The 94,672-nt window shown below is 48.8% G+C and carries 88 protein-coding genes, 1 pseudogene and 1 riboswitch; of the genes and pseudogenes, 53 read left to right on the top strand and 36 right to left on the bottom strand.

Annotated elements, in window-relative coordinates; all coding sequences use genetic code 11:
• Nucleotides 1-335 precede the first annotated feature (335 nt).
• The 4 genes from HMPREF9069_RS00630 (at nt 336) to HMPREF9069_RS00615 (ending at nt 3,586) form a co-directional block, all read left to right on the top strand.
• Nucleotides 336-956, top strand: a complete 621-nt coding sequence (locus HMPREF9069_RS00630; RefSeq protein WP_035437841.1) for an ABC transporter ATP-binding protein — start codon at nt 336-338, stop codon at nt 954-956.
• Complete coding sequence (locus HMPREF9069_RS00625) at nt 949-2,286, top strand: hypothetical protein (RefSeq protein ID WP_021625142.1); 1,338 nt, start codon at nt 949-951, stop codon at nt 2,284-2,286. Before HMPREF9069_RS00630 ends, HMPREF9069_RS00625 begins: the two co-directional genes overlap by 8 nt.
• Before the next feature lie 264 nt (nt 2,287-2,550).
• Complete coding sequence (locus HMPREF9069_RS00620; protein WP_021625141.1) at nt 2,551-3,183, top strand: hypothetical protein; 633 nt, start codon at nt 2,551-2,553, stop codon at nt 3,181-3,183.
• 100 nt (nt 3,184-3,283) lie between these two features.
• Complete coding sequence (locus tag HMPREF9069_RS00615; protein ID WP_156894123.1) at nt 3,284-3,586, top strand: aminotransferase class I/II-fold pyridoxal phosphate-dependent enzyme; 303 nt, start codon at nt 3,284-3,286, stop codon at nt 3,584-3,586.
• Nucleotides 3,587-3,652: 66 nt separating this feature from the next.
• Here the strand turns inward: HMPREF9069_RS00615 and HMPREF9069_RS00610 are convergent, their stop codons facing one another.
• The gene (locus HMPREF9069_RS00610) at nt 3,653-4,117 is read right to left on the bottom strand and encodes a hypothetical protein (protein ID WP_035437839.1); all 465 of its coding nucleotides are present in this window, start codon (nt 4,115-4,117) and stop codon (nt 3,653-3,655) included.
• A gap of 147 nt (nt 4,118-4,264) precedes the next feature.
• Between HMPREF9069_RS00610 and HMPREF9069_RS00605 the strand changes: the two genes are divergently transcribed.
• The 7 genes from HMPREF9069_RS00605 to HMPREF9069_RS00575 all read left to right on the top strand — a co-directional run bounded on the left by HMPREF9069_RS00605 (nt 4,265) and on the right by HMPREF9069_RS00575 (nt 9,580).
• Nucleotides 4,265-4,792 (top strand): GntR family transcriptional regulator, encoded by a 528-nt coding sequence (locus tag HMPREF9069_RS00605; RefSeq protein ID WP_021625137.1) that lies wholly within the window; start codon nt 4,265-4,267, stop codon nt 4,790-4,792.
• Nucleotides 4,785-5,519, top strand: coding sequence for a GntR family transcriptional regulator (locus HMPREF9069_RS00600; RefSeq protein ID WP_021625136.1), 735 nt, complete (start codon nt 4,785-4,787; stop codon nt 5,517-5,519). Before HMPREF9069_RS00605 ends, HMPREF9069_RS00600 begins: the two co-directional genes overlap by 8 nt.
• Before the next feature lie 240 nt (nt 5,520-5,759).
• The gene (locus tag HMPREF9069_RS00595) at nt 5,760-6,569 is read left to right on the top strand and encodes a PTS mannose/fructose/sorbose/N-acetylgalactosamine transporter subunit IIC (protein WP_021625135.1); all 810 of its coding nucleotides are present in this window, start codon (nt 5,760-5,762) and stop codon (nt 6,567-6,569) included.
• Entirely contained in the window at nt 6,569-7,396 is an 828-nt protein-coding gene (locus HMPREF9069_RS00590) for a PTS system mannose/fructose/sorbose family transporter subunit IID (RefSeq protein WP_021625134.1), read from the top strand. Before HMPREF9069_RS00595 ends, HMPREF9069_RS00590 begins: the two co-directional genes overlap by 1 nt.
• Before the next feature lie 9 nt (nt 7,397-7,405).
• Nucleotides 7,406-7,894 carry a PTS sugar transporter subunit IIB gene (locus HMPREF9069_RS00585; RefSeq protein ID WP_021625133.1) on the top strand — a complete coding sequence of 163 codons (489 nt, stop codon included), beginning with the start codon at nt 7,406-7,408 and terminating at the stop codon, nt 7,892-7,894.
• Nucleotides 7,895-7,914: 20 nt separating this feature from the next.
• Nucleotides 7,915-9,024 (top strand): SIS domain-containing protein, encoded by a 1,110-nt coding sequence (locus tag HMPREF9069_RS00580; protein WP_021625132.1) that lies wholly within the window; start codon nt 7,915-7,917, stop codon nt 9,022-9,024.
• 115 nt (nt 9,025-9,139) lie between these two features.
• The gene (locus HMPREF9069_RS00575) at nt 9,140-9,580 is read left to right on the top strand and encodes a PTS sugar transporter subunit IIA (protein WP_021625131.1); all 441 of its coding nucleotides are present in this window, start codon (nt 9,140-9,142) and stop codon (nt 9,578-9,580) included.
• A 417-nt stretch (nt 9,581-9,997) separates the two neighbouring features.
• Here the strand turns inward: HMPREF9069_RS00575 and HMPREF9069_RS00570 are convergent, their stop codons facing one another.
• Genes HMPREF9069_RS00570 through HMPREF9069_RS00560 form a run of 3 tightly spaced genes read right to left on the bottom strand, consistent with a single transcriptional unit; the run spans nt 9,998 to nt 11,819 of the window.
• Complete coding sequence (locus HMPREF9069_RS00570; protein WP_021625130.1) at nt 9,998-10,765, bottom strand: hypothetical protein; 768 nt, start codon at nt 10,763-10,765, stop codon at nt 9,998-10,000.
• Nucleotides 10,759-11,454, bottom strand: coding sequence for an ABC transporter ATP-binding protein (locus HMPREF9069_RS00565; protein WP_021625129.1), 696 nt, complete (start codon nt 11,452-11,454; stop codon nt 10,759-10,761). Before HMPREF9069_RS00565 ends, HMPREF9069_RS00570 begins: the two co-directional genes overlap by 7 nt.
• Complete coding sequence (locus tag HMPREF9069_RS00560; RefSeq protein ID WP_021625128.1) at nt 11,454-11,819, bottom strand: GntR family transcriptional regulator; 366 nt, start codon at nt 11,817-11,819, stop codon at nt 11,454-11,456. Before HMPREF9069_RS00560 ends, HMPREF9069_RS00565 begins: the two co-directional genes overlap by 1 nt.
• A 352-nt stretch (nt 11,820-12,171) precedes the next feature.
• Between HMPREF9069_RS00560 and HMPREF9069_RS00555 the strand changes: the two genes are divergently transcribed.
• The 5 genes from HMPREF9069_RS00555 (at nt 12,172) to HMPREF9069_RS00535 (ending at nt 16,301) form a co-directional block, all read left to right on the top strand.
• Nucleotides 12,172-13,719, top strand: coding sequence for an ATP-binding cassette domain-containing protein (locus HMPREF9069_RS00555; protein WP_035437835.1), 1,548 nt, complete (start codon nt 12,172-12,174; stop codon nt 13,717-13,719).
• A gap of 49 nt (nt 13,720-13,768) precedes the next feature.
• The gene (locus HMPREF9069_RS00550; RefSeq protein ID WP_035437833.1) at nt 13,769-14,803 is read left to right on the top strand and encodes an ABC-2 transporter permease; all 1,035 of its coding nucleotides are present in this window, start codon (nt 13,769-13,771) and stop codon (nt 14,801-14,803) included.
• 282 nt (nt 14,804-15,085) lie between these two features.
• Complete coding sequence (locus HMPREF9069_RS00545) at nt 15,086-15,556, top strand: hypothetical protein (protein ID WP_035437831.1); 471 nt, start codon at nt 15,086-15,088, stop codon at nt 15,554-15,556.
• A gap of 8 nt (nt 15,557-15,564) precedes the next feature.
• Nucleotides 15,565-15,795: a helix-turn-helix domain-containing protein gene (locus HMPREF9069_RS00540; protein WP_021625124.1), complete on the top strand. Its 231-nt coding sequence runs from the start codon at nt 15,565-15,567 to the stop codon at nt 15,793-15,795.
• The gene (locus HMPREF9069_RS00535; RefSeq protein ID WP_021625123.1) at nt 15,795-16,301 is read left to right on the top strand and encodes a VanZ family protein; all 507 of its coding nucleotides are present in this window, start codon (nt 15,795-15,797) and stop codon (nt 16,299-16,301) included. Before HMPREF9069_RS00540 ends, HMPREF9069_RS00535 begins: the two co-directional genes overlap by 1 nt.
• A 115-nt stretch (nt 16,302-16,416) precedes the next feature.
• On the opposite strand, the gene HMPREF9069_RS00530 is transcribed toward HMPREF9069_RS00535, so the two are convergent.
• On the bottom strand, nt 16,417-17,040 hold the full coding sequence (locus HMPREF9069_RS00530; RefSeq protein WP_035437827.1) for a class I SAM-dependent methyltransferase: 624 nt from the start codon (nt 17,038-17,040) through the stop codon (nt 16,417-16,419).
• Between the two features lie 178 nt (nt 17,041-17,218).
• Nucleotides 17,219-18,013, bottom strand: a complete 795-nt coding sequence (gene ucpA / locus HMPREF9069_RS00525) for an SDR family oxidoreductase UcpA (protein WP_021625121.1) — start codon at nt 18,011-18,013, stop codon at nt 17,219-17,221.
• Between the two features lie 236 nt (nt 18,014-18,249).
• Here ucpA and HMPREF9069_RS00520 point away from each other — a divergent pair, with 236 nt between their 5' ends.
• The 5 genes from HMPREF9069_RS00520 to HMPREF9069_RS00500 all read left to right on the top strand — a co-directional run bounded on the left by HMPREF9069_RS00520 (nt 18,250) and on the right by HMPREF9069_RS00500 (nt 22,986).
• Complete coding sequence (locus HMPREF9069_RS00520; RefSeq protein WP_021625119.1) at nt 18,250-19,302, top strand: helix-turn-helix domain-containing protein; 1,053 nt, start codon at nt 18,250-18,252, stop codon at nt 19,300-19,302.
• Between the two features lie 97 nt (nt 19,303-19,399).
• Nucleotides 19,400-19,720, top strand: a complete 321-nt coding sequence (locus HMPREF9069_RS00515; protein ID WP_021625118.1) for a rhodanese-like domain-containing protein — start codon at nt 19,400-19,402, stop codon at nt 19,718-19,720.
• 2 nt (nt 19,721-19,722) lie between these two features.
• Nucleotides 19,723-21,411: an FAD-dependent oxidoreductase gene (locus HMPREF9069_RS00510; RefSeq protein ID WP_021625117.1), complete on the top strand. Its 1,689-nt coding sequence runs from the start codon at nt 19,723-19,725 to the stop codon at nt 21,409-21,411.
• Between the two features lie 65 nt (nt 21,412-21,476).
• Complete coding sequence (locus tag HMPREF9069_RS00505; RefSeq protein WP_021625116.1) at nt 21,477-22,103, top strand: DNA-3-methyladenine glycosylase I; 627 nt, start codon at nt 21,477-21,479, stop codon at nt 22,101-22,103.
• Between the two features lie 151 nt (nt 22,104-22,254).
• The gene (locus HMPREF9069_RS00500; RefSeq protein WP_021625114.1) at nt 22,255-22,986 is read left to right on the top strand and encodes a MerR family transcriptional regulator; all 732 of its coding nucleotides are present in this window, start codon (nt 22,255-22,257) and stop codon (nt 22,984-22,986) included.
• Nucleotides 22,987-23,036: 50 nt separating this feature from the next.
• On the opposite strand, the gene HMPREF9069_RS00495 is transcribed toward HMPREF9069_RS00500, so the two are convergent.
• Nucleotides 23,037-23,924: an EamA family transporter gene (locus HMPREF9069_RS00495; protein ID WP_021625113.1), complete on the bottom strand. Its 888-nt coding sequence runs from the start codon at nt 23,922-23,924 to the stop codon at nt 23,037-23,039.
• Nucleotides 23,925-24,029: 105 nt separating this feature from the next.
• Between HMPREF9069_RS00495 and HMPREF9069_RS08950 the strand changes: the two genes are divergently transcribed.
• The 3 genes from HMPREF9069_RS08950 to HMPREF9069_RS00485 all read left to right on the top strand — a co-directional run bounded on the left by HMPREF9069_RS08950 (nt 24,030) and on the right by HMPREF9069_RS00485 (nt 26,050).
• The gene (locus HMPREF9069_RS08950; RefSeq protein ID WP_021625112.1) at nt 24,030-24,209 is read left to right on the top strand and encodes a hypothetical protein; all 180 of its coding nucleotides are present in this window, start codon (nt 24,030-24,032) and stop codon (nt 24,207-24,209) included.
• Nucleotides 24,210-24,373: 164 nt separating this feature from the next.
• Nucleotides 24,374-24,799, top strand: coding sequence for a flavodoxin (locus HMPREF9069_RS00490; RefSeq protein WP_021625111.1), 426 nt, complete (start codon nt 24,374-24,376; stop codon nt 24,797-24,799).
• Between the two features lie 45 nt (nt 24,800-24,844).
• Nucleotides 24,845-26,050 (top strand): iron-containing alcohol dehydrogenase, encoded by a 1,206-nt coding sequence (locus tag HMPREF9069_RS00485; RefSeq protein ID WP_035437825.1) that lies wholly within the window; start codon nt 24,845-24,847, stop codon nt 26,048-26,050.
• A 78-nt stretch (nt 26,051-26,128) separates the two neighbouring features.
• Here the strand turns inward: HMPREF9069_RS00485 and HMPREF9069_RS00480 are convergent, their stop codons facing one another.
• Complete coding sequence (locus HMPREF9069_RS00480) at nt 26,129-26,860, bottom strand: DUF4428 domain-containing protein (protein WP_035437823.1); 732 nt, start codon at nt 26,858-26,860, stop codon at nt 26,129-26,131.
• Between the two features lie 136 nt (nt 26,861-26,996).
• On the opposite strand from HMPREF9069_RS00480, the gene HMPREF9069_RS00475 reads away from it, so the two are divergent.
• The 4 genes from HMPREF9069_RS00475 to HMPREF9069_RS00460 all read left to right on the top strand — a co-directional run bounded on the left by HMPREF9069_RS00475 (nt 26,997) and on the right by HMPREF9069_RS00460 (nt 32,188).
• Nucleotides 26,997-28,637, top strand: a complete 1,641-nt coding sequence (locus tag HMPREF9069_RS00475) for a histidine kinase N-terminal 7TM domain-containing protein (protein WP_021625108.1) — start codon at nt 26,997-26,999, stop codon at nt 28,635-28,637.
• The gene (locus HMPREF9069_RS00470) at nt 28,637-29,650 is read left to right on the top strand and encodes a hypothetical protein (protein ID WP_021625107.1); all 1,014 of its coding nucleotides are present in this window, start codon (nt 28,637-28,639) and stop codon (nt 29,648-29,650) included. The genes HMPREF9069_RS00475 and HMPREF9069_RS00470 overlap by 1 nt, the downstream gene beginning before the upstream one ends.
• The gene (locus HMPREF9069_RS00465) at nt 29,643-30,266 is read left to right on the top strand and encodes a response regulator transcription factor (protein WP_021625106.1); all 624 of its coding nucleotides are present in this window, start codon (nt 29,643-29,645) and stop codon (nt 30,264-30,266) included. The genes HMPREF9069_RS00470 and HMPREF9069_RS00465 overlap by 8 nt, the downstream gene beginning before the upstream one ends.
• 161 nt (nt 30,267-30,427) lie before the next feature.
• Nucleotides 30,428-32,188, top strand: a complete 1,761-nt coding sequence (locus tag HMPREF9069_RS00460; protein ID WP_021625105.1) for a vWA domain-containing protein — start codon at nt 30,428-30,430, stop codon at nt 32,186-32,188.
• Between the two features lie 77 nt (nt 32,189-32,265).
• On the opposite strand, the gene HMPREF9069_RS00455 is transcribed toward HMPREF9069_RS00460, so the two are convergent.
• The 8 genes from HMPREF9069_RS00455 to HMPREF9069_RS08725 all read right to left on the bottom strand — a co-directional run bounded on the left by HMPREF9069_RS00455 (nt 32,266) and on the right by HMPREF9069_RS08725 (nt 41,236).
• Nucleotides 32,266-33,192, bottom strand: coding sequence for an ATP-binding cassette domain-containing protein (locus HMPREF9069_RS00455; RefSeq protein WP_198009677.1), 927 nt, complete (start codon nt 33,190-33,192; stop codon nt 32,266-32,268).
• A gap of 500 nt (nt 33,193-33,692) precedes the next feature.
• On the bottom strand, nt 33,693-35,963 hold the full coding sequence (pflB, locus tag HMPREF9069_RS00450; protein ID WP_021625103.1) for a formate C-acetyltransferase: 2,271 nt from the start codon (nt 35,961-35,963) through the stop codon (nt 33,693-33,695).
• 12 nt (nt 35,964-35,975) lie between these two features.
• On the bottom strand, nt 35,976-36,728 hold the full coding sequence (gene pflA / locus HMPREF9069_RS00445) for a pyruvate formate-lyase-activating protein (RefSeq protein ID WP_021625102.1): 753 nt from the start codon (nt 36,726-36,728) through the stop codon (nt 35,976-35,978).
• 272 nt (nt 36,729-37,000) lie between these two features.
• On the bottom strand, nt 37,001-37,654 hold the full coding sequence (locus HMPREF9069_RS00440) for a Crp/Fnr family transcriptional regulator (RefSeq protein ID WP_035437872.1): 654 nt from the start codon (nt 37,652-37,654) through the stop codon (nt 37,001-37,003).
• Between the two features lie 120 nt (nt 37,655-37,774).
• Entirely contained in the window at nt 37,775-38,359 is a 585-nt protein-coding gene (locus tag HMPREF9069_RS00435; RefSeq protein ID WP_021625100.1) for a methylated-DNA--[protein]-cysteine S-methyltransferase, read from the bottom strand.
• Between the two features lie 56 nt (nt 38,360-38,415).
• Nucleotides 38,416-39,492 carry a YdcF family protein gene (locus tag HMPREF9069_RS00430; protein ID WP_021625099.1) on the bottom strand — a complete coding sequence of 359 codons (1,077 nt, stop codon included), beginning with the start codon at nt 39,490-39,492 and terminating at the stop codon, nt 38,416-38,418.
• 764 nt (nt 39,493-40,256) lie between these two features.
• On the bottom strand, nt 40,257-40,748 hold the full coding sequence (locus HMPREF9069_RS09495; protein WP_021625098.1) for a hypothetical protein: 492 nt from the start codon (nt 40,746-40,748) through the stop codon (nt 40,257-40,259).
• Nucleotides 40,749-40,786: 38 nt separating this feature from the next.
• Nucleotides 40,787-41,236, bottom strand: coding sequence for a LytTR family DNA-binding domain-containing protein (locus HMPREF9069_RS08725; protein WP_051317738.1), 450 nt, complete (start codon nt 41,234-41,236; stop codon nt 40,787-40,789).
• Nucleotides 41,237-41,637: 401 nt separating this feature from the next.
• On the opposite strand from HMPREF9069_RS08725, the gene HMPREF9069_RS00415 reads away from it, so the two are divergent.
• The 7 genes from HMPREF9069_RS00415 (at nt 41,638) to yaaA (ending at nt 48,112) form a co-directional block, all read left to right on the top strand.
• Nucleotides 41,638-42,504: a DUF4230 domain-containing protein gene (locus HMPREF9069_RS00415; RefSeq protein ID WP_156894121.1), complete on the top strand. Its 867-nt coding sequence runs from the start codon at nt 41,638-41,640 to the stop codon at nt 42,502-42,504.
• A complete protein-coding gene (locus HMPREF9069_RS00410; RefSeq protein ID WP_035437821.1) occupies nt 42,494-43,081 on the top strand; it encodes a DUF4230 domain-containing protein in 588 nt (195 codons plus the stop codon). The genes HMPREF9069_RS00415 and HMPREF9069_RS00410 overlap by 11 nt, the downstream gene beginning before the upstream one ends.
• 191 nt (nt 43,082-43,272) lie before the next feature.
• Nucleotides 43,273-44,046, top strand: a complete 774-nt coding sequence (locus HMPREF9069_RS00405; RefSeq protein WP_035437820.1) for a hypothetical protein — start codon at nt 43,273-43,275, stop codon at nt 44,044-44,046.
• A 289-nt stretch (nt 44,047-44,335) separates the two neighbouring features.
• Nucleotides 44,336-45,385, top strand: coding sequence for a threonine aldolase family protein (locus HMPREF9069_RS00400; protein WP_021625093.1), 1,050 nt, complete (start codon nt 44,336-44,338; stop codon nt 45,383-45,385).
• Nucleotides 45,386-45,826: 441 nt separating this feature from the next.
• Nucleotides 45,827-46,765 (top strand): 3-hydroxyacyl-CoA dehydrogenase, encoded by a 939-nt coding sequence (locus HMPREF9069_RS00395; protein WP_021625091.1) that lies wholly within the window; start codon nt 45,827-45,829, stop codon nt 46,763-46,765.
• 114 nt (nt 46,766-46,879) lie between these two features.
• Nucleotides 46,880-47,338: a thioredoxin-dependent thiol peroxidase gene (gene bcp / locus HMPREF9069_RS00390; RefSeq protein ID WP_021625090.1), complete on the top strand. Its 459-nt coding sequence runs from the start codon at nt 46,880-46,882 to the stop codon at nt 47,336-47,338.
• A 15-nt stretch (nt 47,339-47,353) separates the two neighbouring features.
• On the top strand, nt 47,354-48,112 hold the full coding sequence (gene yaaA / locus HMPREF9069_RS00385; RefSeq protein ID WP_021625089.1) for a peroxide stress protein YaaA: 759 nt from the start codon (nt 47,354-47,356) through the stop codon (nt 48,110-48,112).
• 198 nt (nt 48,113-48,310) lie between these two features.
• Here yaaA and HMPREF9069_RS00380 read toward each other — a convergent pair whose 3' ends face one another.
• From HMPREF9069_RS00380 to HMPREF9069_RS00335, 10 genes are all read right to left on the bottom strand, one after another.
• Nucleotides 48,311-49,297 (bottom strand): hypothetical protein, encoded by a 987-nt coding sequence (locus tag HMPREF9069_RS00380; RefSeq protein WP_021625088.1) that lies wholly within the window; start codon nt 49,295-49,297, stop codon nt 48,311-48,313.
• Between the two features lie 8 nt (nt 49,298-49,305).
• On the bottom strand, nt 49,306-50,901 hold the full coding sequence (locus HMPREF9069_RS00375) for an MBOAT family O-acyltransferase (protein ID WP_021625087.1): 1,596 nt from the start codon (nt 50,899-50,901) through the stop codon (nt 49,306-49,308).
• Nucleotides 50,902-50,909: 8 nt separating this feature from the next.
• Nucleotides 50,910-51,149, bottom strand: a complete 240-nt coding sequence (locus HMPREF9069_RS00370) for an acyl carrier protein (RefSeq protein WP_051317737.1) — start codon at nt 51,147-51,149, stop codon at nt 50,910-50,912.
• A 66-nt stretch (nt 51,150-51,215) separates the two neighbouring features.
• Nucleotides 51,216-52,727 carry an amino acid adenylation domain-containing protein gene (locus HMPREF9069_RS00365; protein ID WP_021625085.1) on the bottom strand — a complete coding sequence of 504 codons (1,512 nt, stop codon included), beginning with the start codon at nt 52,725-52,727 and terminating at the stop codon, nt 51,216-51,218.
• Nucleotides 52,728-52,772: 45 nt separating this feature from the next.
• Nucleotides 52,773-54,182, bottom strand: a complete 1,410-nt coding sequence (locus HMPREF9069_RS00360) for a HAMP domain-containing sensor histidine kinase (protein ID WP_035437817.1) — start codon at nt 54,180-54,182, stop codon at nt 52,773-52,775.
• Nucleotides 54,175-54,885 (bottom strand): response regulator transcription factor, encoded by a 711-nt coding sequence (locus HMPREF9069_RS00355; protein ID WP_021625083.1) that lies wholly within the window; start codon nt 54,883-54,885, stop codon nt 54,175-54,177. The genes HMPREF9069_RS00360 and HMPREF9069_RS00355 overlap by 8 nt, the downstream gene beginning before the upstream one ends.
• A 331-nt stretch (nt 54,886-55,216) precedes the next feature.
• Complete coding sequence (locus HMPREF9069_RS00350; RefSeq protein WP_021625082.1) at nt 55,217-56,251, bottom strand: sensor histidine kinase; 1,035 nt, start codon at nt 56,249-56,251, stop codon at nt 55,217-55,219.
• A 3-nt stretch (nt 56,252-56,254) separates the two neighbouring features.
• Nucleotides 56,255-57,022, bottom strand: a complete 768-nt coding sequence (locus HMPREF9069_RS00345) for a response regulator transcription factor (protein WP_021625081.1) — start codon at nt 57,020-57,022, stop codon at nt 56,255-56,257.
• Between the two features lie 117 nt (nt 57,023-57,139).
• Nucleotides 57,140-58,378 carry a DUF975 family protein gene (locus HMPREF9069_RS00340; RefSeq protein ID WP_021625080.1) on the bottom strand — a complete coding sequence of 413 codons (1,239 nt, stop codon included), beginning with the start codon at nt 58,376-58,378 and terminating at the stop codon, nt 57,140-57,142.
• Between the two features lie 333 nt (nt 58,379-58,711).
• Complete coding sequence (locus HMPREF9069_RS00335; RefSeq protein WP_232204007.1) at nt 58,712-60,391, bottom strand: OPT/YSL family transporter; 1,680 nt, start codon at nt 60,389-60,391, stop codon at nt 58,712-58,714.
• 347 nt (nt 60,392-60,738) lie between these two features.
• Between HMPREF9069_RS00335 and HMPREF9069_RS00330 the strand changes: the two genes are divergently transcribed.
• Genes HMPREF9069_RS00330 through murB form a run of 5 tightly spaced genes read left to right on the top strand, consistent with a single transcriptional unit; the run spans nt 60,739 to nt 64,354 of the window.
• Nucleotides 60,739-61,620 (top strand): DegV family protein, encoded by an 882-nt coding sequence (locus HMPREF9069_RS00330; protein ID WP_021625078.1) that lies wholly within the window; start codon nt 60,739-60,741, stop codon nt 61,618-61,620.
• 24 nt (nt 61,621-61,644) lie between these two features.
• A complete protein-coding gene (locus tag HMPREF9069_RS00325) occupies nt 61,645-62,337 on the top strand; it encodes a class I SAM-dependent methyltransferase (RefSeq protein WP_021625077.1) in 693 nt (230 codons plus the stop codon).
• A gap of 28 nt (nt 62,338-62,365) precedes the next feature.
• Nucleotides 62,366-63,046, top strand: coding sequence for an AzlC family ABC transporter permease (locus HMPREF9069_RS00320; protein ID WP_021625076.1), 681 nt, complete (start codon nt 62,366-62,368; stop codon nt 63,044-63,046).
• Nucleotides 63,043-63,372 (top strand): AzlD domain-containing protein, encoded by a 330-nt coding sequence (locus HMPREF9069_RS00315; RefSeq protein WP_021625075.1) that lies wholly within the window; start codon nt 63,043-63,045, stop codon nt 63,370-63,372. The genes HMPREF9069_RS00320 and HMPREF9069_RS00315 overlap by 4 nt, the downstream gene beginning before the upstream one ends.
• A gap of 58 nt (nt 63,373-63,430) precedes the next feature.
• Nucleotides 63,431-64,354: a UDP-N-acetylmuramate dehydrogenase gene (gene murB, locus HMPREF9069_RS00310; protein WP_035437815.1), complete on the top strand. Its 924-nt coding sequence runs from the start codon at nt 63,431-63,433 to the stop codon at nt 64,352-64,354.
• 168 nt (nt 64,355-64,522) lie between these two features.
• Here murB and HMPREF9069_RS00305 read toward each other — a convergent pair whose 3' ends face one another.
• From HMPREF9069_RS00305 to HMPREF9069_RS00300, 3 genes and pseudogenes are all read right to left on the bottom strand, one after another.
• Nucleotides 64,523-64,966 (bottom strand): serine hydrolase, encoded by a 444-nt coding sequence (locus HMPREF9069_RS00305; RefSeq protein WP_021625072.1) that lies wholly within the window; start codon nt 64,964-64,966, stop codon nt 64,523-64,525.
• A gap of 21 nt (nt 64,967-64,987) precedes the next feature.
• Nucleotides 64,988-65,125 (bottom strand): annotated as a pseudogene (locus HMPREF9069_RS09850) (serine hydrolase); the annotation flags it as partial.
• A gap of 382 nt (nt 65,126-65,507) precedes the next feature.
• Nucleotides 65,508-66,872, bottom strand: coding sequence for a PFL family protein (locus tag HMPREF9069_RS00300; RefSeq protein WP_035437813.1), 1,365 nt, complete (start codon nt 66,870-66,872; stop codon nt 65,508-65,510).
• Between the two features lie 237 nt (nt 66,873-67,109).
• On the opposite strand from HMPREF9069_RS00300, the gene HMPREF9069_RS00295 reads away from it, so the two are divergent.
• The 3 genes from HMPREF9069_RS00295 to HMPREF9069_RS00285 all read left to right on the top strand — a co-directional run bounded on the left by HMPREF9069_RS00295 (nt 67,110) and on the right by HMPREF9069_RS00285 (nt 74,027).
• On the top strand, nt 67,110-68,372 hold the full coding sequence (locus tag HMPREF9069_RS00295; protein ID WP_021625068.1) for a CapA family protein: 1,263 nt from the start codon (nt 67,110-67,112) through the stop codon (nt 68,370-68,372).
• Between the two features lie 192 nt (nt 68,373-68,564).
• A complete protein-coding gene (locus HMPREF9069_RS00290) occupies nt 68,565-69,287 on the top strand; it encodes a TetR/AcrR family transcriptional regulator (protein ID WP_021625067.1) in 723 nt (240 codons plus the stop codon).
• Nucleotides 69,288-69,296: 9 nt separating this feature from the next.
• Nucleotides 69,297-74,027, top strand: coding sequence for a 2-hydroxyacyl-CoA dehydratase (locus HMPREF9069_RS00285; protein WP_021625066.1), 4,731 nt, complete (start codon nt 69,297-69,299; stop codon nt 74,025-74,027).
• A 303-nt stretch (nt 74,028-74,330) separates the two neighbouring features.
• Here HMPREF9069_RS00285 and HMPREF9069_RS00280 read toward each other — a convergent pair whose 3' ends face one another.
• From HMPREF9069_RS00280 to HMPREF9069_RS00255, 6 genes are all read right to left on the bottom strand, one after another.
• Nucleotides 74,331-75,125, bottom strand: a complete 795-nt coding sequence (locus HMPREF9069_RS00280) for an energy-coupling factor transporter transmembrane component T family protein (protein WP_035437811.1) — start codon at nt 75,123-75,125, stop codon at nt 74,331-74,333.
• Nucleotides 75,109-76,947: an ABC transporter ATP-binding protein gene (locus HMPREF9069_RS00275; RefSeq protein ID WP_021625063.1), complete on the bottom strand. Its 1,839-nt coding sequence runs from the start codon at nt 76,945-76,947 to the stop codon at nt 75,109-75,111. Before HMPREF9069_RS00275 ends, HMPREF9069_RS00280 begins: the two co-directional genes overlap by 17 nt.
• 9 nt (nt 76,948-76,956) lie before the next feature.
• Nucleotides 76,957-77,550 carry an ECF transporter S component gene (locus HMPREF9069_RS00270; protein ID WP_021625062.1) on the bottom strand — a complete coding sequence of 198 codons (594 nt, stop codon included), beginning with the start codon at nt 77,548-77,550 and terminating at the stop codon, nt 76,957-76,959.
• A 4-nt stretch (nt 77,551-77,554) separates the two neighbouring features.
• Nucleotides 77,555-77,688: riboswitch (FMN riboswitch) on the bottom strand.
• Between the two features lie 489 nt (nt 77,689-78,177).
• Nucleotides 78,178-79,455, bottom strand: coding sequence for an SPFH domain-containing protein (locus HMPREF9069_RS00265; protein ID WP_035437809.1), 1,278 nt, complete (start codon nt 79,453-79,455; stop codon nt 78,178-78,180).
• A 157-nt stretch (nt 79,456-79,612) separates the two neighbouring features.
• Nucleotides 79,613-81,049: a TFIIB-type zinc ribbon-containing protein gene (locus HMPREF9069_RS00260; protein WP_035437807.1), complete on the bottom strand. Its 1,437-nt coding sequence runs from the start codon at nt 81,047-81,049 to the stop codon at nt 79,613-79,615.
• A 193-nt stretch (nt 81,050-81,242) separates the two neighbouring features.
• Complete coding sequence (locus HMPREF9069_RS00255) at nt 81,243-82,100, bottom strand: hypothetical protein (protein WP_021625057.1); 858 nt, start codon at nt 82,098-82,100, stop codon at nt 81,243-81,245.
• Nucleotides 82,101-82,254: 154 nt separating this feature from the next.
• Between HMPREF9069_RS00255 and nhaA the strand changes: the two genes are divergently transcribed.
• Nucleotides 82,255-83,670 (top strand): Na+/H+ antiporter NhaA, encoded by a 1,416-nt coding sequence (nhaA, locus tag HMPREF9069_RS00250; protein WP_021625056.1) that lies wholly within the window; start codon nt 82,255-82,257, stop codon nt 83,668-83,670.
• 324 nt (nt 83,671-83,994) lie between these two features.
• On the opposite strand, the gene HMPREF9069_RS00245 is transcribed toward nhaA, so the two are convergent.
• Nucleotides 83,995-84,276, bottom strand: a complete 282-nt coding sequence (locus HMPREF9069_RS00245; RefSeq protein ID WP_021625055.1) for a hypothetical protein — start codon at nt 84,274-84,276, stop codon at nt 83,995-83,997.
• A 138-nt stretch (nt 84,277-84,414) separates the two neighbouring features.
• Here HMPREF9069_RS00245 and HMPREF9069_RS00240 point away from each other — a divergent pair, with 138 nt between their 5' ends.
• The 9 genes from HMPREF9069_RS00240 to HMPREF9069_RS00200 all read left to right on the top strand — a co-directional run bounded on the left by HMPREF9069_RS00240 (nt 84,415) and on the right by HMPREF9069_RS00200 (nt 94,490).
• The gene (locus HMPREF9069_RS00240; RefSeq protein ID WP_035437805.1) at nt 84,415-85,698 is read left to right on the top strand and encodes an aspartate aminotransferase type Ic; all 1,284 of its coding nucleotides are present in this window, start codon (nt 84,415-84,417) and stop codon (nt 85,696-85,698) included.
• A 198-nt stretch (nt 85,699-85,896) separates the two neighbouring features.
• Nucleotides 85,897-86,757: a tetratricopeptide repeat protein gene (locus HMPREF9069_RS00235; RefSeq protein ID WP_021625053.1), complete on the top strand. Its 861-nt coding sequence runs from the start codon at nt 85,897-85,899 to the stop codon at nt 86,755-86,757.
• A 51-nt stretch (nt 86,758-86,808) separates the two neighbouring features.
• Nucleotides 86,809-87,126: an STAS domain-containing protein gene (locus HMPREF9069_RS00230; protein ID WP_021625052.1), complete on the top strand. Its 318-nt coding sequence runs from the start codon at nt 86,809-86,811 to the stop codon at nt 87,124-87,126.
• Between the two features lie 39 nt (nt 87,127-87,165).
• Nucleotides 87,166-87,711 carry a Sec-independent protein translocase subunit TatA/TatB gene (locus HMPREF9069_RS08720; RefSeq protein ID WP_051317736.1) on the top strand — a complete coding sequence of 182 codons (546 nt, stop codon included), beginning with the start codon at nt 87,166-87,168 and terminating at the stop codon, nt 87,709-87,711.
• A gap of 15 nt (nt 87,712-87,726) precedes the next feature.
• Nucleotides 87,727-88,581, top strand: a complete 855-nt coding sequence (gene tatC, locus HMPREF9069_RS00220; RefSeq protein WP_021625050.1) for a twin-arginine translocase subunit TatC — start codon at nt 87,727-87,729, stop codon at nt 88,579-88,581.
• A 42-nt stretch (nt 88,582-88,623) separates the two neighbouring features.
• Nucleotides 88,624-91,182: a DNA topoisomerase I gene (locus tag HMPREF9069_RS00215; RefSeq protein ID WP_021625049.1), complete on the top strand. Its 2,559-nt coding sequence runs from the start codon at nt 88,624-88,626 to the stop codon at nt 91,180-91,182.
• Between the two features lie 11 nt (nt 91,183-91,193).
• A complete protein-coding gene (gene tmk, locus HMPREF9069_RS00210) occupies nt 91,194-91,835 on the top strand; it encodes a dTMP kinase (protein ID WP_021625048.1) in 642 nt (213 codons plus the stop codon).
• Nucleotides 91,828-93,003, top strand: a complete 1,176-nt coding sequence (locus tag HMPREF9069_RS00205; protein ID WP_021625047.1) for a DNA polymerase III subunit — start codon at nt 91,828-91,830, stop codon at nt 93,001-93,003. Before tmk ends, HMPREF9069_RS00205 begins: the two co-directional genes overlap by 8 nt.
• Nucleotides 92,982-94,490: a regulatory iron-sulfur-containing complex subunit RicT gene (locus HMPREF9069_RS00200; RefSeq protein ID WP_021625046.1), complete on the top strand. Its 1,509-nt coding sequence runs from the start codon at nt 92,982-92,984 to the stop codon at nt 94,488-94,490. The genes HMPREF9069_RS00205 and HMPREF9069_RS00200 overlap by 22 nt, the downstream gene beginning before the upstream one ends.
• The last annotated feature ends 182 nt before the right edge of the window (nt 94,491-94,672 follow it).

Below are 94,672 nucleotides of genomic sequence, written 5' to 3'. Positions count from 1 at the left end.
ACAAATTTCAGCAAATGGCACACATCGGCCCTCAGAGCGAATGGGGGTCTGAAAATGCTGCCTTGATGAACGATGAACCTTTCAGGAGGTGAAGATGGTGAAGAAAGAACCTACCTGCACTTTGAAAGGCTTTTATCTGCCATTCATAGGTGGCTTAGAGCCGCATACGTGAGCTCGAGATAGGAGGGTCTTCCTCGGGACAGGGCAGACTGCACAGGTATAATAGAGCGATTCTATCTGCAAGGAAGCAGGGGCCCGTGGGGCCCCGTGGGCGAACGGATGAAGTCTGTCGCATGAGCCTGTTTGCTCTGCCTTGCACAGAGGATGGGGGTCACATGGCCGCAATCTTGAATGTGGATAAGCTTGCCTTCTCCTATGGGAAGACACCTGTATGGGAGGACATCTCGTTTTCGCTGGGGGAGGGCGATATCGCATTCCTCGTGGGGAGGAACGGATCGGGGAAATCCACGCTGCTCAAGTGTCTTGCCGGATGGATTGCCCCAACGGCAGGGAAGATCTGCTTTGCTGGCGAGGGTATCCGCTGCGCCCGCACATTCGTCAGTGACGTACCCTCTTTCTACGATGATCTGACCGCACGTGAACATGTTCAGTTGCTGTTAAGAGCTGGAAAAATGGAAGACCGCCTATCCCGTGCTCAGGATCTCCTTGCTGAGTTTGGCCTCGGGCGCGCTCTAGATCAATATCCCTCATCTTATTCGCGCGGAATGCGGCTCAAGCTTGCACTTTCCCTTGCGTTTGTCATGCGCCCCAAGCTCCTTTTGCTTGACGAGCCGTACGGTCCCCTTGATGCCGAGGCATCCGCTGTACTTGATCGTGAGGTAACGTCCCTCACAGTGAGAGGCTCGTCGGTGCTTGTAAGTTGCCATGCTCATGCGTCCGATCTCGTCCCTAACTTCACTCTCGCCTTGAGAGACGGAGCGCTCTCCTATGCCTGATGTCCTGCATGACATAGCCCTCCTACTCAGATTGCGGTTACGCCATGGACGCACTGAAATCATCCGCTGGCTCCTCGTGACGGGGAGCGATTTCGAGAAGGATGCGAAACTAAGCGATCGAATCTACCAAGTCTATGCTGTCGTCCTCATCTTCGGTGCGTTCGTTCTTATGTGGCTCGCCTTTCTCAACTCCGCAGCGAAGGTGGGAGTGGCACTGGGTGCGACAACCTGCGCCCAGCTTGCGGCTCTGCTTTGGATTATTCCAGTGATGACCTGCGTCGCGTTGTCGGCTCACTGGCTTTTGTCCTGTCCGGTAAAGCTAGCGCATCCAGATATTTTATGGCTCACGAGTGCGCTTTTGCCTTCGGCATGGATAGGGGAAGGACTCATCGTTAACGGGTTTGTTGCGGCAGTCGCGGGAGTACTTTTCGGGTTTGCTGTGGGTACGATGCTCCAGTCTGTCGTCACACCAGCCGCCACAGCCACCTTGCTTGCTGTTTCGCTTCTTGGAGCGGTTGCGCTCGCCTGGATTGTAGGTCTTATGCGCTATCGTGTGGCTGGTAGATTCTTTCGTATAGACATGACCTTGCTCGTGCAGGCCAATGCTCTGTATGCAGAGTTGCAGCCCCTGCGCTCGTGGGCGCTGCAGGCACCAGGCGCCTACGAGAGGCTGCGTCGGCGCAAGCTTATGGCTGTGCGGCGACCCTTCCTTGCTCTTCCCAACCTGAAAGGAAGACGCTTTTTTCTCGCTCGGGCAGCGCTTTCGCATGTGCGGCAACGTGAGGGTATAGCTGATTTGGTCGTATGGGGAGCGAGCATCGTGCCCTTGGGAGCTTTGCTCACAGCCGCCCCTGGGGATATTGGCATTCTACTCATGTGGCTGATGGCGACCGTTTCGCTTATCCCGCGAGCACGAGAGCTCACGCGTGTGTTTGCGGACGATGGGCGTGTGCGGCTAGTGAGCGATGCAATTGCGTGTTCAAGGTTTGAATTATTGCTGCTTGACTCCTTGCCAGCAACTGCCTTTGTGGTGTTGCTTGCTCTTGTTGTGACCGGAGTTCTCGGTTGCGCACATCCCATATCGATACATTGGGGAGTGGCAATTTGTACGATCCTTTCGATGTCCACCACTCTCTTGTTTGCTGGGGGTCTGGACCCGGCGGGGGCAACCTCCGCATGTGGGGGACCGAGGTTCGAACTTGCAGTTGCTGGATACGCTGTTCTCGTGCCAACCCTCGCGCTGGCTTCGTCTGTTTTGTCGGCCATTGTTGGATGTGCTTACGTGCTGACGCTGGGTGTCCGCTGTCGAAAGTGGCTTTCCCGAAGTTAGCAGGGAAAGTGGGCTGCTACATAAAAACTGTCTCACGTGGGGGATATTTAGTATCAGGATCTGGCTGGAGGTCTGAATGCTTGATGTTTGGCACATGTAAGTCGCTATGAGTCTGGGGCACACCCCGATGTGGAGACTCTGCCAATTGCAGATCGCATGCTATATGACGCAATACTTCAGCTGTCCAATTAGATACCCATCTGAAAACCAAAAAGTCTCGTAAAGTTGACACAACCAAGCGAAACTGCGAGATAGGAGACCAATATGCATGAGTTGGATGGTATAAGCGATAATTCAACATCCGACGAAGAAAAGTTTGGTTTACCTCAGCCAAAAAAATACGAAGGTGAGTGCTTCAACGTATTTGATTACTTAAGTTATTCACCCGAAGCTAAGTCGCTTGAAGAAGCAATAGAGATGCGTGGGTATGAGGCTTTCATTGGCAGTGTCGAGCCTGGCGATTTTTCTGCTGGTTTTGATAATAATGCTGAGAAGCTGGGGATAGCGGAGCTCTGGTTTCAGTCCACATGGCATGAAGGTACGTCTCAGAGAGATCTAAGACTTGAGCAGACTGTTGCTTCTATTAAGGAAGGCGACATGCTTGAAATGTGTCCTTGCTCAAAAGAAACTAGCGAATGGGGATATCTCTTCAAGGATTCTTGCGGCAACAATCTTCCATTTCAGCCTTATCATGATTTCGATGACATATTTTTTAGGAAGACAATAGCATCTGTTATTGCGAAAGCTATTGTAGCTGGAAAGCCGGTTGAAAGAATCCGATGTAGAGTGAAGGGTTGCGACTGCTTTGGTGAAGATGGAGGAGTTCCCGTAGATCCAACCTTCAATTGGCGGGTTTACTCCTGCAGAGTCACCGTTTATAAAACCAGCAACGATTAGTGTCTTTGATTTTATGAGCAGAGCTGAGACGTGACAACAAGCGTCATTTCGCGTGTAGCGTTGCGACATTGTAAGAAAAACGTCTGTTGCGAGTGTCTAGCTGCGCAATCTTGCTGGCGCTCATATCGGTTTTGCTGTGGCTCAGGAACCATTGATAAGTGACATGCGCGATGTGAAGTTTGACTTTAATCCATTTAATATCAGTGCTGTAACTGCAGCGATTGGCATCGCTTCACTTGAGGATGAGGATTATTTCCAGGCGCGCATTGCTGAGATTATAGAAACACTTGACCATATAATCGCTGAGCTACGTCATATGGGCTTTGAGGTGGCGGATTCGCATACCATGGTTACAAGTTTGTCTTTGCACTTGTGTATACAATCAAGAAGTCTCGTCAGATGACAAAATCGGAGTACCTTATTTGTCAGCGTACTCAGCATGTTTGAATCAAGTTTCTGAGTTGCGTTATTAGGCTGAGTGCCTAATGCTCTTTTCTACTTCAGCCATGCGTTTCTTAGCTTCCTTCTTGAGTCGTTCCTCGCCGGGTAGGGAGTTGATGACATCAAGCCATACGAGAGCATCTGCTTTACTATCCCTGTTTGTATAGAAGGTAAAGGCAACACTGGCAATCGCCGCTTTTTGTCGATTGTTCAGGCGTAGCTTATCAAAGGTTGCAAGGCGCTGTTTAAAGATGTGGACTTCACCACGCTGGGCGGCTCCTTGGAGCTTCATGAAGGCAAAGTTGAACGGGGGAATGGCTTGCTGACTGGAATCAAGCAGAGCGTCATAACCGTCGTAGTCATGTGCAGCGAGTTTGTTTGTGAGCTTATCAAGTAATACATCGAGCTGCTTCTTTTGTTTCCAGCGAAAAAAACCATCGACGGCAAAGAGTACCACCATGAGTATTAGGGTGATTGTCAACATGACGTTCATGGTGACTCCGATCTTTTTGACAAGTAGCTATATGTTATTCATCTTGAATGTCAAGGGTTTGGAAGGACTTTGGGATAAGAAGTTTAACTGGTATACTATAACGTTGGGAACTATACCAGTAATCCATCAAGCTGTCGAGGAGCTTGTATGAAAGGGACAGAAACCATCTTTGTCACACGTGAGTTAGACAAGATAAAATCGGTCACGGAGGAACTTGAAGAGAAGGGGTATGTCTATCGGTATCGTATACTCACGCATCAAGTGGTAGAGGCAAATAAGTACGTAAGTGAAATGCTCCATATACCCCTTGCATCCAAGGTCTTTGAGTACTGTAAACTTCGCATAGTTGAAGGTCAGCCCTGCGATATAGAACACGAGTACATTCCTTATGATTTGGTAAAGGGCATCGAGAAAGCGGATCTTGAGGATAGATCTCTCTCGGTGTTTCTTTCCGATCGCTATGGCTTGGCTACAGAGAAGAGCGAGGAATCTATCATGATTGTTCGAGCAACCGAGGAGGAGGCAGGTCTTCTTGACCTTCCTGCTAACGCTGAGGTTATGCTCATTTCGGGCACTTGTTATGATTCTGCTCAGGCAGAAAAACCGATGCGTATCTTTCAAATCACCGCTCGCCCAAGTTTCTTTCGCTTTAGGACGGTGAACCGCAATGTCTAAGGTCTCTCAACCTCTCTATCAACAACTTATGACCAGTATCCTTGGCAAGATTGAGAGTGGCGAATACGCTGTAGGTCAAAAAATTGCCTCCGAGCGCGAGATGGCGTCTCGCTACAACCTAAATCGCCTAACGGTACGTCGAGCAATTGGTGAGCTTGTGCGTGAGGGTTATCTTGTGTCAGTACAGGGAAAAGGGACGTTCGTCCGACGGGGTTCTGATGCAAAGAACAAAAAGAGAGTGAGTATGGGCGAGCATGAAGACATCTCTCTCTCGGCGGTTCTTCGCCAGTCAGGTTTCTCGTCTTCTCGTAAAGTACTTTCGTTTAAGCAGGTAGAGGCCCGAGATGATGTTGCTGATCACTTTGGCCAGGGAACTTTCTGTTATGAGCTTATCCGCCTCTCGAGTATCGACGGGGAGCCCTATGCCCTCCAGATCTGTTACTTTCCGCAAGCACTTTTCTCGAATCCCGAGCGCTTTGATTTTGCAGATGGGTCCTTGTACACCTATATGGAGATACAGGGTCATCTGCCAGATCGTATTATCTCGAATATGTGGGCATCCCCCGTTCCCCAGCCCTATCTCGAAGTGCTCAATATAGAACCCGGACGATTGCTCTTTTATTATGAGTATGAGAGTTATGATGCAAGTAATGAACTGGTTGAGTTTACACGTGCCTATTATCGGTCTGAATATACCAGTTTTTCTTTTTCTGCTACTGCTCGATAAGGTGTGATTGAAGCGAATAAAGACTTTCTCGGGTTGAGTGATTCCTTCTATTAATTAGTCTTATATAATCTACCAGCAAAAATATGATCTTTATCCACAAGGTGACTCTTTTTACCTTCTGGCGAATTTATTGCTCATTCTGCTTGTTTCCATCTTTTAAGTGGTGTATACCTTTACAAAAGGTATAGGTGATATACCACTAAATAGGTGGTATGGTGCTTGACCAGAAGGGGGTGCCCCATGACAGCGTTACAGGCATGTCTCGTGGGTATTGTCGCAGCACTTTCATGTGCGACAATCGAAGGCGGATGGTTTGGTGAGTGCAAGATTCGCGAACCAGTCGTGACGGGTTTTCTCGTTGGCTTGATTTTAGGCGACGTCAAGCAGGGCCTGATTATTGGCGGCCAGCTTGAACTCATCTGGATGGGTACTGCATCAATCGGTCCAGTCGCTGGTTTGGCAGTTGGTCCTGGCGGTACTATTGGTACGGCCATTGCTCTTTCCACGGGTGCAGGCGTCGAAGCTGCTATGGCTTTCGGCGTTCCCGTCTCCGTGCTTTTGCAATTCATTCAATCTCTCATTGACACGGGATACTCACTCCCCATGCATACCGTTGATAATCTAATTGATCAAGGTGGTCAAGAGAGGAAGATAGTTTGGATTCACTGGCTATGCGGCATCATCACCTTTGCTTTTTACTGGTTGCTTACTTGGGCTGCGCTCTTCCTAGGTAACGATGCTATCAGTGTCGTTGTCAACAACATCCCTGAGTGGGCATCCAAAGGCCTGTCCGCCGTTGCATTGGTACTCCCCGCAGTTGGCTATGCAATGTTGCTAAACTTGTTACTCGAGAAGAACCTAGTTCCCTACTTCATCATTGGATTTGTTTTAGCGGCTTATTTAGGCGTCTCTATGGTTGGCGTGGCGTTAGTTGCTTTTGCCCTAGCTTTCATCATCTACATTGAGCGCTCGAACAAAACCAGCATCTTGCAACACAAACTGGCTGGTTTCACCTCTACAGACTTTGACGATGAGGAGGATGAGCTGTAATGAGCAATAAAGCAAAACCCGCTCATGAACTCTCAAAAAAAGAGTTCAAAACAATTTTTTGGCGTTCTTTCACACTGCTTGGATCCTTTAATAGTGAGCGTATGGAAGGTCTCGGCTACGAGTATGCTTTGATGCCCTCCCTTAAGAGAATTTGGGGCGATGACGAAGAAGGTTATAAGGAGGCTCTTCATCGTCATATGGCTGCTTTTAACATGACGGTTGCTCCATCGCCCTTCGTTATGGGTATCTCCGTAGCTATGGAGGAGATGGCACATGATGATCCATCCTTTGATAAGGAGTCTATCAATGCCATCAAGGTCTCGCTCATGGGCCCACTCTCTGGTATTGGCGATACTTTCTTCTGGGGCATCTTCAAGGTTGTTGCCTGCTCACTTGGTGCGAGCTTTGCAGCTCAGGGATCTATTCTTGGTCCCATCGTACTTCTGGCTCTCTTTAATATTCCCAACCTACTTACACGATATTACGGCTTGAAGATTGGCTATTCGCAAGGTGCCTCCTGGCTTGCCGACATGGAACAGTCTGGCATGATGAAACTCTTTACCTACTGTGCAGGTATCGTAGGTGTAGCTTCTATTGGTTGCCTTACAGCATCATGGGTCGGTATTACCTCACCACTTTCCTTTGTTATTTCGGGTAGCGAAATCGTGCTGCAGGACTATCTCGATCAGATTTGCCCACAGCTCCTTTCGCTTCTTGCTGTGTTGGGCTTCTATAAGTTTTTGCACTCAAAAGTAAGCGTCATCAAGGTGTTGTGCAGTGGTGTGGTAATCGCCTTTGTGTTAGGTGCGCTGGGCGTAATAGGTTAGGAGGCTACCATGCCAATCGTAGATGTACGACTTGATGATCGCCTCATTCATGGTCAGGTGTGCGGATATTGGATCCCCTTTTACGCACTGAACCAAATCGTGATCGTTGACGATGATATCGTACATGACAGCATGCGTAAGTCAGCCTTGAGATTTGGCTGTCCACAGAAAGTCAAGCTTACTTTCCATAGCGCTAAGAAAACAGCTGAATTACTTTTACGCACTGATGTTGCAGGTAAAAATATCATGCTGTTATGCAATAAACCTAAACCCATCTTAAAGATGGCGGAGTGTGGATATGTGGTCCCTCAGGTGACCATTGGGAACATATCTCCTGTCAAGAATGATCAGGTACATGTGGGTACTGGCACAACTTATATGACACAAGAGATGATTTCAGACTTCAAAAAGTTGATGGAGTTTGGCACCAAAGTTGTCCTGCGTGAAACTCCTACTGACGTTCCACAAGATTTGACTAACTTCTTTGCGATGCACTAGCAATATCAGAAAGGGGATTTATGAGCGACATTGATCAGAAACATCCTTCCGTATTGGGTTACATGCGCGACCAGCCACGTGCTTTGCAGGCAACCTTTGCAAATCGTGCAGTCTTTATGGACCCCTTTGCCAACATTTTTAAGAATTATCCTATCAGGAAGGTTCTCTTCTTCGGATCGGGAACCTCGTATAACGCATCACAGATTGCGGCATACTTGTTCAAGCATCTCGTCGGTATTGACGCAGTTGGCAATTATCCTACTGTCTTTGCCAACTACGAGAAGGCTGACTGGACTGGTAAACTTGCCAAGGATGAGATTCTGTTTGTGGGTATTTCGCAGTCTGGTACTTCCATTTCCACCATTCAAGTAATGGAGTGGGCCAAGAGCCAAGGCTATCATACGGTAGTTCTTACCGAAGATTTGCAAAGTGAGATAACTCATCACGTAGATGAGGTTATTCACCTGCTATGTGGCAAGGAACTTACGCCTCCTGAGACTCGTGGCTATACTGTTACCATGCTTCAAGTCTACCTGTGGGCACTTGCTGCTGGTAAGGTTAGGGGTGCGATTTCGGGTACAGATTTTGATTCCGCAATTGCTGAAGCTGAGGCTTTTGTTAACTCCTTCCAAACTGTAATCCAAGAAAGCGAGGCATGGTTTGATCGCAATGTCGCTACCATTGTCAACAGTGATCGCATATATGTATTAGGGTATGGCATCGATTACGGATCGGCACTTGAGGGCATGCTTAAGGTAGGCGAGATGCTTCGCCTTCCCACCATTGGTTATGAACTGGAGGAATACTCCCATGGCCCTACCATGGCTATTAGTCCACGTCAAACCATCTTTATGATTGGCTCGGACGAAAAAGAGTGGAGTCGCTGTTTGCAATTTCGCGATGCGTTTCGTCAGTACACCCCACGCGTGCATCTTATTACCTGTATGGAATGCGAGCATGATGCGCGCGATATGGTGTTTAGTGTTAAGACAAATAAGTATCTAGCGCCTATTATGTATACTGTTCCCTTCCAGTTTGTTGCTGCTAAAGGTGCTGCTTGCACCAACATCGATACTGGGATAAATCCCTTTAAGATTGAACTTTCTCATATTCCGAAGGAACAAGATTAGCTTAGTGTTGTTACGCAATTGCATGGAGATAGAGCCTGGGCTGCCTGGCCCACAACCAGCAGCTCGGCTCTTTCGTTTCTAAAGGGGTATTCCTACAAGAAGGAAGCAGGTAAAAATGATCGGCATCCTTATTTGCGGACACGGACACTTTGCGACAGGCATTTTGTCTTCTTTGGAGCTCATTATGGGCAAGCAAGAAGATATATGGGCGATCGACTTCCCTTGTCACTCTTCTAAAGCGGAACTCGAGGATACTTACGACTGTGTGTTAGCTTCCATGGCTGATTGCGAACACGTGATTATTTTTACGGATCTCTTTGCTGGCTCGCCCTTTAATGTGGCAATGGAGCATACTCTTGCTGATCCCGAACGTATCAGTCTCTATTTTGGACTCAATTTGGGGATGCTTATCGATACAGTCAACCATCGTATGCTAGGTGAGACTTTTGAGCAGATTGATGGGGTTATCGTTGAGACAGGCAAGCAGCAGGTGGGCAAGTTTCTTCCCGAGCAATTTGACATGGGAGTCGATAAGGATGACGGGGGAGACCTGTAGCCCCTACATCTGCTGCGAGTGAGTTGGGCTTCATTCTCTAAATACAAGTACGCATTTGAAGAAATGGTCTGCTTGGTAGTACTTTTGATACATCAAAAGTACGTTGATTCCATAATACGATTAGTATTTTCTCTTCTAGTGATATGTTGTCTTGTTCGTGCAACGAAAACGAAAAATTGTTGCAGCTAGCTTGCGACGTAAGGTATACCACAATCACGAGGCTTACCAAATAGAATGGTAAGCCTCGTAAAGTCTGCATTTTAGAGTGGAAAGCCGCTTTGCTCTTCCACTCTAAGGGAGAATGCAGAGAGTTGTACAGACCCAAAAGCGAATCGTCTATCGTAACGGTTTCGACATTGCGCCATCGCACAACCTCTTAGGAGACCACGCTGCGGGGACTAGTCTCCTAAAATACGCTTATTCAAGATTGAGGTGGCAACTCAAGATGTACGTTGACGACATGCTGAAGATAATCGTGAGAGCTACCTGCACTAGCAGGAGGCGCGCATAGGTCGTACCCAGGACATTCGACGTGAGCAACCATGCGAGCGCGAGTACGGCGAATGCGATCGCCTTAGCCAGCCCTGGACGCTTCTTTATTATACTGCCGAACGATATGCCCGCGAAGAGCCACGATACCACTAAGGCGGAGAAGGTCAGGAAGGAGACGGTGACCACACCGGCGTTCTTCGCTATATCCGTCATTGCTAACTGGGGAAACGAAACTGATCCGAGTGAAGTCGATCCGAGGGTCTCAAGGAGGGATCCCCGAGCAGCGGGGCTTACGAGGACGATAGCGGCGACGAATAGCGCGACTGCAACAATACTCATAAGGGTAGTGAGCGCTGCCCAAACGATCCCGTTAATGGTTTTGTCTGCTACGTGATCAATGGCGCGTGTTGGCAGGGTGTTGGTAAGGTAACCACGGCTCCCGAAAAGCGTATCTTGAAAGTTGCGTGCTACGAGCATCAGTGTAACAACGCCAGTTGCCACAAACAGAACTAACCAGACAAGCATCATGATTATTATGATGGCGGCGAGTGGGTCGTTTACGGTATTGACTTTGCTTCCCCTTACGGCAAAAAGTATTCCCGTGACAATAGATATCGCAGCAAGTGCGATGTAAAGCGGGCTTATCTTTCTTCCGACTTCTCGAAAGTCGTACTTGAATAATTTACCTAACATGCAAATACCTCCCTAAAGAGACCATCTACGCTCTTGCCTGTGCGTTCGCGTAGGTCATCAGCAGACTCGTGGAGCACCATGTGACCTTGCTTGAGAAAAATGACATCATCGAGCACGCTCTCGATATCAGTAATAAGGTGTGTGGAGATGAGTACGAGTGAGTCTGGCGAGTAGTTGGAGATGATGGCGCGCAAGATGTAGTCACGTGCTGCGGGATCGACACCCGCGATGGGTTCATCAAGCAGATATATATGCGCATTCCGGCTCATCGTGAGAATGAGCTGAACCTTCTCCCGCGTGCCTCTGGACAGCTCTTTTAGGCGCTTCGATACATCAAGGCCTAGGTTTGTGAGCATATCTATAGCTCGCTTACGATCAAAATCTACAAAGAAGTCTTGGTAGTAATCGAGCAGTTGTGCTGTGCTCATGTATTCAGGCAAGAAGTTCCGATCGGGCAAATAGGCCACTTTAGCTTTTGTCTCTACACATGGTGCCATGCCTTCTATGAGAATTTGGCCAGATGTTGGCTTGATAAGACCATTTGCAAGTTTGATTAAAGTCGTTTTACCTGAGCCATTTGGGCCAAGAAGACCAATAATTTGACCGGCTTCGAGCGAGAGGTCAATTGCATCGAGTGCTGCAATTTCCCTGTATTGCTTGCTTAATGCCTTGCACTCTAAAACTGCCATCAGTTCTCATCCTTCCAAGTAGAGACCATTGTCACGATTTGATTGTCATCTATGCCAAGTGCATGCAGCTGATGGTAGAGTTCGGCAATAACCTCAGATGCGAGTTGGCGACGTAGCCCTTCGAGTATCTCGACATTCTCTGTCACATATCTGCCGCTCGTGCGTTCAGTGTGTAGGATGCCTTCCTGTTCGAGCTGTGCAAGTGCGCGTTGCATTGTGTTGGGGTTTACCCCTGCCTCCATCGCGAGGTCACGTACCGAGGCGACCTTTTCCCCTGGAGCGAGCCTACCACCTGCGACAGCAGCTTTGATACGTGCAACAATCTGTCGCCAGATGGGGGATCCCTCTGCAAATTCCCATGGCACGTTTGACCTCCCTTCGTCTGTCTTATTGTATTATATAACTAGTACAGTAAGACATTAATGAAAGACTGTCAATTAAAAAGTTAAGTTGTACAACTGGAACTGGTTGAGCATGCAACTCAGTTTTTTTGCTGTCTCCTAATACAACTTTTGCACGTCGATTAGAACAGCAAATACTTTTGTTGTTTGGTGCTATAGTTGAAATCTATCCACGGTGAGCGCCCAGATGCCAAGCGCGAACCTACTTTAAGGAGAAGGATTAATGAAGCTGTAGTGATGCCTCAAATAGTGCAGGTAGCAAATCTCTTTGCCGCCATGCGCTGCATTGTGAAACATCACGAGAAGGAATAGCTTCATGTCTAGGTTCCTCAACCTTTCGCACATTACATATGCTTATCCAGGCTCTTCGGTAACAATACTCGATGGAGTAAACGCAAGCTTTGCATCTGGTTGGACGGGCATCATCGGACCAAACGGATGCGGGAAAACCACCATCGCACGTATTGCATGTGGGGATATGAGCCCGGATTCTGGAACTGTCTTGCCCAAAATAAGCGGACTATATTGTCCTCAGGATCCTTCATGGGAACCTGCCTCTTTGTACGATTTTGCCTGTGACTATTCACCAGAGGCTCTTTCGATGAGGCATTCGCTTTGTATTGATGACGACATGCTTTGGCGTTATTCCCAATTGAGCTGTGGCGAACAGAAGAAAATTCAGGTTGCAGTAGCGCTTTGGGCACAGCCAGAAATTCTTGTTGTTGATGAACCCACAAATCATGTTGATGCCAACTGTCGCAAAGAGATTTGTCGTGCCATGGCAGCGTATCGTGGAATCGGTATTCTTGTCTCGCATGATCGAGAACTGCTTGATTCCTTGGTGTACCAAGTGCTCGATTTTAGGGATGGGCACGTGGTCATGCGATCAGGTGGATATACGCAAGCGTGCGACCAAATGAAACTGGAACGAGAAGGGTTAATCCATCGTCAGGTAGTCGCAAAAAAGCAGCTCCAAAAATTAGAAAATGAACAACGTCGGCGTAGGGAGCTTGCAGATAAAAGTTCTGGCATGAGAAGTAAGCGCAAACTCGATAAGCATGATAGCGATAGCCGCGACAAAATTGGGCTTGCCATAGTTTCTGGAAAAGATGGCAAGGCAGGTAAGCTTGCAGATCGGATGGACGCACGCGTGGAATCCGCACGGCAGAGTTTGAGCACGATGCGAGTCGCAAAGCGTTATGAAGGTGATGTATGGCTGAATGCTCGTCCAAGCAAAAGACATGTTGTACTGAAGACACGGGAGCAAATTATCCCCTGTGGGCCTGAAGCGGAACTGCTTGTTCCTAAGCTATTTATTGCAAACACAGACCATATTGGTATTTGCGGGTCAAATGGTGTGGGCAAATCTACTTTGATACGTCATATGCTTTCGCAAAGTGAACAGACGGGGAGTTTGTGGTGTGCCGAGGTTGATGGCATTCGTACACTTTATATTGGCCAAGAAATAGGGGCCGATGATGCAAAACGTTTTCTAGAATCAGTGGAAGCGCTGCCAGAACTAGAGAAAGGACTGGTTCTTAAGGGGCTATCACGTCTAGGGTCAGATCCAAAACGCGTTCTTACATTGGCAGCTACCAGTCCAGGTGAGCTTCGTAAGCTTGCTATTGTCCGAGGAATGTTGTTATCGCCGCAGCTTATTGTGCTTGACGAACCTACAAATCACCTGGATATCCAAGCGATTGAAGCGCTTGAGCGCGCGCTATCTTCATTTCCAGCAACATTGATTTTGGTAAGTCACGATGAAAGGTTTCTCGCCAGGTGCGTGAGCAAAAGACTCATCCTTGAGCGGGTGGGCAACAAAATTACAATAAATGAAGCAAGATTTGCTAACAATGATGAGTAATGTCTGGACTTCCGAATTGTCAGAGTGACAGCAAAAAAGAGATATGAGTATGCCGACTGATTCTGAAAAGTTGCGAAAAACAAAGTCCGCCCGCATAAGGCTTGTACTGCTTGTTGCTAGCGGTTGCTGGCTGGCGTTATGCGTCGTGCTGTTGGCGGTCGAGCAGCTTACGGGATTGATATTGCTTATCAAGATTGGCGTATACCTCAGAGAAACTGACCTCTACTTTCTTACGGGATTGATTTGTGCTGCTTGGATAATTTGGGGGCTTATTACCGCTTGGAGACGTGCGATACGCAAATTATCAAAGGTTGCCATTGTGCTTGCGTGGGTCATGGTGATTTTTGGCATCCTCATTGGAACGTTGGCAGAGCTGTTTGTGCGTGGAGGCTTTTCCTATCATGAGTTTTCATCACCTAGTGGTAAACACATCTTGGTCGTAGAGGAATCAACATTTTTACTAAGTGGTTCGATGAATTTTTACAAACGTGAAAATTCACTATTCATTGGGCGTCAGTTCGGGAGTGTTCCCATAAACGACGGTTTCCCTACAGTTTCTAGAGGAAACTATAGTGTGTACTGGCAGAATAACGTGGTGACATTTGTCGCTTTTACCGATGATAATGCTCGTCAGCGTGTGGTAAGCATCGATTTTGATAGTGGCAAACAGCTTGAAAATTATGAGTTTTCATCCGATGGTTCAGGCAATGACATAGAAGGAACAGACGATAATCTGGCGCAGCAGGATAATCAAATTAATAAGGGTTTAGTGGCAATAGCCCATCATTATGGCAATGCCAAAGCAGAAGAAAAAGATATTACTTACTCTGCAAAGGGCGTGCCAAAGCTTGTACTCAATAAGGATGCAAAGCAGATCACCTATGTGCTTTATGATCGTGAATCCAATAATGGTAAATGTGCTCTGTATGTTGTCTATAAAGAAGAACTTGCAGATAGCGATACCGAACCCCAGATTGTCGATATGCTTGCCTATGAATACTCGACCGAAAAAGTAATCAGTTCGGGAAAACATGATTGGGCCGACACGGGCTCTTCTGAATATCGCACAGCAACAGGGGAGTAGTGTTTCTCCAATATTGACTTAGGCATGTAATAAGAGCCAAAAACGCAAGAAAAGCATCGAGACAAATAACATAGATACCTTTTTGCTGACTTTAAGACACGTTCATGCCCTGTCATGTTGACTTGATGGATAAGAAAAAGTTATTGACAAACGATAACTTAGCTCCTAGGATAATTATCGTTAAACATTAACTAATTAGCGTTTAACGTCTAATTTATATCCAAAGAGGATTGAAAGCGAGTCATCATGCAAGAGTCCGAAAACATCTCACAACTCAGGAGGATGTGCAAAGTCCTCGCTACCATTGCAAGAATCCTGCAAATTCTGGCAATCGCTATGCTTGCGCTTTTCTTGCTGGGAATGTTTGCGTATGCAGTACTTCATGCGGAGATTTTTACTGCCCCGTTTTTAGGCAGGATGAAGGTGTTGTGGTTTAGCGTTAAAACACAAGACGTTCTGATGTCTGGTATAGGTATTTTTGTACTCACCATTTTGGGCATGCTGGCGCTAGGCCTAGTTATTGCATTTTTTACCTTGCTTCAGAGTACATTTGCGCAAGTGGCCCAAAGCTATTCGCCATTCACTGAGGAGATTCGCAAAAAACTGCTGGCATTAGCAGTTATTGCAGTAGTACTTGCTTTGTTTGGTGGAAATTTGCTCTCAGCTATTTTCGAGACAATTGCTCTCGTTGCCTTCTTCCTTATGTTCGACTATGCCTGTGAACTCCAGCTTCAGTCGGACGAAACGCTGTAGGGGGGGTAATGATGGGAAAGATTGTGCTTAGGCTTGATCGCGTTATGGCAGATCGAAAGATATCACTTAAAGATTTATCCGAAAGAGTCGGAATTACAAATGTAAACCTATCAAAGTTAAAAAATGGGCATATTAGCGCGGTGCGATTTAGCACCTTGGGTGTGCTATGCGAAGAGCTGCAGTGTCAGCCGGGCGACATATTGGAATATGAGTCTGATGATGAGGAGGGCAAAGCATAATGTCCAATAGTAAGCAGGGTAAAGGGATTATTGCTGTATTCATTTTTTACTTGGTACTACTCGTTTGGGTAGTGTTACTCAAAACTCAGTTCTCGCTTGCAGATCTAAGTACCACTCGTCATATCAATCTGATCCCCTTTTATTATGAGGAGGAAACCTCGGGTCATTTACGTGAGGTTATTGACAATGTTCTGATTTTTATCCCCTTTGGCATATATATGCGCGTAGCATTTCGCCAGCTTCCTATTGGCACAAGCATCTTGATTATTGCTCTCACCAGCTTTGTGTTTGAGACTCTGCAGTTTGTACTGAGTATTGGAGCCTCGGATGTGACAGATATTATTTCTAATACGATGGGTGCTGCGCTTGGAGTTGCGTTGTATACCCTCTTGGCGCGAATAGCAAAGAATAACGCTGTGTTGGATAAGGTAATCGTAGTTGCATCAGCGGTTCTCATGATTTTGGCAGTAGCTGGAGCAGCATTTTTGCTGTACGTAAATCAGTGATATCAGTATCAAAGTAGCTCCTAGAAAGTTTACGCTCATTTGATACTTCTTTCGGATTCAATCCATCGGAACAATCAGCAATGTGTCGAGTGGAGCACTATTAAAGAGCTTGACTTTAGGATATACGCACAGAAGAGCTCGATGAGGTGCATTCGCAATAGAGAAGGGGTATCCGAGCATGCATTACCGTAAACTGCTGTATCTCCCAGCCATTATCTGTAAGAAATGTCATGTAGTCTGCTGCAGTCCACTGCTGCTCAAATGTAATGCCAGCAGTTCTGAGGATACGTGTCCACAGCCTGGCTCCTCGCTTTTCCTCATGTGCAACAAAGTTAGGCGCTACAAGCAAACCGCCATCTTTGAGCACGCGATCTATTTCTGCAAGTACTCTTTCGGGAGCAGGGATTATATGCAACGCATTTGCTATAACAACAACGTCAAACGCATCATCTTCAAATGGTAGATTCATGGCGTTTGCAACCATAAAACTAAGATTTGCCGGTGTCATACCTTTCTGTGCTTCATGAATCATACCTGAAGAATAATCTGTTGCTACAACCTCGTTGGCTGACGGTGCGATGTGCTTTGCGAGCTGTCCTGGACCACAAGCGATTTCTAATACATCTTTGCCTTCGACTACCTGAGCAATTCGCGTATACATGGTCTCGAAAAGATGTTTCTCAGATCTCAATGCCAAATTATAAATCGGTGCAAATCGATCCCAAGTCTTTTGATTCAAATCAGACTCCTTATAGTTAGATAAGACTAACTATAACATGATAATCCATCTATTAATCTGATTTAAGTACTACTTTCCAAACTACTTGACGATGCTGGTTAAAAACCAACATCGTCAACATGGGTATCATATTTAATGACGCAATGAAAACGGCCTATTTTGTTGATGTCTTTCGGGTCTAGACGCCCATGGAGTTGGTCTCGGGAAGGGTAGCACCTCCATCAATGACAATCCTCTCGCCCGTAATGTAACTTGATTCGTCTGAACCTAGAAACGCAAACAGCTCTCCAACCTCTTGAGGCATGGCAAGTCTGCCCAAAGGAACATTTGCCGCAATGGCATCAATGGCCTGCTCGGGATTGTCAGGGTTGGACTCCTTGGCCATTCTTTCAACCATTGGGGTCCTTGCGTAGCCTAGCTGCGAGCAGTTGACACGGATATTTCGGGGGGCATACTCGACAGCAAGGCATCTTGTGAGGCCAACGAGGGCAGCTTTGGTGAGCGCATAGGCTGCTTCACCAGCATCTGCCACAATATCGCCTGTGACCGAGGAGGCTATAACTATGCTACCTTTGCCTTCCTTGAGCATGTAGGGTATGACACTCTGACAGGTGTTCCAGACACCCTTGATGTTGATATTGATGGACGCATCAAGTTCTTCTTCGGGAAAGCTCTCAAATGGAGCAAGACGGCAGATGCCAGCGTTGCAGCAGGCAATATCAAGAGAGCCCAGGCTGTCATATGCCAGCTTTGCAGTTTCCCTTACTCGTTCCTTGTCCGTGACGCTTTCCACCGCTGCGATGGTTTGGGTTCCATAGCGCGTATGAAGATCCTCGGCTACCGTCTCGACAAGGGGATCCGTATCGAGGAGACAGAGCTTTGCGCCGTAACGTGCATATACCTCGGCGATGCCTGCACCTAGGCCCTTTGCAGCTCCAGTGATCAGTGCGACTTTGCCATCTAACTTTGTCATTGTCTTATCGCCCTTCTGCTTGGACGTCCTATGGGGAAAGATATGTCTATGATAGTTGGTGGGCGAAATCTTTTCATCTATGCAAAGAGATGACTCGCTATATTTGCAGGTAAATGACCCATGCAACCAGTGGTTGACAAAGTTCCAACCCAAGTTGGTAGCGGGAGTGAGCTATGTTTCCTAAGCTTTTAACCACGTCGACGAAGAGGAAAATCATTACCTGAAAGGCTTTGATCATGATTCTCGCAGAAAAAATTATGAGTTTACGTAAACGTCTCGGCTGGTCTCAAGAAGAGCTTGCACAGCAATTAGGCGTATCGCGCCAGTCCGTATCAAAGTGGGAAGCTACAAATGCTATGCCTGACATTACCAAGGTTGTGCAGATGAGCGAACTTTTTGGTGTGAACGTTGATTATCTACTCAAGGATAATGCTGATGATGAGCAGAACTTATCTTTTGCCGCGAGCAATCAAGAGAGTATTGAGGCAAATGCAAGCAATTCTAGTTGCGATACCGGCGCTTTAGTGGCATCAGAATCGTCTGCCGTGCGTAAGGTTTCACTCGAAGAAGCGAGCGAATATACCAGCCTTGTAGAACAAAATTCTTCTGCTATAGCCCTTGGAGTTGCCCTGTGCATATGGTCGCCCATTGTTTTGCTTGTGCTGGGAGCGTTTAACGAAAAACATTTTGCGGGCATGAGTGAAGGTATCGCTACAGGAATTGGTATAGCAGTTTTATTGATTGCTGTTGCAGTTGCCATCGCTTTGTTTATTGTCAAGGGTGGTAAGCTAAAGTGCTATGAATACCTAGAGAGCGAGGAGCTTGAGCTGCAGTATGGTGTGGAAGCTGCCATCCTGCGTAAAAATGAGGCGTTTGAAAACTCTTATCACCTTGCGGTTGCATTCAGCATCGTTTTGATTTTTATAGGTGCACTCCCTGTGTTTGTAATAACGTCAATATTTGAAGATGATCTTGTTTCGTATCTCAGCTTTCCTGTGCTTCTTGCCTTTGTAGGAGCGGGAGTATTTTTCCTCGTTAAATTTGGGATGATTCACTCGAGTTATCTCAAACTACTGCAAACGGAAGACTTCACCATAGAAAACAAGCGGATTGGCCGTCGTATTGGCTGGTTCCCTAGAGTGTATTGGTGTCTTGTGACTGCTATCTATCTAGCGTATGCCATAACAACTTGGAATTGGGCTCATTCTTGGGGGATTTGGCCTGTTGCAGCCGTTTTGTTTGCAGCCATATACGTTGCCCTAAGAGCTTGGATCCAGCGTCAGAACTAATACTTATCTTGCCGCTAGCAGAAACCATGATTCAGTTACTGAAAGTCTCCCTACAAATTTGGGAAGATTAGCATAACCTTCAAGAGTAGGAGACAAAATGGGATTATTCGATATATTCCGAGGTGCTGACATCAATGAGGGTGTTGCTCACTTTCAACAAACAACCGGCGCACAACTCATTGATGTGCGCGAACCTAATGAATTTGCAGATGGACACATTCCTCAGAGTAAAAATGTGCCTTTGAGCAAGCTCGCAACTATTGAGGTTGTAGTGCCCGATAAAGCCACACCATTGTTTATCTATTGCGCATCGGGCGCTCGTAGTGGGCGCGCACTTGGAGAACTAAAGCAACTGGGTTATGCAAATGTCACCAATATTGGCGGTATTGCGACATACCGCGGCAAGATTGAGAGGTAGCCATGAAAGTGGTCATTGTGGGTGGTGTAGCTGGCGGAGCGAGCGCGGCAACTCGTATTCGTCGACTTGATGAGCAAGCTCAGATTATTATTTTTGAGCGTTCTGCTTACGTTTCTTATGCAAACTGTGGTCTTCCTTATTACATAGGAGGCGTAATTACAGACAAGAAAGCTCTTGCGGTACAGACTCCTGAAAGTCTCAACAAGCGTTTTCGTTTAGATGTACGTGTGCGCCATGAAGTAGTGCGTATCATTCCTGAACGTAAGATTGTGCTTGTCCGTAATCTTGAGTCGGGTGAGGAGTTTGAGGAAAACTACGACCGTTTGGTGCTCTCACCTGGTGCTCGTCCAACGGTGCCTCCTTTTGTGGGCACTGAGCTTGATGAGGTCTTTACGCTACGTACCGTAGAGGATACCTTCAAAATTAGAGAGTGGGTTATCGAGCATCAGCCCAAGACTGCTGTTATTGCAGGTGGTGGCTTTATCGGTCTCGAGATGGCCGAAAACTTGGTGGAATTGGGTGTGCGGGTCACACTTGTGCAGAACACCCCGCAAGTATTACCTCCTCTCGATGCAGATATGGCAGCTTTTTGCCATGCCGAACTGCGTAAGCATGGTGTTGATTTGCGCCTGAACACCACGGTCGAAGGTTTTGCTCGTGATGCTAAGACGGGTGTATCAACACTGCTTAAGGATGCAGAAGCACTGCATTCAGATATGGTTCTTTTGGCTATTGGTGTAACGCCTGATACGGCATTGGCGCGTGAAGCAGGTTTGGAGCTGGGCATCAAGGGCAGTGTTGTTGTCAATGATCACATGCAGACTTCCATCCCCGATATTTATGCAGTTGGTGATGCAGTGCAGGTTAAGCATTTTGTGACAGGTGCTGATGCCTTGATTTCCCTAGCAGGCCCCGCCAACAAACAAGGCCGTATTGCTGCAAACAATATATGCGGCATCGATTCGCGGTTTACGGGCTCACAGGGTTCATCCATCATCAAGCTTTTTGATCTTACAGTTGCATCTACGGGCATCAACGAAGCCACAGCAAAAAGCGCTGGTCTCAACTACGACAAGGTGGTTCTTAGTCCTGTGTCCCATGCGTCATATTACCCAGGTGCAAGGGCAATGACCCTAAAGCTTATCTACGAAAAAGGCAGTCTGTATATTCTAGGCGCTCAGATTGTGGGCAAGCAGGGCGTTGACAAACGCATCGATGTGTTGGCTACAGCGATTCATGCAGGTATGAAGGCCACCGAATTGGCAGAGCTTGACTTAGCTTATGCGCCACCATATTCTTCGGCAAAAGATCCAGTCAATATGGCTGGCTTTATGATTGAGAATCTTGAGGCTGGATTGGTAAAACAGTGGCATTATGATATGGCTTCCGATTTGCCACACGACGGCAGCGCAACTTTGCTTGATGTACGTACGGCTGCTGAGTATGAACGCGGCCATATTGATGGCTTTGTAAATATCCCGGTGGACGAGCTGCGCGAGCGTATCGGTGAGATTGACACGGATAAGCCTGCGTATCTTATTTGTCAGAGTGGTCTGCGTAGTTACATTGCTACACGCATCTTGAAGCAAAATAGTATTGATTGCTATAACTTCTCGGGAGGCTTTGGTTTTTATCGCACAGTCGTGTTGGACGAGCAAGCATATGCCAGCCGCTATCCCTGCGGTATCTAGACAGTGACAAGATAGCGCGACTATTAGATTAGCTAAGCATTGCTTCCATCAAGGGGGTCTGACTTTTGTCGTATTGTGATTGGGATACCACGAGTGAGGCAAATATTTGCTACCACGATGAAGAGTGGGGTACGCCCGTTCACGATGACCAAAAGCAATTTGAGTTTCTCATGATGGAAGTGATGCAATGCGGACTTTCTTGGGATCTTATGATGCGGAAACGCGAGATTTTCCGCACATGTTTTGATGGCTTCGACTATGAGAAAGTCGCGGCGTATAACGAAGCTGATATCGAGCGAATTATGTCTTATCCAGGCATGATTCGCTCACGTCGCAAAATCGCGGCAGTAATTAGCAATGCGCGTTGCTTTCAAATGTTACGTGCGGAGCAGGGAAGTTTTTCTGAGTGGCTCTGGGCTCATACAGACGGAAAAACCGTGCTTTATAACAAACATGCGCAGGGTTGGGTTCCTGTTAGCAATGGTCTTTCCGCGCATATTTCCAAGGAGCTCAAGGCATACGGTTTCAAATTTTTGGGACCCATCACGGTGTATTCTCATTTACAAGCCTGTGGCATTATCAATGATCATGATGAACATTGCCCTCGCTATGCGGAAATTAATGCCGCAAATCCCATCGTTTACAAGCGCCGATACCTAGAACAATCAATTCACTATTACGCTTCTGATTAGGTGAACCCTTTTAGGAGAAGCTTGAGGAACAAAACGCTAGGTGTAATCCGCTTTGTATTCACGAGGATAGAGCTCGTAGCAAAAAATATTGAAAATATGCTTGACCCTTACGCAGCGTGAGGTTTTATAACTGTTTGCGGAGGAGGGGTATATGTATTTTATTCAAGAGGCAGCTAGGATTTCGGGCATATCCGTTCGTGCGCTACACCACTACGATCAAATCGGTCTGTTGGTGCCAAAGCGAGCAAAAAACGGGTATCGCTATTACAGTGATGAAGACCTTGATACATTGCAGAGTATTCTGTTTTATCGTCAACTTAAATTCTCATTGGAAGAGATTTGCGGATTACTAGAGAGAGCAAAAGAAGATCGCCTAGGGATGCTTGAGAGCCAGCTTTCCCTTCTCCAAAATGAGCAAAACCAACTAAACATGCTTGTCAACACATTGAAGAAGACCATTAGTGCATATAAGGGAGAGACCACTATGTCAGTAGAAGAGAAATTCCAGGGCTTTTCTTGGAAGGATAATGCAACATACGAAAGTGAGGCTCGCAAACTTTACGGTAACGAAGTTATTGATGAGTCACAGCATCGTCAAAAGGGTAAGGAAGAAGAAATCGCCGAGGCATTCAATCAGGTATTTCGTGCTTTTGCGACAAACTTGGCAGCAGGCATTCCTGCTACGGCAAAGGAAAATTTGCAGCTTGCAAATCAGCTTTTTGAGCATATGAACACTTATGTTTTTGACTGCTCACGTGAGGTTTTTGGCTACATTGGAGCTGGTTATTCTGCCAATCCAGAATTTAAGAAGAATATTGATAAATTTGGAGAAGGTACTGCCCAATACGCTAGTGATGCAATTGCTGCGTTTGTAGCCCTGTAGATTACTGTGAGCATGATAAGCCAGATTGTGCAGCTATAGTCGCTCTATGCCTACAACCATATTGCCATTGCAATAGTTGCGGCTGACATGAGGATCAAACCCAAAGCAGCTTTTCGTGACAGCTTTTCATAAAATACAACTCCTGAAAATGCGATAGTCACCAAGATGCTGAGTTTATCTATGGGAACAACGATGCTTACCATGCCATTTTGGATAGCGTAGTAATAGCAAAGCCACGATGCGCCAGTTGCCAATCCAGAGAGGATAATAAAGAGCAATTCTCTGTGATTGAGTGATTTGAGCTGGTTTTGTTTGCCCCGCATAAATACGATGCCCCAAGCCATAACAAGTACCACACAGGTACGAATAGCAGTACCGAGATTTGATTCGATATGTGTAATGCCGACTTTTGCAAGAATTGCTGTTGCAGCAGCAAAGGTGGCAGAGAATAACGCATAGATTATCCAAGAATTACGTGTGGTCGATTGAAGCGAAGTTGGTTGTTGTGCGGATGATTGGTGCTCATCGATCATCAAAAAAATTCCTGCAGCCAAAAGAGCTGTGAGCATAAGTTTTAAGGCAAGATGTGCGTTCTCACCCAAGAAGAACGTAGCGCCAAGTATGGTTAAAACCGTAGAAGACTTGTCGATAGGAGCAACTTTATTCACGTCTCCAAGGGATAGTGCTTTGAAGTAGCAAAGCCATGATGCACCCGTTGCCAGCCCAGATAGCACGAGGAACAGCAGGGATTTTGCATCAATAGTGGTAATGCTTTCTACAGACCCAACGATACCTGCCATCAGCCATGCGAATACTAAAACCACAATCGTTCGTAGTGCGGTCGCAATATCAGAATCTGTATCATTCAGCCCACATTTTGCAAGTATAGAAGTGAGTCCTGCAAAAACTGCCGATCCAATAGCTGCTAGCAACCACATAATGTCACGCTTTCAAATACTGCGAGAAAAAGTGTCTAATGCATTCCTTATTAATTACCTAAATCACTCCTGTATACTACGCTTCAAGTTAGGAGTGGTAGGCCTGTGACAGTTCTCAGAAATAATCGATCTTGGGTAGTTATTCGGTTCGTTTCGACTGAGTCGAACGTACTTGATATTGCTATTGATTTTATGGACGAATACTCTGATGTCTTCGAGGAACTTGCAAAAATGGCCGATGTACCTCGCTCTTTGGTAAAAAATAGCCTGTTGAGGATGCGGTGATAATATGCTGGTGCTATCACCAGTCTGCGGCAATTTCTCCTTTAGTGAACGTTTTTTCTTTGGTGTGGCTTTGTTAACTGCTCGCGGCAATATGGGTGAGTATCTTACTTCGCGTTAAAGTGTAGTTGTGCCTATGCAAGCGCAAGGCGAAATGGGGGCGGAAAATGACTAAGAAACTTGTCGCTTATTTTTCTGCAAGTGGAGTAACAAAGCGAGCTGCCAAAAAGCTAGCGCAACAGGAAGGTGCGAATCTTTTTGAGATTAAGCCGCTGCACCCATATACGGCTGCAGATTTGGACTGGACTAATAAGCGTAGTCGCAGTTCTGTTGAAATGAACGACAAGAGCTCTCGCGTTGAGATTGCAAACAAGGTTGAGAATATCGCTCAGTACGATGAAATCTTCCTTGGCTTTCCTATTTGGTGGGGAGTAGCTCCACATATCATCAATAGTTTTCTTGAACAGTATGATCTGTCTGGTAAAACAATTTCGCCTTTTGCAACATCAGGTGGTAGTGGATATGGTCGCAGCAACCAAGAGCTTCAGCCTTCTGCTCCCAATGCAAAGTTTAATCCCGGCAAGATGATGTAGCAGCATGCTCTGCTCGAGCAACTATTCAATTGAATGCAGGTTTTTATGAATGGCTTGATGCGTAGCAGGCAGTTTCTTTTTAGTGTGGTAATGGGCGCACAGCCAGACAAGCAGAAAAAACTAAGCGGCATGGGTAGTGCGCTTGAGAGCGCGACACTTCTTCGTGATAAGGGTATACGTAGGGTGTTGTTGGTAACAACAGCGGGTACGCTGCGGCGCAATACGCTAGATGATCTGCAGAAGATGCTGGATGAAGCTGGAATCACGCCCGTTGTGTTCTCTGATGTTGCGCCTGACCCTACAACTGTGCATGCGACACATTGTGCACAGACGTATCAAGAAGGTTCCTGTGAAGCCATTCTTGCTATTGGTGGCGGCTCGGTTATTGACTGCGCAAAGATTGCAGGAGCATTGGCGGTTAATCCTGGAAAGACTGTTGCAGATATTTCAGGTACGATGCGCGTTGGGCGGAAGATACCGTATTTTATTGCAGTGCCAACTACCGCGGGCACAGGTTCGGAGGCTACTGCGGGTGCAGTGATTGCTGATATATCAGATGGTATTCATTTCAAGCATCCCATCAACGATTTGCATCTGGTTCCCGATGTGGCGATTCTTGATCCATACCTCTTGCTGACTCTTCCGCCAAAAATTACCGCGCATACAGGTATGGATGCCTTATCACATGCAGTCGAGGCGTATACCAATCGCTTCTGCCAAAAGAAGACCAGCGCTGTTGCAACACGTTCTGTGCAAACAATCTTCCAAAATCTCACACGCTCTTTTGATGATGGACAAAATCTTGAATTGCGACTTGCTCTGCTTGAAGCGTCTTATGATGCGGGTTGGGCCATCAACCGTAATTTCATTGGCTATGTGCATGCAATTTCTCATGCGATAGGTGGACTTTACGGTTTGCCACATGGCTATATAAATGCAGTTATCATGCCATATGTATTTCGCAAGTATGGCAAATCAGCAGAAAAACGCCTTGCTGAACTGGCGTTTTGTGCAAGCGTGGCAAAGCATGGCGCAAGTGATGCTTACAATGCAGACGCTTTTATTGTGGCGATAGAAATGCTAAATGTGCATTTTGGTATTCCCAACAAGCTTGATGCGCTAAGGGAAGAAGATTTTGCCAAAATTGCCAAGCGTGCTGTGAGTGAGGGTAACCCTACATATCCAGTGCCGCAAATTTGGAATGAGCACGACTTTATAGATTTGCTTGGGCATATACGCTGCGGAGCATAGGGTTGTCTCTTACAATCCGTTTTTCGATGAACCTATGCCCCTAATGCGCTTCCATAACTTGTCAGGCTTCAGCCGTAGTTATGCCATCGCGCCGCCGCAGAATTCGCAGCAGCCTGTTGCATCGGGAGTTGTTGTGGCACCACAGTGAGGGCAGGTCATCGCCGTCTTTGGTGCGCGATCTGCTTCGATGGATTCGTGGATACGCTCGCGCTCCGTGGTAAGAGCTTCACAAATTTCCTGCGCTACCATACGTGCCTGCTCGGATTCCAAGGAGTGCGGCATTGAAGTGCTTCCACTAGATACATCAATGGTAAAGCCATCAAACCAAGGATTATTGACGTTTACGACCACCTTTGACGAATATGAATAGGTGTAGCGAGGAGGTACGTACTGTTTGTGGTTACCGTCTTTGTCCGTGTAGGTTTCTTCGTTGCGCTCTTCGTCAAAATCCACCTGTGCACCAGTAACCTGCGCTAAGGGGATAACGTCAGGGTTAGTTTCCTTCCAATTGCGCCCGTTGCGCACTACGACAAAATTACCCTTAACGCTATCAATCATGACCTTTTCATCCAAGCCAAGCGTGCGATTTGCCTGGAATGCTGCAACGTCGGCTTTATTGGCCTCGCGATATTCTAGTTGTGCTTTGATGTCCTCAACAGAAGACCTCTTGCGACCCTGATAGAAGGGAGAGAGCTTATTGGCACAATCCTTGCAGATATAGCCATCATCTATCTTGCGCTTGCCCAAAGCACCAACCTCTTTGCCACAGACTTCACAGTTGCTTTTTTTGAAGCGATCAAACAGTCCCATAGTTGCTCCCTTCATCAACGAGGGTCATTTGTTATCTCTACCGTGCCTGAGCTACCACTTGTTGCATAGAGCAGAATTACTCTTTTTTATCTGCGGTGCTCATTGCACAATAAATGACAAAGACGATGGGAGAGCGATGCAGACGGCGCTGAGAAAATTACGGAGTTATCGTGCAACAGCGTTGCTTTTAGCTGCATTTTTTATCTGGTTTTTACTACGGAAATTTTTGGGCAGTTGGTTAGGACCCTTTGTATCTTCACCAGGACTTGTATATGACATCTATTTGATTTTCGTGCTTTTGGGTTGGAGCTTTTTTCGCGTACGCAATATCGTTCAGCGATGGACACGTTATCTGCTATTAGGCATAGTCGCGCTGATGCTGCTTTGGATGATAATACGCATAATCAAATGGCACTATGTAGAAGACGCTACGCTCGTTCGCTACCTTTGGTATACCTACTATTTGCCTATTTGTTTAATACCAGCTCTCAGCGTGGTTTGTGCCGTCTCCATCAACAAGCCTATGGCTTGGCATCCCACTTGGCAACATGTAGTACTTCTTGTCATTGGAGTACTACTCGCGTTTGGTGTGTTTTCTAATGACGTGCATCAACTGATGTTTTGCTTTTCAGATTCTGCCTTTTGGGATAGATACGGCTATACGTATGGTCCTCTTCGCTATATCGTTATAGCATTTATTATTGCGTGTGCCATTGGAACCATAGTTATCATTATTCGTCGCAGTCATGTTCCCTATAGTCGAAATTGGCTGGTAATGCCACTGATTCCGCTTGTTGTGGGCATTATGTATGGGGTTTTATATCCGCTGCTTGAGCACCCAGATATGACTGGCTTTTATTGTCTGCTTGTGATGTTTGAGTATGAGAGTTTGATGTCAGCGGGGCTTATTCGTACTAACAGCAATTATCAAGAGCTATTTGAAGCATCTTCGCTCCAGGCAGCTTTGCTTGACGAGCAGGGTCAGGTGTTAGTGGCTTCTAAAAATGCGCCCACTCATTGGAAGCAGAGCGCTTCCATCGGCAAATCAGTGCACTGTATCTCCGTGTCAGGAGGCAGTTTTTGTTGGGTTGAAGATAACAGTCTGGAATATCAAGCCCGCCACCAGTTAGAAGAGCAGAGCACAGAGCTAATGGAAAATGCAGAGCTAGCGCAGGCTCGTGTTGATATCAAACGCAGACGAGCAGAGCTTGATGTGCGTGCAAAGCTTTTTAGCCGTATTGAACATGACCTTGCGGATAAATTTGCCCTGATTCACCACTTAGTTGATGAAGGAGAGGCGCTTGTAGACAAGCGTTCCGAACTCCTAGCACAGCTCTGTGTGGTGGGTTGTTACATCAAGCGTCGTTGCAATCTTGTCATCATCGAAAGTCAGCATCCTATGGCAAGTACCAGCGAGCTTTTCTGGTGTCTGCGAGAATCATGCGATCATCTGAGCGAAGCAGGTAGAAGTGCTACGGTGTTGAACTCAGGTGAGGCAGAGGCCTCCTTGCAAAATCTCGAGGTAGCATATGACTTTTTTGAAGAGCTTGTCGAATGGGTCTATCCGACACTCTCAGCTTTGTTGGTAAATCTTTCAGTAGAAGTGGATTATTTGCTGTTAAATCTACAGCTGGAATGTGCCGAGGATGCTTTTGCCGCGGAAGGTATTTTGCGCACACGCAGGCGAGCAGAGCGTCTGGGTGCAAAGGTACAAACCCAACTTGATGGGCACTCTTGGTGCGTTGAGCTTGCAATGCCACTGGGGAGGTGTTCGTAATGTCTATCTTATCCCCACTGACAATTAGGACATCCGCAACTGCGATAAAAGAAGGCATCGATACGATGCCTAGCGGTGTAGTCTTCGCCCAAAATAACGGGTTAATCATCCTTGTTAATGTGTGTATGGATGAGCTTTGCCATGAGTTTTTTGGTGCTCCGCTTGATAACGCAAAGCTTTTTTGGGAGATGTTGCTAGCGGGAGAATTTTCTGGAGATGCCCAGCTGGCGAAACTCTATGCCGAGGATGTTATCGTGGAGTTGCGAGGACAATATTGGCATCTACATCGAGCCCATATTCCCTATCGTGGCGAGGAGGCCATAGAAATTACTGCGTATAAGGTTACCGAACTTATACTGCTCAATCGTGAGCTCGAAAAGAAAAACGTCTTGCTTGCAAAGCGTGGACAGCAGCTCCATGCCTATGCGCAGGATGTTGAATCCTTGATGGTGGAACGCGAGCTCCTTGACCGTAAGGCTGCGGTGCATGATGAGTTGGGGCGGTTGCTGGCAGAGACCCATGCACTACTGCGCAATGAATGCTCCAATGTAGCGGTCGTTGAAGGCATTTGGAATCGCTGGCGGCTTAGTGCGGAGCTTGTTCTGTCTGAAAAGGGAAAAGAAACGCCTGAAGAAACCGACCTTTTGCAGCAGTTACGCGATACCGCTCAATCGGTAGGTATAAAGCTGCAGACATGGGGAGAATTGCCACAGCAAGGTGAAGCGGCAAGTCTACTGTTGGCAGCGGGGGCGGAGGCACTGACGAACCTCATGCGACATGCACATGGTGACGAACTTTTTATTGAGGGAAAACGCCTTACCAGCGGCTGGTCTTGTGAACTTACTAATAATGGTGTGGTGCCAGAGGGGCCTATTGTTGAAGGTGGTGGACTTACGGCGTTGCGCAAAAAAATAGAATCTGCGGGTGGTGCAATGCAGATTGAAGTGTGGCCTCAGTTTAAGTTGCTGGTGTTGTTGCTACAAGGAGACGAAAGCGAGGCGGATAATGCATAAGGTACTGATAGTAGAAGACGACCCCATCGCTGCGCGCCTCTTTGAGCTTATTGTGCAGGAATCGAAGGAGTGCGAGCTTGCAGGAACACTTGCTAGTGCGGCACTTGCTGAGGCGTGGTGTCTAGGGCATTCCGTGGATTTAGTGCTGATGGATGTTGTGACGGCAGGTCGTGCGAGTGGACTCGAGGCAGCATCAAAGCTCAAGAGAAGCATGCCTCAAATAAAGGTTCTGGTGGTAACCTCCCAACCCGAAGTGGATTTTATTGCGCGGGCAAAAAGCGCTGGTGTGGATGGATTTTGGTACAAGACTGCAAGTGATATATCGCTTGTCGAGCTTATACATCGCACAATGTCAGGCGAGCGAGTTTTTCCTACTTCTGCACCTGAGGTGCAGCTGGGTGATGCGTTGGTGAGTGACTTTACGCCGCTGGAAGTTCGTATCCTTCGCGAGCTGACAACAGGCGCAACCAATGCCAAGATTGCATCGCGTCTAGGCTTATCTGACCGCACTGTGGGTAACAACATTCAAAGTATGTTAAGCAAAACAGGTTTTGCTACGCGAACAATGCTGGCTGTTGCTGCAGTTGATTCTGGCGCTGTTATTAGTGGAGTATAAAGTTTAGCGCTGCGTTGCAAATTACCTTTCACAATGCGCTTTTGTGGTTCTATACCGAAAAAAACAATGCGCTTACTGAAGCTTTGGGCTGCAGGTAAAAGAAAAACAAGTATTCTTATAGAAGTCCTAAATCTAGCTTAAATGTAGTAAGGAGGAATCAAATGCACATTCGTAGGAGTGCAAGACATGGCTTTGTAAGCAAAACACTCCGCAATGTCACTGCTGCAGCGTTGACTGTAGCCATGTCGTTGTCGATGTTTGGTATTAAGCCTGTCGTATCGCAAGCGAAAGAATTAGATACTACTTGGAATATTGAGAAGTCCAAGACCGCCAAGTGGCTTGAAGAGGGTAAGACAGCTCAGATTGACCTTCAGGTGCCCAGTTCCGAGGCTCAGCTTTCCTCTGATATCGTATTTGTAGTAGATAACTCTAGCTGCAAAGACGATGCAATTAATGGCGCTCTTGATACCCTCGACAAATTGGTGACTGAGGTCAAGGGTGCTGAGCAGGTTAAGGTTGGTGTTGTTTCATTCAAGGGCGATGGCAAGGTAGAAAAAGATTTATCTGCCCTGAATGCAGGAAGTCTTGATGCTTTTAAGGCTGCTATTCAGAATGGATACACGGGCAGCATCAAGAGCGGTACCAATATGCATGACGGTCTGCTTAAGGCCAAGGATATGCTTGATAGCGATAGCGCAACCCCCGCCAATCGTAAATACATGATTTTGGTAAGTGACGGTTTGACCCGTCTCTTTACTGGCAGTGATGGCAAAGTAAAGGATATTTACTATCAGTACACTTATTCCGATCCGAATTCGAAAAAGCCCGCCAGTGATTGTGATCTGAGAAGTTTTGTCTATTTTGGAATGATTGATGAGTGGAGGCAAACGCGCACTCCTGATAGTTCTGACTACACCATGCCTTTTGGTAGCTGGAATGCCTATTACACTCAACTTCAAGAGTGGGTTGCAGCTGATGGCGATACCTACGCACGAGATTTTGAAAAGTATGGTAATGACGCAACTACTAAAGTAAAAGACCCTGCTACGGGCGCTATTATCGATACTAATTTTGCTTTTATTGAGCATGGATCCCAGGCAAAGCATGCAATGGCTGTTGACCGTGCGGTATATGAAGCCTACAACACATATCAGCAAATGGTTGCGGAAGGTTATCACTGCTTTGCTGTGCGTACGGGCAGTGACTCTGATTTCTCCAAGAAGTTTATGGACGAACTTAACAAGGGCAAGACGGACATAGGCTTCGGTGAGATTGCTAATAATATCTTGTATGCCTGCGGTCCCGAGACCAAGATTACCGACTCGATGGGTAAAGGCGATAACTACAACTTTGACTTCCAGGCTGGTAGTGCTGTTCTGACCGTGGGCGATACTCAGTTGACCGCAAACAAGAAGAGTGAGAATACTTGGGAGTTTGTTGATCCTGATACCACAAAGCTTCGCTACACCCTGACCTATGATGTTGCGTCTGATTCAATCACCCTGACAAGCCATGAGAACATCTCCAACTTTGCGCCAGTGCATCTGACCTACAAGGTTGATTTGAAACAAGCTCCTACTCAGCCAGGCAACTACACTCTGGCTACTAATACGCGTGCGACTTTGGTTCCCACTGATTCTGCTGGTGTTGTTGGTACTGCCGAAGACTTCGAAGTGCCGACGCTGCCTTTTGCGGTTGCAGCTCCTACGCCTGATCCCGAACCCGAGCCCAAACCGCAGCCTAAGCCTACGCCTAAGCCTGCTCCCAAACCTCAGACAAAGACTAAGGTAAAGAAGATCAAGAGGAAGGTGCTGCCTCAGACTGGTGACGATACAAGCATATTGCCTATCGCCAGTTCTATTGCAGGTGTTGCTGTAGTTGCGGTGGCTCTGAGTATGAAGGTCCGCAAGACCGATAACTAATATCTGATATGCAATAAAAAGATTTTCAGATAAAAGAGGTGCTGGCTTTGCAGGCAGCACCTCTTTTATCTCTCGATCTAGTGAGAGGGTTTGCTTGCCAACTCGTAGTTATGAGTGCAGCAGCTGGAAATGAATTCATTGTCGTGGGTGATAACAAGCACTGCTTGTCCTTTGTGGGCAGCGTAGCTAAGAGTTTCAGCAAGGCGTGTCATATTGTAAGAGTCAAGACCGCTCGTAGGCTCGTCGAGCACCAGTACTTGTCTACGTGCAACAAGGCCGCAGGCAATAGATAGTCGTTGCTTTTGTCCGCCCGAAAGTGTTGCGGGGTAGTGGTCCTTTAGCTCCCAAAGTCCAAGTTCATGCAGGACGCGTCGCGCGAACTCCTTGTTTGTCTCATTGGGGGAGACCAACAACATGACTTCCTCTGCAACACTGGTAGTAAAAAATTCTGTCCGTGTATCATTAGGGCTAAACCACACGTTATGCCGTAGTTGTCGGGCTGAAAGTCGCTTGCCATTGATGAGAATTTGCGAGCTTTTTGATTTAAGAAGGCCCGCGATAATGCGTGCGAGAGTAGTCTTGCCAGCTCCATTTATGCCTGTAAGAGCAACAATCTGTCCTTGATCGACAGTAAAAGACACATCTGAAAATATCTGGTGGTGGTCAAATGCCATCATTGCCTGACGCACTTCTAGGGTAGGTGTCGCATGTGTGTTCGTGGGGATGAGCTGAGGCAACGGAAGTTCAGGGCGGACTATTTTTCGCGGTGCTCGCAGACCCATGGCGCGGCGCTCATCGTCGCTCAACATAAGCATTTGCTTGCGTGTAAGTTCTGCTTGGATGCGGCCGTCGCGCACGTAGAAAAAGCGGTCAGCAACATTCATCAAGTAAGCAATACGATGTTCGGCAATAACAAGGGTGTGCCCGCTGGCTTTGAGCTGAGCAAGAGTTTTGCCCAAGGCCCAGCCCGTACTCTCGTCAAGGTTGGAGGAAGGTTCGTCCATTGCGAGCAGTGTGGGGTGGGGAGCCATAACCGAAGCGATAGCAAGCTTTTGTTTTTGTTCCCTTCAATGCGCATTCTGCTACTAGATGTTTATATCAAAAAGTAAGTATAGACTAACTTTATATAAATATTAAAAGACGCTTTCCAGCACATGCAAGTTTCGCTATTTGGAGCACAGATGGGATACAAACCACAGATACAAACCGCAAATGGTTCAAGCTTCGGGGTGAGCAAGCACAAAAGGGCAGGTCACATTTTTCTATAGTCCGAGAAATGAACCATCTTTTCCTACAACTCGAGAAACGAACCATCTATCAAAATACGAGCAGCCATGCATTTGTCCTATGTATCCAAAACAAACCGCCACAGCCTAATTGCTTGTGGCGGTTTGTTAGGTATTCAAGACGAACCCACGGTGGCCAATGGGACAACCTGTTGGCTAGCAAATAGCAACCCGCCCCCCAGCATCTCTAGCTGGAGATTTGCTCCATCAGAGTAGTGCTACATCTGATCGTGGCAGGTACGAGCAATAACATCAAGTTGCTGCTCGCGCGTGAGGTCGATGAATTTCACAGCATAGCCAGAGACGCGAATGGTGAAGTTTGCGTACTCGGGTTTTTCGGGATGTTCCATTGCATCCTTGAGCTTGTCAGTATCAAAAACATTCACATTGAGATGATGTGCGCCTGCAGCAAAGTAACCATCCATCACACTCACCAAGTTTGCCTTACGCTGCTCAGGGTCATTGCCCAGCGCACTTGGGCTGATAGTTTGAGTGTTAGAGATGCCATCAAGTGCGTACTCATAAGGGAGCTTTGCTACGGAATTTAGCGAGGCAAGCAGCCCGTTCTGCTCGGCACCATATGCAGGGTTGGCACCAGGAGCAAATGGCGTGTAGGGCTTGCGACCGTCAGGCATGCCAGCTGTTGCCTTGCCATATACCACGTTAGAGGTAATGGTAAGAATAGAGGTGGTTGGCTCAGAATCACGATAGGTATGATGCTTTTTGATTTTGGTCATGAATGCCTTAAGCAGCCATACAGCGATATCGTCTGCGCGGTCATCGTCGTTGCCGTAACGAGGGAAATCACCTTCGGTCTCAAAGTCGTAGACAATGCCATTTTCATCGCGAAGACACTTGACCTTGGCATATTTGATTGCCGAAATCGAGTCGACAACGTGCGAGAAGCCCGCAATGCCCGTGGCAAACGTACGACGGACGTTGGTATCGATGAGTGCCATCTCGGCGGCCTCGTAATAGTACTTATCGTGCATGTACTGGATGAGGTTTAGAATGTTGACATAGATGTCAGCAAGCCAATCCATCATGAGGTCGAATTTGTGCATGACCTCATCGTAGTCCAAGTATTCAGACGTAATAGGAGCAAACTCAGGACCTACCTGCATATTGCGTCCCTGCTTGTCCTTAAACTTAGCATCAACACCACCGTTAATAGCGTAGAGCAGGCACTTAGCTAGGTTTGCGCGGGCGCCAAAGAACTGCATTTCTTTGCCAGTTTCGGTGGCGGACACGCAGCAGCAGATGCTGTAGTCATCGCCCCAGACAGGACGCATGATGTCATCGTTTTCGTACTGAACCGATGAGGTATTAATAGAAACCTTAGCAGCATAGTTGCGGAAACTCTTGGGAAGATTCTTTGAGTAAAGAACCGTGAGGTTGGGCTCGGGTGCAGGTCCCATATTCTCAAGTGTATGCAGGAAGCGGTAGTCGTTCTTGGTCACCATGTGACGACCATCCATGCCAAGGCCGGCCATTTCAAGCGTTGCCCACACGGGGTCACCCGAGAAGAGCTCGTTGTAAGAGGGAATGCGGGCAAACTTGACCATGCGGAACTTGAGCACCATGTGGTCAACAAGTTCCTGGGCTTCAGATTCACTCAGCGTCCCTGCGGCAAGGTCACGCTCGAGATAGATATCGAGGAAGGTGGAAATACGACCAACAGACATGGCCGCGCCGTTTTGGGTCTTGATAGCAGCAAGGTAGCCAAAGTAAAGCCACTGGAAGGCTTCATGCGCATTGGTAGCAGGAGCAGAGATGTCATAGCCGTAGATCTTGGCCATTTCTTTCATACCCTTAAGGGCACGAATCTGCTCGGCGATTTCCTCGCGCAGGCGGATGACATCGTCAGTCATGGTGCGATCGCCGCAATTAGCGAGGTCTTCCTGCTTTTTGGCGATGAGGAAGTCGACACCATATAGTGCAACACGACGATAGTCGCCAACAATGCGGCCACGACCATAGGTATCTGGCAAGCCGGTTACGATATGAGAGTGACGTGCGGCACGCATCTCGGGGGTATAAGCATCAAAGACGGCTTGGTTGTGAGTCTTGTGGTACTCATTGAAAATCTGATCGTATTTATCGTTTACGTGATAGCCATAGGTCTCGGCTGCCTGCTGGGCCATCTTGATGCCGCCGTAAGGCATAAAAGCGCGCTTGAGAGGCTTGTCAGTCTGAAGGCCGACAATGCGCTCCAAGTCTTTCATATCAGCGTCGATGTAGCCGGGACCATATGCGGTGAGACCAGAGACAATCTCGGTTTCGCAATCAAGCACGCCGCCATTTGCGCGTTCCTGAGCCTGAAACTCTTGTACCTTGCCCCAGAGCTTGTCGGTTGCCTCAGTGGGACCTACGAGAAACGACTCGTCGCCCTCATAAGGGGTGTAGTTTTTCTGGATGAAGTCTCGCACATTGATGTCTTCAGTCCAGTGGCCTCCCGTGAAGCCGCTCCATTCGTCACGAAGTTGCATTTCTATGCCTCCTTAGCATTTATGCTTTGCATCGCATTCATCTGTTCCAAGAAGAATGCGCTCTGCGTTAGCCACACGTTCTGCAGTTGGCGGCTTGGTATCTCCCAAGGTATAGGGGATGCCAAGCTTGTCCCATTTAAAGGCGCCAAGGCTGTGATAAGGCAATACCTCAATACGTTCGACGTTATTTAGTGTTGTGATAAAGGCTCGTGTTTGCTTGAGGTAGTCGTCGTCATCTGTGATGCCGGGAACGAGCACGTGTCGTATCCAGACGGGTTGGTTGATAGAGGAGAGATATCGCAGCGCATCGAGGATGTTTTCGTTGCTCTTTCCCGTAAGGGCTTTGTGCGCAACAGGGTCGATATGCTTGATGTCTGCGAGAACGAGGTCAGTGACCTGCATGAGGTTTCGGAATTTTTCAAAATAAGACTCTTTTCGTGAAAAGGGCGCAAGCGAGGTATCAAGGCAGGTGTTAATGCCACGATTATGTGCTTTGGAAAAGAGTTCAAGCAAAAAATCGATTTGCAGAAGCGCTTCGCCTCCGCTTACCGTGATGCCACCCTCTTCTCCCCAATAGTTACGATAGCGTTCGGCCTGATCTAGCAGTTCATCAGCACCTCTGAGCTCACCTTTGTTGAGTGCCCATGTATCAACATTATGACAGTAGCGACAACGCATCGAGCAGCCTTGGAGAAAAATGAGATAGCGCACCCCAGGGCCGTCGGCCGAACCGAACGACTCTGTCGAGTGAACCCTTCCCAGCATCTGTTACATCTCCCCGCAGCAATTCCTCACGTTGTACAACGCCAATCTAAAGCGGGGGAGAGGCGCGTTCTATGATTAGAATCAAGTTGTGGGAAATCCACGACTCCATCACGGATGTGATTCTTTTCATTCAGCAACCTTTTTGAGTTGCGGGGCGTTGGATTTGAGTTGCATGGTTCAGGTTTGTTGAATCAAAGTTTTTCTGCGCGTATCCATCTGTCTGCAACAGGTATCTTCGTATGCCTGGCGACTCCCCATGCCCAATTGTCTAGTTAGTTGCTTCCAACTGCTACGTCGTGTAAAGCAGAACGATCGAGCAACAAGAGTCTTCCTTGTCCAACTCTACGCAACATACCTTTGCGTTCAAAGGTACTTAGAGTGCGTGAAACCGTCTCGGGTCGTAGTCCAACAGAGCCCGCAATATCTTGTAACTTAAGACGAATTTCAGGGCCGACGCATCGCTCATCTCGATACAGCAGATACTCTGCAAGCCTACGCTGGGGGTCACGTATACCCAGCATCATAATTTTTTCTTCGGCTTCAAAAAGTTCTGCGCCAAGCATATGTACAAGTCCTATGGCTACCCTAGGATTGTTTTTGATGAGCGCCTCAAAATGAGGGCGGCGAATGACATACAGATCAACATCGGTAAGACATCCTACGGAGTAGTGATAGGTCTGCTCTTCCATAAATACGCCATGCCAAATTGCCTGCCCATCATGGAGAACATCCAATACGTATTCCTGGCCATCACTGTCGGTACGAAATGTTTTGATGCGACCCGAGCGAACAATAATAATGGAATTAATGGGATCGCCTTCATGTACCAAGATGGATCCTTTTGGCCGTAATGCATGTATTGCTCCTGAGATAAGATCTTCTTTGGCATCATCAGGCAGTCCAGCAAACAAATGGATAGAACTCATAAAAGTGTGGTTCGCATCCTTTGGGCTGGCATTATTTTCCTTTGGGTTGCTGTGGGTGCTTTCGTGGTAGCTTTCTGCCATGTTATCCCTGCTTTTATTTATATTTTGATGCATACTGCGTCACATTACTCCAATAGTCCTTTGTTCAAAGGCAAGAAGTTTTTGTTTGCGCTGAAGACCGCCCGCATAACCTGTAAGGCTACCATTTGCACCTATAACGCGGTGACACGGAATAATAATTGAAATAGGATTGCGTGCGACTGCCGAGCCAACGGCTCTAGGCGATACGCGTCGCCCGTCATTTCGCTGAGTTTCTATCTGATGTGCAAGTGTGCCGTAAGTAGTATGCATGCCATAAGGAATTTGAGTTAGCTGTGCCCATACTTCCTCCTGAAAAGCTGTCCCATGAAGAGAAAAAGGAGGGAGGGCAGTAGGTATTTCACCTGCAAAGTAAGCGTCAAGCCATTTGCAGGTAAGTAAGATAGACTGCGAACTCTGGAGACTTGCGTTTCTTTTGATGTCGCCGTGGGGCAAATCCACCGTTGAAATGCCTAGACGTATAGCGAGCTTTTCTTCGAAATGCGCTTGGTTTTCAAACCATGCCCCACAAAGTCCTTCTGTGTTGGCAGCAAGGGAAATTTTGCCCAAAGGGGACGAGTAGGTGGCAAAATAGACGGGGAACATCTTTTTCTCCAACTCAATCATCCTTATACCTCCATTTTATGGATGTAACCTCTTGGGAAATAATGCACTGATACACGCTACGAGACCAACTGTATGATAAATACAAAAAGCTCCAGACCTAAAACAATAGCCAGTGGTTTTGCGAGTTGGGCTTTTTGAGATACAAGAAATGCGACAAACTCGCGTACCATTGCATTGATGTAGAAGTACAGGCGTGTGCGTGAACCGCGTCCATCGCACATAAAGCCATTGTTGCGCGCGAGAAGCAGTGCGCGAAATACGTGGTAGTCATCTGACACGATTAACACATGTGGGTTGACGTTGGGGTTGGTGCCGCCTTTAGCGTTGATGATGTCAAAGGAAAACTGAATATTTTGTAGCGTGTTGACCGAGCGGTTTTCTTCAATAAGTGCTGCCTTGGGAATACCCTGTTCAATTGCGTATTCGCTCATCGCCTGCGCCTCGGGGACAAGTTCATCTGCGCCTTGTCCACCTGACATGATAAGTGTGCTATCGGGGTTTTTGTGCCAAGCCTTGATGCCCGTTTCTACGCGCTTGGCAAGCAAAGGAGTCACCTTTCGACCTTCGCTGAGTCCTGCTCCCAATACAACAATGTAGTCGTAGTGTTTGCGACGCAGGGGGATAAGATTGAGCCAGCTTGCTACTACGTAGAGCAAAAAGAGAATGGAAATAAAGGCTACCGCTGTGGAGAACAGTGTGTATGCAATCCCAAAGATGGTGAGAAGGGTACTGTTGCTCGTTTGAGGTTGAAAGAGTTTCCACGCCAGAGGATAAAACAGAGCAAGTAAGCCAGTACTTAGGGAAAGCAAGTTCCTCGGCTTGAGGCCTTCGTGGCGAATAAGAGTTATGCCTGTCACAATGGCAGAAATAATGAGTACAAAAGGGAAACTAATAATAACGAGCGCCATAATGGCAAGTATTACCAATCCGATGCGAACAAAAGGCGACTCAGTCCCCAGCTGTGTACTGATACCGCCAATAAAGAATACCAAGCAAAGAATAACTAACCCTAGTTCTGCGGCCAACCTTAGGACTCTGCGTTCGCGTCGCCATTGTCTGACAAAAAGAAAGACGGAGATTGTCAGTGGGATGGTGGCAATCAGTGAAACGATGAGGTTCCAAGGCAAATTCACAGGGATCCCTTCTTTGTGTCGCGCTTGAAATGCTGGTTGGGATACAGCAAAACTAGGTATTCAAATGACTTTTTTCTAGTATAGAAAACTGACAGAAGAATTATCCTACACAAATGTATACGTATCGCATCAAACTTCATGTGTGCTAGTTAAATTAATGAGCGTTAGCTAAAAAACCGAGTGCAGGTGGGATACAAACCGCAAATGGTTCAAGTTTCGAACACGACACTCACAGATGGTTCAAGTTTCGAGGTAAGCGAGCGTAAAAGCGCAGGTCAGATTTTCCTATAACTCGAAAAATGAACCATCTATCGAAATCTATCTAAATTTTGACTTTTGGCAAGCAGGAATGCGTTGTTCATGCTCCCACTTTAAAAAGGGTTCCTAAAGCATCACCCGCTGTCGAAAAGGGTTCCTAAAGCATCACAGGCGAAAAAATTACCTGCGCATTTGTAGTCCTAAAAGAGAATCAGGAACCCTTTTCGCACGAGATGATGAATTAGGAACCCTTTTGGTCTGGATCCGAGAATTCGTGTGGCCATGCAGGATGAAATGGAACGTGGCTTTTGATAAGCAGAACTGCGCTGCTTGGAAGAGCGTGTGACTTTTGACACGCAGAGCATTACAGAAGTAAGTCGATAGCATGCTACCCATCAGCTCGGCGCACCAAAAAGGGCTGCATTACTTTTGATACAGCCCCTTTGTGGGAACTTTGATTGATGGTTACTGGATTGTTGGTTACCTGTTTTGATTTGGATTGCTGATTACTTGTTTTGTTGTTTGCGGTAGGTAGCGAGGCGTTCGCTGTAGCTGGCGCCTTGACGGCGAAATGCAAGAGTAAAGCCAGCGGTAATGATGGCAAGAATGAGCAGGTAGGAAACTGTAAAACCAATCCATGCATTAGGGTTTTTTGCGGGAAACCACGCGCCTAATGCAGCACAAAATGCAAGAACTACAAAGTAGCTGAGACCAAAACCAGCAATTCTAATGGGGTAGTTTGGCTTGATGAGCAGTGCATAGCTAAACCAAAATTGCTGTAACAATCCCCCCAAAAGGCTCGCTACGATAAAAGAACAGCACATAGCTATCCCCTGATTCCACCTGCCTGTTACTGCGCAAAAAATGCAAGAGAGAAGTAGCAATACAACTGCAAATACGCTGCCGCTGAATATGCCGCGCACAACTACGGTTAATGATTTATGCTCGTATGCTTCGCCAAATATACTGGTAGAAAGCGTGCCATTTTCTGTTTTCATAGCTGTCCTTTCTTAGAATACGGATATATGGTTGGGACCTATAGCATGCTAAGTCGTCGTTTAATTTCGGATACGTAGCTGCGTGTGACGAGTACCTGCGTACCATCTTCTAGCTCAAGCATAAGACGGTGGTTGAATTCAGGTCGGATACGCACGACCTTGTCGAAATTGACAATAACTTGCTTTGATATACGAATGAATTCTGTATGCGCAAGTGACTCCGCTAGTTCGTAAAGGCGCTGAGAACTTTCGAACTCGATGCCATGAGTACAGTGAATCCAGCATTGATGAGCACGGATATCAATGAATAGCACCTCGCTATATGGCAGCATGCGGCGTGTTATAGTGCCAGGTTCATATGCGATGAGCTTCCCATCGAGTGTTTTGAGCTTATCAACAATCCTCGTTGCGCGCGGGTCAGATGGCGCACTGGTTACGACTACCTTGATGTCGCGCTGGCCCTCTTGTTGTATGTGCTGTATAAGCATCTCTTCTCCCATATCTTCGTGTAATGAAAGCATAAGGGAGGAGAGAGAAAATGCGCTTCTGGTTACGTTAACTTGCACAAGTTGAGAGCTGAGTTGCCCGAGTTGCCCACAATAAGAAATACCTGTGCATACAAATGCCACCCACAGAATTATGTTTGTCCTTGTTCAAATTAATCCAGCTCGCGTAATTTGCATTTCATATAATGAAGGCACTGCCCGGGTGAAGTTACTGGAAAAGGTTAGGAGGTCTGGCGTGGATGAAAGGGATCATGACTCCTTGTATGAGAAGCCTCAGGAATCAATGAGTACCAACTCAGAAGTAAATGATAAATTGGAAATTAGTCAGGGGGGGGGTCGACTCTGAAGCATTAGATCCACTTGGCGAAGCCAAGGATGCAGATGTGATTGAGGTCCCAGACATCCACCTTTCTGCTGAGGAGATTGAGCTTGCAAAGGCAAAAGCCGAGGCAGAGCTAGCTATTGCAAAAGCGAAGGCGCAGACAGCCATTACGGAAGCAGAAGCTCAGGCGCGCCTCGCAGAGGTTCAGGCAAAAGCAAAGGAAGCTTCTGTTAAAGCAGAATTAGAACTCAAAACAGCCAGACGCAAAGCTAAGGCTAAAGTTTCCGAAGAAAGATCAAAGCAACGAAAAAAGATAGCTGGGCGTATTTTTCGCTTCCTAGGAGTAAAGGGAGTGCTGATAATTCTTGCGGTTGCGGCCGTTATTTCAATCGGAGGATATGTTGGCTGGTCCTCAACGCGTCCTTCTGAAACTTTAACTTCTGCTCAAATTAGCAAGGTAGTAGCCATCAATGAACTTGCTGTGGTTGATTTTAACTACGAAGGTATTGCCATATACAAGGGTGATGGACATAAAAAAGATCCCTTGCACATTTACTATAAAGCACAGTTCAAGGCTAGTTTTAACCCTGGCGATATCACCTACGCTGTGGACGATAAGGCAAAGGTTGTTATTCCCACTTTGCCCGAGATGACCATATCTGATCCTAATGTGGATGATCGTATTGACTGTCTTGAGCGTGACGCACAAAACATCAACCAGGCATCGGTTCTAACAGCATGCAAAGAGGATGCCATTTCTGAAGTTAAGAAAAAAGCAGATATCAAAAGTCTAGCTACTGGTAATGCGCGCAAAGTTGTGGAAGGGCTTTCAATGAATCTTCTGGAATCCAAGGGCTATAAAATCGTATGGCCAGAAGATAAGCCAGAGAACACTAACGTGAGTGAGGGTGATACAAATGCGGCGTAAAATCATTCCTTTTCTTACGGCGTTGTGTCTCTGTGGTTGCCTTTTTTCTATGTGTGGCTGTAAGCAAAATAAAGGGGCAAAAGAGCCTGACTTCTCCAATGCGCGCGCAGTGGCGGAACTGGCGACATACAAGGTATATACGCACAATGTTGCTCGTCATACCTCAAAAGTTCTTTTCCTCGACCGGAGGTCGTGGTTCGAATATGATGCGATTGTGACTTATGGAATCGACGCAAATAAGCTTGAAATCGGGCATCCGCATAAAGTTGGCACACGTATGGTTGTTACAGTGAAAATGCCGCAACCTCAGGTTTTTGGCCGGCCCGACTTGCAGGAGGAAACCATTCAGCTAGTTGCGGAAAACAAGCCAATAGCTTTCTTGCCAGATCTTTCGATTAGCGAAAAAAATAAAGCAATCAGCAATGCGCAAGATGACCTCGAGAAGGCAGCAAAAGCGGATACAGTCATGCTAAAACAGGCACGGAGTCGCGCAGAAGACCTTATAACTGGCTACGTTCAAAATGTTGGCAAGGCGATTGGTGAGGATTATAAGGTTGAATTTGAGGATGTAGAGTAAAGATAGGTTGTCGCAGCAAAAGGGGTGTGGTCCGTTAAGGGTCGCATCCTTTTTGACCCCTATTCGCTCTGCTGCATGCCCTTCTCTCCAACTGGTAAGAAAAGCACTACAACGTTGTGGCAAATTCTGAGTTATTACAATAGAGAGAAGTAGTAGCTATGCAGATGTCCAGCTGGGCGAGGGATAGCGAAATGAAAAAGTTCAGGCAAATAGGTTTTATGCATCGCACGGGCTATGCTGTGGTGGGTGCGCTGGTATTGATACTTGTGGCGTGGGTTGTAAAAACCAGCTCTACAAAGGATGCAAAACCGAAGGTGGAAAGTGCAAACACCACAACAATCTCATCGCCCGAATCTGGTATGAGTGGCATTAACAATGGTTCAGACGATACGTTTATCAGTGGCTCAAGCAGTGAGTACACCACTGTACCCAAATCGGAATCCGACTCTGACTCTGAACCCACGCTCGATCCCGACAAGGAACTTGCTCCCAGTGGCAAGTCTGTTTCTCAAAGCCTGCCTTTTGTTGGAATGGATGTCAGATTAATCAATAAAACAGGACTGGGCGCATCAAGTTCAGCTGCAAAGAAAATGACTTCAGGTCGCTATCGGGGTGCATATTATTATTACTGGGCGGCAGATTCGGGCGATGTCATCTATGAAGCCTATAGTAAGGATTACAAGATTATCGACGTTGCATATCGCAACAGGGATACTGACTATTGGCGAGATGAAAATGGCGAGCTGCGTTCTTTGCCTGACCGTTCAGGTACTGGTGTAGAGCGAAAGGCAAAGAAGATATACGGAACATCCAAACCAGAGAATAAGCTAATTGAGCTGCTTGATCCTTGGGATTACGATAGCCCCGAGGACTACGCCGATGATGCAGAGGAATACTTCCGTGCACAGGGATCCAAAGATCCCTGGGGCGATGCCTTTGGGTATTGGGAGAACGAGGTTGAATAGAGTTTTCTACACACTGTCTTGTTGCGAGAGTCTTTATTGTTGTGTTGGGTGTGCTCATTCTCTCACTCGAAAGGGTCCCTAATTCATCACCCTTCACGTTTGTGCAGGTAAATTTTTAGGCGTGAAACAAAGCGTGGCTTTTGGCAAAAAAGTGAAGTAGAACGTGACGTTTGGCATTTGGCATGAAATGGAACGTGGCGTTTGGCACTCGGTATGACTCAGAACAAGGGCGTAGAATGAGATGCCGTACCGATGGGTTGGAGTGCAATACTGGTCTTGAGGAGCGAATATGAGCGAGAGACTTCATTTTGCATCTGATTATATGGAGGATGCGCATCCTCGGCTGTTGCAAGCGCTTGTTGATACCAATAGGGAAAGCGTTGGCGGTTACGGGTATGATCCTTTTTGTGATGATGCACGAACGAAAATCCTTGCAGCATGCGGGTGTCCTGAGGGTGAAGTGTATTTTCTTGGTGGCGGCACGCAGACTAATCAGGTGGTAATTGATGCACTGTTGCACCCGTGGCAGGGGGTTATAGCTGCGGATTCTGGCCATGTGAGTGTGCATGAAGCTGGGGCTATTGAATATAGCGGACACAAGGTAATTGCTATTGCTGGTGAGCTAGGCAAGCTTGATGCTGCTCTCGTGCGCGTCTGTCGCGAGACTTGGGAGGACGACGCAAACTGGGAGCATATGGTCGAACCCGGCATGGTATATATCTCTCAGCCAACGGAATATGGCACGCTTTATTCTCTCTCCGAGCTAGAGGAGCTTTCAGCGCTTTGTCATGAAAAGCATATGCCGCTTTTTGTTGATGGAGCGCGTCTAGCCTATGCACTCGCCTGTCCTGTAAATGATGTAAGCCTGTCAGATCTTGCGCGCCTCTGTGATGCGTTTTATATCGGCGGTACCAAGTGTGGTGCTCTTTGTGGTGAAGCGGTCGTATTCCCAAAGGCTGGTATTGTGCCACGTTTCTTTACACAGATGAAGCAGCACGGAGCGCTCTTTGCCAAAGGTCGTCTGTTTGGTGTACAGTTTGGCGCCTTGTTTGAGAATAATTTTTATGCGGAGGTGGGTCGTCCTGCGATTGAGGCGGCTGATAGGATTCGTGCAGCTTTGGCGGAGGAGGGCTTTGAGATGCCCTATCCTGCTCCGACTAACCAAGTCTTTTTCCTTGCAGATGAGACTACAATTGCGCAGCTGAATGAGTCAGTTGAGTATGGTTTTATGGAGATGTGGCCTGATGGTCGTCAACTAGTGAGATTTGCAACGAGTTGGTCAACGACCTCCGAGGCGGCAGATCAGCTCGTTTCTCTTATTCATTCGCTTAAGAAATAAGGGACACGAGTCCTCTGACTCGTATTGCAGACGGCGTGTGTGCTCGCTGTGACAGCATGAGCCGCGGTGACAGCGCAAACGTGCGGGGATAGCGCGAGCTGCGGTGACGGTGCGAGCTGCGGTGACGGTGCGAACGTGTGGAGGCAGCGTGTGCGCGTGGGAATAGAATGAACGCGCGGCAACGCACATAAGTGGGACTCAGGATAGAAGAGAATCCAAATCCTTCGTAGCAATGTTGAGGCCTAAAAAGCTCTTGTCCGTTATTATGCCGCACAGGGAATACGCACCATTTACCAAAGCGATCCCAACAATCACGTTTCTGATGTCTATTTGCATGTGGCGAGGGGTATAACTGGGTACATGACTGACGAAGTATGTGTCTCACAAAATCCTAGAAGTTTGCTTCGTTATAGTTCTGTAGCTCTTTGAAAGGAGTCAATCATGGGTATTAAAAAGGTCACCATTGCTGGTGGCGGTGTCCTAGGCAGCCAGATTGCCTACCAAAGTGCTTTTAGGGGTTTTGACGTTACCATTTGGTTGCGCAGTGAGGCCTCCATTGGTCGTTGCGAGCCCAAGCTTGATCGTCTACAGGGTATTTATGTTGCCAGCCTCGAGGCTGCAAAGACTGACAAGAGCAAATGGGCTCCTGGGTTTGGCAAGCCCGAAGAGGCTACCGATGCGCATATTGACGAGCTTAAGGCTGCTGCTGTGGCTGCCCGCGCCAATCTCACCTTAACCACAGATTGGGACGAGGCTTTTGGCGATGCTGACCTTGTTATCGAGGCTGTCGCTGAAGATCCTCAGCAGAAGGTTGTCTTCTATGAGGAGCTCCAGAAGTACCTTCCCGAGAAGACCATCGTAGTTACTAACTCCTCAACTCTGCTGCCCAGCTCTTTTGCTGAGAAGACGGGACGTCCTGAAAAGTTTTTGGGTTATCACTTTGCCAACAACATCTGGATTGGCAATACTGCTGAGATCATGCCGCACCCTGGCACCAGCGATGATGTCTATCAGCAGCTTGTAAAATACTCCGAAGATATTGCTATGGTCCCCATTCAAATGCACAAAGAACAGCCGGGTTATGTTCTCAACTCCATGCTGGTACCTTTCTTGAGTGCAGCGCAGATGCTCTGGGCAAAGGATGTTGCGAGTCCCCAGGATATTGACCGGGTCTGGGAGATTGCTACAGGTGCCGCTCATGGTCCGTTCCGCATCATTGATATCGTTGGCCTGGCTACGGTGCTTAATATCGCCAAGATGCAGGTCACCACTGATGACCCCAACGATGTTCACAATATCCTTATCAAGAAGATCGAGGCCATGATTGCAGAGGGCAAGACCGGTATCAATGCTGGCGAGGGTTTTTATTCTTATAAGTAGACGTTTCGCAGACGTGTCGTGACACGGCTGTGTCATGATGCAATGAGTAGCGTCAGATAAATCCAAACGGGGCGTGACGCAATAGCGTTGCGTCCCTGCTTTAAAAGGAGGGATATGTTAGAAATTGGAACCATTGCACCAGACTTTGAGCTGCCAGATCAAGATGGTGTGGCTCACAAGCTGAGCGATTATCGTGGTAAAAAAGTCGTTTTGTATTTTTATCCCAAAGACAATACTTCGGGCTGTACCAAGCAGGCCTGTGGCTTTGCCGAGCATTATCCTCAGTTCCTTGAGAAGGGTGCTGTTGTACTAGGAGTTTCCAAAGATTCTGTGGCATCACACAAGAAATTCCAGGAGAAGTTTAATCTGCCCTTTACCTTGCTATCTGACCCCGAACACGAAGTCATTGAGGCTTATGGCGTGTGGCAAGAAAAGAAGAACTATGGCAGAACCTATATGGGTATCGTGCGCAGTACGTACCTCATTGATGAGGAGGGTCGTATTGCGCGCGTACAGACCAAAGTTAAGGCTGCAGAGAACCCCCAGGATACGCTTGAGTTGCTTGACGCATAGGAGATTGTCCCAGCGATGAGGATTATTTTTTCCCCAGCAAAACGTATGCGGAGTGAGGTCGATGATCTTGCTCCGCTTACAAAGCCACTTTTTCTCACACAAGCGCAAACGGTGCTTGAGTGGTTGCAGTCGCTTTCCTATGAGGAAGCAAAACGTCTATGGAAGACGAGTGACTCTATTGCACAGGCAGCTTATGATGCTGTTGCGCATGCAAATCTAGAGCGAGGACTTGTACCTGCGATTTTGTCATATGACGGAATTGCTTTTAACTATCTTGCGGCTGGTGTTTTAGAAGAAGAACAACTGGCCTATCTGCAAGATCATCTGCTTATACTTTCGGGACTTTATGGTGCACTGCAGCCTTTTGATGGAGTAGTGCCATATCGCCTAGAAATGCAAGAAAAGGCACAGGTGGCCGGTACACGCAGCCTTTATGAGTATTGGAGCGACACAGTCTACCAAGAAGTAATGCGTGGCGTCGGTGCTGACCATGTGATTGTTAACCTTGCTTCCAAAGAGTATTCACGTATGGTTGAGCGCTACCTAATACCGCAAGACCGGATGGTTACCTGCAACTTTGTTGTTGAAACTTCGCGTGGTTTGGTGCAAAAAGGTGTCTACTGCAAGATGGCTCGCGGTGAAATGGTGCGTTACGCTGCTGTGCATCAGGTTGAAGCGCCTGAGGAACTCAAGCATTTTGACTCTCCAGATTGGCGCTTCGCTGATGCGCTTTCTACTGATACCGAGTTTTTCTTTATAAGAAAAGCCCGCTAAGCCAGCCTCGTGTGTTGGCAGCACGCAGTCAAACACACCCTCAACCACAGATGGTTCAAACTTCGACTTTTATAAAATCCTGACCTGGTGTTTTTCACGTCTGGAGTCCGAAGTTTGAACCATCTGTTATTTATAACCATCTGCCATGTATTTATGGAAGGGCGCGAAATCTGCTGGTCCTCCGCATGTCTTAGGGTGCTATTTTTCCTTAGTGGGCTGATTGCCAATACCAAAGTCGGCGTAAAGACGATCGGCAAGCCAATTGCTAGCCTTGGTGGCACCCGCAAAATTAAGATGCGTACCACCATCACGCGAATCGACTGACCAGTCGATACCAACCTTAGAGGACGGCATGTTCATGTCGTAGTACTTTACACCGTTCTTTTTTGCCCAACGTGCAAGCTCAACATGCCTCGCAAAACTAAACTCACGAGCGTTTGGGGCGCTGACCAGTACTAATATCGCGCCATGTTCCTCGCAACTTTTCTTTAGGTCGTTGAGGTAGTACTCGGCAATGGGAGTCAAGGAAATCTTGTTGCCTTTGTCCTTCATGTAATCGCCGCCCTTATAAGGGACTACATGATTTTTCTTTTTGTAGCCCATATGCGGCGCAAGACCGATGGGATTGTCGTTCATATGACCGCCCGCAATGAGCTTCCAGTTATTGTGGTAGCGCAGCAGGGGGCAGACCCTGCGGCCAATATCCTGCATCACCATACGAATGCCCGTGCGATGGAAAAAGTTATTGGTTTCGGCAACGACAATCTTGGTGTGGTGATAGTTAAAAGTGTCGTCGGCAATCTCAACCGATTCGGCGAGCTTTTGTAGTGGACGAGCAGAATTGTATGAGTGGACACCTGTTCGTTCTTCAATAATCTCAGGAGCAAAACTGCTCTGTGCACTTGAGTCGCCAACAAAGATAAGATCAAGACTGTTACGGTCCAGCTGTGTGTAATCAAACTGGCTGGGGAAATGTAGACCCAGCGTAACTACAGGGTTGCGCGGTGTCACTACAGCAGAAAGCACCAGCAGAACTGCATAGAGCACAGCCATAAATCCCAACGAGCGCACAATGCCATGCAGGAGAGATGGTGCGTTTGAGTTCCCGCCCTTGGCAGAAGGTTGCTGCCCATCTGCATTTTGCGCATCAGTAGCCATATCGCGGTTCTTCTTTTCTTCAATCATGATTCATCCTAGAAGTTGGCGTAAATCGAGGGAATGGCATCATAGCCAGGCCCATAGGCTCCAAAGGTCAGCATAAAAGCGACCAAGGCGATACCTACTGCCCAACGCAGCGCCGTACCATGTCTGAGTAGCAATGGCCGCAGAGCGATATCAAACTCGTGAGCAATATCGACAGCGAGCATCAGTGCACCGCCAATAAGCGCAATGTTGAGGTCGGCATCAGATACGCGGAAACTGAGCCACAGATTGTTAACGAGGGGTTCGGTACCGGGGCCAGCAAAGATAGACTTAAACATCTGCACAAAGTCAGCGAGTGTATCGGCGCGGAACAACATCATGCCGATGATGACCAAGGCTATGGTGCGTACCATTGCGATGCCACTATTAAGCAGACCATCGCGTTTGATGCCAGTGCGCTCAAAGAAAGCTACAAACAAGGGTTCCAGCAGCATACCTACCATGACTAGTGCAAAGTAGTACAGGCCATAGGCTAGGTATTTCCAGTCGGCACCGTGCCAAATACCTGTGGCAGACCATACGGCAAGCAGAGCCAAAATGGTTGGTACGATGCGAACGGCGTTGCCTTTAAGATGCTTACGCGCCCAAGTGGAAAGCGACCTAGTGGCGCCTGACAGCGATACGGGATAAAAAACGTAGTCGCGCAGCCATCCACCCAGCGTCATGTGCCAACGACGCCAAAATTCATTCACACTTTTTGAGAAGAAAGGTTGACGGAAGTTCTGCGCCAACGTGATGCCGCAGAGTTCGGAGCTGCCACGGGCAATATCCACAACGCCCGAGAAATCAGCGTAGAGCTGCAGAGTATAGAGCGCTGCGGCAATGATTACCATAACGCCCTCGTATTTGGTGTGGTCGGTAAAAATCATGCCTACCAAAGGTGCAATACGATCGGCAATTACAATCTTTTTTATCATGCCCCACACGATGAGCTGCAGACCATAGACCAGACGTTCACCACGAGCAATCTCTCCAGCGCGTAGCTGCGGCGCGAGCTCATCAAAGCGTCCGATGGGACCTTCGGTGAGTGTAGGGAAGAAGGATAAAAATAGGGCAATAGTCCCTAGATTGTGGCAGGCCGCGTATTTACCTCGGTATACGTCGATAACATAACCCACAGCAGACATCGTGTAAAACGAGATGCCCAGTGGTAGCGCAATTTTTGCCAGTGGTAGCTTGGCGTCAGCCTTAAAGAGCTCAATAAAAACCCCCTGTATAAAGCTGCCGTACTTTAACACCACAAGAATACCCAGCAAAATGAGGGTGCCGATTGTACATACCAAGCGCATACGCTTTTGTGTGATAGCGCGGCGTTGTTTGCGTTCGTCGCGGGTCTCTTTACGTCCCTCAGGCTTTTGGATGGAATTTTTTGCCCGCTCAATAAGCAGTCCGCTGCCCCAGGTTACCAAGGTAGCTGCGATTAGATAGACCACCAAGATCTTGCTGGAGTTCCAGAAGAAAGCGTAGCTGGCGCCCAACAGGACTATCCAGCGCCAACGCTTGGGGACAATGAAATAAGCTATGTAGACAAGGGGGAGGAACGCTCCAAGATAGAGCGCCAGACCCTTCCAGGCTGTGAGGGACACGTTAAACTCTATTCGTCGAGCAGGCACTCAATAAGTGCCGCGATGGAATCAACAGAAGCGAAGTTATCGGGTGTCATTTCTAGGGGAGACACGCGAACTTCAAACTCGTCTTCAATAGCGCTAACAAGCATAATAGAGGTCATCGAGTCGATGGCACCCGATCCAACGAGGTCATCGGTGTTGTCGATATCGACATCAGGAAGGATCTCCTGCAGCATATCGTGTACTTGCTCTTTGATTTCGTCCATGACATTCCCCTTTTCTTGAAAAATTACCATTGAACAGTATATAGAAGCGAAAAACTGCAGTTAAAGCTACACATAACAAGCATCAAGCAAAGCATGACGGTCAATTTTGCCATTGGCATTAAGAGGCAGTGTAGGCAGTAACTTGATGTTGTCAGGCATCATGTATGTGGGCAGGCGATGAGTCAGCTGCTTGTGTAGCTCGTCTTTGTTGAGCTTGTTGCCTGAAGCAAAGATAACAATATGACCTTGGGTAGGTTCCCAGATAGCAGCGCAGCTTGCGACACCCTCACATGCAGCTGCGGCAGCCTCAATTTCACCTAGCTCAATGCGGTAGCCGCTGCGTTTAATTTGGAAGTCTCTGCGACTGACATAGCGCAAATCGCCATCACTAGCAGGTCGCACAATGTCGCCAGTACGGTAGTAAAGCTGTGGGTCATTTGCATCTAACGGATTGGTAACAAAGGTTTCGGCGGTTCGTTTGGTGTCACCCAAATATCCCAAGGCAACAAAAGGTCCGCCTACATACAGCTCGCCCTCGTCATCAATGCCGGCTTCTTGGCCGTCCTCGCGCATGACAATAGCTTTCATACCCTCACAGGCACGGCCAATGGGTAGCGATTCCTCGTCAGCCAAACGTCTGTTGACCTTGTAATAGGTACAAATATCGGTAGTTTCGGTGGGACCAAAGAGATTGGCAAACTGTGCCCCGGGTAGCTTATCCATCCAATAATTGAGCGTGGGCGTGGGCATTACCTCACCGGCAAAGAGAACTTTGCGGATATGTTCTAACGGAGCGACTGATAGCACATCCCAACGAGAAAGCATCCCAAGAGCGGTTGGTACCCAATAGATAGTATTGACTTTGCGCTCATTAAGCCAGTTTACTAGGGGTACTGGCCAACTAAAGAGACGCTTGGAGATGATGTACATCGTGGCGCCCTGGCGAATGGTGGCAAACATATCCGAGACAGACATCGAGAAGTACAGCGGTGTCTGGCTACCAAATATGGTTTCATCGCTGATGTCAAAGCATTCGGTAAACCAGCTGACATAGGAAATAACATTGGCATGGCTTACCATGACACCTTTGGGTGTGCCAGTTGAACCCGAGGTATAGAGCACATAAAGCAAATCGTTGGCGCAGGTCTTGCTACGAATATCGGCTAGCACGGTGGTATCAATGTCGCCCGCAACTGCCCCGTCAATAGTGATGCAAGCGCCGGGAAGCAGTTCTTCTCCAAGCTTGGCAGTCTGATCGCAGACCAAAATAGCTGCAGGTTTAAAAGACGAGACGATGCTTACCAGACGCTCGCGAGGAGACTCAGCATCAAGGATGGCATAATGGCCACCAGCAGCGACGATACCCAATAGCGCTACAACCTGATCTACCCCACGAGGTAACAGAACGGCTACCGCCTGCTGTGCTTTGCCATGCCGTGCGAGCGTGCTGCCTACGCTTTGAACTTGAGTGAGGAGCTCAGAATAGCTCAGTTCTTTCTTATCATCGGCATATGAAATCTTGTCAGCGTACTGTTGGGCTGACTCCTCAAGCCATTGAAGAACATTCGTATAGGCCATATTTTTCCTTCCGTGGTGCTGAGCAATGTGTCGGGATTTAAAGTGCTAACTTACCTGTTCAGAGGGGCTGGAATTGTCCTTTGTAAGGTTAGTGGTAGTTAAAGTATTTTCTGGTGCAATGGGAAAAATCAGGGTAGAGATATAGATACCATCAATGGTGGTTTTTTCGGTGTACGTACCACCAAGTGCCGCCATTAGTCTGCGCATATTTTTGATACCAATCCCTGTGCTTTCTTGTTGAGCAAAGTCTGGTGCGATGGTATTGCTAAAACGCACCTGCCACTTATTACCCAAACTAGTTGCATTGATACGAATAGGTTGAGTACGGTCGGCATATTTGAGCATATTGGACAAAATGTTATCTATGACACGATCGAGCTTTTGAATGTTGACAAGCATATCGGCACCTTTAGCAGTGCCCGTAGCAACGACCCGGAAGCCAGAATTTTCGAGTGTGGCCACAAGGTTGGATATCAAATCCCTCATGACAATGGCAAAAGGCCCTTCTTCTTGGTGCTCCTGCTGTCTTGCTCCAACAGTAAAATGTTCGAAGAGTGAATCAGATAAAGATTTGATTTGTAGTGCACGGTTGTCGATTTTATCGAGGTAACGATTCATGTTTGGTAGGTCTTCGGGGTTGGCTGCCTTAAGGATTTGCGTGTAGAGCAACAGTGAGGTTAGCGGCGTGCGTATGTCGTGAGAAATAGTCGTAATGAGATCGTGGTTGGCGGCAAGTGCCGTTTCTTCGCTGTGAACGCGCTCAGCAAGTGCAAGGCGCACATCATTCATCTTTTCGGCGAGTGATGCCAACTCATCTTCGCCGTCGATAGTGATCTTGGTATCAAGATCACCTTGTTCGATATGGGATATTTCTTCTTCAAGCTGAAAAATATAAGCAATACGGCGGCGTACGCCCCAGATAAAAATAGCAAGAAAGAGTACGACCGAGAGCACGCGCATGCCTATTGAGAGTAGAGCAAAAAATACGTAGTCGTAATCGTTGATAACGTAGGCTGTAGCTGCGCGATTACCCGAAAAACTAAGCTCTGCGACGTCATATTCATTGTCGTTGATGGGGGATTTAATATTGCCACTGAGTGCAAAGGGATAGATAACCGAGCCATTCTCGGTAATTGCGGCAAAACGGGTATGCGAGTCAGATTGGTTCCATGTATCAATGATGTCAAAGTCGTTTGTACCTGAGGGTTTGTGGTCAAGTTTGTATTGGAGCAAATTTACATCGTCGGTAATCTGTGATTCAACAAAGGAGTGGTGAAATGCACTTGATGTGCTGAGCCAACGCACGAGAGGCATCATGGCGTGATAAAAGACCAGCATGGCTACCGCGCAGAAGAGCACCAGTTTTGCAAGTCTATGCTCAAGCCCTCCTCGGGTGAGGAGATAATAAATCGAGGAGGGCAGTTTACGAACTGCCTGTACTAGGCGATTACTCAAAGCGATAACCCTTTCCCCACACAGTACGTACGAGGCGAGGATCTTTAGGGTCAGTCTCTAACTTGTTGCGCAGGCGGGAAATGTGCACCATAAGGGTGGCATTAACGGAGCGATCATAGGCTTTGCCCCAGACATTTTCGTAAATCTCCTGAGCGGAAAATACGGTGCCACGACCATTAGCCAAGAAAGACAGGATGCCATATTCCGTATCTGTGAGCACAACAGGCTTGCCGTCGCGGAGGACTTTCTTTCCGCGCAAATCAAGCTCGACATTATCGCGAATGATAGTGGCGTTATCATGAGATCCGTCCTGCTCGCCTTGGTTTTGATAAACGTGATAGCGGCGAAGCAGAGCGTTGACACGAGCAAGCAGTTCGACGGAGGAGAAGGGCTTTGCGAGATAGTCATCTCCTCCAGAAACCAGTCCTAATGCCTTGTCCGCATCTTGTGTTTTTGCCGAGAGAAACAAAATGGGCAAAGTGGAGCGACGGCGGAGTTCACGACAAATTTCGATGCCGGACATGCCAGGCATCATAATGTCCAAAATCACCAAATCAATATTGGGCTGCTTGTCAAAAAGTTCAAGACCTTTTTCACCAGAAGAAGCCTCAAACACTTCGTAATTTTCGTTGGCAAGCAAGATATGGATGCCCTCACGAATATCTGCATCATCTTCGACAATGAGGATGTGTGCCTTTTCCACGACTAAAGCCTCTCTCTACATGCAGCAATGTGATAAGAAACGGCTTTAATGGTAGGAGGAAAATCTTAGGAAAACCTTACATCTAAGCTTACGCTTTCTTAAGAAATGAGAAAAATAGCCTAAATGAACTGCAGTCTTAATATTTATAGCTTGTAAAGGATGGCCATATATTACGTATGCGCTGTTTTGCTATCAATATGCGCCTTAATGAAGAGGCTTGCATTGTAATTAAGGAAATGTGAAGGGCTAACACATTGTGAAAATGGGTGTTTGAGTTCAAATGTTCTGGGCAGACTAGGGCCTGACGCAAGGTTAGTGTATCGAGCCAGTCTTAGTCTTCAATAGTGCAAGTTACTACAAACGCCTTGGTGAGCCATCCGTATGGCTGATCGAGGCGTATTTGGTATCCATGAAGGTCGACGATCTTTTTTGCAATGGAAAGACCCAGCCCACTACCACTTGAACTAGTGCTGCGTGCCATATCACCGCGTGAAAAAGGTTCAAAAAGTGCATCCGTATCTCCAGCGATTGGCACACCTGTATCGCCGATAACGATAGTCACAGCTCCTGCAAGACGAACAAGTCCCACGTAGATGGTGGTACCAGCGGGATTGTGCCTGATGGCATTGGTGATGAGGTTGGCAAAAACGCGACCGAGTTGATGCGCATCAGCATAGATGGGAAGTGGAGCCTCAGGTACCTCTACCTCAAGTGTTATTCCTGCTTCTTCAGCATCGGTATAACTAGCAGCCGCTTCTCTCAGTACGATTTGGGGTAGGTCGCATCGCTTACGACTGAGGGTATAGCCCTCGCTTTCGAGCTTGGTAAAATCAAAAAGTACATCAGTCAGACGACCCATGCGGGCAGCCTTTGCTTGGATGGAGCGCAGATAACGTTCTTGGTCGTCAGGTTTACTTACTAGACCATCTGCCAGTGCCTGAGCAAGACCGCCAATGCTCATTACGGGTGTGCGCAAATCGTGAGCCATATCGGTAATCATGAGATTGCGTCTTGCGTAGAGTTTTGCTTGTTCAAGATCGCGTTTATGCTGCTCCTGCTTGACGCGACGTTCTATCATGCGAACAAAAAGCAATGAACCAATAATAAGGGGAGCCAATATCAACGACATGCCAAAGAGTAAAGTGGCGATGCCGTGACTCCAAGCTGCTGAATTACCCTGAATTGCCGAGTTGATAAGTGAAAAGGAATGTCGGAAAACAATTCTGTTAGCGAAGGGCCAAACAATCCATTCGACAAAGACCACCAAACTACATACCAACAAAAACCTAACGCTGAGATACTTGTTAAAGGATCCAAGTTCATTGACGTTGTTAGGTGGTACTTTTGGCTCGGTGTTGTGTGCCATAACCTAGCGCTCCAGACGGTAGCCAAGACCACGAATGGTGCGGATATAGGCATTTGCATCGTCGGAGAGCTTGGCGCGAAGCTTGCTAATGCATACCATGACGTTATTTTCAGCAGCCATGTAGGTCTCTCCCCAGCCTTTCTCGTAAATTTGCTGTTTGGTAAAAACGCGTCCAGGGTGTTCCATTAAAAGTTCCATCACACGGAATTCTACCGAAGTGAGTTCGATGGGTTCGCTCGCACGGGTGAGTTCACAGGCATCTAAGTCAAGTACAAGGTCTCTCACGCTGAGCTGGCGATTTGCGTCACTCTCAGTTTGAGTGGATGCTGTGGCTGTATTGGTACCCGCTATTTCTGTAGCTACAGGCTGGGAGGGGAGAGGCTGTGCGTCAATAGCGTAAACGCGGCGCATTAATGCATTGGAGCGTGCGACTGCTTCTAGAGGATTAAAAGGTTTGACCAAATAGTCATCGGCGCCTAAATCCAGACCAATGACGCGCTCAGCATCTTGACCCTTTGCCGAAATCAAAATTACGGGTGTGGGTGCTGTGGCACGCAGCTGACGTAGAACCTCATAACCATTAACCTTGGGCATCATGATGTCCAATAGGCACAAGTCAATGGGTTGAGTTGCAAGAGCATCTAGTGCTTCTTGACCATCTGCTGCTTCTACTACCTGAAAACCAGCATTTTCTAGGTAGAGACGTAAAACTTCGCGAATCTCTGCTTCATCATCTGCAATCAAGATGCAACGGCGCTCATTGCTGCTCATGTGATTTCCCCTTTAACTACACGGGCGCCGCTCGAGCGCAATGCCCGGGCGGCGCGTCTCAAGACAAATGGTAACGCTAGAAAGTAATATGCAAGCTCAGCGTTAGGCGAGTCTTGCTTAGAGGAGCGCCGTTTCGTCGGTATCGCTTGCACTAGGGCTATTAGGACTATCGTCCTCGTTGCTTTCGGCACCCTTATCGTTAGCGGCGCCTTCATCACCAGCGGCGTCTTCACCATCAGCAGTATCCTCGTCACCAGCGGTGCTCTCATCATTGGCGATTTCAGTGGATTGTTCTGTATCGGGTACTTCTGGAGTGAAATCTTCATCGGCAGGAGTTTCGATAGGAGTTGGGACTACAGAAATGGTGCTTATGGGATAACTTACCATAGGGGGTACTGGAACATGGTCGGCGGAACCGTCCCAACTGTTGTTTTGCTCATCCACAGCAAAAGGCAAGGAAGACGGGTTTGTGCCATAGCGTAGAGCCTCGTAGAGAGCAGCGTAAGTCATCTGAATGTAGGGCTCAACATAAAAGATGTCGAGAATGCCCAAGGTCAAGCCAGCGAGCAGATGCCAAGGGATAAAGGATAGGTCCAGTATAAAGGTCTGCCACTTATTACCGTCCATCATCTGACGGCTCTCGGCAAAAGCACGCTCGCGGGTCATGGTGGGGTCATCTGCCAACAGGTAAGGAATCATGCGGTACTCGTAGAACTTGATGATACCGGGGATGACTAGTAACAGGGACCAACCAAAGATGTACAGATCCATAAAGAAGAGCGTTTTGAAGTTTTCGGTAAAGTTGCGGTCAAAGCCACGACCAACCTCGGCTACATTGGCTGGCTGATTGAGATTGCGCAGGAAAAAGCGGCTAATACCAACACGCAAGGGGTTGTAGATAAGAATTTGCAACGCGGCTGCAGCGCCGATAGCCACAACAATTATCAGGATAATCAAAGTAATAACGGGTAGAAGTGCAATGGCAGGCAGGGATGAATCGGCGTACTTGTGGTGATGGAAGGTCATATCTGAGTTATTCATGACGAAGCTATCCTCATCTTCGCCAAAGTTATATCCAGAATCCTCCCCAAAGCCGTATTCGGAGTCTGTATCGAAGTCGTTGAAAAATTCTGGGTCGCTACTGGTGTAGTGTTCAGTTGAGACATAACCTGCATAACCTGCGCTGCCAGCGCCCGCTACGGCACCCTGAAGTGCCGCATTAGCAGCTGAAACAGCGCCAGCACCCATGCCAGCTCCTGCAATTGCTGCTACCAAAAAAGCAACTAGGACGGTCTTCCAATAGTTGGCACGAAGACTACTCTTGGCCTTTTCCTTTAGTTCATAACGTTCCCACATGATGTCCCTCCTTGAACACCTGTGCTGTTTGTCGATGACACTATGATGGTGCCCAAACCTAGTCAAGAGGTATGTGATTCCCTAAGCTTTTCTTAAGTTCATCTGAAATATAAGCAATCTGCTTGTCTTTTGCTGCTCATTTATACAGGCGGTTCAAAACCGTCGTTCGAAATTGCAAATGCGCAGGTTTCAATTTGAGAATCGGAGAAAAATGAACCCTTTGTGATGTGAGGCTGCGCGAGCGATGCGGGGTTGCGCGAGTGGTGTGGGGTTGAGGATGGCGCGGAGTTGTGGCGCGCGCCTACAGTCTGCGACGCGCGCCACGCTTAGACGTTAGGCAAGCAAACCAGTGGCGACAGCAATCAATGCGATCACAACGCCGACGATGGATTCTCCACCAAGCAGACCAGAGGCTATGACAATACCGTCTTCTTCACCCTTGCCCTGAGGACGTATGCGGTCATAGATAAACTTGACAAGTGCACCAATAGGAGCGGTGAGCGACAGATAAAGCGGCAGGTAAACACCCAGCCCCAACATCATTGAGGGTAGACCAAAGCAGTGCAATACTACTCCTACAACAATACCGGTGATAAAGGCAGGTAGGCTTGGGATGCCGGCAACCATTGTTGCTACAACAGAAGCTTGAGCCGAGACAAATTCCTTGCCAGGACCAAAAGCGTCTGCACCATGTGCCGCAAGCAGTGCTGCCATGACAGCAACCGAAATTATGCAGCCAAGCAGAGCACCGATAGCCTGACCCTTCCACATGGCACGAGGGCTGGTACCCAGGAGCTGACCCGTCTTGAAGTCGCTCATAACATCGCCCGCAAGACCACAAGCAACAGCCACAATACCTGCGACGAAGAAAAGCTTAACTTCATCAGCTTCTCCCAAAGCAGCAATGGCCAGCAAAACAATAAGGCCAAAAATTTCCATTGGATCGATGCCAGTTTGGCCAACAGACTGTGCACTCATGATAGTGGTCACAAAGCTTAGCGCCACAATAACGAGTGTTGCTACAGGACCTAGCCCCAAGCCAAAGCAAATGAGCAGTGCCGCTGCAGCTACCAGCAAACCTAAGGCGCCTGCGTCGGTACGAGAGAGCCAAGAAGACTCAGCAGTATCGCTACTCTGAGCTGCATCGCCATGCTTGGATTCACGCAGGAAGTGAATGAACTGAGGAATGATGTCCTTGACAATAACGCCTGCACCAGATCCCATCATCAGACCCATACCCAAACTTGGCACAATGCGGCTTGCTGTAGCGAGGTCCCAAAGTCCCAGTGCAGTGCCGCCCACCGTGAGACCAAAGTTGGCAAACAGGGCACCGCCCAACCAAAACGCCACAGCGCTACCGCCTACAAGAAAGCCGACAGAAAGCATCATTGGTGAGTTATAGATGCCAAATGCAATGCCAGGGATGGGCAACTGAGCCACGATGGGAGGCATGAGAGCCAATACATCGCGCGCAATGCTCCAAAGGCCAGCTACTGCCATTGAGCCAAAGAGTTTTTTGCCTGTACTACCACCAGCCGTACTTGCTTCTAGTGTTTGAGCTGCAGCAATACCGATGGGGTATTCCAATCCAGAGCGCTCCACTAAACGACGGCGAAAGAGTGCTGTCCAGCTGAGACCCAGCAATGTACCGCCTAGTGCCACTAGCAGCATTACTACCCAGCTTACGCGGTCAGCCATACCGAGCATCCAAGCTGCTGGAATGGTAAATGCGAGACCACCAGCAACCATTGAGCCTGCAGACATAATGATCTGTGTGACGTTTGCCTCACTCAAGCTGCGATGACCAAAAGCGCGCAGCAAAGTGAGTGCCGTAATTGAGGTAAAAATCGTCGGCCAAGGGAGCGCACCCATTTTAAGCGCGGTATAGACAGATGAGGCTGTGATGATGACACAGCCAATGATGCCTATTATGAGGCCAGTGACAGTAAGTTCACGAGGAGTCTCACCAATCGTGGGCTTTTCAGGAGAGCTTGTTGGGACTTCAGTTTTCACATCCAACCTTTCGTCAGTTGCCCTTGACATGTTGCAACCTTGGTGCGGGCTACTTACCCACGCCAAATAATTAAAGGGCTCATACTTTTACCGCAAACATTGTTGGCTCATACTATCATTTCAAGGAAGTAGACGGATTTCAAGGAAGTAGACGGCACATTTGCTGTTCGATTATCCTATTAAGAAGCGTTTGAGTTGAGTTTTTTGCGTTTAGGTTAGGGCTTTTTTGCATTTGAGTTGAGGCTTTTTAGCGTTTAGGTAAGGTTTTTCGCGTCAAAATGCACTTGTTAGGTGAATTACAGGCACGAATGCCGGTCCTTTGGTCGGCAGTGAAGTGGAGGTAAACTATGTCAATCCGCATCATTACCGACTCCGCATCCGATATTGCTCAAGGTTCTCAACAAGGCCTTGAGGTTGTTCCTCTGTCCATTACCTTTGGTGAAGGTGCAACTGCAAAAGTCTATTCTGACGGTGTCGATTTGACTCCGCAGCGTTTTTACGAGTTGCTGGTTGAAACGGATGCCTTGCCCAAGACAAGCCAGCCTGCCCCCGGTCTTTTTCGTGATGCGTATCTGGCAGCTCGCGAGGCCAATGATGATGTTGTAGTCATTACACTCGCATCTGGACTCTCAGGTACCTATCAGAGCGCTCAGCTAGCACTTTCCGAAATTGCAGCGAGCGATCCTGAGTATGCGGCGCGCGTGCATATCATTGATTCGGGTTCAGCCTGTGTGGGTCAGCGTGCGCTAGTAGAGTGGGCGCTGCGCATGGCTGGCGAAGGTATGAGCTGCGAGCAAATTGTCAAGGAGCTCGAGCTGCGCAAGCGCGATTTGCGCATTGTGGTATTGCTTGACACGCTTGAGTATCTGCGTCGCGGAGGCCGTCTTACAGGAGGCGCTGCTGCGGTGGGTACCCTGCTTTCTATCAAGCCCGTAGTTGAGGTTCGTGATGGCGTTGTAGGTATTTTGGGCAAAGCGCGCGGCTCCAAAAATGGCAAAAACCTGCTCAACCAAAAGATTGAAGAGGTGGGCGGTATCGATTACGAGCTGCCTATTAATGTGGGCTATGCCGGCACCTCTGCGCATCTTGCCGAGAAATACATCAATGACAACCATCACCTTTGGGAGGGTACTGCAAGCAAGCCGCCCGTTTGGCCTATGGGTGCCACTATTGGTACGCATGCTGGTCCTGGTGCTATTGCAGTGTCTTTCTTTGCCAAACGCGTATAGGCATAGCTTTGTACAGGCAATTTGATGGACGCAGACTTAAGGCAAGCACAGCAGAAAGCAAGACAAGCAGGACTCGAACTCACTAAAGGCGAATGTGGTTTGGTCTTAACTGACGGCACAATGGAGTTGAGTTGTGATTTTACGGCTCTGCTACCGCGTCTGCGACAGGATCGGCTGGCGCATGAATTATTGGTGCGAGCAGCGCGTATCAAAGGTGTTACACAAGCTGTAGTGATTGATGCCACAGCGGGTCTGGGTGAAGATTCGCTGCTTCTTGCTGCTGCCGGTTGTAAGGTTTTGCTTTTTGAAAGCGATGCAGTCATTGCGGCATTGTTGCGTGACGGTTTGCAACGAGCGGCGAATTTGCCTCAGTTGGCACCTGTTATTGCGCGTATGCAACTCTTTGAAGAAGACAGTATTGGCGCCTTGCCCGGCTGGGTAAACAAGGCAGATGTAGTGTATCTTGACCCAATGTTTCCAGGTCGTACCAAGTCAGCTGCAGTTAAGAAGAAATTCCAACTTTTACATCATCTTGAGCAGCCTTGCACTGATGAAGTAGCACTGTTATATGCGGCGCTTGCAGCAAACCCGCGTAAAGTGGTTATTAAGCGACCTATCAAGGCACCAACGCTTGCGGCTTCGCGTCCTAGTTACAGTCTTTCGGGTAAAGCGGTGCGCTTTGATGTAATTGTGCCGCCGCACACTTTGTCGCAATAAGGTGTCTCAAGCTATTAGAATATTCTGCATGATTAAGAGACTTAAAAAAACGGTTCCTGTGGCATTGCCTGTCATGTTGGGTTACTTGGCCATTGGTCTGCCGAGTGGCATTCTTGCGGCTCAGGTGGGCGTTCCGGCATGGGCTTGTTTTGTTGTGAGTGCAACGGTCTATTCAGGTGCGGGCCAGTTTATGTTTCCTAATATGGTGCTTGCAGGGGCAAGTCCGCTTGCAATTATTGCTTCGATTTCGCTAGTTAATACGCGCCAAGTACTTTATTCGGCAGCTTTTGCACCTTTTTTTCGTAAGGCGAGCAGGCTGCTTACGGTGATTTTTTCGGCCACGGTAACTGACGAAACGTTTGGTATCAATCTCGACAAGCTCTCACGCGTTGGTGAGGACTGGACTCCTCAAGATGCGTTGGCGATAAATCTTGAAAGTATGTTTTCTTGGGCGACGGCAAACTGTGTCGGTGCAATGGTCGGACCCTTGCTTGCATTGCCAACCGAGATTACCTCTTTTGCAATGACAAGTATTTTTATTTGTCTGTTGGTAGGTCAGCAAATGCGCATTGAGGCAGTAGTTGCGCTGGTAGTGGCTGTGTTGGGTGTTGCTGCCTGTAAACTTGTGGGATTGGGTGGGCTTGCAGTTTTTATCGGGGCATTGCTTGGCGTTATAGCGGGTACGGTGTATGGGGCGGTGAAATCATGAGTCCCTATGCGAGCTACCTTCTTATTTATGCGGGCGTTTTGCTTGAGATGCTCGTTTGTCGTGTGGCGCCTATTTTGTTGCTTAAAGGACGTACTCTGCCAGAGCGTGTTGAAGGGGCATTTTCATTGATACCAGTAGCCGCTTTTGCGGCGTTGGTGGCAAATGACCTTATCCAGCCCGATGTGTTGATGGGTGATCCCAAAGCAGGGATACTGCCTTTTGTGGCTGCGCTGCCAGTCATTCTTGTTGCAAAAAAGACGGGATCGCTCATTTGGAGTGCTGTTGTGGGTATGCTTGCCTATGCTGCCCTACTTTGGTTGGTGTGACGAAGCAGCCCAAATCTGTCAAACTAGTTATGTCTTATACCGCGAGGACGGGAGTACGATGTCGGAGTCTGCTTATGACCTTGAGGGTCTGGCGTGGAAGTTTCGCTCGATAGTAGGAGAAGAAGATGTTCTTCTCAATGAACCTATGAGTGAGCATACGACTTTCAAGATTGGTGGTCCCGCCGACCTGTACGTGATTCCTGAGGATGCGGCTGAACTTGCTGAGATTCTTGAGATTTGTCGCGAGCGAGAAGTGCCGTATTTTGTGTTAGGCAAGGGCTCTGATCTGCTTGTTGCTGATGAGGGTTATCGTGGCGTGATCATTGGTCTTGCGGATGGTCTGACAGGCGTTACTGCCGATGACGAGCTGTTGACCTGCGAGGCGGGTGTGCCTTTGCGTGAGGCGTCCGAGATGGCATGTGAATTGGGTCTGACAGGTCTTGAGTTTGCCTGTGGCATTCCAGGATCTGTGGGCGGTGCCTGCTTTATGAATGCTGGTGCCTATGATGGTTGTATTGCCGATGTACTGTCTTGCATCCGCGTAATTTTGCCAACAGGCGAGCAACAGACTCTTGGTATTGATGAGCTGGAAATGGGTTATCGTACCAGCCGCGTCAAGACGGACAATCTCGTGGTTGTAAGCGCGAGTTTTGCTCTACGTCGCGGAGATCCCGAAAAGATTCGCGCCAAGATGGATGACTTTACTCAGCGCCGTGAAGAAAAACAGCCGTTGGAATTGCCAAGCGCTGGTTCGACTTTCAAGCGTCCCGAGGGTTATTTTGCGGGTAAGTTGATTACCGATGCGGGACTTAAGGGCTACCAGTATGGTGGTGCAGGTGTATCGACCAAGCATGCTGGCTTTGTTGTCAATCTAGGTGGCGCAACTGCAGCCGATGTTCGTGCGGTGATTTCGCATGTCCAAGATGAGGTTGAGCGTCAGTTTGGCGTCCATATGGAACCTGAGGTCCGCTTTCTAGGCTAAGTGAGTGCTCGAATAGTTGAAGAAAACCTTCAAGCCAGTGCGCTAACAACACGCTACTCTTCTGTCTTGGCAGGCATAAGCACCTCTGATGTCGCTGTGACAAACTCAGTATGGATGTCATCAAGGGCAGCGAAAAGTGGTATAAGGGCGGCCATATCATCAGGTACATCACTCATTACAACAGCAATATAAGGTCCTTGGTCGGACCATACGATACCTGGCATCGACAGTGGCACTATATTCGTTGCCTGCGTCCGCTGGATACCAGCCCGTCTTACCCCAAGAGAGCTCAGGGCCTTCTAGCGCATCGTCAAGAGCCGAAACTTCGCGCTGCGACATTAAATACCCCAAGATATTAGCTGGGTCACTGTCCTGCTCCAAATAGCGATAGGTCTGTTGCCACATGGCAAGTAGCTGTTTGGGAGTGGTATTGGGATAGGAGGGCTTGGCATAATCGGCGAGTGTGTCATAGGCTCCTGCATCAACACCTGCTGCCGTAAGCCAAGCTTCGAAAGGCTCAGATCCATAGCGAAGGCGCAGCTGAGCATAGCTATTGTTGTCAGAGTAGCGCAACACATTGCTAACGGCCGCATCCAGCGCAGACTCCTTCACCTGTCCCGTCTCGACAAGTTGCTGGTAGAGGCCGGTGACATAGGGACCTTTGATACTGCTTGCAGGATAAAAAACTTCATCGGCGTGATAGATCAGCTGTCGTCCCGTCTGAATATCCAGCAGAACAATTCCAACGCTGTAACCGTCTTCTTCAAGCAGAGAAATCTCGTTGGCAAGATCGCCTATAGCTTCACTCTTTAGAAGTGCAGTTGCTTTGGGATTTTGTAGATAGGATTGACCATGTTCGTCAAAGAAAAGAGGTAGGAGACTTGCAGTATTTGCAAATGGCTCGATCTCATCTAGTGCCGTTGTATCAGACCTGCCCTTATACTAGAAGTGCTATAGGCAGATGAGCCTTCGGAATGCGAAAGAGTTGAAGCTACAGGTTCTGCTTTGCCTCTGACATGGGTCCCTTGGGAAGTGGCAACTACGAGCACGCCCACCCCTGCAAGGGCAGTAGTAAGTATTGCCAAGCCCAAGTGCCGGACTTGGCATACGAGCCTTTGAACCGCCGATATGTCCTGCTCTTCGTGCATAGAGTCTAATTTTTGAGCGAGTTAAGAGGAGCGGGGAAACGACCACCGCGATGTGCAAGTACTGTGCCTGCATGTGGATTGACATGCATGACTGGTGCAGATCCAAAGAGGCCACCGTATTCCAGTATGTCGCCTTCCTTATGACCAATCGCGGGAATTAGACGGACAGCGGTGGTTTTGTTGTTGATAACGCCGATGGCCATCTCATCTGCGATGATACCAGCAATGGTTTCTACTGGCGTGTCGCCCGGAATTGCAATCATATCTAGACCGACCGAGCAGACGCAGGTCATGGCCTCAAGCTTTTCTAGCGACAAGGCTCCCGCCTCGGCAGCAGCAATCATGCCCATATCTTCAGAGACGGGGATAAAAGCACCCGACAGTCCGCCTACGCTGGAGCTTGCCATCACGCCACCTTTTTTGACGCAATCGTTAAGCAGAGCAAGCGCGCACGTAGTGCCAGGGCCTCCACAGGTACCAACACCGATGGTTTCCAAGATGCGTGCAACCGAATCGCCTGCAGCAGGAGTGGGCGCTAGCGATAAATCGACAATGCCTTTTGCGACACCTAGGCGACGTGCTGCTTCGCGACTCATCAGCTCTCCGGCGCGGGTAATCTTGAAAGCAGTACGTTTGATTTCTTCAGCGACGTCCATCAAATCGGCATCCCTAGGCAGGCGCTCCAGCGCTGCTGCCATAACGCCGGGACCGGAAACGCCTACATTGATGACAGCATCTGCTTCACCAGTACCATGTACAGCGCCTGCCATAAAAGGAGAATCCTCAACCATATTGGCAAAGACAACCAGTTTTGCCGCGCCGTAACAGTTGGTATCAGTGGTTAGGCGTGCCGCATCAATCATCTTTTGTGCCATGAGCAGAACGGCATCCATGTTGATGCCAGCACGCAAGCTTGCAACGTTGACTGAAGAACACACACGTGTGGTTGATGCCAGTGCTTCAGGGATTGAATCAATGAGTTTACGATCGGCGGCACCCATGCCCTTGTGCACCAAAGCAGAAAAGCCGCCCATAAAGTCAATGCCCAGAGTTTCTGCGGCGCGATCCATTGCATGCGCGAGTGGCGAAAAATCATTGTCCGCACAACCTGCTGCTACCTGCGCAATCGGCGTAACAGAGACGCGTTTGTTGGCAATAGGAATGCCATACTCACGCTCGAGTTGCTCGGCTACAGGTACTAGTTGCTCGGCAGTCTGGGTGATGCGGTCATACACCTTGGTCGCCATGCGATCCATATTTTCGTCTGCACAGCCCAAAAGAGAGATGCCCATGGTGATAGTACGTAGGTCAAGGTGCTGTTCGGCAACCATGCTTCGGGTCTCGGCGACCTCTTCGGGGGTAATCGACACGTGTGCCTCCTCGAAAAAATGCCTGCAGCTGGATGGTTCTGCTTACAGACAACCCAAATTTTCTCTGCTCGTCGCTTGCACCTTGTATCGGATGACTTTGCGACTAGCTTTCACATTATGACGCGTCTGCAAAGCTTCTGCCGTCTACAGAATTACTGGGCGGTGAAAGGCAGACGGAAGTGGCGGGGCATGAGACACTATATGGGGCAGCATACGTTGTGCAGCAGGAGGTAGGCGATGAGTTCAAAGCCGCATAGCAGAGCAAAAAACGGAAATCATAATTCCCGCAGGCCAATTTGGAATTGGCTCAGCATTGCGGCAGGGGTTTTGCTTTTGCTCATCGTGGTAATTAAGCTTGTTGGTGGTGCTGTAAGTCTTGGCGCGAGTGCGGCAGCTAAGCTTTTTGAGGGTGAGCAAATGCCCATCGTGGGCGATCTCGATGTGCAGCCTGAAAAAAAGAAGGATCAGGTCACCATTAATTTGCTGGCTTCGGGCGATGTGGTTGTGCATGGTCCCGTAATCAAAAGTGGGCAAAAGTCTGACGGTAGCTATAACTATGACCATCTGTGGAAGCATGTGACCAAGGAAGTAAGGGCCGCCGACCTTGCGTTGATTAGTCAAGAGACAGTTTTGGGTGGCAAGGACTTTGGATATTCGGGCTATCCTGCCTTTAATGGACCTACAGAAATTGGTGATTCCGAGGTCAAAGCAGGTTGGGACGTGATGGTTAAGGCCTCTAACCACGTGCTGGATATGGGTGCAGATGGCGTAAGCGCAGAGCTTGCGTTTTGGCGCACGCAACATCCCAAGACAGCTATCATTGGCATGGCAGATAGTAAGGAAAGCTACGACAGTATTTACGTCTACGAAAAAGATGACTTCCGCGTGGCATTTTTGAATTATACCTACGGCACCAATGGCATTCCCATTCCTGAATCCAACCCCTATGCCACACATCTCTTTGATGATGATGCGATTCGTGCGGATGTGGCCCGAGCAAAAAAGATGGCTGATCTCGTGGTGGTTTGGCCTCATTGGGGCACCGAATATCAAGCAACTCCCGATGAGTTTCAGCAGCATTATGCCCAGCTATTTAATGAAATTGGCGTTGATGTAGTGATTGGTTCTCATCCGCATACCATCGGTCCTGTGGATATGATGACCAATGAATCGGGTCATAAAATGCTGATTTTTTATTCATTAGGCAACTTCATGTCCAATCAGATAGAAGGCACGATGACTTCGCTTGGCGGGCAGGTCAAGGTAAAGCTCGTAAAAGATAAAGATGGCGCGCGGGTAACAAATTGGGAGTTTGATCCAGTGGTAACCCAGCGTGCTAAAGGTACGGGTTTTAGTGTGTATAAGCTTTCCGATTACACCGATAAGCTAGCAAAGAAAAACTTAACAAGTATCACTCTTGAGAGCTGTCATAAGTACTGTGAGGATGTTTTGGGTTCCGAGTATGATCGTAAGAGTTGCAGTCTCAAAGGCAAACTCTAAGAGGGCAACCCGCTGCGGGATATATGAGATGAGATTTGTCAGCTGCATTGCTTGGCACCATTCGCAAAAAAATATGGCGAGTCTGTGGCAGTCTACAAACTGCGAGATTTTTGACACACTCTGAGTAATAATTCACACGCTGTGTAATTTGCACACTATGAGTAATAGGTTCTTCTTGTCAAAAGGAGTTCTATGTCACAGACGCTGACTATGCCGTTCGCGGCTGGAGTAGCCACCCGTTTGCCCGCGGCTTCAGGTGACCCGCGCACTCAACGTACGCGCTTGGCGTTGCGTGATGCCCTTGCTACAGAAATTGTTTCAACGGGTGACTTATCTCAGATTACGGTTAAAGCAGTTACTGACCGTGCTGGAGTGACTCGCCGTACGTTTTATTCTCACTTTCGTGACATTCCCGATTTGGTTGCTCAGATTGAGGGTGAGACCCTCTCGGATTTGCGTCCACTGATGGAAGATATTGCGGCAGTGCATTTGGATGAGCTGGAAGTGGCACTTGCGGCGCAGGAGGCTTGTCCGGGCACCGTGGCTTTATTGAGCTATTTTCGTGACCGCGCGAGCTATCTGTCGGCATTGCTTGGTGATGGGGGAGATCCTGCATTTGCTGAGCGCATGAAGGTGGTTGCTCGCCATGCTATTGAAAAGCGCGCTCAAGAAGGTCTTGACTTGAGTGTTTTTGGTGCCTTTTTTGACTACTACCTAACTTATGCCATCTCGGCGGAGACGGGCGTGCTGGTGCGTTGGCTTACAACTGGCACTCATGAAAGTGTTGAATTGATGGCACGCGTGATGACTTCGCTCATGTTTGTGCGTCCCGGCGATCTGTATGGCAAAACTATCGATTTTGATGTACCAGCGTTTGGACTTTCGCTGCTTGCGAGCTTTATGGGTCAGGATTAGGAGAAAATCATGACTAACACTACTTCTAGCAATCGCGTACAGGCGGCTGCAAAAGAGCCGCTTGAGCTTGTGCAGCACGATGCTGAACTCGTTCCGCGCAAAGCAGACTTATCGCATGCTCGCCTGCGTCTAGGTATTGACGTTGGTTCAACAACGGTCAAGCTTGCGGTGGTAGATAGCCAAAATCACTTGGTGTATGCCAACTACGAGCGTCATCATACCGATGTTAAGGCGACAGCTCGCGCCTTGTTTGCTCGCGCGCGCAAGACCGTAGGCGATGTGCCTATGCGTGTTGCTATTACGGGCTCGGGTGGTATGTTGCTGGCTGAGTGGCTTGACTTGGAGTTTGTCCAAGAAGTTATTGCTTCCAAGCGTGCAGTTGAGACGTTGATTCCCCAGACTGACTGTGCTATTGAGCTTGGTGGCGAGGATGCAAAGATTATTTTCTTTGATAATGGCATTGAGCAGCGCATGAATGGTACCTGCGCTGGTGGTACGGGCGCCTTTATCGACCAGATGGCATCGCTTTTGGAGACTGACGCACCTGGTCTCAACGAGCTGGCAAAGTCGGCAACGCATATTTATCCTATCGCTAGCCGCTGTGGTGTTTTTGCCAAGTCTGACGTTCAACCCCTGCTTAACGAGGGTGCTCCTCGTGAGGATATTGCGGCGTCAGTCTTTCAAGCTGTGGCAAATCAGACGGTTTCTGGTCTTGCCTGCGGACACCCCATTCGTGGTTATGTTGCCTTCCTCGGCGGTCCTCTGCAGTACCTCTCCGAGCTGCGTCATCGTTTTTATGAGACCTTACATCTTGATGAAGAGCACCGTGTGTTGCCCGAAAATGCTCACCTCTTTGTTGCAACGGGTGCTGCGATGGCAGGTGAGTCTGACAAGCAGGTCAGTTTTGCGCAGGTTATCGATGCGCTTGATAATCTGGGTGATACTCAGGGCTCTGAGGTCGAGCGTCTCGATCCGCTTTTTGCAACTGAGCAGGACTATCAGGAATTTAAAGTTCGCCATGACGAGCAGGTCGTACCTAAGGGTAGCCTTGAGGGTTATCAGGGGCGTGTCTTTATCGGCATTGATGCGGGTTCAACCACTATCAAAGCTGCAGTTGTTGGTGAGAGTGGCGAGCTGCTTTGGACATGGTATGGCAATAACAACGGTGACGTTGTAGGCATGGCACGCAAAATCATGGATATGATTTACGACCAGTTGCCCGAGGGTTGTACTATCGGCCATGTTACAACTACAGGTTATGGCGAGGGAATTTTGCAAGCAGCCCTTGGCGCGGATTCGGGTGAAGTCGAAACAGTTGCTCATCTTCGTGGTGCCAAAGCATTTGTCCCCGATGTCGACTTTATTCTCGATATTGGTGGCCAGGATATGAAGTGCTTGCAGATCAAAGATGGTGTTATTGAGCATATCAGCCTAAACGAGGCGTGTTCTTCGGGCTGTGGTTCTTTTATTGCAACCTTTGCCGACTCGATGAACATGAGTGTGCAGGACTTTGCCAAGGCGGCAGTTCGTGGTACTGCTCCTGTTGACTTGGGTTCACGTTGCACCGTCTTTATGAACTCCCGTGTCAAGCAGGCCCAAAAAGAGGGTGCCACCATTGGTGACGTTGCGGCAGGACTGTCCTATTCGGTCATCAAGAATGCCCTTTTTAAGGTCATCAAGCTGCGTGATTACGACGAGGTTGGCAAATATATCGTCGTTCAAGGTGGCACGTTTATGAGTGATGCGACTCTGCGTGCGTTTGAGCTGCTGACTGGTCGCGATGTTATTCGTCCTGACATTGCAGGTGTGATGGGCGCCTTTGGCGCTGCTCTGCTTGCCCGCGATCGTGCAGGTCAGGATGGCATTTCGAGCATTTTGCCGCGTGAAGAGATTGACGCTTTGAAGGTTAGGCACACCAATGTGCATTGCGGCCTTTGTGCCAATAACTGCTTGTTGACAGTTAATAGCTTTGGTAAGGGTCGCAAGTTCATTACAGGCAATCGTTGCGAGCGTGGCGCAGGCAAAGTTAAGAAAGAAAAGACTCTCGAGCCTGCACCAAACCTCTTTGCTTTCAAAAACAAGCTCCTCTTTGAGCGTGAGACGTTACCTGCTGAGATGGCTCCTCGTGGTACCGTGGGTATTCCACGCGCGCTCAATATGTATGAGAATTTCCCCTTCTGGCATGAGTTCTTTACACGCTTGGGCTTCTCGGTTGTGCTTTCCGATCAGACCAACAAAAACACCTATGAGGTGGGTATTGAGTCGATGCCATCTGAGTCGGTGTGCTATCCCGCCAAACTTAGTCATGGCCACATCATGAACTTGCTGGCCAAGGACCCTGATTTCATCTGGATGCCCTGTATTCGTTGGGAGCGTCAGGAAGATGAACATTCGACCAACCACTATAATTGCCCGATTGTTATGAGCTATCCGCAGAGTCTTGAGCTCAATGTAGATGAGCTTTCTGACCCGTCGATCGAATATATGGCGCCTTTCATTCCTTATGATAACAAGCGCGAGCTCAAGCGTCGTCTGTATGAGTTGGTTTCAATTCAGCGTGAGGCTGATGCCAAGCAGGGCAAGGGTCGCTTTAAGGGCGAGCATATCACTCGTGCTGAGATTGATGACGCTGTTAATGCTGCTTGGGATGCCGACCTTGAGTTTAAGGCGCAGATGCGTCGCAAAGGTGACGAGACTCTTGCCTGGATTGAGAAGACTGGTCGCCATGGCATCGTTGTTGCGGGCCGTCCGTACCATAACGATCCAGAGATCAACCATGCTATTCCTGAGCTAATTTCTGGTTTTGGTTTTGCAGTGCTCACTGAGGATTCCGTTGCACACAAGATGGAAATTGAGCGCCCGATTCGTGTTGTTGACCAGTGGACCTATCATAGCCGCCTGTATCGCGCGGCTCGTTTTGTTGCATCACGCAATGATTTGGATCTTGTGCAGCTGCAGAGCTTTGGTTGTGGCTTGGATGCTCTGACCACCGATGAGGTGCAAGAGATCCTGGAAGGCTCGGGTAAGATTTACACCAACCTTAAGATCGACCAGGTGTCCAATCTTGGTGCAGTGCGTATCCGTATTCGTTCGTTGATGGCAGCTCTGCGCGAGCAAGAAGCTGAGCTCAGACGTCAGACAGTTGCAGGACTGGTTCAGGAAGAGCAGCCTCAGGATGTCTACATGGCAGATGGCTCTTTAGAGCACGCACGTGCAACGGATCTTTCTCGTCGCAATCCCGTCTATCGCAAGGCGACTTCTGCAGCCTTTAAAAAGGTTCGCTTCACCAAGGAGATGGCTCAGCAGGGCTACACCATCTTGGCACCGCAGATGAGTCCCATTCACTTTGATTTGATTGAGCCATTGCTGCATGACGCTGGTTTGAACCTCGTGCTGTTACCCTCCGTTGACCATGGTGCCGTTGAAACTGGCTTGAAGTATGTCAACAATGATATTTGCTATCCATCGATTTTGACCGTAGGTCAGCTGATGGAAGCCGTTCTTTCTGGCAAATATGACCTTAACCGCACGGCACTGCTTATCAGCCAGACAGGTGGCGGCTGCCGCGCTACCAACTACATTGCGTTAATTCGCAAGGCGCTCAAAGATTCTGGTCATGAGAATATTCCAGTTATTTCACTGGCGATGGCAGGTGGCTTGGATGAGGATAATCCTGGCTTTGATGTGCTCAAGCCCAAGTTCTTGATGCGTGCGGTGTATATCTTGCTGTATGGCGACCTGTTGATGCAGCTGCTATATCGTGTGCGTCCATATGAGGCTGAGCGTGGTGCTGCTGATCGCCTATATGCGAGCTTTAATAGTCGTGCTCGCGTGCAGTTGGTGCACTGCAGCCGCAAGGAATTCTTCCGTCTGTGTAGCGATACGATTGAAGCTTTTGATGCATTGACGCTGGTCAATGACCGTAGCAAACCTCGTGTCGGTGTGGTCGGTGAGATTTTAGTTAAGTTCCATCCTACGGCCAATAATGAGTTGGTTAGAGTTATTGAGGAGGAAGGTTGCGAAGCCAACGTGCCAGGTTTGGTGGACTTCTTCCTGTATGGCTTTGCGAATCCCATTACTGGCCGTCATGAGCTAGGTTCGTCTGCAGTGACGCGCGCGGTGCATGGCACTGGTATCAAGCTCATTGAAAGTATTCGCGGATCCATTGACAAGATGCTTATTAAGTCCGAGCGCTTCGAGCCCTACGAGCCAATCATGTCTCTGGCCGAAAAAGCCGGTCGAGTAGTCTCGCTCTGCAACAATATGGGCGAGGGCTGGTTGTTGACTGCCGAGATGATTGACTTGATTGAGCACGGTACGCCTAATATTGTGTGTGCGCAGCCTTTTGCTTGTCTTCCCAACCATGTAGTAGGCAAGTCAGTTATCAAGCGTTTGCGCCAGATGCATCCAGAATCCAATATCGTCGCGGTCGATTATGACCCTGGCGCGTCTGAGGTCAATCAGCTTAACCGTATTAAGCTGATGATTTCAGTTGCCAAGGAAAACTTCAAAGAAAATGGTGGCTTCAAGCTGCAAAACGATGACGATCCAACCGAGCGTCAGGATTGGCCAGTCTTTGAGGAGCATTGCCGCCCTGGTCAGTTGGATGACTCAATTGTGAATGAAGGCGGTAGCTGCAGCACTGATATGGGTCAGGGGGAAAGTCATTTCTCGCTACATCTGACTGATGAGCAGCTGGCAGAAATTGAGCGCGCTAAGGTTGAGACCGGCGTGAAGTAGGTGAAGCGAGCTGTTGGTGATGACAGCTGGTCGACCTGTGCAAGCTTAAACGACCTTTGCAAGCTTGAATTAGGATTGCTTGCTGCTACGTCCTGCTTGGTATTATCTCCAGACGTTGCAACCTGAGGTTGCAACGTCTATTTCTGTGAGCGTCCTACCTGCGTATATATACTATTTCTGCAGCTAGATGGTCTGGTGTTGCAACCTCAGGTTGCAACGGATTTGATGTTGCGGAAGCATAGCAAGCCTGGTAGTTAGGGGTTTCAAAACATACAGCTGGAGAATTGGGGCAAGGTAGATAATTTATGCAAGGTAGATGAGGGCTGCCACAAATGAGCAGGTCAAAATTGCGCAGATGAGGTCATGATGCTGGAATCTGAGAGGGTGCAAGTGAGTGCGCTGCGCGTTTCCCTCATAACAGCGGGCGTCCAACGCGCGCGAGAGATTGTTGGCATGGCGCAGAGCGCTTGCAAAAAGAGCAACTAAAAGAGCAGTCACAGCTTGTATGCGTAGCCCCATCTTTCCCGAAGAAAGTGCAGCTCCACGAGATTCTTGGGCTTCAGAAATGGTTTGTACATCATCAATGAGTGTTGGGATAAAGCGCAACATCAGTGCTAGTACCATCGCAATTTCATGTCCTGGTAGACCTATGTGCGATAGTGGTGATAACAGAGAGTCAAAGGCATCTGCGATGGCGGTAGGGGTAGTAGTAAGTGTTGTCAACGAGCCGACAACCAGCGCAATGGCAAAGCGGGTGGGATAGAGAATAGCTGCCCATACACCATGGCTGGTGATGTGAGCGCTTCCCAAAGTTAGTAACACCGTACCTGTTTTGATGAAAAAGAGATTAAAAAGCCCCAAGATGGCAAGCAGAGCAAGTGCGGGGTGAATCGAGCGCAATACAGCTCGAGGGGAGATCTTGCTGCTTATGAGGATGGCTGTTGTGCACGTGAGTGCAAGTATGAGCTGCTCCAAAGTAACCACCGTAAATGCGGCAATTACAAAGATAAGCCCACAGCAAAGTTTGGATCGGGGATCGAGATGATGCAGCCAAGAGTCGCCCGAGATGTATTGTCTCAGACTAATTTTGACTGCCATCATGTGCCTCCTTTGCAACATATTTTGAGGCGAGACTGTCTGCCAGTTCATCAATGGTAAGCGGCTGGCCTAACTCGTCTGCCTGGATAAATCCTGCTTCTTCGAGTTTGATTGCCCACTGCAAAGCCAAAGGTAAGCCCAGCCCGCAAGACCTTAGTTCTTGTTGATTTGCTCGACAAAAAATCTCTTGAGGGGTACTTGCAGCAAGTAAATGCGATTGGTTAAGCACGTATACAATTTGAGAGTTTGCAGCGTCATTTATTGAGTGCGTGACCTGCACGATAGTAACTCCTTGAGCGTTGAGCAGCGAAAGCAGACGGTATAACTCTTGACGCCCATGCGGGTCAAGTCCCGCCGTGGGCTCATCAAGCACCAGTACCTTGGGTTTTGTGGCAAGTACACCAGCAATCGCACAGAGGCGCTGCTGACCTCCCGAAAGTTCAAAAGGAGAAGCAGTACGCTTGTCTTGTAGTCCGCAAATCTCAATCGCTTCCTCAACGCGTTTCTGCACTTCTTGCACTGAAAGCCCTTGGTTGGAGGGACCAAAAGCTATATCTTCTGCAACGGTATTAGCAAAAAGTTGGCGTTCGGGACGTTGCATAACATAGCCTACGCGTGACCTTAGCTTTGCTCGCCATGCACGTCCGCGACGGCCCTGACCTCCACTTGCACTATCTTGTCCATAAATGAGTATCTTGCCCTCATCGGGTAGTTCAAGTGCGCAAAGCAAGCGGAGCAGTGTGGATTTGCCCGAACCAGTTTGGCCTACGATAGAAACTCGGCTGCCCGCAGGAATTGTGATGGTGATATTTTCTAGCGCTTTATGCTGCGGGGTATAAGAAAAACTTAGCTGTTGAGCTGCGAGAACGGAAGCAGCTTGGGGGACTGTTGTACTGTTTTTAGCAGGGGATGCCACTGATATGCTTTTTAACTTACCAAGCTCTGCGAGTAGCTCTTTGTCTGTGGAAACCCAAGGGATCGGCAGTCCGCGCTCGCGTAGTTTGCGTGCAAGACGAGCAGCAAAAGGCCATTCAAGTCCTAGTGCAGCTAGGTTATTTTTCTGAGAAAAAATTTCGGCAGGAGTACCTTCTAGCGCAATTTTACCGTGGTCAAGTACGACAACACGGTCAGCGCCGAGGGCCTCTTCCATGTAGTGAGTGATGTGAGCGACCGCAACTCCCGCATCGCGTAGGCGATCCATTACATGCAAAATTGAACGACGCCCGCGCACATCCAAAAGCGCCCCTGGCTCGTCAAAGATAATCGCCTGCGGTTCCATTGCCAGTGCGCCAGCAATAGCAACACGTTGCTGTTGACCTCCAGAAAGACGGCGTGGATCTGCATCAGCATAGGCGTCGAGAGCAACACGATGCAATTCTCGCTCTACGCGAGCGGCGATTTCGTCGCTGGGAACGCCAAGATTTTCGGGACCAAAGGCAACGTCTTCCGCAACGACACTCGTTACAATCTGGTCGCCAGGATTTTGGAATACAAGACCGATGCCACGGCGTGCACGACGATAGGCTTCTAAATCAATCTTCCCGTTTTGACAGACCTGCTCGCCTAATAGGCGTACATCACCCGTGTCGGGTGCCAACAAGCCGCAAAGCACTGATGCCAAGGTCGACTTGCCCGAGCCATTAGCGCCCAAAATGCACAGACGTTCAGCCGCGTGTAGCTCGATTGAAATATTGTCTAACGCGTAATTGTTTTTGTTGTGAGCGTCATCGTAAATCAGACTGACATGGTGCGCGGCAAGCAGTGCATCTCCTTGCGAACTCTGCTTGACAAGGGTGTTGTTGCTGGTAAAAGCTTTGGCCACGATACCTCACTAGCCCGCGATTGCTTTGGAGATGGGCTTGTAAATAAGAGCCGTGATAACTGAAATCAAAACCACTTTGAGCAGGTTGAAAGGCAGCAAAATAGGCACGATCATCGCGATAACGTCACTGATGGCAATGGGTGTATAAAGCGGTGTGATGACGAGGTTTGCCAAAATGCAAACAATGGTGGAGCAAATGCTACCAACAACCATGCCCGTGATTGCGCCGCGCATATTGAGCTTGTGCCAATAGATTGCCGATGCTGGTGCAACAAGAGATACTAACGAAAGAATTGCCATGATGACACCGTAGGGGTTAAAGGCAAAAAGCATGTGAACAAGCCAGCTCAGCACGGCAACGAGAACGCCAGTACCTGGTCCGAAAGCAAAGCCTGCAACTAGTGCTACTACGCCAGAGGGGTCAAAACTCAGCCAAGGCGCAGGTGGAAAAATGGGGATTTCGATGAAGCTGGTTACTAGGCCAACGGCGCAAAGGATGCCCAAAGTAGCGATGCGTTTGGTTGACCACGATCCGCCTTGGGTGGTCGTTGAGTGTGTGTCGTGACGATTTGCAGATGGATGCTGCGAGGAAAAAGCTGCCATGATGGCTCCGTTTCTTCCGTCCGGACTGTACCGTTGGTTCTGGATTTACACCAGGTCTGCCGCAACGCGGCTCGCGGACTGGGGGACATAAGTCCCGTCACCGCCAGTGGGGAATCTCACCCCGCCCTGAAACTGACAAGTTGACTATACCCGTTTTGTACCGCTTCCGTGCGCGTGAATGGGAGAAGCTTTGAGTTGGAGTTGCGCGTGTTGGTGCAAGACCTGCGGGTGGGGGAGTGCCGCTGACTTCGCGCGCACGATTCATGCTGTCCCGCTGTCCTTTTTCTTGGTAGGCGTCTTCTGCCGCTTCGTTACTGAGGGTGCTTCTTGAACCCGTTGTCTTCCATTTAATGCAGACGGTTCAAAACCGTACCAAACGACTCGAGAAACCCCAGATAAAAATTGGCGTAAGGGCGCATATTGAACCGCCTGCGGACAAAAAGGTGCATCATGAACCGGATGTGGGGTGGGGACGAACGAAAGCACATCAATGAACACAAAAAGCCCCGACGAGCAGGGATACCGCAGGTCGGGGCGTCGGACGAACGCGGGGCATCGGGCAGACCACGCAGAGCAGCGCGAGAAGGGTGCGGCCAAGTTCAGCAAAGCAACAGCCGCTTTGCTTGACTACGCGCGTGGGTTTCCGCACTCAGAGCAGAACTTGCCCGTGTTAGTAGCTCCGCAATTTGAGCAGGTCCACTGGTTAGATGCTGCAGGCTTGGGTGTACCGCATTCAGCACAGAATTTACCCGTGTTGGTAGCGCCACAGTTGCTGCAGGTCCAGCTACCAGCGGGTGCCGCTGCAGGTGTGGGAGCGGAAGTTGCCACGGGTGCGGATGCAGGCGCAGGCGCAGCAAAGCCACCGCTTGCTGCGGTCTGGTACTGATTGGTTGGTGTTTGACTAGGAGCCTGAGCGTAAGTTTGCTGAGCACCCATACCAGCCATTCCCGCCATATTCATGCCCAAAAAGCCGGTCATAGCACCTGCGGTATTGCTGGCAGCAGCACGCATTGCATCGGCCTGAGCACCCGCCAAGGCGGCGGCACGCATACCGGGATCGCGCATCGTAGCAGACTTCTGCAGATCCTTAATCATCTGCTCGTCTTCAGGCGAAGCAGAAATTGAATTAACGCCAAACTCTGCAATCTCGATGCCGCGCAAATCGCGCCACTTGCTGCTCAGTTGCTCGTTGAGAGCTTCGGCAAGTTCGAGGGTGTGTGCAGGTACTGCGCTATAGCGGATGCCCATGCCAGAAATCTTGGCAAAGGCGGGCTGCAGGGCTGTCAGCAGCTCGCTCTTGAGCTGTGCATCTAGGCGGTCGCGAGTATAAGGCTGCTCAACATTGCCGCAGACACTCTTATAAAAGAGCAGGGGATTGGTAATCTTGTAGCTATACAGACCATTGCAGCGAACTGAAATATCAACATCAAGACCGATGTTATTGTCAACCACACGGAAGGGGACAGGTGTTGCGGTTCCATACTTGTTGCCAATAATCTCTTTGGTATTGAAATAGTACACACGCTGGTCATGGCCAGTATCGCCACCAAAGGCAAAACGTCCGCCGATTTGCTCGAACATCTTGGTGATGTTCTCACCAAGATCACCAGAGAAGAAGGATGGCTCGCTGGATTGATCGTAGGTATACTCGCCAGGATCGCCGCAAAAATCAACGACAGCTCCCTGGTCTACGATAATCATTGCCTGACCATCGTTAACGATGATACGCGAGCCATTGGTGATGATGTTTTCCTCACCACGAACGTTAGAACTACGTCCGCTGGTGCGTTTTTGGCCCTTTACTGCAAGCACATTCTCGGGCAAAGAATCGCAGTAAATCATTTCTTTCCAGCTGTCAGCTAAGACGCCGCCCGCTGCCCCTACTGCTGCCTTAATTAGACCCATCGTGGCCCCTTTCGCTGATCCGTCGTCGCCCTTAGCGCTTCGGATTCCTTTAGATTCCAAGCACTTGACCTTGTGGTTTGGTGCTTGTCCTTCCGTCGTTCATCGGGTATGCGGAACACCTTTAGCATACCCAGCTTGCTGCCTTTTGTGTCACGCGCTAGCTCTTAGGACGTTCAATGCGCGTGCGCGTGACACGGGTGGTGACATAGCGGTCTGACTTCTCGCTGAGCTCTAGAGGAGTCGAGATATACTCGGCGGCTTCACTTCGCTCGCGTGCGGTTTTCATTTCGGAATAAAACATCCAGCAAATTCCCGCTGCAATAGCTGCACCAACACCTATAACCGCTGGCCATAGCAGTGTATCGTCACCCATATCGAGCAGAAATATACAGATGGCCCAGGTAGCTGCCGCCGTGAGCAAGAACATGCCAACAAACCAGAGGGCAACTTTGAGCTTATCTACTGGCAGATTTCCGACAAAGCGCCCAGTTTGCCCGTTCATGGCAAAAAGGTAGTCATCACCCTGCCATTGTGTATGTAGCAGCCACACGGGAAGCAGAGCGTAGTGCAAGTCTTTCCAACTCACCCGTGCTTCGCCAGAGTTGAGACTTACACTGCCATAGCCCGTGACTGTTGCTTGCAACGAATCGAGCATTGATTGCTTCATACGCTGCTCTACGCGGGATCGGCACTCAGTTGCCTCAATGTCATAGCGTTCTGCCAGGTATCCTGTGAGATATGCAGTTGAAAAATCTGTCATCTCGCCGTAGTTAAAAGGCTCAATAGCGTCCATATGCGCATCCGGCATCTTTGATGAACTATCAGCAGGTACTCGTGAAAACGCTAGGCTACCTGCGCGTCTCACATCGTATACATCAGTTTTGGTAACGCGATAATCACCTGAAACATAGCTGTGAGTATTGGTAGCCTCAAAGCTCGCGCGCCCTGAAGCTTGGGAGTCATACAGCCAAAATGGAACGTAGACACCCTGAATATGTGCGATGCGGTTGCTCGAAGCAAACGCTTTGGGTAAGAATTTCTTTCCTTTGTAGTAGCCTGCCAAGGCTGCCTGTGCATCGTCATGTTTAATCCTAAATGGAATGACCATTTCGGGTCGTGCACTATCGGTGAGGGCTCCAGGTACTACAGCACTGCTTCCACAATAAGGGCACTCGGCCACCGCTTGGGTTGCATCAACCGTGAGGGCTGCACCACAAGATGAGCAGGTATAGGTTCTGAGTCCTGCTCGCTCACTCTCATTCCAGCTTGCGCGGTCAAGAAAAGCCTTAATAGGGTCAACTTCTGCGGCCGAAACTTTGCGAGCATCTGCGATAGACTCGGCCACTGTGCGTTTGCCTTCACCAGCGACCCTACCTGCAACTTCATAATCACTTAGAGTGCCTGCTGCGGCACGCTCATCGGCAGCTTCTGCAGCAGAATCTGCTTGCTGTTGCTCCTGAGCATAAAGAGCTTCGATTTCTGCCACCGTAAAAGTTGAGTCGCAAAAATCGCAACGGAGTTTGGCAAGCTCGCCGTCGTAGTGCATTGACCCGCCACATGCAGGGCAATGGTAGTTGACAGTCTCGTTAGGCATGCAAACTCCTTTAACGTGCTTGCGGTCTTCTTTAGTATGACCTTCACAAAGCTCTGGCGCTAGGTGGAGCAGCGACATGTCGGCGAATTAGCATCGCAGCAGTAAAAGTGGTTCGCTGGACAAAAAGTGCGGCGCACATCCAAAAACCGAGTCTGATGTGCGCCGCTCAACTAGGGCAAATTTGCCCAGTTAACTAACTCTTCTGTCCATACTTAAACTCATAGGTGGCAATGGTGTTGTACTCATCATCAGTAAGTTCAAATTTACCGTCGATATTGACGAGCTTTTCTGTGCCTCCGCCCAGCTCATCTTTGGTGAAATAAAGGTCTGCGTCAGCGTAAGCGCCTGCTTTAATTTTTTCATACATGGATGGATTGACCATCTTTCCATCGACCGACCAACTACCATATTCGCAGGTAATCATCAGGTTTTTATCGCTTTTATTGGTGACCTTAAATTCAATGACGGCATCGCTAAAGCTATTGTCATACATCTTGATAGCTTCAATTTTTATAGTTTCATCATCAGCTACCACGCTATTGATTTCTGTGACGTTCTGCTCATCATCATTACCCATCAAACTGTCAAGTGCAGCAGTTCCACCTTCTTCTGAGCCAGAAGCAGACTTATCTGACTTGTCATGCTTTTTGCCCTTTTCAAAGACCATGGTGGAGTCTTCGCCTTCTATGGAAAAACTCACCTTGTCATCTTTGAGTGTAAGAGGCTCAGTTTGCTTTTTTCCTTCGTACTCTATAGTGACATCAATTTGTGTGTTATTTTTTGCCTTCCAAGTAAGGGGAATGTCTTCTCCAAAGACATTGAAGGTGCCTTTACCATCTTTTTCTATTTCAAGATATGTCTCAATACCAAAGTCATTCATGGTTTTGATATCTTCGTGGCTGGCACCATCGTCGCCGGTAATCTCGTATAAATCCCACGTACCAATAAAGGCACTAGCATCCGCAGAAGAGGTGCCTCCACCGCAGCCGACTAGCACAAAGCAAAGCAACAGAGTTCCCAAAAGCAGGCTGATAATTCCTTTATGCTTCATAATGACTCCCTTCTCTTGCCTATATGCGTTTCGGCAGCATGCAGGCTCTAGCGTCTAGCAGAAAGCTGCTTTAGGATATTTTTGAAAAGAGAGGGGAAAAAGACTAGAGCAGAATTACTCTTATTCAGCTAAGAATTTCTAATGGAGTAGATATATGAGTGAAAAAAGAAGTAGCAAATACACGTCTCTCATTAGCCATACCAAGGCTCAAGAGGCACGCCACCATGCTGCACGCATTTATGACGAAGATGCGGTCATACGTCGTATCGGTCAGCGTAGCGCCCTATCCGAACTAAGCTCAAGCTCAACGATTGCTGCTGCAGCGATGGTTTTTGCTGCGGTGCTGGCTGTTATTGTTGCCAATTCTCCGCTTTATGAAGCAGTACGTCATGCAATTGAAGCGCCGTTGATGGTAGGTGTGGGACGGGCTGCTGTTGAAATCAGTGCCGAGCAATTTGTCAATGACTTTTTGATGGCCATTTTCTTTATGCTGGTAGGTGTTGAGCTCAAGTATGAAATGACCGTTGGCCAGCTGCGTCACCCTCGCCAAGCTGCGCTTCCAATGCTTGCTGCTGTTGGTGGTGTTGTCGTACCTGCAGTTATTTATCTCATCTTTAATCTACATGGTGTACACCAAGGTTGGGCCACTCCTATTGCAACGGATATTGCTTTTGCACTGGGAGTAATGAGCCTGTTGGGCAATAAAGTCTCTCCTGAAGCAAAGGTCTTTTTTCAGACACTTGCTATTGCAGATGACATTTTGGCCATTGTGGTGTTGGCGCTCTTTTATGGACAAACCATCGATGTGATGTGGACAGCCGCAGCCCTAGGAGCAATTTTTGCGCTTGCTTTGCTTAACCACGCAAAGGTTTACTCGCTCAAGCCCTATGTGTTTATGGGTCTCGTGTTATGGCTTTGCATGTTTAATTCGGGTATTCACGCTACGTTGGCGGGCGTTATTTTGGCGTTCTTCTTGCCTTCGCATTCCGATGTTCAGCTTTCTGAGCTGCGAGGATGGTTGGATGCGCGGGCTGTTGAGCTTGATCGTGACTACGATAGCCAAGAGCATATTTTGGGTCAGCATGATTTTACGCATGCAGCTTGGTATGTCGAACGTGTTATGCATCATGTGCGTCCACCTCTGCAACGTATGGAGCAGTACTGGACCGTGCCTGTGAACTTTTTGATTTTGCCGCTGTTTGCCTTTGTGAATGCGCAAGTACGTATTGTGGGTGTTGACCTAGGACAAGTTGTCGCTGATCCTGTGGCGCAGGGTGTATTTTTGGGTGCCGTGTTTGGTAAGCCCATCGGAATTTTTGGTGTGACTTTCTTGTTGGTCAAGACAGGTATCTTTGAGCTGCCGCACCGTGTGGACTGGCATCAGGTGGTCGCAGTTGGTCTCATGGGTGGTATCGGCTTTACGATGTCTATCTTGATTGCCAGCCTAGCTTTTGGCCCGCACGAGGCCAATATTGCCAAGTGCGCAATTTTAGCTGCCGCGGTGGCTTCGAGTACCTTGGGCTTGCTCTATGTCAACATCAGTGACGCCTTAAGCAAAAAATCCAAGTAGGATACTCAAACGCGTACGTTCAGAGCCCATTTTTAGCACGCGCAAGCTTCGCTATTTGGAATACGGATGGGATAGCTTCTCTATTTGGAACGCGGGTGGGACACAAACCACAAATGGTTCAGGTGTCGGGCACTGCACCCACAGATGGTTCAAGCTTCGGAGCATTTCCAAATAGATGGTTCAAGTTTCGGAGTTGGAGTACACAAAACAGCTGGTCATTTTTTTCGGTAGACCGAAGGATGAACCATCTGTGTGAGTGTGCGCCGAAGGATGAACCCTTTTCGGATGTTGCAGCTTACTTCGGGTCGTATGTAGGGCATTGGCCTACTCTACAGTGCCGTAGACGTAGGCCCAACCGTGGGCGGTGATGATGGAATTCAGCTGGTCGCAGAGCTTGCCGCGATGATATGAACCTGCAGGTAGCAGCTCGATAATCTCGATGAGATCCTCGGATAGATCATCGACTTCTGCACGCACCAAGGCATCCATACGTGATACCGCCTGTGAAGGTCCCTGCGCATAGAGTTCGTCAACCAAGCGTTGCAATTCTCCGTACTCTGCGGCGGGCTTGCTGCCTGAGGGCGCTGCTTGGGTTCGGCGTGTCATGAGAACTCCTAACAGATAAGTCTGTGGTGTGCACACCATACTAACAGGGTCTGAGGTCTAGGTAGTTTATACTTCGTGCAGGAAAAGATGGAGACAAGTAGTCGAGCCCATCGTGTGATGTAGGCAATGGAGGCAACTATGAAGAGCGCATTCGATTTGATGGATACCCCAACTCTTGATGCAGAAATTGCTTCTTTAGAAAGTCGTGTTGAAGAGGTGCGAGCTCGTAATCTTTCGCTAGATATGGCACGTGGCAAGCCCAGCCCCGAACAGACCGACCTGTCCCGCCCCATGCTGGATTTGCTGAATTCAAGCAGCGATTTTACAGCTGCAGGGGGAGTTGCTGATAACTACGGTTTTCCCGATGGCCTGCCCAAGACCCGCGAGCTGGCAGCTGAATTGCTTGATGTAGATCCTGCCAATGTCGTGGTTTCGGGCTCATCGAGTCTGCATTTGATGCATGACCTTGTGGTACATGGTTATACGCGTGGGGTGGCAGGGCATACACCTTGGTGCAAGCAGGACACGGTCAAGTGGCTTTGTCCCAGCCCTGGCTACGATCGCCATTTCCGCGTGACCGAAACCTACGGTATTCAAAATATCCCCATACCAATGAATTCTGATGGCCCTGATATGGATTTGGTTGAGCAGTTTGTCAACAATGACAGTTCGGTCAAGGGTATCTGGTGTGTCCCCAAGTATGCCAATCCCAATGGAATAACTTATTCCGATGAGGTGGTGTGTCGTTTTGCTGCGCTCAAACCAGCAGCACTGGATTTTCGTATCTATTGGGATAATGCTTATATCGTCCACGATCTCTACGATGAGTCCGACCAGCTGCTTAATATCTTTGATGCGATGAGAGAAGCGGGCACTTCAAACCTCGTCTATGAGTTTGCCTCAACTTCCAAGGTTACCTTCCCTGGCTCTGGTTTGGCATGGGTTACGGCCGATCCCCAAGACATGGTTGAAGTGCGCGAAACTCTTGCAGTCGAGCAGGTTGGCCCCGAAAAGCTTACCCAGCTTGCCCATGTGCTTTTCTTGCGTGATGCAGTTGGGGTCCGTGCCCATATGAAAAAGCATGCAGCCATTGTTCGTCCACGTTTTGAGCTGGTTGAGCGCAAACTCAGTGAGGGTCTCTCCGAACTTCATGTGGCTAGTTGGAGTCATCCTCGTGGCGGCTACTTTGTAAGCTTTGATGGTCCTGAGGGATCGGCGCGTGCAATTGTGTCGCTGATGGCTGAGCTTGGTGTCAAAATGACTGATGCTGGTGCAACTTGGCCTAGTGGCATCGATCCTCACGATACTAATATTCGTATCGCGCCGACCTATCCTAGCCTAGAAGAGCTTTCGAGTGCCCTCGACGTCTTTGTTTTGGTTGTCAAGCTTGTCTCTGCGCGTCTTGCTCGGGCAAACCGCTAACTGCCGAGAGGCTTCCGCTGGGCACCTGTAGGCTCTATACAAAAACGATGGGTAAAGCTTTTTCTGTAATATTATGAACTTTGCACCATAAGTGCTGTCATTATGTGCAGGCAAGTAGCTTAGTCGGTACATAGATTGCCAGTACGCAGATGGATGATTTTTCTGCCCGTTAGGGCTGGATGAAAGGCATGAACGTTTATGTCAAGACAAAACGCAGATAAGTCGCGCAAGCATAGCCGAGCGCCCGAGACCAAAAAGAAGGATGGCAAGAAAAAGCTCACCAGCATCATTATTATTGCCTTTGCGGTGCTGATGGCTCTTTCGATGACACTGCCTTCGCTAGCTCAGATTTTTGCTTCTAACAATAGTCAGGCCGACAAGCAGGCCCAAACCGAGGCAGCAGAAAAGAAGCAAAGCGCCGAGACGGGTTCTGCTTCTCAGACTGAAGCGGCAGATACCACGACAGTTGATGGCATCATGAAGCTTTACTCTGCCGATATTACGCGTCATGAAAAAGCGTTGGAGAAGGACAAAAATAGCTTGGTAGATTTGCTGCAGTGCGGCAAGACCTATATGAAGGCGGGCGGCCAGGCGACAAGCGTGGCAAAAACCAATGATGATGCAAAGAAGGTCGCCACCCTTTTTGAGCAGGCCAAAGGCTATTTTGACCGCTATTTGGCTTTACAGGATGCGGTGACCGTTCGCGTTGATAGGGCTCTTTGCGACCTCTATGAAGGTAATATCGATAGCACTATTGCAGCACTCAAAAAGGTAACCGATGCTGCACCTAAGGATGCTGGATCTGAGTACGGTTATGCTTATATGTACTTAGGCATTGCTTATCAGGCAAAAGGTGATACAGATTCTGCAAAAGCAGCCTATCAGCAGGCACAAAAGCTCGATCCAAATGATGAATTTGGTGCGCGTAGCATGGCTGTGACTCGCTTGGCACAGCTTGCGACGGCAGACAAACAACAGTCCACAACAACAGATAGTTCGAGTGCGACTGGCAATAATACTTCTAGTGTTGACAGTCTACTTTCTGATCTCAATAAGTAGATATTATTAAGGGACAACATGGACTGAGTTCATGTGAGAGGGGTGGAACGCATGGCAATGGATATCCAAGCAATGCGCCTAGAAGATACAGTGCGTGTAAGCGTTATAGGTGAAGTAGACGTATCGAATGCTTCTGAGCTGCGTGATGAGTTAGACGTGCAGCTTGCAAGCATGCCGCGTACCATTGAGGCTGATCTTGCACAGGTGCCCTATATTGATTCGACGGGTATTGGTGTGCTCGTGGCATTTGCACACAAAGCCTTTGAGGCCGGTGTGACATTTCATGTAACCAATCCACAACGCAATGTTGCTCGTGTTTTTACTCTGCTTGACGTTGCCGATAAGCTCGGCGTGCGTGAAAGCGACTAGGGCATCCTAATTACTGAGTTCTAAAGAAGAGGAGCCAAGGTGTTTGGTATCGGCACAACAGAGATGGTCATCATCTTGATCTTTGGTTTCTTGCTCTTTGGCCCGGACAAATTACCGGGTATGGGCAGGACTATTGGCCGCATGCTGCGTCAGTTCCGTGATGCACAGGAGGGTTTTACTCAGGTTGTGCAGGCTGAGGTAGTAGATCCACTGTCTGATGCGCTTAACGACCCTGCTGAGGCAAAGGCCAAGCGTGATGCTGTGGCTGCAGCTGCTGCGGAGGATGCGGATCTTGATGAGGAAACGGCAGCTATTGCTCACAAAGAGACCTTTGCCGAGCGTCGTGAGCGGCTCAAGGCTGAGCGCGCTGCTGCTGAGGCTGCAGCAAAAGAAGCTGCCGAAGCTGAGGAGAGTTCTGCTTCTGAGGCTGCAACTTCTGCAGAAGATGTTGACTCCGATGCAGATATTGATGCGGACAGTGATGCTCCTGCAGCGCCTACCGTTGAGCCTGCAAAGCCTGATACGAGCGCTGCTGCGCTGTATGCCCTCACCCCCAGGAAGGAGGGAGGGGACGCGCAAAAGTAGCGTTCCCGTATAGATATGCCTATCGGTCCCGCGCGTATGCCCTTGTTGGATCACCTTGGCGAGCTTCGCCGGAGGATGACCATCATTATCGTTTCGGTACTTATCACTACTGTGGTCGTATATGTGGCTACCCCAACGCTTATCGAGATGATGATGGATACTATCCGTCAGGCTCTGCCCAAGGGTACCGAGCTCACGGTACTTACCGCCTTGGGTGGCTTTACCATCCGCTTTAAAGTAGCGCTCTTCTTTGGCGTGATTGTCTGTACTCCTATCATTGTGTGGGAGATTTTTGGTTTTGTACTGCCAGCTCTCAAGGAAAAAGAACGTCGCTGGGTAATTCCTACCTTTATGATTATGGTCTTTCTTTTCTTCTTGGGTATGGCCTTTTGCTATGCCGTGATTTTGCAGGCAGCTTTTGGCTGGTTGGTTGACCAAGCAATCGAGATGAGAGCTAATGTCGTGGCAGAGGCTACCGACTACCTTAACTTAATGATGCTGCTTGAAGTTGCGTTTGGCGTGACCTTTCAGCTGCCGCTATTCGTTTTTTACCTGTCGATTTTGCATGTTGTTCCCTACAAAGCTTTCCGCGAGAATTGGCGCTATGTCTATGTAGGCCTGTTGGTGCTGACTGCCTGCTTTACCCCTGATGCATCGCCAATGACCATGCTGCTGATGTATTTCCCTATGGTACTTTTGTACGAGGCTGCTCTTGCGGTTGCCAGACAGGTTATTACTGTTCGCGATGGCAAAGCAGCGCTTAAATGGAGTCGCGAAGATTACGAGGAGCATCAAGACGAGCTTGAAGCTCGTAAACTCGCACGGCAGGAGGCCGAGCAACAAAAGGCTCTTGCAAAGAAAAAGTCCTAAGCCCGGCTTTGCCCAGGACATTATCAAGAAAGGCTTAGAAGCTTGATACTGATTGTCACCGAGAAAAATGACGCTGCCCAACAGATTGCACGATTGCTCTGTGACATTGGCAAGCCAAAGCCAGACAAGGTTTACAACACGCCCATCTACCGTTTTAGTCATGATGGGCGTGACTGTGTCACGATTGGTTTGCGCGGTCATATTATGGCGCCCGATTTTCCTCCCGTGTTGAGGTTTAATCAGCGTGAAGGTTGGTATGCAGAAACTCTTTCAGGAGAGCATTTAGCTGCGGATTTGCCCGATGGATTGGATCGTCCACCCTACACGAGTAAGCGTAAGCCTTACCTTGCTGATGGCATCGATATCAAAGGTTGGAAGGTGCCCAGCCTGCCGTATTTGGTTTGGGCTCCTATCGAAAAGCAGCCTGCTGAAAAAGAGATTATCCGTGCGCTCAAAAATCTTGCCAAGAAGTCTGATGCCATTATTATTGGCACGGACTTTGACCGCGAAGGCGAGCTCATTGGCTCGGATGCCCTACGGCAGATGCAGCAAGTAGCTTCAGAAGTTCCTGTATCTCGCGCACGTTATTCAGCCTTTACCAAATCTGAGATTGACCACGCTTTTGCCAATTTGGTACCGCTTGACCAAGACCTCGCAGATGCGGGTGAGAGCCGTCAGTATATCGATCTTATCTGGGGTGCAGTGTTGACTCGTTACCTCACGATGGCACATTTTGGTGGCTTTGGAAATGTGCGCTCGGCTGGTCGTGTGCAGACGCCCACTCTTGCGCTGGTGGTTGAGCGTGAACGCGAACGTCAGGCTTTTGTTCCCAAGGATTATTGGGTCATTTGGGGTATGGCGCATCGCCAGCAGGATGATGCTGAGGATGCTTTTCGTATTTCTCATCCGGGCACCAAGGAAGGTCGCTTTTGGGAAGCAGAGCTTGCAGATGAGATTTTTTCGCGTGTCCGTGATGCCAAGGAAGCCACGGTGAGTGCTGTTAGCAAAAAGACTCGTACCGTGCGTCCGCCAGTGCCTTTTAATACAACATCACTGCAGGCAGCGGCTGCGTCAGAAGGTCTTTCGCCTTCGCGTACTATGCGTTTGGCAGAGTCACTCTACATGGATGGCTTGATTTCCTATCCTCGCGTTGACAATACGGTCTATCCGCGCTCACTTGATTTGCGTGATGTAGTAAAGACTCTCTCGGCGGTGCCTAACTACCGTCCGACTTGCACGGAATTGCTTGGCAAATCAAAGCTGACGGCAACCCGTGGCAAACAGGAAACCACCGACCATCCGCCCATTTATCCCACGGCAGCGGCAGATCCTAGTAAACTCCAGCCGGCCGCATGGAAGCTCTACAACCTTATTGCGCGGCGCTTTTTGGCAACGCTGTCCGAGGCAGCGGTTATCGAAGATACCAAGGTAATGCTTGATGTTGCGGGAGAGCCTTTCCGCGCGTCAGGATCTGTGCTGGCGAAACCAGGTTTTCGCGCCATTTATCCTTATGGTCTGCGCAAAGACGAGCAGTTGCCTGTCCTTGCTGAGGGAGATGTGCTGTCGATTGCGAGCATGAATAAGGATCACAAGCAAACCGAACCCCCTGCGCGATATAGCCAAGGCAAACTCATTCAGGAGATGGAGAAGCGCGGTCTGGGTACCAAATCCACGCGTGCCTCGATTATTCAGCGTCTCTATGATGTACGCTATCTCAAAAATGATCCTGTGGAGCCAAGTCAGCTAGGCATGGCCGTCATTGATGCTTTGTCGCAGTATGCTCCGCATATTACGACTCCCGATATGACCGCCGAGCTCGAAGGCGATATGACCAAAGTGGCTGAGGGCAATAAGTCGCAAGATCAGGTTGTTATGCATTCGCGTGCGTTGCTTGCCGGCATGATGGACGAGTTGATTGAGCACAAAGATGATTTGGGTGACCGTATTTCTGATGCGGTGACCGCTGATGCCAAGGTGGGCGCCTGTCCTAAGTGCGGTCGTGACCTTGTGATGAAGCATTCGGCAAAGACTCGTGGTAGCTTTATTGGCTGTATGGGTTGGCCTGATTGTGATGTTACTTATCCCGTTCCAACGGGTCGCATTGAGCCGCTCGAGGGTGATGCAGGTGTCTGCCCAGAATGTGGCGCTCCCCGCGTTAAGGTGCATCCCTTCCGTCAACGCGTCTTTGAAACTTGCGTTAATCCTGCTTGTCCTACCAATGCTGAACCCGATCTTATTGTGGGGGAGTGCAAGGCCTGTGCTGAGGCTGGCCGCCATGGTGATTTGGTAGCGCATAAATCCGAGCGTACGGGCAAACGTTTTATTCGCTGTACCAACTATGATATCTGCGGTACGAGCTACCCCTTGCCACAGCGCGGCAAACTTGAGGCAACGGGTGAGACTTGCCCCGACTGTGGTGCACCGATGGTGGTGGTCAATACCCAGCGTGGTCCTTGGAAGATTTGCGTCAACATAGATTGTCCTAGCAAGGAAAAGAAACCCACGACTCGTGGGCGCGTCGCTGGGCGCAAGGCAAGCTCCACGCGCAAGACCAGCACCAAAAAGGCAAGCAGTAAAAAGACAGCCTCACGCAAGAGCTAGGAGATGGTCGCATGAGCGGCTTGTTCATAACGCTTGAAGGTCCCGATGGCTGCGGCAAGACAACGCAGACCACGCGGTTGAACACTGCTCTTCTTGAGGCTGGTTTTAGTGTATGCCGTCTACGCGAGCCGGGTGGGACGGTGGTTTCCGAAAAGATCCGTGCACTGTTGTTGGATACAGCAAATGCAGGTATGTGCTCTGAGTGCGAATTGTTGCTCTACGAAGCCTCGCGTGCGCAGTTGGTACACGAGGTAATTGAGCCCGCGCTGGCGGCAGATACCTTAGTACTTTGTGATCGTTTTTTTGATTCGACTTACGCCTATCAAGCAGGTGGTCGAGGACTTTTGGATTCATTGGTGCGTCAAGCTAATAAGCTGGGTAGTCTTGGGCGCAAGCCTGACAGGACGCTGGTGCTGGATATGCCAGTTGAACAATCCTTTGCCCGCGCAACCGCAACCAGCGTTGATCGCATGGAGGCGGCAGGTTTAGAGTTCCAGCAGCGTGTGCGTTCTGCTTACTTAAGGCTTGCAAAAGAAGAGCCCGAGCGTGTCAAACTTGTGGATGCCACTGGTAGTCCCGAAGAGGTTTTTGCCCGAGTGTGTAGGGTTTTAGCGGATTTGCTTCCCCGGTTGGCGGAGGCTAGAAATGAGTGAGCTTGTGTCCCCACTGCCTCCGGCTTTGGAACAAATTCAGTGGAATCCCCAGGTGCGAGATTTTCTTGCGTTTGCCTTGGCACATGATTATGTGTCGCATGCGTATTTGTTTGTTGGACCTCAGGGTTCGGGTAAAACGGAAGCAGCGCTTGCCTTGGCGCAGTGCATCGTCTGTCCTCGTGGGGGAGACGGTAATTGTCAGGAGTGTCAGCGCGTGGCACATGGTACGCACCCTGATGTGCAGGTTATGAAACCCGAGAGCGCGACGGGCTATCTGGTGTCGCAAGCGCGCGAGCTGACGGCGCAGGCTACAATGGCTCCCGTGCGAGCTCAGCGCAAGGTTTATATCCTGCATGATGCGGGCAAGCTTGGTGGTGCTGCAGCAAATGCCCTGCTCAAGACTATCGAAGAGCCACCGTCAGATGTTGTCTTTATCCTGATTGCGCGCACGCTTGATCAGCTTTTGCCCACTATTGCATCGCGCTGTCAGCAATTACCCTTTCATGCGGCTAGCGAGCAGGACGCTTGTGCGCTTATTCAGTCACAGACAGGTGCGGATACTGTTGATGCACGTATTGCTCTTTCGATTGCACATACACCCTCAAAGGCGATAGAGCTACTTTCGTCTTCACAGCGTTGGAATGCACGTACAGTTGCGATACGCACGCTGGCGCAATTAGCTCAGCTAGACGATTGGGATACGTTGCTTGCCGCTCGGACTTTTGTCGAGGCAGCAGGTATTTCTCTTAACAAAAAGACTTCCAAAAAAGATAGTGTTGAGCTGAGCGAAGAAGAGCAAGAACTTGCCGATATTCGCAAAGAATATTTAAGTGCCTCGGCTATTCGTCAGCTTGCCGATGCAGAAAAGCGCGAACAGACTGCTCAAGGTCGTTCAGGTATTATGGAAATGCTTGCAGCTCTATCGTCTGTTTTGCGGGACGTTTTGCTGCGTTCGGAGGGGGTTGGTCAGGACATCGTTAATAGCGATGTTGCTGATGTGGTTGAGCAACTTGCCAGCGCATGTGGCACTGAGGGTGTTTTCGCTGCGCTTGACGCTCTCAATCATGCAGCTGATGACCTTTCTCACAATGTCACACCTCAGCTGGCCATTGAGGCCATGCTTTTGCGCATCAAGGAGGCGCTCATATGCCCACCGCGATTCCGGTAAAGTTTCGCTATGCGAGCTGTGATTTGCTTTTTGATCCTCGCCAGAGCGAGGCTATCGAGGGCGACCATGTAGTCTGCGAGACTGAACGCGGACTTGAAATTGGACTTACCACAGCTGACGCTCGTGAGTATTCTGATGCCGATTTGCACGATATTATTGGCGATGTACCCTTGCGGGCGGTTATTCGTGTCGCAACAGAAGAAGATCTTGCTCAGGCAGACAAGCTTGCCGAGGATGCCGAGCGCGCGCTACCTGTCTTTCGTCATCTGGCCGAAGAAGAAGGTCTAGACATGAAGCCTGTCGGAGTGGAGTACACCTTTGACGGAGCCAAGGCAGTTTGCTATTTCTCGGCTGACGAGCGCGTGGATTTTCGTCAGCTTGTACGTGACTTGTCACATGAGCTGCATCGTCGTATCGATATGCGCCAAATTGGCGTGCGTGAGGAAGCAGCGCTGGTAGGTGGCTATGGTCACTGTGGCCAAGAGCTCTGCTGTGCACGCTTTGGGCATCAGTTTGAGCCTGTGTCGATTCGCATGGCAAAAGAGCAGGATTTGCCGCTTAACTCTGCCAAAATTTCGGGTGCCTGCGGACGCTTGATGTGCTGTTTGCGCTATGAGTTTGAAGCATATCGTGACTTCAAGCAGCGTGCACCCAAGCGTAACGCCATTATTGATACGCCATTGGGTAAGGCAAAGATTGTCGAGTACAACACGCCCAAAGAAGAGCTGGTGATGCGCCTGGAAAATGGCAAGACTATCCGCGTCAAACTCGCTGATATGACTACGTCAGATGCTGCGGTCAAAAAGAGCGAAGAGCTTAATTGCCCTTGTCGTCCCGATACTGTAACGCGCGATATTTTGGACAAGCTCAGTTCTCCTGACGTGCAAATGGCGCTGGCTGAGCTGGATCGCCAAAATGGTGTTGGTGCAGATGAGCAGGACTTTGATGAAAGTGACATTTTTGTGTCACAGAAAGTTCGTCGCCCTGCCGAAAAGAAAAATGAGCTTGAAGCAAAGCCCGTAGCTGTAGCGAAAGAAGCAGCTCAGCCTCGTCGCCGTCGCCGCAGAATTCAGGAAGTACCCGAAGCTCAAAATGGGCGTTCTGCTAATGGACATCCTACTGCTGAGCGCTCTGCTTCCAAGAAAAATGATAACAAGCGGAATGTTATTGCGCCGCAGACAGAAGTTCTCCGCAAGCGTCGTCGTCATCACAGTGTTGAGGGTGCGGAGGCACAACCGCAGATGAAGACAAATGCCAAGCAGAATCGTCCGACTTCTGGTAGTGGCGCTAGCCGTCATCTGAGGCGCCGTCCAGGTGACCGTGGTGGAGCAGCTGCTCAGCAGGGTGGCAAACCTCAGGGTGGCTTTGGTGCTGGTCGCAAGTCTGGCAGCAATGGGACTGCTAGCACGCAGCAGACTCCTCAGCCTCGCAAGCGTGTTAACCGCCGTCGCCATCGCAACCCTGGCAGCCCCAATCAAAGTGAATAATCAGTATTTTGAATAAGCAACATCTTGCGACATATCAACTTGCCTTGTAGCAACTCATCGTGGAACAAAAAGCCACACTTCATTTCACGCTAGATGTCAAAAGCCACGTTCTGCTTCGTACCGACTGCCAAAAGACCGAGTATAGGTAGAACACAAACCGCAAATGGTTCAAGTTTCGAACA

Origin of the sequence: Atopobium sp. oral taxon 810 str. F0209 (genome assembly GCF_000466405.1) — a bacterium.
Classification (GTDB): Bacteria; Actinomycetota; Coriobacteriia; order Coriobacteriales; family Atopobiaceae; genus Olegusella.
The sequence above is the reverse complement of the archived record's forward strand: the minus strand, read 5'-3'. Positions and strand labels throughout refer to the sequence as shown.

Bases quoted from the DNA above. Each gene is read 5' to 3' on its own strand.
- HMPREF9069_RS00595 (WP_021625135.1), top strand. From the start codon at position 5,760: ATGACAGCGTTACAGGCATGTCTCGTGGGTATTGTCGCAGCACTTTCA.
- HMPREF9069_RS00260 (WP_035437807.1), bottom strand. From the start codon at position 81,049: ATGCCTAACGAGACTGTCAACTACCATTGCCCTGCATGTGGCGGGTCA.
- HMPREF9069_RS00490 (WP_021625111.1), top strand. From the start codon at position 24,374: ATGACTAAGAAACTTGTCGCTTATTTTTCTGCAAGTGGAGTAACAAAG.
- HMPREF9069_RS00550 (WP_035437833.1), top strand. From the start codon at position 13,769: ATGCCGACTGATTCTGAAAAGTTGCGAAAAACAAAGTCCGCCCGCATA.
- ucpA (WP_021625121.1), bottom strand. From the start codon at position 18,013: ATGACAAAGTTAGATGGCAAAGTCGCACTGATCACTGGAGCTGCAAAG.
- murB (WP_035437815.1), top strand. From the start codon at position 63,431: ATGTCGGAGTCTGCTTATGACCTTGAGGGTCTGGCGTGGAAGTTTCGC.
- HMPREF9069_RS00465 (WP_021625106.1), top strand. From the start codon at position 29,643: ATGCATAAGGTACTGATAGTAGAAGACGACCCCATCGCTGCGCGCCTC.
- HMPREF9069_RS00345 (WP_021625081.1), bottom strand. From the start codon at position 57,022: ATGAGCAGCAATGAGCGCCGTTGCATCTTGATTGCAGATGATGAAGCA.
- HMPREF9069_RS00240 (WP_035437805.1), top strand. From the start codon at position 84,415: ATGAAGAGCGCATTCGATTTGATGGATACCCCAACTCTTGATGCAGAA.
- HMPREF9069_RS00535 (WP_021625123.1), top strand. From the start codon at position 15,795: ATGTCCAATAGTAAGCAGGGTAAAGGGATTATTGCTGTATTCATTTTT.
- HMPREF9069_RS00380 (WP_021625088.1), bottom strand. From the start codon at position 49,297: ATGATTGAAGAAAAGAAGAACCGCGATATGGCTACTGATGCGCAAAAT.
- HMPREF9069_RS00340 (WP_021625080.1), bottom strand. From the start codon at position 58,378: ATGTGGGAACGTTATGAACTAAAGGAAAAGGCCAAGAGTAGTCTTCGT.
- HMPREF9069_RS00205 (WP_021625047.1), top strand. From the start codon at position 91,828: ATGAGTGAGCTTGTGTCCCCACTGCCTCCGGCTTTGGAACAAATTCAG.
- HMPREF9069_RS00290 (WP_021625067.1), top strand. From the start codon at position 68,565: ATGTCACAGACGCTGACTATGCCGTTCGCGGCTGGAGTAGCCACCCGT.
- HMPREF9069_RS00520 (WP_021625119.1), top strand. From the start codon at position 18,250: ATGATTCTCGCAGAAAAAATTATGAGTTTACGTAAACGTCTCGGCTGG.
- HMPREF9069_RS08725 (WP_051317738.1), bottom strand. From the start codon at position 41,236: ATGCTTATACAGCACATACAACAAGAGGGCCAGCGCGACATCAAGGTA.
- HMPREF9069_RS00330 (WP_021625078.1), top strand. From the start codon at position 60,739: ATGTCAATCCGCATCATTACCGACTCCGCATCCGATATTGCTCAAGGT.
- HMPREF9069_RS00435 (WP_021625100.1), bottom strand. From the start codon at position 38,359: ATGATTGAGTTGGAGAAAAAGATGTTCCCCGTCTATTTTGCCACCTAC.
- HMPREF9069_RS00625 (WP_021625142.1), top strand. From the start codon at position 949: ATGCCTGATGTCCTGCATGACATAGCCCTCCTACTCAGATTGCGGTTA.
- HMPREF9069_RS00320 (WP_021625076.1), top strand. From the start codon at position 62,366: ATGATTAAGAGACTTAAAAAAACGGTTCCTGTGGCATTGCCTGTCATG.
- HMPREF9069_RS00280 (WP_035437811.1), bottom strand. From the start codon at position 75,125: ATGGCAGTCAAAATTAGTCTGAGACAATACATCTCGGGCGACTCTTGG.
- HMPREF9069_RS00440 (WP_035437872.1), bottom strand. From the start codon at position 37,654: ATGAGTTCTATCCATTTGTTTGCTGGACTGCCTGATGATGCCAAAGAA.
- HMPREF9069_RS00475 (WP_021625108.1), top strand. From the start codon at position 26,997: ATGCAGACGGCGCTGAGAAAATTACGGAGTTATCGTGCAACAGCGTTG.
- HMPREF9069_RS00605 (WP_021625137.1), top strand. From the start codon at position 4,265: ATGAAAGGGACAGAAACCATCTTTGTCACACGTGAGTTAGACAAGATA.
- HMPREF9069_RS00255 (WP_021625057.1), bottom strand. From the start codon at position 82,100: ATGAAGCATAAAGGAATTATCAGCCTGCTTTTGGGAACTCTGTTGCTT.
- yaaA (WP_021625089.1), top strand. From the start codon at position 47,354: ATGAGGATTATTTTTTCCCCAGCAAAACGTATGCGGAGTGAGGTCGAT.
- HMPREF9069_RS00565 (WP_021625129.1), bottom strand. From the start codon at position 11,454: ATGGCAGTTTTAGAGTGCAAGGCATTAAGCAAGCAATACAGGGAAATT.
- HMPREF9069_RS00610 (WP_035437839.1), bottom strand. From the start codon at position 4,117: ATGAACGTCATGTTGACAATCACCCTAATACTCATGGTGGTACTCTTT.
- HMPREF9069_RS00410 (WP_035437821.1), top strand. From the start codon at position 42,494: ATGCGGCGTAAAATCATTCCTTTTCTTACGGCGTTGTGTCTCTGTGGT.
- HMPREF9069_RS00270 (WP_021625062.1), bottom strand. From the start codon at position 77,550: ATGGCAGCTTTTTCCTCGCAGCATCCATCTGCAAATCGTCACGACACA.
- nhaA (WP_021625056.1), top strand. From the start codon at position 82,255: ATGAGTGAAAAAAGAAGTAGCAAATACACGTCTCTCATTAGCCATACC.
- HMPREF9069_RS00515 (WP_021625118.1), top strand. From the start codon at position 19,400: ATGGGATTATTCGATATATTCCGAGGTGCTGACATCAATGAGGGTGTT.
- HMPREF9069_RS00200 (WP_021625046.1), top strand. From the start codon at position 92,982: ATGCCCACCGCGATTCCGGTAAAGTTTCGCTATGCGAGCTGTGATTTG.
- HMPREF9069_RS00395 (WP_021625091.1), top strand. From the start codon at position 45,827: ATGGGTATTAAAAAGGTCACCATTGCTGGTGGCGGTGTCCTAGGCAGC.
- tatC (WP_021625050.1), top strand. From the start codon at position 87,727: ATGCCTATCGGTCCCGCGCGTATGCCCTTGTTGGATCACCTTGGCGAG.
- HMPREF9069_RS00620 (WP_021625141.1), top strand. From the start codon at position 2,551: ATGCATGAGTTGGATGGTATAAGCGATAATTCAACATCCGACGAAGAA.
- HMPREF9069_RS00265 (WP_035437809.1), bottom strand. From the start codon at position 79,455: ATGGGTCTAATTAAGGCAGCAGTAGGGGCAGCGGGCGGCGTCTTAGCT.
- HMPREF9069_RS00370 (WP_051317737.1), bottom strand. From the start codon at position 51,149: ATGGACGAAATCAAAGAGCAAGTACACGATATGCTGCAGGAGATCCTT.
- bcp (WP_021625090.1), top strand. From the start codon at position 46,880: ATGTTAGAAATTGGAACCATTGCACCAGACTTTGAGCTGCCAGATCAA.
- HMPREF9069_RS00455 (WP_198009677.1), bottom strand. From the start codon at position 33,192: ATGGACGAACCTTCCTCCAACCTTGACGAGAGTACGGGCTGGGCCTTG.
- HMPREF9069_RS00460 (WP_021625105.1), top strand. From the start codon at position 30,428: ATGCACATTCGTAGGAGTGCAAGACATGGCTTTGTAAGCAAAACACTC.
- HMPREF9069_RS00555 (WP_035437835.1), top strand. From the start codon at position 12,172: ATGTCTAGGTTCCTCAACCTTTCGCACATTACATATGCTTATCCAGGC.
- HMPREF9069_RS00480 (WP_035437823.1), bottom strand. From the start codon at position 26,860: ATGGGACTGTTTGATCGCTTCAAAAAAAGCAACTGTGAAGTCTGTGGC.
- HMPREF9069_RS00365 (WP_021625085.1), bottom strand. From the start codon at position 52,727: ATGGCCTATACGAATGTTCTTCAATGGCTTGAGGAGTCAGCCCAACAG.
- HMPREF9069_RS00235 (WP_021625053.1), top strand. From the start codon at position 85,897: ATGTCAAGACAAAACGCAGATAAGTCGCGCAAGCATAGCCGAGCGCCC.
- HMPREF9069_RS00315 (WP_021625075.1), top strand. From the start codon at position 63,043: ATGAGTCCCTATGCGAGCTACCTTCTTATTTATGCGGGCGTTTTGCTT.
- HMPREF9069_RS00230 (WP_021625052.1), top strand. From the start codon at position 86,809: ATGGCAATGGATATCCAAGCAATGCGCCTAGAAGATACAGTGCGTGTA.
- HMPREF9069_RS00325 (WP_021625077.1), top strand. From the start codon at position 61,645: ATGGACGCAGACTTAAGGCAAGCACAGCAGAAAGCAAGACAAGCAGGA.
- HMPREF9069_RS00295 (WP_021625068.1), top strand. From the start codon at position 67,110: ATGAGTTCAAAGCCGCATAGCAGAGCAAAAAACGGAAATCATAATTCC.
- pflA (WP_021625102.1), bottom strand. From the start codon at position 36,728: ATGCTGGGAAGGGTTCACTCGACAGAGTCGTTCGGTTCGGCCGACGGC.
- HMPREF9069_RS00540 (WP_021625124.1), top strand. From the start codon at position 15,565: ATGATGGGAAAGATTGTGCTTAGGCTTGATCGCGTTATGGCAGATCGA.
- HMPREF9069_RS00590 (WP_021625134.1), top strand. From the start codon at position 6,569: ATGAGCAATAAAGCAAAACCCGCTCATGAACTCTCAAAAAAAGAGTTC.
- HMPREF9069_RS00600 (WP_021625136.1), top strand. From the start codon at position 4,785: ATGTCTAAGGTCTCTCAACCTCTCTATCAACAACTTATGACCAGTATC.
- HMPREF9069_RS00495 (WP_021625113.1), bottom strand. From the start codon at position 23,924: ATGTGGTTGCTAGCAGCTATTGGATCGGCAGTTTTTGCAGGACTCACT.
- HMPREF9069_RS00400 (WP_021625093.1), top strand. From the start codon at position 44,336: ATGAGCGAGAGACTTCATTTTGCATCTGATTATATGGAGGATGCGCAT.
- HMPREF9069_RS00580 (WP_021625132.1), top strand. From the start codon at position 7,915: ATGAGCGACATTGATCAGAAACATCCTTCCGTATTGGGTTACATGCGC.
- tmk (WP_021625048.1), top strand. From the start codon at position 91,194: ATGAGCGGCTTGTTCATAACGCTTGAAGGTCCCGATGGCTGCGGCAAG.
- HMPREF9069_RS00570 (WP_021625130.1), bottom strand. From the start codon at position 10,765: ATGTTAGGTAAATTATTCAAGTACGACTTTCGAGAAGTCGGAAGAAAG.
- HMPREF9069_RS00510 (WP_021625117.1), top strand. From the start codon at position 19,723: ATGAAAGTGGTCATTGTGGGTGGTGTAGCTGGCGGAGCGAGCGCGGCA.
- HMPREF9069_RS00500 (WP_021625114.1), top strand. From the start codon at position 22,255: ATGTATTTTATTCAAGAGGCAGCTAGGATTTCGGGCATATCCGTTCGT.
- HMPREF9069_RS00285 (WP_021625066.1), top strand. From the start codon at position 69,297: ATGACTAACACTACTTCTAGCAATCGCGTACAGGCGGCTGCAAAAGAG.
- pflB (WP_021625103.1), bottom strand. From the start codon at position 35,963: ATGCAACTTCGTGACGAATGGAGCGGCTTCACGGGAGGCCACTGGACT.
- HMPREF9069_RS00485 (WP_035437825.1), top strand. From the start codon at position 24,845: ATGAATGGCTTGATGCGTAGCAGGCAGTTTCTTTTTAGTGTGGTAATG.
- HMPREF9069_RS00470 (WP_021625107.1), top strand. From the start codon at position 28,637: ATGTCTATCTTATCCCCACTGACAATTAGGACATCCGCAACTGCGATA.
- HMPREF9069_RS00575 (WP_021625131.1), top strand. From the start codon at position 9,140: ATGATCGGCATCCTTATTTGCGGACACGGACACTTTGCGACAGGCATT.
- HMPREF9069_RS00405 (WP_035437820.1), top strand. From the start codon at position 43,273: ATGAAAAAGTTCAGGCAAATAGGTTTTATGCATCGCACGGGCTATGCT.
- HMPREF9069_RS00245 (WP_021625055.1), bottom strand. From the start codon at position 84,276: ATGACACGCCGAACCCAAGCAGCGCCCTCAGGCAGCAAGCCCGCCGCA.
- HMPREF9069_RS00350 (WP_021625082.1), bottom strand. From the start codon at position 56,251: ATGGCACACAACACCGAGCCAAAAGTACCACCTAACAACGTCAATGAA.
- HMPREF9069_RS00585 (WP_021625133.1), top strand. From the start codon at position 7,406: ATGCCAATCGTAGATGTACGACTTGATGATCGCCTCATTCATGGTCAG.
- HMPREF9069_RS00545 (WP_035437831.1), top strand. From the start codon at position 15,086: ATGTGCAAAGTCCTCGCTACCATTGCAAGAATCCTGCAAATTCTGGCA.
- HMPREF9069_RS09495 (WP_021625098.1), bottom strand. From the start codon at position 40,748: ATGAAAACAGAAAATGGCACGCTTTCTACCAGTATATTTGGCGAAGCA.
- HMPREF9069_RS00630 (WP_035437841.1), top strand. From the start codon at position 336: ATGGCCGCAATCTTGAATGTGGATAAGCTTGCCTTCTCCTATGGGAAG.